A 113,748-nucleotide genomic window follows, 5' to 3' on the forward strand; every position below is an offset into this window, starting at 1 on the left:
CAAGGTCCTTGGGACCCGCAGGGTCGTCGGGATCGTGAACAGGCTGATACAGAAGGCGGCATCGCAGGGCGTTGCCTTGATCCAAAAGAAAGGCGTTGGGGAGGACGGGGAGACCTATGAATACACCGGATCCTGAACGGATGGCAAAGAGCCGGCTCGAGAGCATCAATATCATCAACGCGCTCCGGAGAGGGACGGTACCGGCCGGGGGGCTTGAACGGATCGCGGTCGGGCTTGACGTGGAAGAGGGCGTGATCGCAAAACAGCTGGAGTACGTGGAACAGGGCGGGGGCGACCTCAAGTTTATCCGGGGAGAATACGGGAGCGGTAAGACGTTCCTTGTTGCCCGGGCCCTCGAGATTGCGCGGACCAGGGGGTTTGTCACGTCCCACGTGGTCATCGCGCCCTCAACACCCCTCCACAAACTGAAGGGTATCTACCAGCAGGTCTGTGCCAACCTGCGGACAAGCGGGGAGGAGCACGCGATGAAGACGATCGTGGACAACTGGCTCTTTGGCATCGAGGAGCGGCTGTTGTCCGTTAGCGGCAACGGGACAGAGGATGCCGTGCTGGAGACCGCTACGGAGCGGGAGATCGAAACGGCTCTCTCCGGCATCTCCGAGATGAACTCCGCTCTCGCAGCTACCCTGCGGACCTATTACCGGGCGAACAATACAGGGGATTTCACGCTGGCACAGGCGGCCCTCGGGTGGATCTCCGCCGAGCCCAACATCGGAAGGGAACTCAAGCAGAAAGCAGGGATCCGGGGAGATATCGACGATACGATCGCCTTCACCTTCCTTCGCGGCCTCGTCTCGATCATCCACGCAGCCGGGTACCGTGGCCTTGCGATCGCGATCGACGAGATGGAAACCACTCAGGGGCTCCAGCGGAACCAGCGGGAGAAAGCATACCAGACGCTCGTCCGGATCATCGATGCGCTGGACCGGGGCGATATGCCCCGTTGCTACTTCCTGTTCACGGGGACACCGGCACTCTTTGAGGGGTCACGCGGGATCCGTTCCCTGCCCCCGCTCTACGACAGGATCAACGTCGTCCAGAGCGATGCGTTCAAGAATCCCCGCCAGCCGCAGATCATCCTCTCGAAATTCGATACCGCCAAACTCGAACTGGTTGCCCTCAAGGTCGTGGACGTGTATGCCCGGGCCTATACAGAGCCGGACCGGGAGCGGATCTCGCACCGGTTTATCCGGGCAATGATCAGGAAGATCACCACGCGGTTTGGCGGCCGGGTCGATATCATCCCGCGGATCTTCTTAAAAGAGTTCGTCGACATCCTTGACAAGTGCGAACTCTACGAGAACTACAACCCCCACGATACCTATGACTTCGATACAGAGCATATCAAGGGTGAGCTGAAAAAAGAGGAGGAAGCCGTAATGGTCGTCACGTTCTGACCGGGCGATTAACGGACTATGAAGTTATTATACGATTGGAAAGCACACGGTTCAGGTATGATACGTGCGCCCCTGCTGGTCCTTCTTGCCGCCGTGCTGGTCATGGCCGTGCCGGTATCGGGCGCTGTCATTCTCACCGTCAATACGTCAACGTCTGTCGCAAACATCGGCGACACGATCACCCTCCACGGAACCGTCAACGGGACACCGACAATCGCGGTGTTCCTCTTTGTAACCGGCCCGGACCTTGACCCCCGGGGCGTTGCGCTCGATAACCTGAACATTCCCGCAGGGAGGGGCATGTTCACCACGGCGCCGGTGAAACTATCGGATGGCACCTGGACTTATGTATGGGATACCTCCATCATCCTTGGCCCCATGAAGCCCGGAAAATATACCGTATACGTTCTTGACGATCCGGTCGACCGCCAGCGGTTCATCAAGGCGGATTACGCAACTGCGGATATCGAGTTCCTTCCTTCTGATAAACCGGTAGCAGAGACCCCGTTTGACCCGCTCCTGCCGGTCCTTGCACTAGGAGTTACAGGATGTATGTTGGGTGTTGTGGGATGGAAAAAAGAGTAATTGAAAAAAATCAGAGCGCTCTTCTGATCTTCACGGACTGTGCGTGAGCATACAATCCCTCGGCTTCAGCAATCGTCTCCACGATATCGCCAATCGCCTCGAGCCCGTCCTGGTCGATCATCTCCACCGATGCCGTCTTGCAGAAGTGCGCTACATCAAGTCCCGAGTACATCTTTGAGTATCCTGCGGTGGGGAGGCAGTGGTTGGTGCCGACCGCATAATCCCCGCAGGCAACTGCAGAGTACCTGCCGACAAAGATTGCACCGGCATTCCTGACTTTAGTAACTACGGTGAGGGGATCGGCAACCTGGATCGAGAGGTGCTCAGGAGCGACCATATCAGATGCGGCGATCGCCTCATCGATGTCATTGACCACGGTATACCCGGAGTTCTTCAGCGCCTCAACGATGATCTCTTTCCTGGGGGCATCTGCCACCATCTTCTCGATCTCTTTTCCCACCTTTGCCGGGAGAGCGGGATCGGTCGTGATCAGGATGCAGGCCGCATTCGGGTCGTGCTCGGCCTGGGCCAGCACATCAGCAGCAATAACCTTCGGGTGCGCCGTGCTGTCCGCGATGATCCCGATCTCGCTCGGGCCTGCCGGGAAGTCGATCTCCGCATGTTCGCGGAGCATCATCTTCGCAAGTGTCACGTAAACATTGCCCGGCCCGACAATCTTCTGGACCGGCTTTATCGACTGTGTCCCGAGTGCCATTGCCGCTATGGCCTGTGCACCGCCGGCCTGGTAGATCTCATCGACACCCGCGATGTCAAGGGAGACAAGCGTTAAGGGCTTGATGGGCGGAGGGGAGCAGGCGCAGATCTCCTTCACCCCGGAAACCTTTGCGGGGACCGCACACATCAGGGCAGATGACGGGTAGGCCGCCCTGCCGCCGGGTATGTAGAGCCCGACACGGTTCAGGGCCGTTGTCTTCATCCCGAGCACCACGCCCGGCTCCATCTCCTCGAACCAGAGATCGCGGGGCCGCTGGCGCTCGTGGAAGCGCTCGATCCGGGCGTGTGCTTCGATTAAGGCCTCTACGACCTGCGTATCGACTTCATCATACGCGGCCTCGCGTTCCTCTTCAGAGACGGCGATATTCTCAAGCGTGACGTACTTCTTTACAAGGTCCCTGAGCGCATCGTCTCCCTCGTTTTTCACCCGCCCGATAATCCCGGTGACGGTGCCGCGTGCATCCTCAAGGCTCGTCTTCCGGGCCGCAAGCCATGCATCGATCCCCACTGCCTTCCACATAGTGCGAATATCTTCGACAGGAAAGGTTGTTAAGGTTTCGTTATCCGAAGAATCGAGCAAAGCGAGATTCGAGGACGAGAAGAACGCTTCAGCGTTCTTCGAAGAATCCTGATGGATTCTTCTCGTTTCTCGGGTTTGATAACCCTCGAAACTTCGAAGTCCGACCTGTCATCAGACGAGGAGGACGAGAAGAACGCTTCAGCGTTCTTCGAAGAATCCTGATGGATTCTTCTTGTTTCTCGGGTTTGATAACCCTCGAAACTTCGAAGTCCGACCTGTCATCAGACGGGGAGGATGAGAAGAACGCATCAGCGTTCTTCGAAGGCCGGCTTCGCCTCCCTTCTCGTTGTCGAGATTCTGGCGAGCCTTTCAGGCCATAAGGCCTATTGCCAAACAGAACGCACATGAGAGTTAGGAACGTGGGATCATGGGAAGTCCATACCTCAACACCAATGAAACGATCATCCTATCAACGCACAATATCATCATCAACACGATACCGGCCGAGGCGATCCTGACCAATCAGCGCCTTATTCTCGTTGACAGCAGGCACACCCGGTTGCAGCCGCAGGACGTACCGTTTACCGCACTGGAGACCGTGACGATCGGCGACACATCCGCGATGGACCCAGTCCTCTCCCTCTCCGTTGTTATGAAAGACGAGACCCGGCATACATTTGGTATCGTCTTTCCCCAGGAACCAAAGACAAAACGCACGTTGGAACGTGACGAATGGGCGACAAAACTCAAGGAGGCCAGTGTCAATGCACAACAGGAGCATGGCGTGCAGCCGGCCGAACTCCTGCCACCCTGGGTTGCCGGGGAGATCCCGGAAGAGGCAGGTGACGAGGGAAAAGCGCAGGGACTGGAGGATGAAAAATATTACAACCCCCCGCTTTCGCCACGGAAACCGCGTGCGGCACCGTCGTCGAATAAACACACGATCATTGCAGCGGGTGTGGTGGTTGTTCTCATCATCGCCATCGCAATAGGTGTGTATTTCTTTGCCCCGTCATTGATCGGAATCGGCAGTCCTGCCGTGACACCGTCTGCGACACCCGTTGCAACACCGGTATTAACACCCGTGGTTACGGCAACCGCCACGCAGACTTCTGTACCAACCGAACAGCCAACCGCGATAATAACAGAGCAGCCGGTTGTCACTCCCACAGTGACTGTGATGGAAACGTCGGTATCGCAGAGCGGAATCCCCCAGACGGGTGTGTGGATCCGTATCGAATACGAGGGTAATTTCACTGCTTCATTCGGGACCTCAGGTCGCCTGAGGGAGATCACCGGATCGGGTGTCCTGGTCTACCAGATACCGGCCAAGGACGAGATCGTGGAGGCCACAGTCGAGAAACTCGACGATTTTGGGGGCATTCTCACGGTCACGATCTACAACGAGGGCCAGATTGCAGAGAGCGGCACAACGCAAAAACCCCATGGAATCGTAGAAATACATACAGATTTACGAACCCCGTAACAACAACCGTGAACGCAACACGGACTGCCGCGACACCGGCCTGACGGCCGGGTCTTCACTTTTTTTCGGTATTAATGATACCGGCATACAGTGCAGTCCTGGGGTATATCCGGGGGCCTGCCTTCCCATTCACGTTTTCCGGAACAGATGACCATCGCCCAGTCCGCGATTTCTTGACAGTCGGCCACCCGGTGTGTAACGACAATACAGGGGATCTGCATCTTCTTCACAATATCCCGCGTCAGCTTCTTGACTGCGTGTGTGCTCTCGACATCGAGAGACGAAAAAGGTTCATCCATCATAAGGAGCGCCGGGCCGATCGCGATCGCACGCGCAAGGGCTGTACGCTGCTTCTGGCCACCGGACAGGTTACCCGCTTTAACAGGTGCAAGATCTTCAAGATGCATCAGTTCCATCATCTGCTCAACACGCTCGGTAATTTCCAGGCGGGGCATGTTCCGGGCCCGCAGACCGTACGCGATATTATCCCGGACGGACAGGTGGGGGAACACTGCTGCGTTCTGGAAGACGTAGCCGATCCGGCGGTCTTCGATTGCAATATGGGTTCCCTGTGCCGGTTCACAGAGCGTGGCTCCGTTGAGCCGGATACAGCCTGAATCCGGGGGAAGGAGACCGGCAATGAGGTTGAGCGTGGTGGATTTGCCCGACCCGTTGTTGCCCATGAGCGCGAGGATCTCGCCGTCACGGACCTGAAACGAGAGAGCCATGGTGAAGTCACGCAGCGTTCTGGTGAATTCGACCTTAAGCATGCGGCACCTCTTTCCGGGTGACGAGCCTCACCGTGATCATGATGATGAAGGAGATGATGACGAGCAGAATGGATATGGTCAGCCCGAGGTTGAAATTGCTCTCCATCCCCACGTAAACCGCAAGGGGCATCGTCTGGGTCACTCCGGGAAGGTTGCCGGCGAACATGATGGTTGCACCGAACTCACCCAGGGCACGGCCGAATGTCATCACTGCACCGGAGACCAACCCGGTCGCGGTGAGGGGGAGGGTGATGGTCATGAACGTCCGCAGCGGGGAGGCCCCGAGAGTCCGTGCAGTATATTCGTAGCTCTGGTCGAATTGCTCGAACAGGGATTTTGCCTGCCGCATGTAAAAGGGCGACGCAACAAAGATCTGGGCCATGATGACGGCAAGCGTGGTAAATGCAATCGGGATACCCAGCATGTTGAAGTATCGCCCGACCAGTCCCATCCTGCCGTAAAGAACGAGCAGGGCAAAACCGGCAACTGCCGGGGGCAGGACGAGCGGGAGATCGATAAGAGTGTCAACAATCACCTTGCCCGGATACGATGAGCGCGCGTGCACGATGGCAAACGGGGTGCCGACAAGGATCACCACGGCAAGCGAGATCACGGATGTTGTGAGGCTCAACCAGAGCGCACTGATCACGAGCGGGTCCGAGAGCGAGGACCAGAATAATTCGGGGGTTGTACGGAAGAAGAGTGCAACAACCGGTAATGCGAGGTAGAGGGTTACGGCAAGGATCAGGAGACCTGCAAGACTGTACGAGAGGGAACGCCGGTACTTCTCCGGAAGAATGCCTGCTGGTCTCATAAGGAATGCCCGTATCAGGCCGGTTGTTCAATGGTACATGAATGATTGACGGATATAAAAATAAAAAGGATTAGAGGGGCCTGAAGCCGTAGTTCTTGAGGATCTGCTGGCCGTTTTCAGAGAGCATGAAGTTTTCGAAATCGGCCGCCGCACCTTTGCTCGTGGATTCTTTGAGGATTCCGATCGAGTAGGTCTGGAGATAATTGAGGCTCTTCGCGATGGAGACAGACTGATATTTGTCGCCCCCTGCAGTGTACGTGGATTCGTACACGAACCCTGCATCCACCTCACCGAGCTGGACCTTGCCTGCAACAGCGGGTTCGGCTGTTTCGTACGTAACCACGTTGTCATATACCGCTGTGTTCCATGCCGTGCCGTATTCCGATGACTTTGCCATTTTTTCCATGACACCTGCCGTTGCAGCGCCAACCGGGACGCTCTTGTCAGCCATCGCGATCTTCACGCCGGGTTTTGCCAGATCAGCGAGCGACTTGATATTGGCGGGATTGTCTGCGGGCAGGATCACGATCACGTAGTTGGACGTGAGCGGCTTGACCGTGCCGGTCACAAAATACCCGCCATCCGTAAGCTCGGTGGTGTACTTGTTGCTGGCCGAGATGAAGACATCAGCGTAGGCTCCTTGCTGGATCTGCGTCTTTATTGCCTGGGTCCCGGCGAGGTTGAAGACCACCTTGTGCCCGGGATACATCTCCTCAAAACCTTCTGCCAGTTTCGGGGATACACCGGAGAGCGAGGCCGCCGTGTATGCCACGACATTACCCTCGGAATATGTATACACCGGTTTGGGCGTACTGGTGGGGACTGCTCCGGCAGATGTTGCCGCGGGAGCCACGGTGGTTGCTACGACAACGGATGCCGGAGCCGCGGGGGCGACCGGTGCTGCCGTTGCGGCCGCAGTGGCAGTGGACTGGGGTGTGCTGGATGTGCAGCCGGCAAATAGTGCCGAGACAAGGAGCAGCCCGCAGACGATACTGACAAGGATTAACGTGTGTACTTTTGATCTCTGTTGCATGGTAATCATTCCTTTGCAGAGAGATGTGGGTAGGCAACACGTAAAACTATTTTCTTTTATTTTTCAAATAAGTAAATTATTATTATTAAATTATTTACATTCATTCGTGGAAATTCCGGGCTTTTTTAAGGAGCGAACCGGTAACGAATGCCCGGAATGAAAAAGATCCATCTGATGAACCTTAATGTCAGGATGATTATTCTGGCCCGGTTTAGTATACTATTTTAATTTAACATTTTTGATAAGTTAAATAAAAAAACTTATAAACCTGCAATCCCTATGACTATTGTGTCCCTTTGGAAACACGCACCAACCGGACGCATGCACACACAACAGGAACGCAACACAATACACATCTCTGGATCATGAGCCTGGATGTCGTGGTTACACACGACGCATCCGTGGTCTTACCACACACAGACCAATCGTTACGGAACCTCCATGACTCATCGTATCCGCTTTTCATGATCAGGACTGATCCCCGGTTGAGAAGGCAACCGGGGAATAACACCCTTTCTGGCCGGTTAATTGTTCCATAACATTCCTGACATTTTCATGCACGGGTGCATCCTGCTCCCGGACCCGGTCTCCCGCCATCATCAGGGGAATTCCGGATGAACGTTCCACGAAAGCGGGAACGCACCTAAAAAGCATATCTGCCCGGACAGCCAAAATGAGAAGATACTGAGGTATCATGAGCGCCCCGTACCTGAACCATGGTGAATCCATCATCCTGACAACGCACCGGGTGAGCGTCGGCTCTGTCATGTACGATGCCCTGCTGACCAATGAGCGCCTCATACTCATGGACAACCGGTATACCAGCTTCGAACCCCGGATGATCCTCTTTCCGGCAATTATTACCGTTAAAAGCGGAAAGGCCCCCACGGGAGAACCGGCAATCATCCTCACGCTCGAAAGTCCCAGCGACCTGAGCGGGTCCGAACAGGTCAACCTCATCTTCATCCAGCAGCAGGGAGAGAAGAGAAAGCACGAACGCGAGCTCTGGGTGAAAGAACTCATCGGGAAGGTCATCACCGCCCGCGAGCAGGCAGCGCAGAAAACGATCGTTCAGGTAAAGAAGAAGACCGGCATGCAGCCATCGGTCAGGCGCTGGGTTGCTCCTGAACCCATCCGCCCCCGCACATCCATTGAGACGCCCCCTCCCCCGCCACCGGAAGATGTCGTGATCTCCGAGGAGCCGGATTCGCTTGAGTTCTTCCTTGAAGAACGCTCCCGTAAAGGGCCGGAACCTAACGCAGAAGAGTGCCCCTCAGTGCCGGATGTTCCGGAAATCCCCCCGGCACCGGTTGACACGGACAGTATCTGGGAGGAGAAGCCGGAACCCCCCGAACCGGTCATCGTTGTGGACGCAGGACCCGAAGAACCCACGTATGCCCGGGAAATAATGGAGGATGAGTCGCCAATCCTGGATTATCTGCCGGATGCAGAATCCACACCGTCACAGGAGAACATGCCTGTTGAAGTGCTTGATGAGACAATCCATGAACCACCGGCAGGACCGGAACCGGAAACCAAAGCCCCATCATCGTTTGCCAGCACGGTACTGGCGGCAACAAAATCCCTGCAGCCTCCTGAAGATATTCCGGAAAATCTGGATACGGATACACCAGCACTGGCGGATACCCGTGAACCTGAAGAAGTCCGACCAGCTGGACCACAGGATGATGAGATATACTCTGCTGAAACCGGGAGTGACACCGATGAGGAGGATATACCGGAACCTGATGAGATACCTGAACCTCCCGTTTACAGCGAACATGCGATAATTCCACGACCCCCGCTCCCCGGGCAGGCACGGGAATTGCCCGGCACCTATACTCCTGACATTCCCGTGACCGGCATCACCATCGGGGCGCACGATGACAGGACTCCAGACAGTTCATCGGGCACACGTAAAACGGGTCACGGGCAGAGCCGCATGGTCCTCATCGCCGGGGTCCTTATCATTATCGCCCTGCTCGTGGTATTCGGGGGAATTTTCCTCATATCCCAATTCCCCCAGGACCCGGCTGGCGGTAGTCCGGTCACGGTCATTACCCCGACAGTTACACAGACACTGCCACCCGCTCCGCTGGCGGAACAACCGAATGGTGTGCGGGTGAATGTGATCTACCCCGGCACATTTACCGGAACCGTCGGGAACCCGGGCTTCCTTCAAAAGGTCTCCGGTACTGGCAACCACACGTTCCTGGTCCTGATGACCAATAATATCGTCCAGGCAATAATCCAGAAGCAGGATAATTCCGGGGATGCCCTGACGGTCGGGATCTACGACAACAGCACGCTGCTTTTACAGAAAACCGTCACGGCACCCATGGGGGAAGTCAACCTGCTCATCGATGTGAAGACCGCAAGTCCCCCGGGCATGGTGGCCGATATCACTCCTGTCAGTGACAAGCCCCTGCTTGGAAATGGTACCCTGATCTATTATTGACGGGGAATGGAATACGGTATTGTATTTAACCGGCCATCTCCATTTTTTAGACCGGTCAACCGAATCCACATTTATACATGTAAAGGGGAGTGTCGTGTCACAACCCCATCATTAATAACCCGAATCTTCTCAGTACTGATAGATGCAGCAAGAGTATGGCATTCACATGAAAGGCGGTGTCATCACCGAGCGGAATCCCGATTTTTCAACGGTCCGTATCCGTGCACCGGCAGGCGTTCTCACGATAGAACAGTTACGGGGCATCGCGGATATCGCAAAGAAGTACGGGACCGGTGTCGTCCACTGCACCACGCGACAGACGATCGAGATCCCCCATGTCAATCCCAAGACTCTCAAAAGAGTTGCACAGCGTCTCGAGAAGAACGGGACACCGATCGGGTCCGAGAAGGATGAGATCGTCAACATCACCTCCTGTCCCGGGACCGAGCGGTGCAAATTCGCCAATATCGATACCATCAGCCTTGCAAAAAAGATCGATGAAAAACTGTTCGGGAAGACAATGCCGGTCAAGATGCGTATCGGACTCTCGGGATGCCCGAATGCCTGCGTGAGCCCCATGCTCAACGAGATCGGTGTTATCGGGAGGATCCGCCCGATCCGTACTGAGGGTCTCTGTACCGGCTGCGGCATGTGCGTCTTCTACTGCAAGGAGAAGGCCATCAGGGTCAGGAACGGGATCTCGGAACTGGACGAAGAGAAGTGCGTCCAGTGCGGTATGTGCGTCAAGTCGTGCTCGTTCAACCTGCTCAAGGAAGCACACACCCACTACCTCATCACGGTTGGAGGGAGGCGGGGACGGCACCCGAAGATCGGCCGGGAACTTCTTACGGTAAAGACCGGGGAAGATGTCCTCATTGTGATCGACAAGATCATCGACTGGGTATATCGCCGGGCATGGAGCGGGAGGTTGCTATCAGAGCAACTGGATGAACTCAATTTCGAAAAGCTCCGGGAGGATATCCTGAAGCAGGTGCCGGAAGCGAGTGCGGCAGCGTGGCCTGTAAAGAAGTGATGGGGCGGTAACCTCTCATTAAGAATATTAAGGTCATTTTTATTGTATATTCGTGAAATTCTGTGCAAACGGGTTCACGAATTTTATCAGTCATGGTGCATTATCCAGGTGCACCGTGGGCATCCGGCAACACATGGATGGCCGTGGCTTTTATACCGGTTGATACAACCGTCCCGACACCGATGCTGAGGTCCTGGCAGGACATCCGCGTGATGAGGGCGGTCACCGGAAACCCGCAGTCAACCGTGAGCCTGATAAACGGCCCGTTTGGCATTATCTTCGTAACCTTCCCGACGAACTGGTTCCGCACGCTGGTCCGCTGTACACTGTCATCGGTCAGGGTGACGGTCACCTCTTCCGGCCGTATGTAAAGGGCAACGCGTTGTCCCGGCGGACACGGGGTGATGGCCTCGAACCTGACCTCCCCGACATCAATACAGGCATGGCCGTTCTCGTTGTTCCTGACAATCCCTTTCAGGATAGTGTCGATGCCAACGAACCGTGCGATCTCCCTTCCTTTCGGCTGGTAGAAGATATCGTTGATCGAACCAACCTGGGCAAGCCGGCCTCCCATTATCACGCCGATATGATCTGCGAGGCGCTGTCCCTGGAGCATGTCGTGGGTGGACATGATGATGGTGGTGCCGAATTTTTTATTGATCCGGATGATCAGATCCTCGATCATATTTGACGAGACCGGGTCGAGATTCGCGGTTGGTTCATCAAGGAGAAGAACTTCCGGGTGCGTCACCATGGCACGGGCAAGTGCAACGCGGTGCATCTCCCCCCCGGAGAGGGTGGGTGCACGACGGTCGGCAAAATGTGGCAGGCCCACCAGATCGAGGGCTGCGGGGACCCTCTCGCGGATCTCCTCCTGCGATACGCCCCGGAACTTCAGCCCGAATGCAACGTTCTCTGCTACCGTGGTGTTCAGCACGGCCGGCTTCTGGAAGACCATCCCAATGCGCCGCCGGATTGTGAGGCGCTCCAGTTCTGTGCCAGCAGTGTCCTGCCCGTCAAAAACGATCCTGCCCGCGGTCGGCCGTTCAAGAAGATCGATGAGCCGGATCAGGGTAGTTTTTCCGCTGCCACTGGGCCCGATGAACGTGAATATCTCACCGGCCCGTATCGTGAGATCGATCTCCCTGAGAGTCTCAACACCATTGAATTTTTTGGTGAGGTGTTCGATCCGGATCATCCGCGGGGACCCCCTGCGATATGCCGGGAATCATCGGAAAAACCGGATGTTATGAGGTTCAGGATCACGACAACGATCAGGGCAACGGCGAGCAGGATGATCCCCAGCGCGATGGAAATACCAAAATTTCCCATTCCTGTTTCAAGGGTTATTGCCGTTGTGAGAACCCGGGTCTGGTCGCGGATGTTACCCCCGATCATCATCGCCACACCCACTTCGGCGATTGCACGCCCGAACCCGAGGACCACGGCACTCAGGATCGCGTACCGGGCCTCTTTCACGATCTCGAGGACTTTCTGGGACGTGGTGGCCCCAAGAGCAACGAGCGTATCGCTGATGCCCCGGTCAATCCCGCTGAGTGCCGATATGATGAGCCCCATCATGATGGGAACTATCAGGACCGTCTGTCCGAGGATCATACCTGCAGGGGACCACAGGAGACCAAAAAATCCCAGCGGACCACTTCTGGAGATCAGGAGATAAATGACGAGACCGACCACCACGGTCGGAACGGAATAGAGAGTCTGGATCAGGATAATAAGTGCCCGTTTCCCCCGGAATTCATGAAAATGAATGAGGCTCCCAACAGGGATGGCGATGAGGGCGGCAATGATCGTTGCGGAGAGGGAGATGTACAGGGAAAGGGCTGCGATCTGCATGACGTCAGGATTGAGCGTGATGATCAGGTTAATCGCCTGAATGACCCCCTCTGCAATATCGTCCAACCCAGTTCACTCCCGTAACATATGGATCCGGTTCCGCTCCGGTCTCCTTCTGAAAAGGTTAATTCCTATGATCACCTTTACTTTCTTTTAATTATTATTACCGAAAACGGTTCGCGTACTCCTGATTGCAGGAAATCACCTGGATGGACCCGAACCCGGAAAAAACCTGACGACACCATGAATCCGGAACCCCCTCTCCCGCTCTCGTTCTCCCTGTCGGAGCTTGCGGGATCGCTTGGGGATTTCGGGACGATCATCCCGCTCATCCTTGCCGTTGCGCTTGTCTCGGACGTCGACCCCCGGTACATTCTCTTCTTCTTTGGGCTCTGGTTCATCCTCACCGGTCTCTATTACCGTCTGCCGATCCCCCTTGAACCGATGAAAGCGATCGCGGTGGTCGTGATCGCAGCAAGTGCTGCCGGGGGGATCTCGGCCGGTGAGATCGCAGCAGCAGGCCTCATTCTCGGTGTGATATTCCTCGTGCTCGGGTACGGGCGTTTTTTCTCCATCATCGAGCGGTGGGTACCCGGGAGTGTGGTGAGGGGTATCCAGCTGGGTCTTGCCCTCCTCCTCTTCCGGTCATCGGCAGGATTCATCACCACAGACCCGCTCTTCTTCGGAGTTGGCATTGCAATCATCATCGCGTTCATGGTGCTGGTAAAATACCGTTCGATCCCCGACCTCTCATCAATCTGCGTGATCGGTGCGGGATTCATCGGCGGGATCCTGATCTCGGGCATTCCCCCGGTCAGCCTGATCCCCGCCCCACAGCTGGTGATACCGGCATACTCCGATATTCTCCCCGCCACAACAACGCTCGTTCTCCCCCAACTGGTCCTCACGATCGCCAATGCGATCCTTGCAACGTCGCTCCTGACCAAAGACCTGTTCGGAAAAGATGTGCCCCCCAGGAAATTCTCGACAACCATCGGCCTTATGAACCTGACCTCGGTCCCGTTCGGGGGGTTCCCGATGTGCCATGGTGCCGGGGGACTTGCCGGGCAGTACCGGTACGGCGCCCGGACCGGCGGGGCAAATATCTATGCCGGCCTCATCTTTCTCATCCTCGCCCTCTTCTTCACGTCTCCGCAGGTCCTCTCCATTATCGCGGTCGGGGTACTTGGCGCCCTGCTCGTCTTTGTCGGGATCGAGATGGGCCGTCACAGCCTTAAGACGGACTCCCTGATCGTGACGGTGGTCATTGGCATCCTTGCCCTGATCAGTTCCATGACCCTTGCGTTTATTACCGGTATGGTCATCGCGTTTGTTGCCGGCTGGATAAAGAAGAGACCGGTGCCTGGAACCGATTGATACCTCTGGCTCTGTTGTGAGTTTGGAGAGGGTCCTGAACCTCGAGGATGATATTCTGTCGGAACTCGAAGAGTGCTGATGCACTCTTCTCGCGGTTCAGGTCAGATGACCATCACCGACTCGAAGAACTCTGGAGACTTCTGTCGAAGACCTGATGGTCTTCTCCTCCTCGTGGTTCTTACGAACCACTCGGATTCGGAAAAAGGGGGGGAAAAATTATGCGGTTGTTGCCGCTGCTGCCGGGGCAACAGTTGCCGCCGGTGCAATCTCGGTTGCCGGCGTACTGTAGTCGCCTACCCAACCTTCAGTTGCAGTCGGGACCTCGACACTCATGGGAGTGAAGAGGGCCTTGCCGTACTTGTCGACACCAAAGGAGGCGATATCGGCCTGGGTCGTCGGATCGAGGAGGAAGTTGATGAAATTGTTGGCCATCTGGATCTTGTCGGCCGGCTGCTTGTCGTTGTATACAGCCATCACGCTGTAGATGTTGAGCAGGCTTGCACCTTTGCTGACAAGGGGTACCAGGTTGAGATCCTTCTTGTAGGCAAGGTAGGTCCCTTCATCGGTCAGGACGTATGCACCCTTCTCGCTTGCCATCTGGAGCGTCTCTCCCATTCCTTTACCGGCTTCTACGTACCAGTCCCCGGACTTCTGGACCTGGGTGGTGTAGTTGTATCCGGCCTTGGACCAGACAGTCTTCTCAGCGGAGTGGGTCCCGGAGTTGTCGCCACGGGAAACGAAGGCAATACCTGCGGTCTTGTTGGTCCCTTTGAGGAGCAGCGTTGTCATGGCCAGTTCAGGGGTCATATCCCTGATACCCGCCGGATCCGCTGCCGGGCCGACAATCAGGAACGAGTTGGAGGCGAACGAGCGCCGGTTCAGGCCAGAACCATCTTTCATGAACGCCAGTTCCTGGCTCGGGGAGTGGACAAGCAGCACATCCGCATCGCCACGCTTCGCGAGCTCGATGGCCTTGCCGGTGCCCTGCGAGGTGATCTTCAGCTTGACATCGTACTTTTTCTCGAAAATTGGCTGGAGATAGTTAAGGAGCCCGGTATCATACAGGCTCGTGGTCGTCGCGATGACGAGTGTCTTCTCATCGGCTGCTGTTGCAGCAGGGGTTGCTGCCGCAGTAGAGTCAGCTGGGGTTGTTGACGGAGAGGTACTGGTACATCCGGCAAAGAGAGTTGTTACAAACAGGACTGCAACGATCATTGCAGTAAATCCAACATACACAGTCTTTTTCATAGTATGACCGGGATAATTTTACGGCGGGAGATAATTGAATGTTTCTTTTTGTAATAAGTTAATATATAGTAGTAACCAGCTGATAACCAGCTGATAATCAAATGGTTTTAAGATAATTAAATTGATTTACCGAATTTGTTAACATAAAGAGGTCATCAGGCATGAAACATACCGGTACCCGGGAATCAGTCCTTTCCGGTCAGGGCAACGAAGATCTCCGGCCCAAGAATTTCCTTCATCTCACCGGCGTAATTTTCCTGCATGAGGGCCAGCATCTTCCGTGTCCCTTTTGTCGTTGTCAGGATACCCACACGTTCGGCGCGGGTGATCAGTTCCTGCTCTTCCATCATCGCGAAGTAGGGGAGGATGTAGTAATGCGGGACATCAAGGAATTCAGCCAGTCTCCGGGTAGTGGGGAATTTTATCCGGACTGAATCCTCAGTAAATGTCAGTGATATTGCTCGTTCTTCTACCTGAATGCGGACCGCTGCATCAAAAAGGGAATCAATGGAAAGGGCGGCCATGAATCTTCTCTTCAGGATAGTTGATCCTCAAAGGTATTGAGGTTTGGCCAGATCACAAAAAGTAAAAAATTATTTCTTCTTCTTATGGTCATCGTCAACAGGCTTCATGTACACAACTTCCGCCTTGACGTCCTTTGCAATCTGTTCGATCTCGAACTTCCGAAAATGGGTTGCCGCGATCTGGATCTCGCCACCGGTCACTGCAACGATGCGGTACTTGGGCGACTCGACGCCCTCGCCTACTTTCTGGCGTTCACGAATGTAGATCTTCATGGTATTCCTCCTGCCAATAACGTCCGCAGTTCAAAGTCGTGCTGCGGAAGTATCAGCTCTGATATACCAACTGGTTTGCATGGACTTATACCTTTCCTTTGCGATACTGGAGTTGAGTGTTCATCATGAAAAAACGGTTTGAGTTATCAAGCGGACTGCAGGGTGAGACCCTTGTCCGGAAAGGGCTGAAGAGAAAACGGCCGGTGAGCGAACAGATCCGTATCGCCCCGGATATCAACGTGATCAAGATCGGGGGGCACGGCGCGATCGATTACGGGCGCGATGTGATGTACCCGCTCTGCGATGAGATCGGAACGCTTTCGAAGAAGCACAAACTCCTCGTGGTCACCGGTGGCGGCGGGCGCGTGCGCCATATCATGGACATCGGCATGGACCTGGGTATGCCGACCGGTGTCCTTGCCGAACTCTCGGCCAAGATCTCCGAACAGAACGCAATCATGGTCTCGATCCTGCTCTCGAAATACAATGGGTCGCGGATCCATACCGGCGATCTTCTCGAACTGCCGATGCTCCTGAAGCTCGGCATCCTGCCGGTCATCCATGGCACGCCTCCGTACGGGCTCTACGAACACCCGTCGCGGTCCGATGCGATCCCGCCTCACCGCACGGATACCGGTGCATTCCTGATCGCAGAAGTGCTCGGTGCAAAGAGCTGTATCATCGGGAAGAACGTGGACGGGCTTTATGCTGAAGACCCCCGGAAGAACCCGGATGCAGAGCTCATCAGGGATATCACCGCAAAGGAACTGATCAAAATGGATCTTGAGGATCTGGTGCTTGAACCTATGGTCATAAAACTCCTGGAAGACGCCGCCCATATCCGCGAAGTCCGGATCATCAACTGTCATAAGCGGGGCAATATCGAAAAGGCGATCAACGGCAACAATACCGGGACCATTATCCGCGCAGAATAACGAAGGAGATCCCTTCCGCAGGAGGCCGTGTGTGTGTCATACTATCGATGGCCCCCCGCGGGAGTTATGATGCACGCCAGACCCGCCGCATCGTGGCATGATGCAGGTACCGAAAGAACCGGGACATTGGTTCTGGCCATCGTGTCCATTCAGGACATAGTACATTTTCTTTGGCTTAATAAATCAATTTTGTTAACATCATTAGGTTAATATGAAAAGAAAGCCCGCATGCAGTCATCGGGATTATTACGTCGTGAAAGGGTAACACATTGGTAACAAGGCAGGGAGATTAACCAGTCCCGTTACAGGAGATAAGTTAACTGCTGTTAATTAACCAGCGGTATTTATCAGGATGACCAGATTTACAATACTTGAGTACTATGGGTTTCAGTTCAGACATTATGCACGATTTTGTGGCAAAGGAGATCAAAAACATCTACTCCAGTTATGATGGCTGGAAATGTACCTCACGGCCGACCGGAAACAGGTACGACTCGATCATGGTGCTGGAACGGCGCAACGGAGGACACCATGAATGCATAAAGGTCTTTGTTACATTCGAAAGATCGGTACCCTCACCCCTTCCGGAGGACCTTACTACGGCAGAACGCAATCGCGACGGCATGCCGACCCGTTTCACCTGTGCAGTCATGGTCCCGGCCAATGCAGACACCTCATCGGTGCCACCCGAGATCCTTGTCTGTACCATGCGATCGTTTGCCTTTGAGGGCAAGGAGCTTACCTGGGTGAAAAAACCGGTCCGGAAGACCGAATCAACACTGGCAAAAGTGCCGGCATAACATAGTCCTTTTTTTAAAACATTATCCCTGCGGCGATTCAGGATTGATTGCCGGGAGGGGGGACTCGGTCAGGATCGAATCCGTAGAAAGGTGCCGGATCATCCCGGTCGTTTCTGTTGAATACCCCCCGGACTTCATGAGAAGAGCGTGGTAAGCCGGTGACCGTATCAGGGTGATGAGCATCCCGATCCTGGGATCTGTCAACAGATCCCGTTGCACGGCAAGCTCGTAATCCGCATGGGCAACCGGAATGAACTGCAGTCCGCTGGCACTGGCAATGCTGGAAGTACAGATACCGGCATCGGCAAACCCGTTCCGTACGGCGACTGCAACTGCCGGGGAATCGTGGACTTCCTGGAGGTACCCGTTCAACTCCAGGGGGTCAATTCCTTCCGCGGCAAGCAGGGTGTCGAGGACCATCCGTGACGGGGTGCCTTTCCGCGTATTGATGAACCGGGCATTGGCGAGATCCGTTACATTCAGGCCATCGCGGGACGCGATACCCATTTCAATGGTAGCAATATGGATAAACGCCAGTTCGCGGTCATCCGGATTTTTTATTAAGGAAGTGTAGGTCTTCAGCGGGGAGCGGGCGGGTAGGACAAGAGGGGAGGCATGGCAGGTGTTGTTGCCCAGGGCAAGAAATCCTGCGGTATTTCCCGGGTTTGTGGCATGGATATACAATCCCTCATCATGGGCGAGCCCGGCGAGTTCCTCCAGGGCCGGGTCCAGCGTTCCGGTCAGGATGAGGGTACGCTCGATGCTCCCGGGATCGGTGGTAAGGAAGACCGTAAGCTCGGTCCCGGCTTCGTATCCCTCGACCGGTGCAGGGATGTGGGTGTAGCCGTTCGCCTTTACCGTTGCCATCTGGGCAAAACCCCCTTTCCCGTGAGGCGTCCCGTACAGGGTGTCACCGATACAGCCGACAAAGAGCGGCACGAACTCGTCGAACCCAGGGTCTGACGTAAGCGCCTGCGCCAGCCGGGCGGTCACCGGGTACCGTGGTGCCGGGGCAAACCCCCATGATTCAAGCAGCGGTGCGGCAAACTCCCGGAGCACGGACTGGGCAGCAAGAGGGTACCCCGGCAACCCGAGGACGGGTTTGCCCTCTACCCTTCCCAGCATCATCGGCTTGCCGGGCTTGACTGCCACGCCATGGAAGAGCAGTTCCCCGATCGAACGGATCACGCTCTCGGTAAAGTCGCGGGTCCCGGCTGATGAGCCGGCAGAGATGATGACAAGGTCGTTATCCCGCACCGCTGACCGCAGGGCATCGCGGATCAGGTCGGGGTCATCGTGCACGATCGGAAGGCGGGTACAGTGCGCTCCCATCTGGGAGAGGAAGACCTGGGCCATGACTGTGTTGCTCTCCACCACCTGCCCCGGACCGGGCCGGACACCCAGCGGCACGAGCTCGCTGCCGGTCGGAATAATGCCCACGTTGACTGCAAGGACCTCGATGGAGGTGATCCCATAGGTGACGAGTGCCCCGATATCGAACGGCCGGATCAGGTGGCCGCGGGGAAGTACCAGTTTGTTCTCCTTGATGTCCTCCCCGGCCGGGCGGACATGCTGCCATGGAACCGCAGCCCGCCGTACCTGGAAGTGGCTGCCGGATTCCCAGACATCCTCGATCATGATGACCGCGTCGAACTCCGGAGGGATGATGTTGCCGGTATTCACCCGGGCACAGTGGTCAAGGGTTACCGGGTTCTGGTCGCTGGCACCAAGGGTATCCCGGCTCCTGACCGCGATCCCGTCCATGGCAGAGAGATTCACTTCCGGTACAGAGTATTTGGCATAGACCGGTTCTGCCACGACCCTTCCCACAGACTGCATGACAGGGACCTTCTCGGTCCGCCGTGGCGCAGCAAAGGCGGTCGTGAGCAGGGTGAGTGCCTCTTCAAGAGAACGGAGCTCAAGGTAACGCTTTACCATCGCAGACAGCGCCCCGTTCTTCTCGTGCGATCGTGTCGTGCCATTCCCGTACCCTCATCAAAATAATTGTATTAACAATGTGCTTTTGTAATAGTAAAAAGAATGTCGCAATGTCCTGGTAAACAAGTTATCCGGGAGTGACTGAAAAAAGGGGACCTCTTTATCACAGCGATACGTTCTGCTGGGTATTTCCCACGGCAGCAAGGTAGACCGGCCACTGAGTCTCGGGGTCGAGATTTGCGAGTTTTGTAACCAGATCATCGTGGAACATGTCAATCGGTGCCACCTGGAGACCGAGCCCCGAGGCAGCCAGGATCAGGTTCTGGCAGGCATGCCCGGCCTCGATGAGAGCACTGCGATATCCCCGGTTCCCGATTGCCCAGACCGTTCGGTACGGAATGGCGACCCAGAGGAAGGTTACGGCAGCCCGGGTCGTGAGCTTGAAGTTCATGCTTGCGGTGCTCATCTCAAGAGTCAGCCCTGAGTCGAGATGTTCGGCCACGATGCTGTGGGATTTCGGGAGGTACCGGTACAGGCCGGCATCCAGCCCTTCCACATCGCTCGCGACAAAATAGGTCTCCAGCGGGTTCCGCGAACCGGTCGAGGGTATGTTGCGGATCTCGATCGACTCTGCCACGACCTTCTTGAACCCCTGGGTACACCAGAGCAGGTACGAGAGCTGCTTTAAGTCCATCGTGGACCGGGCAAAGAACCCGACAGGTTCCCAGCCTTCTATCGCTTTCCTGACCGGCATGTCCGGGAGCTTGATTTTTTTCGGGTTTATGAGTTCGATGACGGTCTGCCCTTCCTTAACCGGGAACTCGTGGGGGGGTTCCGGGACACGGAGGACAAGGTCGACCGTGGAATAATCCGGGCATCTGGTTCCATTGATGAAGTCTCTTCCAACTTTATTCATAGGGTCACACCCTGTAACGGAGATTCTTATGTTGTCTTCCTGGTTCTTCGAACCTGTCGGAACTCGAAGAAGTCCGTGAGAACTTCGAGAGCGAGAACGGAGGCGGAGCCGACCTTCGAATGTCGAAGAACGCTAATGCATTCGGTCGAAGACCTGATAGCCTTCTCCTGCTTCGGGGCTTATGCCGCTCAGCATTCTTCACTTCAGGCTCTGATAAGCTTTCGGAATTCGAAGAATCCTGATGGATTCGGTCGAAGACATATTGGTCTTCTCCTGCTTCGGGTCTGATGACCCTCTGCATTCTCGTCCTCCTGGTTCTTCGAACCTGTCGGAAGTCGAAGAACGCTGATGCGTTCTTCTCCTCCTCCAGGTCTGATGACCTGTCGGAGAAAAAAGAGATTTGTCCTCTATGGACCGATGTGTTGTGATGTGTTTGGGGGTTCATGCCGCCGCTTTCAGGTACAGGTTTGCGTACACGACCTGTCCCTTGCTCTTCGGGTGTCTCTCGCCGAGGTCGCCGATGTAGTGGTCGAAGGTCGCCTTGACGCCGTCGATCTCCTTCTCGACAGTGTCGACCTTCTTGTATCCGGGCATCATGAATTTGATCTTGCCGAGCACGTACATCTCGCCCCTGACCATCTGGCCGCCGACACGTCCCTCGACATCGCCCTTGATGACGACCGTGCCGCCCTCTGCATGGGTGGAGACGTGGATGAAGGCGTTCTTCTCGATGATGATGGTGCCGCCGAGCATGAAGGTACCGATATCGTTACCTGCACTGCCCTTGATCCGGATGGTGCCGCCCTTCATGCCTCTCCAGTCGCCACGGTAGGCACAGCCGACATGGTTCTTGGCATCGCCGTCGCAGAGGAGCTCTCCGCCTTCCATCTGGATCCCGCAGAATGAGTCCATGTTCCCCTTGATGTGGATCTTGCCGCCCTTCATCCAGCCGCCGACATACATGTCAGCATTGCCATTGACCGTGACCGTTCCTGCGGTCATCCTGGCACCGATGTACTTGACACGGGTGCAGTCACCGGCAATCACGATGTCGGTGTCTGCGGCAGTCTCGCCTGCGTTGCCGGAGACTTCAAAGAAGTCCCCGAGTTTCATATGGATCTTTCCTTCGTGTCCCGGGAGTTCTGCAATCTGTGCTGCAGTCTTTCCTGCGAATGCGTCGGGGGTGATGCTGTATCCCTCGAACATGAGTTCGGGGACCTTGGTGGGTTTTAACGTTACTGTTGCCATGATCGCACCTCAGGCCTCCACATTCACATCGATAACTGACTGGTGCGGGGCAAGGTATTCCCGGACCGGGTAATTCCTGATGTCAACTGTGTAGGTCCCCTGGGTGAATGCCTGGCTGACATCACGGGTGACCTGCGGGTTCTCGGGCATCGCGACTTTGACCCAGACCGTCTTCTTGTGGCCGTGGCTGACAACTTCGCCGTCCTTGACAATGACTTCCCCGCCCTTGATGAAGCAGGCTGCACGCTGGAGTGCCGTCTCGATCTTCTCTGCATCCTTGGGCAGGTCCTTGTAGTTGAGGTTGAAGACTGACACGTCCCCGTTCATGCCGGGTGCAAGGCCGCCGTACACGTTTCCAAGGCCGAGGCATTTTGCCGGGCCGGACCGGGTCATCTGGGCGATCTCGAAGAGGGTGAGCTCGCGATCCATAGTGTGGATGTTGGTCAGGCCGATCATCCTGTCACTGTTCTTCATGGTTGCGATGGTCTCTTCCCGGGCCTTCTTGCTCATGAGCCACTTGATGACGCGGGGGTACCGGGTGAACGGCCCTGCGTTCGGGTGGTCGGTGGTGATAAAGCACCGGTTCATGTCCTTTGCATAGAGTGCCAGTTCAAGACCGGTTGCCCACTGGACTGCGTTGGGTGTGACATTCTTGTCGTAGATGTAGGGGACAACGCCAGCGGCGGTCTCCATCTCGACGTCAACATTGGTCCACTTCAGGTGGTTGAGACCGTGGAGGTGGTGCTCGAACGGGCCGTCAGCGGTCATCGTGGTGGTCTCGTCCAGCGTTACGCAGCCGAGATCGATGGTGATGTTCTTCTGCTTGTTGACATAGTCCATGACCTCTTTGGCCTTGGAGCAGAAGTCCTTCCAGCCCTCGCCACCATAGGAGTGGAACTGGAGGTGGGTGGAGTGCATGACGGATTCACGGCCGAACTTGTTCCTGGCCTTGAATCCCTCGGCAATCTTAAGGGCTGCAATAGTGTCCGGATAATTGCCGGGGTTGCCGAGATTGTTCTGGTGGAGGTGAATCGAGTGCGGAAGACCGAGGAACTCATTTGCCTCGATCAGGCCCTTGATGATCTCCGCGGGAGTGATCTCGAAGTACGGGACCGGGTCGTTGAGGGAGAGACAGTTGAGACCCCATGCCCATGCAGCAGTGCCGCCGGGATTGACAAGCTTGACACCATAACCTTTCGTGGCCTTGAGGAGCCAGGCAATATAGGCTGCCGTGTTCTCAACTTCTCCCTTCCGGAGGTAGTCCATAACAAACCAGTTGTTGGCGAAGACCGGCAGCGCTCCTTCATCGATGATGGGGGTGTCGTGGATCTCCTCGTGTGTGTGCGGGGCGAGGAGCGGGGGCATTGCCGCTTCCATGACGAATGTATATCCCATCCGGGCATAGTCATACCCGGTCTTGAATACCGAGGGGATCGAGAAGCCGGACTCCATGCGGTAGCCGTTCTTCTGTGCCATCCCGCTCCTGCAGAATCCTGAAATGAACTTGTCTTCAGGACGCATCAGGCGGCCGGCATTGACTTTGGGGCCTGCAACGTGGGAGTGGACATCCACTGCACCGGCCATGACAACCTTGCCCTTTGCATCAATGACCTTTGCAGAGGAGCCGACCTTGTCGACAATCTTGCCATCCTTGATGGCAACATCGCCTACGTCACCGTCAATCTTACGGGTCGGGTCGATGATAAACCCGCCCTTTACAATCATTTCTCCTGATGCCATCTCAGATCACCGCCTCTGATTCGGGGTATCTCCGGTCTTCCTTTGCCGCAAGCCAGATGGGCTCGGTCTTGGTCAGTTCGCACATGCGCTCGTAGACTTTGTTGAAGAGTTCCTCGTCGCTTGGTACGCCGGGGAGGCCCTTGATGACGGCACGGAACTGGATCGGCACGTTGTCCATACGGTAGACAACACCCGGCTCGTCAACGCCGGCAATCCTGACCGGGATGTGGAGGTCCGAGATCTCGCTTGCCATGTTGAAGTTCGGGTCGACTGTAATGAAGGGGTGCTTCTTCAGGTGCTGGACCGGCTGGATTGGGAAGTGGGCGCCGGCATCGGCACCGACATTGACGAAACAGTCTACTTCGTCCCTCATCGCGAGGTCAACGGAACTGGTCTCGCCCGGGTTCATGTGGGCGTGAGTACCCTTTGAGAGGTCGATGCAGTACGGGAAGCCGAACTGCCATGCCCAGACCTGGCCGGGGCCGGCAATGTTATAGTGGCCCCGCATGGCCATGATTGATGCTTTCGTGTGCTCGTTGAGGTCGCGGGTCAGGCTGATCGCGGCGTCAATGTTGTGGTTGCGGCCATCGGTGTGCGTGCAGCCCATGCCAAAGAAGATCATGCAGAACTTTGCATTCTTCATGATCTCGACAGATTTGATAATTGTCTCCTTGGGGATGCCTGCTACTACATCAGGGATGTCGTGGCCACGGAGCACGGTCCGGAACGCATCGAAGAGTTCGTAGTCGTGTCCCTGGTCGAGCATGAGGTGGACATCGGCGAGTTTCGCGGTGTCGGTCTCACGCGGGTCGATCGACAGGACAGTCCGCTGCATGGCACCCTTCTGGGTGAAGTAGCCGCGGGGGAAGATCGAGTACCGGGAGGTGTGGCGGGGGTGGGCGTGCATCGGGTTGCAGCCCCAGAAGACCACGACATCGGCGCGGTTCTTCGCTTCACCGAGCGTGCAGCTCGGGTACCCGTTGTCGAAGATGGCAAGGAACGAGGGGCCGTGGCAGATGGTTGCGCAGTTGTCGAGCACGGCACCGGACTTCTCTGCAATACGGGCGACTGCGCTCATGCCTTCGCAGTTGGTTGAGCCAAAGCCATAGATGAGGGGCTTCTTGGCCGCGAGCATGGTCTTTGCCATGTAGTCGATCGCCTCATCGTAGGGGATCTCCTTCATGGTGCCGTCGGGCTGGCGCCTGCGCGGGAGCTTCGGGCGGGTCGGGTCGTTTGCATGGTGGAACAGGTTAGTCCCGATGATACACGCATTGTGGACTTCGAGGATCTTGGTCTCATCGTCAGAGACAAGCACTTCGATATCGTCGCAGGATGAGCCGCAGTACGGACATCCGACACCTTTGATAAGTTTAGGCATAATTACTGACCTCCTTTCCAGAGCCCTACAGCGCCCTGCACGAGCTCAAGGGCGGTTTTCAGACGCTCGCTCGGAGCGGGTTCGATAGTGACCGGGAAACCGCTGTACTGCGGGGTGCCGGTGGACTGGGTCCGGGGCGGGACGACCTGGTTTGCCCAGACACCCTGGCGGATGTGGGCAAGGCCCGGGGGACAGTACTGGGTCGGCTCGATGGCCTTGACAATAACAGTACCGCATTCACTGGTGACACGGATATTCGTGTTCTTCCAGATGCCAGCTTTCTTCATGTCCTCGGGGTTCATCTCGCAGATCGAGCAGGCGACGAAGTAGTCGGGATTGGTCTTACCCTTCTCCATCGCGGCACCTTCCTCGATCGAACGCTGGGTAATCATGTTCAGGTTGATCTTTGGCATTCGTCCATCTCCGGTTATTGTGCCAATGCGTTGGTCATTCCCTTACCAGCAAGGGTGATCACTTTGTACGGGCATGCTGCAACACACACGCCACACCCGGCACAAAGTTCATTCTTCGCGTCAACACTGATGGATTTCCCATCCTTGACCGCGTAGATTTTCTCCTTGGTTACCGGGTCGAGCGTATGAAGCTCGAGAGCGTTGACCGGGCAGGCAACCACACAGATTCCACACCCGGTGCAGCGGTTCATATTTACATGTACTGAAAACGCCATGCACATCACACACAAAATTGTGTTAACTTTCAGTTATTTTCGAGAATGTAATTAAACCTTGTTAAAGTGGATCGGTATTAATTATAATTAATTAACCAAATATAAAAAAATTCCAGAGTGATTAACAAACGACGGAAAAAATGATGGCGATAAAAACACCTGAGTTTAACCGGTTCGGTTAATTTCGCCGACACAAGGGAACGGGAAGAGAGATCATTCTGGACCGGACACTGAAGAACCGGATAGACGCGACATACATGAACGGCATCCTGTTGGGCAGATCATATCCGGAAAAACTGACAGATCCTTAAAAAGAAAGAAATTTTTAATCTGCCTTCGGAATAGAGCCGGACCAGATAGGGCATCCGTTCTTGTTCATGGCAAAGATCTTGTGGTCGTGGAGCGGGGCCCCGTTCTCATTCCTGCACCGGGAGATCAGGAGTTCTGTTGTCGGGATAAAAGCGCTGCAATTGCTGCATCCTTTGTTGTGCATCATGGTTAACCACCAGATATTTACTTTTGGCACCTATAAAAAATTTCCATTTTCATATAATTATAATCGCTATCAAACGTCCACTCATATTACCTGAATTTTTCATCACCGTGACAGATGGCATTATCCTGGACGTACCAGCCAGGTCTCAATCGGTTCCCAGCGGCCGTCCGGGTAATAGGCGATCCGGACACCATCATCGGCAAAGAATCTCCCACCGGGATGAGTGCTCCACCAGTCGAGGTTGAGCCAGTAGCGGGGACCGTCCGCATCCGTGGTGATGTGACAACCCACGTCCGTGACATGGTACCGTTGCCGGATATATGCGGCAGCCTCCTCGAACTGCTCACTGGTGTTCCCGATATACACTTCCGAATACGCATGGCCGGACGTGCCGTTCTTTGCCGTGACAATGCGGGCACTCCCGCCAACCGATTCGATCATCGCTGCAACAACGATCGCGAAGTCATCGCAGTCGCCCTTGAACCCGAGGGCGATGGTCCGGCTGGCCGGGGAGAAATACTCCTCGCCTCGCGGGTCATCCACGTACGTCCAGCGGCTGTACACGTTCTCCCAGAGATCGCAGATCTGGGCGAGGTTGAACGTACCCCCATGGGCTCTGGGGATGAGCGAGACCGCATAATCCCGGGTGACCGGATCACGGGAATCCATTGCGTCACGGATCGCGACAGACCTCCGTGCCTCCGGATCTTTGCCGGAATTGTTCAGGAAACCTTCCACGCCCCGCGAGGTGTTGACAATGTTCTGGTAAAGGAAAGGACCGGAGGAGTCCGGACTGGTTGAACCAATACCGGATTCAGTGGGAACGGCCGGGGCGGAAGAGACACAGGCGGCGTTGATAGTACACAGGAGAACAAGGAACAGGACAACCGGCAGATATGAGAACGGGATCGCGTTAGGAAAAACATGCACCTTATGACCGGCTGATCCTGAAAATTTCCTTTTCCTGTGTGACTGCATCCCGGATCATGTCGCCGCACCCTAGTATTACCTTTTGTATTTTTTCCTGCAGATGACCGGTACGGTCCAATCTGAAAGAAGATTAAGGAAAAGATTAGGCGCGTGGACGAATTCGGGGAAGTGTGTTACCGGAATGCCAGGTACAGGAAATATATCCCGATGAGCACAATCACGACACCAATGATCTTATCGAATACCTCGCCGCTCACTCTCGCCTTGTCCTTGATCTGTTTCCCAAGAGCACCGCCAAGCGAGCTGATCACAATGAGCGGCAGGGAGAGCCCGATCGCGTAGATCAGCATGGTGAAAAAACCCTGGACAACGGTCTGGTAGAGGGCGATATAGGTCAGGACGATAAGGAGCATGGGAGCTCCCCTCCCCACCGTTATTGCACCAAACGAGAGCCCGAGTAAAAACGCACCCGTAACCGTATAGGACATCGGTACTTTGAAAAAATTGAATATACTCTTTATCGGCGGTTTGTAGATCTGGAGGAGCTGTAACCCCATCAGGATCAGCAATACTCCTCCGATTGCCCACGCGATGGTGCTGTTGAGGAAGAGCAGGTATTTTCCGATAAATCCCGCGATCATCCCGAGCGGGAGGAGCACAAGCACCGTGCCGATGCAGAACGAGATGGTCAGTTTGAGGATAGTGGGGAGGGAGAGGTTCGTATTCCCGCTCGTCAGGTACCCGATCAGTCCAAGGCACAGGACACTGTTGCAGGGACAGATGCCGGCAATCAGCCCGAAGATGAAGATGCCAAGGATGGAAGGATCGAAGGTCGCCATCTCATTATCGTGGAGCTGAAACGATGAAATATATTGTGGAGTTTATTCTGTTTTTGTTTTCCCTCCTTTCGAAAAGCAGACCCAGTATCCCGTGTCATCCTCGGTAATATCATACATGTGAATTCCGGCAACAGCAAGCGCTGACCGGACAATAGGTGGGTTGCAGCTCGCATACCAGCCCCGGCGTTTTTCCTGCCATTCGGGATCCCGTTCCCGTATCTGTCTGACAATCTCATCACGTAAGCGTGCGTTACCAAATCCACCCCCGATATATGCCATACCGCCGGGCCGGAGCACCCGCATGCATTCGGAAAATCCCCGGGACAGGTTATCCCAGAAGAAGAACGATCCCCTGCTGACGACTAGATCCATGGATGCATCATCAAACGGGATCTTCTTCACATTGCCAGAGACCGGTGTTACCCGCTGCTCCAGCCGGTACTTTCCTACATTGGCTTCTGCAATCCTTACCATCGGCCGGGCATGGTCCATGGCATAAACATGCAGGTCCGAGAGGGTGGCAAGCGCGATGGCAAGGTGACCCGGCCCGCTGCCCACATCGAGGCATGTGCCGGTATCAATATCTGCCTTTTTCAGGATCTGGTGGGCGATGACCGGATATATCGGGAAGAAGATAGTCTGGGCGATCTCGTTGAAATCTTCGGCAGTTTCCAGAGTCTTGTGATCATTTTTCATGCAACCGATATTCATGTGGTGATCACCTCCTGGCTGTCTGTGATCCTGTTTTCCGGGAGTCCTATACGGACATCAGACTGCCAGATCATGGAAACAACGCAGAGACCAATGGAGAGAAAACTGAAGGCGATCATTTCGTACACCGATACATGGACCGCAGACTGGATTACCAGGAAGAAAAAGAGGACCGTGCCGTGGTAAACATGAAAACCGAGGATCCGCGTGTCCAGGACATCGCAGGGCCGTATCGAACCGTAAATCCTGATATCGTTGAATGGGTAGAACAGGCAGACACCCTTACGGCAGCACAGGTCTTCTGTAAGGTGGAGGAGCATGCCAAACAGCAGCCCGGTAAGCAATCCCCAGACCAGAAGAACAGGAATCTCATGATAAAAAAGCAGAACCGGCACATATACGATTGCTGCAAGCATCATGAAATACAGGAGGAGCCCGAAGATGGAATGGGTCACCCGTTTGTCATCAGGTTTCGCCGGTGTTTTAAAAAATCGCTGGTACACAAAGCAGATGACCGGCATACAGATCCACCTGCCCACCTGCACAATCCCCCACGCGGTCGTGCGGAGAGGGTTATTTTTAGGCCGTTTCATCTGGATATCCGGAATGATGGCGCCGATACCCGCTCCTACGGAAACCAGAAGTGCAAGAACGGGATTAACATCCACAATCGCGCTGCTGAGGATGATGCTGCATAACAGTACGAGCAGGAAATGATGACGTGTTATCATGGATGTGATGTGTGGAAATTGCCGGGCATTTCAGCATGCAACTGCGGGTTCCGGAACAGCAAACCGTTTGGCATTTTTCTTCTTGTTCAACCAGAGAAGATCTCCGTCAACAAATGCAAATGCGGTCATCAGCAGGACCCGGACATGGGGCGGGACGCTGGAGGTATCGGTTGCCTGGGGTGTGAGCAGGTACTTTTTCGCAAGGGATCCCCGGCCTTCCGGAAGAGAATCGAGGGTGCTGATCAACTCTTCTTTTGGTACCTGGTCTAACGATACGGCAATAAAAGCATCTTCAGTCCCTACCCATTTGCTCCGGGAGACGCGGTAAAAGAATCCCGCGGCCCGGCATCCGTTTATTTTTTCGATCTTCCATCCATCATACTTGGGTAACATATGGCGGAGATCTCTCTCCGCGAATAATTCCATGACGTCTTTTGTTGAGCCCATATGTATCACAATTTTGTTGTTCGTCCGGAAATATAAGTTTTGGTAATTTTGTTTTACTTTTAATCAAAATTAAACAAAAATGGTTAAATAAATCCATGGTCGATGGGTAATAACTAAACGAAGGTTGTTTTAGGAGAAATCTCATGGAGGAAAATTCAAGCCTGAAGAGAAAACGTATCATCGTATACGCGGGCGTATGCATTATCGTGATCATTGCATTATGCATTGCTGCATGGGGTTCCGGAATCGGTAATGCTGCATGGGGTATGACGAAAAACAAGGAGATCTCCGCAGATGAGGTCATTATTCCGGTCAGTTCCTCGTCATCAATTACCTATACCAGCAACATGCAGAAAGGCGGCGTGCCACCCGGGATTTACCAGGGACTGATTATAAAGGACCTCAACGGCACGTTCGATCCCGCTCTTGCCAAAAGCTGGGATATCTCCGCCGATGCAAAAACCTGGACATTTCACCTTGCGAGGGACGCAATCTGGAGCGATGGTGTCCCGTTCACTTGTGCTGATGTGAAGTTTACCAACGATTACATGAAATCCAACAACCTCACGCTGGCATACGTGCTCACCGATGTCCAGTCCATTGACTGCCCCGACCCCTCAACGGCCGTCGTCACGCTAAAGACCTCCTATTCTGGTTTCCTCGATCAGATCTCGCGCCAGCCGGGTATCACTATCTCCCCCAAGCATTTCTGGGAGAGCATCCCCGACCCGCAGCACTACGAGGATAAGCAGTTCATTGGTACCGGCCCGTTTGTCTTTGACCAGGATACCGCCGGGTATGTCCGCCTGCTGCGGAATGATGCCTATTATGGAAAAAAGGCACAGATCAGCGGCGTGGTCCTCAAGGTGATCACCAACCCGGACAGCCAGGTGCTGGCGCTGAAGAATAGCGAGATCGATGTTGTCTCCGATATCTCCCCCGCGGTGGCTAAGAGCCTGAAGGGCGAGAAGGACATCGCCATGTACACGATAAAAGATACCGGTGCGTATGAAGTCGCCTTCAACCTCGCGCAATACCCGGCGAATATCACTGGATTCAGGAAAGCGATGAGCCATGCCGTGGACCGCGATACGATCAGTTCCCTGTTCGGGACCGGCCGGCCTACGGAGACCACATTCCTGATCCCGAGCCTTGCCGGAAGGTATGTCAACCCGGAAGACGTGGGCATGTACACCTATAACCTGAGTACGGCACGGGAGATCCTGAAGAGTGCCGGGTTTACCTGGGACGGGAAGGGTTTGCTCCTCGGTCCGGATGGAAACGTGGTCACGCTCACCATCCCGCTCGGCACCAAGGGCCAGGCCAGTGGAGGAAACCAGAAGATCGTTTCCGTACTGAAAAATGACTGGGAAAAACTGGGAATCACCTTGAGCACGGTCTCGTACGACGACCAGAAGCAGTATAAAAAGGCAATCAACGCCAACGCGGTCTTCCTCGATTCGTTCCCGGTGACCCTGCATGACGACGCGGATGCATTAGTGAATTTTGCAGTTACTCCCACCCAGAAAACAAATTATTACAACTATAACAATCCCGAATATAACGCCCTTGTCTCCACGATCCGGAATACAGCGGACCAGCAGGAGATCCTGAAGATGGCGTACCAGATGCAGGATCTCCTTGCACGGGACATCCCTACCGTGCCGGTCTGCACATCCGATACGATTGTCGCGTATCGCTCGGACCGGTTCACCGGGTGGGACTTGGGTCCGGGATACTACAGTGTGACAGATCCGCGGGTACTGACTAACCTGACCCCGGTGAAATGACCGGGGTAATCTGTCCGGGAAGACCGGCATGATCGATGGGCACTACCTCCTGCGGAGGATCGGTTACAGCGGTGCAGCGTTCTTCGTCTGCATAACGATCACTTTTTTTATTTTGCACCTGATGCCCGGGGATTACATCACCAATTATCTCCTTTCCCTGTCACACACCATTCCTCAGGAAGCCGTGGACCAGTTCTACCAGCAGTACGGGCTTGACCGCCCCCTCGGGGAACAGTACATCATCTATATCTGTAATATCCTGCAGGGCCAGTGGGGATACTCGTACCAGTACGGCCTCCCGGTTTTTCCCATGATCATGCAGAAACTCTCCTGGTCGCTCGTCATCCTGCTCCCCGCAGTCCTCCTTGGGATTATTATCGGCATCGTGCTCGGCGCATGGTCCGGGTGGAGGTCCGGGGGGAAGAAGGACCTTGCGCTTTTCAATATCATGATCGTGTTCCGGGCGATCCCGGAATTCTGGTGGGCGATCATGGCGGTGTGGGTCTTTGCCTTTTACCTGCAGTGGTTCCCGCTCGGGGGATTTACCAGTATCAGCGTCCTCATCTCCGGCCTGAACCCGTGGGATGTCCTGTACCATGCCATCCTCCCGATCTGCCTGATGACATCCTTTGTAGCAACCGGAAACTACTACATGATGCGTAACTCGATGATCGCGGTCATCGGGGAGGACTACATCACAACGGCCCGGGCAAAGGGGCTGGACGAACGTGCTGTCCTCTGGCGTCATGCGCTGAAAAACGCACTCCTGCCCATGGTGACGATGACGACATTCCAGGTCGCCGGCATCATCATGGGCAATGTCTTCATCGAGACGGTCTTCTCCTGGCCAGGGATCGGTCTCCTGACCACCGACGCGCTCAGGATGCGGGACCTGCCCCTTCTCGAAGGGATCTTCCTCTTAGACGCCCTCATGACAATCGGCGCCATGCTGGCCGCCGACATCCTTGCCTCGTACCTGGACCCGCGGATCCGGATGGGTGACCAATGACCAGGAATGCATTCCTCTGGATAAGCGTCGCGATCCTCGCTCTTTATTTTACGGTTGCACTGCTGGCACCCTTCATCGCGCCCTATGGCGCCACGGAGATCGTCGGCGCTCCCCTCCAACCCCCGGACCGCGGACACCTGTTCGGGACAAATGACGTGGGCCAGGACATCTTTTCCCAGCTGGTGTACGGGTCCCGGGTTACCCTGATCTTCGGGTTCTGCTCCGCATTATTATCGGTATCAATCAGTACCTGTGCCGGTATTGTCCTCGGGTATTACGGGGGAAATATCGACGAGGTCGTCTGCAGGATTCTCGACATCCTGATGCCCATCCCCATCTTCCCCCTGCTCATCGTGCTGACCACGTTCTTCAACCCCGGGGTGGTGCAGGTCAGCATCCTGATGGGGGTCCTCGGGAGTATCCACGGGATCCGCCTCATCCGGGCACCGGCGCTCTCGCTTGCGGAGACACCGTTTATCGAAGGGGCCAGATCGATCGGGGCAACGGATCTCCGCATCATGTCCCGGCATATCCTCCCCAACCTGATGCCGGTCGTGACCGCGAAATTCGTCTCATCGTCACAACATTATCTCGTGATGGGGGTGGGACTGAGCTTCATCGGGCTCTGGGACACCATGACCGTGGACTGGGGCTCGATGATCCAGAACGCCTATTCGAGCGGTGCACTTTCGCTGGGCCTCTGGTGGTGGATCCTCCCGCCCGGCATCGCGGTTGTCGGCATCTCCCTTGCCCTTGCCCTTGCCGGCTACAGCCTCGAAGAGTCCTTCAATCCCCGGACAGAGGTGAACCGCATATGAGCCTGCTTGCTGTCAGCAATCTATCCGTGCAGTTCGAGGGACGGGCCGGCACGGTGCCGGTGCTTGACCACATCGACCTTGAGATCAACACGGGCGAACAGGTCGCCCTTATCGGGGAGTCCGGGTGTGGCAAAACCGTCTTCGGGATGTCGGTGATGCGGCTTCTCCCGTCAAATGCCCGGGTCACCGGGTCTGCCCGGTATGCCGGAAGGGATCTTATACTTGCTGACGAACGGGAGATGCAACAGGTCCGCGGGAAAAAGATTGCCATGATCTCCCAGAACTCCGCGTTCGCTCTCAACCCGGTCCTTACGATCGGCGACCAGATCGCAGAACCCCTCACTCTTCACACATCCTGCCGGGGAAATGATCTGCACCGGGAAGTGATCGCGTTGCTCACCAGCCTTGGGATCGAACGCCCGGAAGAGAATATGCAGAAGTACCCCCACCAGTTCTCCGGGGGCATGCGGGAGCGTATCCTGATCGCCATGGCACTTGCCTGTAACCCGGACCTCATCATTGCCGATGAACCGACCTCCGGGCTCGATGCACTGGTGAAGGCGCAGATCCTGGAGCTCCTGAGGACCGTCATGCAGGACCGGACACTTCTCCTGATCACACACGATCTCGGGACGGCATCCGCTCTTGCATCGCATACGGCAGTAATGTACGCAGGGGAGATCGTGGAGTACGGCCCGACCCAGGACCTCTTCACGTACCCCCTGCACCCGTACACGCAGGGACTTATAGCGGCATCCCCCTCGGCAGGATTTCATCCCATCCCCGGTGTGAGCCCGGCACCGGGTCAGGTGCCTTCCGGTTGCTGGTTCTGCCCGCGATGCTCCTGTGCAATGGATCGGTGCAGTACTGTCCATCCCTCATTAAAGAAGACCGGAACGAACCGGCAGGTCAGGTGTCTCCGGTATGATTGAGGTCGATGCTGTTTCTAAGTATTACACTTCAGGATTCTTCTCAAGGATTCGGACCTACGCTGTAGAGGATGTATCGCTCTCCATTAACCGCGGAGAGGCGCTCGGCCTTGTCGGGGAGAGCGGGAGCGGGAAGTCCACGCTTGGGAGGATGATGCTCCGGCTCGTGGAGCCCAGCGCCGGAAGGGTCGTGTTTGACGGGATCGACCTGCGTGCACTCAAAACACCGGCCATGCGGCAGCTCCGGCCCCGGATGCAGATCGTGTTCCAGGACCCCGATACTGCGCTGGACCCCCGGATGACCATCGGGGAGTCCGTTGCTGAACCGCTCATGGTCTGGCAACAGGGGAGCCGCCATGAGAGAGACGACCGGGTCCTGGAACTCTTCGCAATGGTCGGCCTCCAACCGGAGCTTGCGGACCGCCGGCCCTTCGAGCTCTCCGGCGGACAGAAACAGCGGGCCGCACTTGCCCGGGCCATTGTACTGGAGCCGGAGTTCATCGTCCTTGACGAGCCCACCGCAGCGCTCGACCTCTCGGTTCAGGCCCAGATCTTAAGCCTCGTCCAGGTGCTCCGGAAGCGGATGGACCTGACACTCCTCTTCATCTCCCACGACCTCCAGGTGGTGGAACAGATGAGCGGTTCCGTGGCCGTGCTGCATAAAGGAAGAATTGTGGAGTCCGGCAGGACTGCCGATATCCTGCATCGCCCGTCACACCCCTATACAATCCAGCTGGTGGAGGCTGCCCGGAAGAGTGAGGAATGGTTCGGTAAGCAGCGTGGCAATCACGGTTCCGGTGATGAGGTTTGAAGTTACCCGATTCCAGCGCTTTTTCACGAGGGAACAGTTCCACGTTGGATACAATCCATATATTAATAAAAAATAATTAACAAATGGTAATTGTTTAATACATTTAATTAAAATTCATTAGGTACGATGGCTGGACTGGTGGGCAGTTATGATAGTTTGATCTGTCCCCCCTCTCACAGATCGGTTGACGAACAAAGAGGCCGGCTCGGAAAAACGGCAATCATTTTTTAAAAATGATCCGCCATGACAGAAACCGTTGACCCTTTCTGGAAATATGACGAAGATGCCTGCCAGTGCAATGAGTTTACAAGAGCCACATATGCCCGGATCTACCCGGTCATTGCGGATCAGATCCTCGAACGGACGGGGATTACGAAGGGTGCCTGCCTTGATGTGGGATCCGGGCCGGCATTGCTTGCGATGGCCCTTGCCCTTCTGTCGGACCTTCGCGTGACAGCGCTCGACAGCTCACCAGGTATGTATGAACTGGCACGCAAGAATATCCGGGACCGGTGCATGGAAGATCTTGTTGTCCCTGTTATCGGGGATGTCCACGCGATCCCGGCAGCGGATGCCGCGTTCAGTCTCGTGGTCAGCCGGGGGTCGTTCCATTCCTGGGAAGACCTTCCTGCGGCGTTTTTGGAAATCTCCCGGGTCCTCCGGCCAAGTGGCATGGCCTATATCGGAGGAGGATATGGCAGTGCCCGGATCCGTGACGAAGTACTTGCAGACCGCAGGGAGCGCGAGTTCGTGGGCGATCCCGCGTATCCTCCAAGACCCCGGTTCCCTAAGTTCAGTGTCAGAGAAATTGAGGCATCGCTCGAAGTGGCCGGGATCAGCGATTACCGGATCATCAGCGATGATTCAGGATTCTGGATAATCATCCGGAAAAATGAAGAACAAAAAAACCGGCATGGTCCTGCATTGGGTAAAGAAACCGATCCGGAAAACCTGCCGCAATTTCACGATGGATTCTTTTTTTCACAATGATCGTGCACCAGCATACGGGATTTAAAAAAACCGGCAGAGCGGCCTGCGCAAAAAAGATCCTGCCCGTAAAAAATTCCGAAACCTGCGTTTAGTACCCTGCCAGAAACCGGCTGCGATCCCTACAACCACTCCTGCCGCTCTCCTCCGATCCCCCGGATCCGGTACTCACAGCCGCTCCCGGACCCATCCCGAACTTGTGGAAGGGGCAGATCCCCGGATTAAAAGGGTCCTATTAGCGCAGTTTTACCTCTCCGGTGTGAAATCCGGAAATCCGGGGCAATACAGAGCGATTTAAAATGATTTCCGCAGGTGTTTTTAGGGAATTCCGCAGTTTTTCGGGTTCCCGAAAAAATGGGCTTGCGGAGAAATCGCTCAAAATAACCTCTGTTTGCCAAAAGAAGGCTGTTTTCAGATTAGGGGGCTTGTCACCGATCCAATACTCTGACAGGATATGTTCTCCGACGTAAGCTAGGTTCCCCATGAGAAAAAACACCCGCTCTATCGCACATACTTTAATGATAACAGGAGTGATACGAAGTGTACGGTATCGGGTATGACAACGATAACAGCACGGGTCCTCGATGGTTTCCATCTCGAACTGGAGAAAGGAATCACGACAAAAACCGGTGATGAGATCGTTGTGAAAATCGTGTATCAAAGTCAGAAGGACTTTCATACACATTTGATGAAAATGCCCGAAGCATTTTCATGCCAAATCATTGAAAAAAAACCTGTTGCATCACTTCGCGGAGCATGGGGCGTTGATGTGGATAGTGCAGACTTTGTCGATACCCTGCGAAAATCCAGGGCAATCGAAGAGTTCTGATGAACTCTTCTCATCCTCGAACCTCGCTTTGCTCGATTCTTCGGAAATCAAATCATTATGAATTTTTTTCTGGGTACCAGCATCTGCATTGATGTGCTCCGGATGAACGGACCTTAATTAGTCCGTTGAACTGTTCGAAAGTTTTTCCGATGATAAAAATTCCGGGATTATTTCGGTCATCACGGTTGCGGAGCTTGGCGCCGGTGCTGCACTCTCTCCCCGTAAAGATGCCATGAAAAAAACCGGGGGCCAAACTGATCGGTAAAGGAGATAAACCCAAACGGACAAGATGATGGTAATGAAGCTCAAGGTGCAGGTTGTCAAAGAAGAAGACGGGCGTTTCTCCGTCTTCGTGCCAGGACTGCCGGGCTGCATGGCACAGGGGAATACGGAAGAAGAGGCGCTCCAGTCAATGAAGGACCTCATTCCTGAATACCTCGAATGCATGACAGAATCGGCAGCCAAGGCTCTCCCGCACGTCCGCGAGATCCTGGTTGTCGCATGAAGCAGCCGGTAGTCTCGGGACTGGAGATGATCAAGATTCTCCACCGGCGGGGGTGGACCGATATCCGCAAAACCAAGAAAGGCAGTCATCTCATCATGAAAAAAGAAGGGGTGTTCGACAATCTGGCGATCCCCCTTCATGATGAGCTCACCGTCGGCGTAATCCATCATTGTATCGTGGTTGCCGGGCTGACCGGGGTGGATTTCGAATAATGATCGCTTTAAGGAAAGCAACTCTTAGCGTACCACAGAAGCCTGGTTCCCCGTGAAAAAATACACCCGCGCCATCGCACAAACTTTAATGACAACAAGAGTGATACGGAGGGTACGGTATCGGGTATGACAACGATAAAAGCACGGGTCCTCGATGGTTTCCATCCCGGACTGGAGAAAGGAATCACGACAAAAACCGGTGATGAGATCTTTGTGAAAATCGTGTATCAAAGTCAGAAGGACTTTCATACACATTTGATGAAAATGCCCGAAGCATTTTCATGCCAAATCATTGAAAAAAAACCGGTTGCATCACTTCGCGGAGCATGAGGCGTTGATGTGGATAGTGCAGACTTTGTCGATACCCTGCGGAACTCCTGGAAGATTTAATGGAGACCAAAAAAAAGGATCGGCTTGTTTCAGATATGAAGCGCATTGAAGAAGAGGGAAAATTCGTTTCACTCTCGGAGATTAAAGAGTGACTTTCAACCTTCTTATCGAACAAGACCAGATTGATAAGATCAACGGATTTAATGAAAAGAGCCGGAGAATCTAAAGAAAAACCTGAATTAATCATGCACCTGCAACATTTTTGAACTCACCATGAGCAACAACGCATAGGTTTTTTTAATATACTTGCGTATACCTAAGTATATGCCAGAGGTAACAACCGTTAGGATGAGATCCGATACCAAGGCGCTCCTGGATGATCTGAAACTTACTCCCCGTGAGACCTACGATGAAGTTGTCCGCCGTCTGGCCGAAGCCGCATATGATGATGAGCCCATGACTCCGGAAGAGATTGAAGCCATGGAAGAGGGGATAGCAGATCTCAAGGCAGGCCGGGTCCGGTCGCTCCGCGATATAATGAAGGACCTGGGCGATGACAAAGTGATCGAGTCCAGGAATTTGTGATTCCGTGTATCAGATCAAGTTGTCACGAAAGGCAGAGAAAGACCTGGTAAAAATCCCTCAAGAGCACCGGACACACATTGAGCTAGCATTAGAAAAGTTTGCTGAACACCCGTACCAGCGGCATGATGTTGTGAAGGTCAGGGACAGCCCGAAGAACGCGCCGAGATACCGGCTTCGCATTGGGGAGTACCGGGCAACATTTTTCATTTATCACAATAGACTCATCATCGAGATTATCACCATCGGGAAGAAGGACTATACCGGGTAATCAGGGAAAACCCGGGATCCCGACCCCTCCTCCCCGCAGCCCGTTTTACATGCCGATCCCCAAACTAAAAGGGTCCTATTAGCGCAGTTTTGCCTCTCCGGCGTGAAATCCGGGAATCTAGGGCAGGATAGCGCGATTTAAAATGATTTCCGCAGGTGTTTTAAGGGAATTCCGCAGTTTTTCGGTAGTGAACCCCGCAGGGGTGAACTACGAGAAGAACCCGTCAGGGTTCTTCGAAGGTCGGCTGATGCCTCCCTTCTCATTGTCGAGGTTCTGATGAACCTCTCCAACTTCGAAGTCCGAGCGGTCATCAGGCCGTGAGGAAGAGAAGAACCCATCAGGGTTCTTCGAAGGTCACCTGATGCCTCCCTTCTCATTGTCGAGGTCCTGATGTACCTCTCCAACTCATCAGAGTTCTTCGATTGAGCCCCGTTACCCGGGAGCCCTCCGGGAGACCACCTGATCCCCCTCATGATCTCAGTGCGAGCCAATCCGTGACGATATACAATTTTCCAAATCGATTTAATTCAATTTAACTGATTTTGATCAATGTAAAAAAAATTAAAGATAACTTTGAAAAATTAACAAATGATCATTGTTAAATATTTTTAATTAATAAAGATGATGGACATGGCAGGACAAGTATACAGCCATGCGGCTGTCGCTCGTGCTCCGTCATGATATTGTTCTCATGGAGATTTGAGCAAGAGGAAGGAGACCTATGCATTTTCAGAAGAGATTATCAAGAAAAAATGGCGACGATGGCATCTCGCCGGTGGTTGGTGTGATGCTGATGCTGGTCGTTACGATCATTATCGCAGCGGTAGTATCCGCATTTGCGGGGGGAGCTACGAGCGGGAGCCAGAAAGCGCCGACGGCGAACGTGGAGTTCCACCTGAAAAACGGGGGGAACAGCTTCAATTCATATTTCACGATGAAAGTACTCGGGGTGAGTGACCCCATCCCGACGAAAAACCTGAGGGTAATAACTTCGTGGACGACAACCTACAAGGATCCCGCTGACACGACGAACTACGGGAAGAGCTTCAATGGCGGGAACACGACCTATGCAGGAATGGGAGGTGTCTATATTACAGGTGAACAGACTGGTACCACCGGCACCATTACCGTACCGACCGGGTATGGCAACGGTGTCACGGAATGGGCAAACGACACCTCTCACCCGCCGGGTGCAATGTGGGGTAATTTCTCCTTATCTTCCGGAACCTCGACGTATGACAAACCTTCCGGATATGGGACTGAAGCATCGGGAATCTACTTTTACGGCAGTTCGCACCTTCTCGATCCCATGCAGGCCCTCCTTGGTAACAAATGGAATAACCTGAGGGTGGGAGATACCGTGGCGGTACGTATCATGGATGCGAAGTCCGGAAAAACGATCGTGGACCAGAATGTCATCGTGGAGGGGTAATGATGCAGAACCATGAACAGGCCGTCTCACCGGTCATCGGCGTGATGCTGATGCTGGTGGTGGTGATTATTATTGCGGCACTGGTCTCCGCATTCAGCGGGAGCACCGTGAGCGGAACCTCGAAAGCCCCCCAGGCAACTGTCCAGGGTACGTACAGCCAGACAAATGGCATGACCATCTCCCACACCGGGGGGGATGCGATCCCGATGGACACGACAACGATCCTGGTACAACCTTCGAGATCGTTCGGGGCGGATGCCTCCCGTTATTCCTGGGTGGTTAACAAGAGTTATGTCTTTACCAATGCGACCCAGACCTGGGCGACCGCCCGGGCATTCCTGCCGGGCGACACCGTCACTATCAGCAAGGACAACCTGAGTTATGTCCAGCAGCGGCCTGCGCCTGATGACATGCCGGGCGATGCGGATGACCCATCATATGGGTTTAAGAATCCAGGCAACATCGGTCTCACATTCTCACTCGTGTTCCAGGATACCAGCGGGAAGACGATCGGGCAGAGCACCGTGGTTATTACCAAGTGAGGTGGAAAGGATGACACATGTGTGCCGTTCATTCAGAAATGAGCGCGCGGTTTCACCGGTAGTCGGTGTGATGCTGATGCTCGTTGTCGTCATCATTATCGCGGCAGTGGTTTCCGGGTTTGCCGGGGGGATGATCGGAACGGGCAACCAGAAGGCCCCGACCCTTATGATGGACGTGAAAATCGTCAACATGGGAAGTTGGGCCGGGAGCGGGTTCTTTGCAAGCGTTACAGCAGTAAGCGAACCGATCCCGACAAAAGACCTCAAGATTGTGACTTCGTGGACGACAACGGACAAGGCTTGGACCACTAATCGACCGATCATAACCGGTGGGAATACTACCTTACCGGGGGTTATGAATATTGATGTACTCGGGAACCCGGATCCAAGTATCAGTTCCGGTTTCTATGTTGCACCGTTCGGGGGCGGGCCGGGGATAAACGGGAGTGCAACGGTTGGATCCTTAGATACGAACACACAGTTTTCAGGACGCTGGCAGCAGTTCGGGAATTATACGCTGATGCCGGGAACCACCCTGTCGGCACAGCCGTGCGGGGCGGCAAGCTTAGATAGTATCGGCGGCTCGTGGGCAGATGGTAAGCCGAGCGCTAACTACGGGTATGGTGTTGAACGAAAGTTTATCTACAGAACAGCGAGTGGCACCCCCTATCTCGATCCGATATCGGCGGTTCTTGGGCCCAAGTGGGAAAGCCTGGTAATGGGGGATACCGTGAATGTCAAGGTGATCCACATCCCGACAGGGAAAGTGATCTTCCAGCAGGATATACCAGTAACGGAGGCATAAGTCAATGAAACCATCCAATCATAATGCAGTCTCGCCGGTGATCGGCGTGATGCTGATGCTCGTAGTCGTGATCATCATTGCAGCGGTCGTATCGGCCTTTGCCGGCGGGACAATGGCGAGCAATTCCAAGACCCCGCAGGCAACGATCAAAGGGGTATTCAGCCAGTCGGGCGGGATGCAGATCATCCATACCGGTGGCGATGTCCTTCCCACGGCCCCCCTCCTCTTCACCATAACCAGCGACGCCAGCTTCGGGCAGGGTCTCTCGTCGGTAACCACGGAGGTGATCCAGAAGGGAATTATCACGGATGACAAAGGGAACCAGCTGCTGAACGTTGACGGGACATCGAACGTGACCTCGTTTGCGCCGGGACAGACGCTGTATATCAACGTGTATAACCTGGACCCTGCCATATTACAGCCACAGATTTCCCCTTCTTCCAATCCTTACCCCTCTATGTTCAACGGACAGGTTTGGAAATATGCAGGAGGAACGTACAGGTTGGATTTCTGGGGACTGTGCTACGTCAACCCCGACAATGTCGGCAAGACATTTACGCTCACTATCAGTGACAAGTCCTCGGGAGCCGTGATGGCCAAGACTTCGGTTGTGATCCAGCCGTAAAAAATCTCCATAAAGATTTGGGCAGGTGGAAAAGGACATGCATTACCTGAAGAATCGAACAAGAAAAAAAGGTGACGAAGCCGTTTCACCGGTAGTCGGTGTGATGCTGATGCTCGTCGTCGTCATCATCATCGCGGCGGTGGTTTCCGGGTTTGCCGGGGGGATGATCGGGACCAACAACCAGAAGGCCCCGACCCTCAATATGGACGTGAAAATCATCAACATGGGAAGCTGGGCCGGGAGCGGGTTCTTTGCAACCGTTACTGCGGTAAGCAAACCGATCCCGACAGATGAACTCAAGATTGTGACGTCGTGGACGGCAACGAACAGGACCTCGGGCGAGAGCATAACCGGCGGGAGCACTGTTGTACCGTTAATTACAAATGTTAACGTCATGGGGAACCCGCAGACGGGTTACAGCGGTAATACCTATGTTGCACCCCAAGGGATAGGACCGGGGGTCAACGGGAGTGCAACGATCGGGTATAAGGATACGAACGCAATGAATTTTAAACCATACTATCAGCAGTTCGGGAGGTATATGCTGGTACCGGGAACCGCCCTGAGCGGTATACCCTGTGGGCAGCGTGATTTTAATCAGGTGCCGGGCGGCAGATGGAGCTATAGCGGTAGTGGTAATACGCCGGCAAACCCGAGCTCTGCCAACGGGTATGGTGTCAGTACTCTGTTCAGTTACAAGATACACGATAGCAGACCCTTCTACAACGATTCCACCGAAGCGGTTCTTGGGCCCTATTGGGAGAAACTGCGGGCCGGGGATAAGGTGAATGTGAAGTTCATCCACATCCCGACGGGGAAGGTCATCTTCCAGAAAGATATCGCAGTAACGGAGGGATAAGTTACTGAAACCATCCGATCATACAGCAGTCTCACCGGTGATCGGCGCGATGCCGATGCCGTAATGGGAAATCCCTGCAAAATGCCCGGGTCAGAAGGACCGGCGGGAAACGGCTTGTTCATGCCGCCCCCCTCATGTCCCGGGATCGCGCCGGAGATCCGTGCAACTTTCAAAGGACAGCCTCACATGGGGGATGGCCGTACCAGCCCTCCCCTAAAAACATCATTTCCTAAATAACCCCGCACCGGTGCAATATCCTGCCGGGCGGGAGTTTTTCCCGGCAGGTGCCGGTGCCTGCCGTGTGCCGGGACGGGCGAGGCATCCGGGTTTACCGGGGGCTCTCCTGAGAAAAGCCCGGGCAGATCACACTCATACCCGGCACGCGGTGAGAGACGAGACAAGAGCAATCTTCCCGGGCAATGCCTGCTTTTTGCATTTATAACAGGAAGGGAACGGTAATGGTATAGCCGGGGGAGCAGACGGCCGGCGGCCCGGTAACCGGATTCCCCACCCGCCCCGCAGGTGCTCCCTTCGCAGGAACGCACATGACTCCTGCCGGGATATCGCCCCGCGCCCCGGTCTTTTTTTCAGACTACCCGTAACCGTAATTCAGGGGACTGAACCGGAACAGAACAAGAGGATGCAGCGGAGGGGGGGCCAGCCACTCTATCCCCTCAATGCTGAACGGTCCCCACGCGAGCGACTGCACGATGATGGAGTCTGAGATGTCCCAAGCCCGTTCATCATTCATGGTTTTCACCATATACCAAGGATAGAAAAAGACCCCGATGAACTGGATAACGACCGATACTGCCACCAGTCCACCGACGATGAGCGTGACGGCCTGCCGCTTCCACGATCCGGCAGGATCGCTGCCGGCTCCCGTATCCCCGGGAAAAAAGCAATCGAGGAAAAACCCGGTGTACAGGCAGAGCACCGGGACGCAACCGGTGAGGAAACGCGGCCCGAAACAGTACGCTGCCGAGGACGACCATAGCCCGAAGAAGCTGTACAGGAGGATCTGGAGGAGCACGGCAGGCCCGAAGAGGAGGAGGAAGAGGCGCAGGGGTCGTGTGCGGTCCCGGTACACCCGGAGATACCCAAACAGCGAGAGGACTAGGACCGGGCAGAAAACGAGGAGCCCGATATTGGGGGCAATAAGGAGCCCGAGGTAATGGCTGATAAAATCTGTATTCAGGATGAAGAACTGGAGGTTCGCACTATAACCCCCAAACAGATTTCCGAACACGGAATAATTGTACCAGAAGAACGGAAATCCGCCAAGAACGGCACCGGCAGCATATCCCGGAAGCTGCTGGCGGTGCTGCCATACCATCCAGACAATGACCGGGATAAGGAGGATCGCATCCGGCGGGCGGTTGAAGACAAAGAGCCCTGATACGATGCCAAGGAGCACGCTGTATCCCCACCAACCCGTCTCTTCGTTCCGCATAACAAGCCAGATGAGCAGGACCAGGAGCAGTTCCACCGTACCCTGTTGCCAGAGGGCCTGGCTGCTGATCGACCAGGTACTCGTGGCAAAAGCGAAGATCAGGGCGGTCGCCAGTGCAACTTTTCGGTTGAACAACCTCTTCCCGACCGCGAATACGAGGACACCGGCCGTTGCTGCGATCGCTGCTGCGGATACTTTTGCGAGCACGTACACGTCCGTGGTCTCCAAGGGAGTGGAAAGCGCCAGGCTCATTTGGTGGGATGCGGCATAGATCGGCGTGACAAGAACACCTGTGACAACCGGGAAGAGCGAGACGCGGTGGCCCTGTACCATAGTAAAAGCATAGGTATAGTCCGGGTTGGACAGGATCGGCGGGACGTAATCGAAATACAGGTTCTGGTGCAGGATCAGGGACTCCGGCATGAAGGATGCAGGTGCCACGTCCCCGCTGGGAAAATTGATATTCGAAACCGTGGTATAGGCCAGGAACAGCGCGATGAAGAGGAGGATATAATCATAACGGTGGAAAATCTCGCGCATGTCATGGCCTGAAGGCACTTTTATCCCGGTCATCCGAATCATAAAAACGTATGCGCCTCCGGCACATGTGTCTGGCGGTCTGATACGATCTCCTGATATGGGGCCCGGGTTTTTGGCAGGCATGCAGCATCCCGGGAATTTCCCGGTGAACTGCGCTGAAATCATCGGCTGCGGCCAGGCTGGTGTCGGTGCCATGGTGATCCAGCTCTCACCCTTTCCCCGCCTGCGGGTGCGGGGCGCGCGGGGGAAATGGCGGTTCCCGGGTTCAATCGCCGGATTTCACGGTTCTATGATCTACATTGCCGGTTATTTGTTTTTTCTTCGCTCTCTTCGGGCAATCGGGAGAATGTTTCCAGATCGCTGTGTGCCTGGTCTTGTATGGCCATCTGAATAAATCAAATTTGATTAACAAAACATTTAAGTTAAACTATAATAATTGATCACATATCGGGTTGGCCGTCATGGCCGGCCTGAGGAGGTAAACATGAAAAAGAACGAAAAGAAAAGCAAAGGGTCTGCATCCGGCATAAGGATACTGATCGTACTCGCAATCATCTGTCTCTGTTTCAGTGCGATGGCTCCCGCCGTTGCAGCAGCATGCAACGATCCACCAACCGATAAATGGCTCTGTAACGTAACCGTGTTAGCGAATAAGACTGGTTTTGGCACAGTCGATGGACTCGCGTACAATAATGATAGCTTCTTCGCCGTTTTAAATCATTCACATTTTAGTACTACTCCAATGTTGTACCCCTATTGCTGGACCACCGGCTACTACCCATACACTGACCGGAAGTATCTGGAAACCCTGAACGTCGGCAACGGTGTCTATCCGGCGGTAATGAACCCAACTGACGATTACGAGTGGAAGTTTGTCAATGACAGTCTTGACAAAGAGTCATTCCTGTTCAAGAGAGGTCTTGCCGCATATGCCAATCACTACAACAGCACTTGCTATCTCTGGTACGGCAACGTCACGAAAGCCACCAGTCCTTGGAATGGCAAAGATAACTGGCTTTTCCCGACCTATGAGAATGCGACGTATGTTTTAAGATTGGATGTAAATTGGACTGGTCCGGCATAACTGGTGGTTTTCAAATTCAGTACTTTTACCATCCACAAAAATTTCCATTTTTTTATAACAGGATCGTGTACCGGTGTACGCCATGAAAAAAACCCGGTTGATCATCCTGCAAAAAAACCTGCCCCTATCATAGATTTACCGGATTCCAAGTCATGTAAATCCGTATTCCCGGCATATTTGTCATCTGGCAATGAGGTAATAAAAATGAACACAGAGCAAAAATCACTAATAAATAATGAACATACATCCCTGAGGAAGGCGCCGGATACAATCCTCAAAAATGGGCTCCTGAAAATAAAAGAGAACTGGGTACTTATCGCAATTTTCCTCCTTTGTTTTTGCATATACAATACCTATACCCACATGCGGATGAGCGGTGATACCATATCTGCAGGATACCTGCCCTTCAGCATTATCTATTACCAGGATCTATTCCTCGAACATTTTTACAACAACCCGCAGTTGGTATCCAACGCCTATGCATTCATCACGGTCAACGGGCACCTGATGTCCATCTTCCCCATCGTGACCCCGGTCCTCATAACCCCATTCGTTTACGTGTGCACGCTGGGAATGACGCCGGGTCATGCCTTCCTCCATATCGCCCAGATCGTGCGGACGACATCCGCAGGTATTGCAGCACTCGCAGTCTGCACATTTTACCTCGTCGTGATCCGGTTCGTCCCAAGAAAAATTGCAATCCTCTCCACGCTGGTCTTCGCATTCGCCACCAGCACCTGGTCGATCGGCAGCCAGGCCCTCTGGCAGCACGGCATGGTCGAACTGCTCCTCCTCCTGATATTGTATGCAATAATCAGGAATGAAGAAAACCCCTCTCCCATCTGGTTCATTATAGCCGGCATCCTCTCAGGCCTCCTCGTATTCTGCAGGCCACCGGATGCACTGCTGATCATTCCCGTCCTTGGCTATGTCTTCTGGAAAAACCGTACGCAGAGCATATATTATCTTGTACCGGCAATCCTCAGCGGCCTGCCCTTCCTCGCGTATAACTGGTATTTCTTTGGCACCATATCCGGTGGGTACATCCAGAACCTTGGCAGATTCGGTCTCTCTCCCGAGGTACTGGCAAATTTTGCCGGGCTCTTTCTCTCGCCGAACAAGGGCCTGTTCGTCTTCTCACCGGTTCTCATCCTCGCAGTCTTCGGATATTTCCGCTCTGGTTCCATCGGGAACAGGAACCTGTCCCTCCTCTTACGGTGGTTCGGCCCGGTCCTGATTCTGGAAACGGCAATGTACGCCTTTTTCTATGACTGGGGCGGGGGATATGCGTACGGCCCCCGTTTCCTGACCTCGCTGGTTCCTGTTTTGTGTATCTACGTAGCGCTTTTCCTCTCGTACACGGCAGCACTATTCCGCGCCGGGATGTATGATTACCTGAAGGCAGGAGCAATCGCATTCCTTGTTGTCGTATCGGTAGCAATCCAGTTTATCGGGGTATTTTATTTCCCGTACCTCGACGATTCTCATTATCCCCAGCCATGGGACAGTTCAAACCCGCTCATCGCCAGCAGCCTGCAGGACGGTGTTGAACAACTCGACACCTTTGCCGTCCAGTCAATTCCCCCCTTTCCGCCACTGTATTACTATACCCGGTATGATGAGTGGAAATACCTCAATGTAAAAGCGGCCTTGTCCGCGGGTGACTATTCAACGGCAGCTTTGTATTATATACAATATCTCCAGGAAAACCCGGACTCGTATATCCTGTGGAACAACCTCGGCTGCTGTCAGATAAAACTCGGGGAATATGACGAGGCAATACAATCCTTTGACCGGTCCCTTGCGATCAACCCACAGTTTAAGGATGCACAATTGAACAGGGCTGCCGCAGTACAGATCCTGGCACGAGGTAACCGCTCTGTAGAAATCGGTATAACCGTTCTGACGCTCCCGGGGAAGGCTGGGTCCGCAGGATAGAGCAGGCTGGAGACGCGATTCTTTCAGGATCACTTCGACACTGCGGGTATGCCGGGGAAGAATTCTATCGAATTCTTCGGAAATCGAAGGATCCTTGCGGATCCTTCAAAGACCTATGGTCTTCTCATGTCTCAAGATTTTCGACATTCTCCGTCAATCCTCGCTGTGTGACGAAGGAACACGAGAGGAGAGCCTTATGGCTCTCTTCGCTGATGCGACACCTGACTCCCTGCCTTTTCACCGGGCACGTATTCCCTGCCCAAAATACAGAAGTATAAAAAATGCCCCCCATATGTTCCAGCCCAACGTGTGATATCATAAATTAGCACGATTTTGTAACATTCACATCTCCCGGCAATATACTTCCCTTGGCGCTTCCGCATCGCCGTCTCCCTGCCCGGGACGTTCATCATGCTCGGAAAAGAAACGTTCCTTTACCACGACAAGGGCAAAGACAAAAAACAGGCTGACCGCTTGGACGTACTGGTCGAGGACATAGGGCAGTGCTCCGTCCGGCAGGAGCCCCAGGGCGTACCAGACCGCAAGGGGCATGAGGGAAATGCCCGCAAGAGCTGCAATCCTCCACGGGTACGTGTACCCTTTCAGGATAAAGTACAACGGCACGGCAAGGAGGATAAAATCGTACGGCTTGGTACGGGGGAGTATCATGAAAATCGCGAGCGTTGCAAGGGAATAGACAAAGAGGTCGGTTTTTGTATCGTCACGGATCAGGAAGTATACCGGAACAAGTACGAGGGCAATGTAGACAACCGAGACTATGGCAAGGGTAACGGAACCCCCGATCTGCGCACGGCTCAGGAGATCGGAAAACATCAGGTACGGCGTGGGTGTGTTCCACCCCCCGATCTCAAAGAGAGGGCTTTCCCCCCCGGTCAGGAAGCGGAGGTACGACCCCATGAGAGCCGGGTAAAGAAGGAACGAGACGAAAAAGATCCCGGCAACGGTGCCGGCTGATGCAAGGATAGCGCACACCCTGTCCCTGAGCGGGCGGCGGACTACAAGATAGAGAGCGATAAATGGGAGAGGGACAAGAGAGAACGAGACCATGATACCCATAACCGCTGCGGACAGGTACAGCCGGTTATGCACTAGCAAAAAGAGCGCGACCACGAACAGGAACATGAGGACAATTGCCTTGTTGCCGGTCAGAAAATTCCAGGAGAGGCTGATGAACGCAGTGAAAACGAGCGTGAAGAGCAGGAGATACTCCGGGCGATCGTCCATTTTCAGGACAAGATAACTGCCGGCGACAAGAAGCGCGACAAGGAACGCATAGTAGACATGGATATCAAAAAACAGGAACATCCGGAAAACCCAGAAGAGGATGAGGGTATGCGGGGGATAGACAAACGGGAGGATGTCATTCGTATAATTCTGGATCGTTGCCGGGACATAGGGATTCTCGTTGTTGTCAAACACCCATGTTGCTGCCTGGTATACCCGGTAGTCCCAGCCATTCCTGGTATCGGACAGGATAAAGGCGAGCTGAACCACCGTGAGGGCAATGAGGAGGCCGCAGAGTGCATACCAGGTATAGCGTACCGGATTGCTGGATCGGGATGGGCCACCGGTACCGTCTCCCATGGGCATGTTCCTCTGTGTGATGGCGCGTTCCTCCTTTCTGATCGCTGGGACAGGCGATCTGATAAAGGTGCTGAAAAATTGCCAGCGCCCGGTGACGATAAATTTTTTTATGAGAGGACATCAGCGTACGTAATGAAAAAATCCGGCAGAGCGGCCTTACAAAAAAATCTGCCCGTATAAAAATTCCGGGACTCGATGTTTCGTTTCCTGCCATGAAGATGACAGATGTCCCGGCAGTTCATCCCTCGGCTCTTCCATCGGACACCCCCGATCCGGTACCTACGGCCGGTCCCGGCCATGTCCTGAATCCCGTGGCAGGGGCCGATCCTCAAACTAAAAGGGTCCTATTAGTGCAGTTTTGCCTCTCCGGTGTAAAAATCGAAAATCCGGGGCAATACAGAGCGATTTAAAATGATTTCCGCAGGTGTTTTGGGGGAATTCCGAGTGGCCATCAGGCCGCGAGGATGAGAAGAACCCGTCAGGGTTCTACGAAATGATGAGGGGCGTCAGACCCGAGCCACAAGAAGAATCCGTCAGGGTTCTTCGAAGGAGGAGTTCCATGGGGTCGTTTTGCTTATAGGAATACATGAGAGGAGTCTCCCCGGGACACAAAAACCGGCATCCAAAAAATACCGTGGTTTCCATTTTCCCGGGCACCTGCCGGATCCGGGAACCGATGGATAACGAACACAATCCTGGAACCCCCGAATGGTACGCAGCGATGGATCGGCTGGGCCGGAAGTACACCGGTTGGGACCCCCTTGAGCAGATGTGCACGAACATCCCGACGCTCCGACGGTTAAAAAGAATGTCCATTGAGGAGCAGGATGCCATCTGCCGGCTTCGGGATGCTTACAAGTATGTGAACAACGGCAAGGTGCCGTTCCCAAAAAAACAAACCGGGGCCTGAACTGATCGGTAAAGGAGATAAACCCAAACGGACAAGATGATGGTAATGAAGCTCAAGGTGCAGGTTGTCAAGGAAGAAGACGGGCGTTTCTCCGTCTTCGTGCCAGGACTGCCGGGCTGCATGGCACAGGGGAATACGGAAGAAGAGGCGCTCCAGTCAATGAAGGACCTCATTCCTGAATACCTCGAATGCATGACAGAATCGGCAGCCAAGGCCCTCCCGCACGTCCGCGAGATCCTGGTTGTCGCATAAAGCAGCCGGTAGTCCCGGGGCTGGAGAAAGGAATCACGACAAAAACCGGTGATGAGATCTTTGTGAAAATCGTGTATCAAAGTCAGAAGGACATTCATACACATTTGATGAAAATGCCCGAAGCATTTTCATGCCAAATCATTGAAAAAAAACCGGTTGAATCGCTTCGGGGAGCCTGGGGCTATGATGTGGATAGCGCAGACTTTGTCGATACCCTGCGGAAATCCAGGAAAACAACCGGATCCTTCTGAATTTTTTTCTTTTTTTCCCCATCCTACCCCGGATAAGCCAGAGGACTCCCCGCAACCATCGCGCTCTTAAACAATACTTTCCGGCAAGATCCGAAATAGCAGGATCAGCCCGTTCCTAAAACAGGATTGATGTCCATGCAAAGGGATTTGCATGAAGTACTATAACCTTGGCAATTCTGCGGATTTAAAATTAAAAGTACGAGAAGCAGGGGAATCAAAGAAAGTCTTTTTAGGATATATATCCTATATGTCCTGTATATGGAGGCAATAAAAGTAAGGCCCTACATGTCTTCCGAAAACTGGAGGGAGATCAATGGATTGAGACTGGCGGGGGAGACGTTCGATGATGCAGTAACCCGCCTCCTTGAGGAGCGCAAGAAGCAGCAGTTACATGCAGATATGCTGGCAGACCGGCGAGAGGATGATTATATCCCGCTCGAATCCCTCGCCGCAGTTCAGGCGAACGCAAAGGAGCGGGAACGTGCAGGTCAGGATTAAACCGAAGGCACAGGAATTTGTAGACGCCCTCCCGGAAAAGTCCCGGCGGATTGTCTACGAACACCTCGTGCAGTTAAAAGACCCAAAGACTGCCCGGGATATTGAGTGCATTCAGGGAACCGAATGGAGAATGCACATCGCCCATACCTACACAGCGTTTTTCCTGATAGAAGGGAACACCGTGTTAATCAACCGGGTCATGACAATTGAAGATGCCCATAAACGATACGGCCGGCTGTAATCAATCGTTTTTATTGCCGACATTTCCCCTCCTCCTTTTGTGTCTGTGCCATTCCCTTTTCGATCTCCGTTAGCATGCCGGCGTGTGTATCCTGACACCCCGGGAAAAACCGGCATTCCAAAAGGATTCTTATTTGCCATGTTTACAATAGTATCATGTCAGTAGTGAAGCGGATCCCGGTAACGGAACCGGTCTGGAAAGAACTATCCGAGATGCGTTCAGCCGGCCAGACCTACGCGGAACTCCTGGAAGATTTAATGGAGACCAAAAAAAAGGAGCGGCTTGTTTCAGATATGAAGCGCATTGAAGAAGAGGGAAAATTCGTTTCACTCTCGGAGATTAAAGAGTGACTTTCAACCATCTTATCGAACAGGATCAGGTCGATAAGATCAACGGATTTAATGAAAAGAGCCGGAGAATCATTAAAGAAAACCTGAATTAATCATGCACCTGCAACATTTTTGAACTCACCATGAGCAACAACGCATAGGTTTTTTAATATACTTGCGTATACCTAAGTATATGCCAGAGGTAACAACCGTCAGGATGAGATCCGATACCAAGGCGCTCCTGGATGATCTGAAACTTACTCCCCGTGAGACCTACGATGAAGTTGTCCGCCGTCTGGCCGAAGCCGCATATGATGATGAGCCCATGACTCCGGAAGAGATTGAAGCCATGGAAGAGGGGATAGCAGATCTCAAGGCAGGCCGGGTCCGGTCGCTCCGCGATATAATGAAGGATCTGGGCGATGACAAAGTGATCGAGTCCAGGAATTTGTGATTCCGTGTATCAGGTCAAGTTGTCACGAAAGGCAGAGAAAGACCTGGTAAAGATCCCTCAAGAGCACCGGACACACATTGAGCTAGCATTAGAAAAGTTTGCTGAACACCCGGACCAGCGGCATGATGTTGTGAAGGTCAGGGACAGCCCGAAGAACACGCCGAGATACCGGCTTCGCATTGGGGAGTACCGGGCAACATTTTTCATTTATCACAATAGACTCATCATCGAGATTATCACCATCGGGAAGAAGAAAAATTTTGACTATACCGGGTAATCAGGGAAAACCCGGGATCCTGACCCCTCCCCGCAGCCCATTTTACATGCCGATGCTCAAATTAAAAGGGTTCTATTAGCGCAGTTTTGCCACTCCGGTGTGAAATCCGGGAAACCGGGGCAGGATTGAGGGATTTGAAATGATTTCCGCAGGTGTTTTCATGGAATTCCGCAGTTTTTCGGGTTCCCGAAAAAACGGCCTTCCAAGGAGATCGCCCTTAAAGTGCCCCAATTGCCAAACGGGGGCCATTTTATCAGATATGATTCCCGGGAAAATCCAGTACTTCTTACGGAATGTTCTCCGACGTCCGAAAGGTCGTAAGACCTTGAGGAAGAGAAGAACGCATCAGCGTTCTTCGAAGACCCTGCGGGTCTTCTCGTTGTCGAGGTCCTGATACACATCTCCAACTCATCAGAGTTCTTCGATTGTGCCCCATTACCCGGGATACCCCTAGGGGAACTGTCTGATCCTCGCTTCCCACATTGATTCTACTAACTGCCAATGAAATCATTTGTTGCTTTTTACTAATTGCCAATTAGTATGGTCTCTACCAGGATCCTGGAACATCTCGTTATCCTGCAGAAAAACGGGATGATCCCGTTCCAGATATCACGGAGTAGTGGTATCCCCCGGCGCTGGCGGGGAGACTGCTCCCGGTCGGGTTTCCGGTGTCACCGCCCCCGGCCGCGGGACCGGTGATTTCTGCAGCAGCGGCATCCCGTCCCGCCCGAGCTCGACAAGACCGGTGTCGCAGACCCGGAAGAACCGCCATGCGTATTCGGGAGAACAGATCCAGAGCTCGCGGGAAATTTCCCGGGATGACGGAAACATCTTCAGGCCGGCGATCTCCGCATGGGCCTCCCGCTCCAGCCATTGCAGGGTACACCTGATGTACCGCATACGCTTGATTTTTACCGGGGCATGACACGCAGGAATCGTGATGGAAAAATCGGCAAGCATCCCCGGCCCACGCTCATAGTACTGGACAATCCCGCGGGGCTTCGCGATTGCATCTGCTTTCTCAAGCGCCCGGACCGGGTGGCGGCCCCGGGTCATGGCCGGCCTCCGCAGGGACCGGGATACCAAAAATAAATTCTGATTAGCGCCGGATCGTTCCGGTCTACCCGGGCCGGAAAAATCCCGGCGGCCGGCCCGGGTCTTATGATCGTATGGAGTGATGAGTGTGCGATGTCAGGTTCTCCTTGTGTGTTGTTCCGGCCTGGGCCCTGCACTGTGGAGGAGCGTGGGGTCATCGGACGATTCTGCAAATGTTATATTCTAACATATATACGCTTTGTAGTATCCAAGAATGAGAACGCAATAATCGTATATCAATGGAAACCCGCCGGGTTCATACGGTAGTGGAAGCGTCACACCCCTCATAAAGGAGTCCTGTACCGTCCAAATCCGGTTTTAAATTCCCGACCGGTCCGGCATCAGTGGACTGCCCATGTGGGGGAATAAGCCGATAATAGTGACGGGCATAAAAAGGCTGACTCATTCTCGCGTGATTTTACCGTTCAGCCCCTGTCGTGACGCTTCTTACCGGTCTCAGGGATTTATTCCTGCTGTCTCCCCGTGCGTTCATTCTGGTTATTTCCGGGTCTTTGCATCTCTCTTCATTTCGTCGCGGATGGCACGGATATCCGGTTCAAGTCCGGGCAGCTTGTTCTGGATGATATCCCAGATGATCTCATAATCGATGGCAAAATACCCATGAATTATTTTATCCCGTATTCCTGCCATGAACTTCCAGGGAATTTCCGGATGGGCCGTCCTGACAGGATCCGTAACATTTTTTGTAGCTTCCCCGATGATCTCAAGAGATCGGGTAACCGCCCGGCAGAGCGTTTTATCCCCGATAAAGTGCTCATACGAGGTCAGAGAAGATCGGACACCCTCCAGATATTCGATCTCATCAAGAATATGCTGGAGATATACCCAGTCATCCTTCAACCCAGATCACCTCGCTCTCGATCCGTGGCCGGATGTAGATATCAATTCCTCTTACCGTGAGGAGGTCTACTTTTCTCCCGAAAATATCTTCAAGAAAATACGAGAGTTGCATGAAGTTATCGAACGTTGCCTTTCCTTCACGGAATTCAACAAGGACGTCAATATCACTGGTCCGCTTCTGTTCGCCACGTGCAAAAGACCCAAAAATCCCGATCCGTTTCACTCCGTAGTTCTCACGGATCGCAGGCACTGCGCCCCGGAGTTTACTGAATATGGGACTCTTTTTGTGCGTCTGTGGCAGGATCTGCATAACCTGTAGCCCAGCTCCGTACCAGTTGTTTGAGGATTGTGGTAAAAAAGGATATGGTTGAAAAGTGTGGGCTTTTCCGGTTTTTACATTGGGTACGTGGATTCGACAGGAAACCAGAACTGGTAAACTCTCGTGACTTTTGGGGAATTAACGCGGGGATCCCCAACCGAGATATTTGTCCGGATAATTTTTGTTAAACATTTCAAAATTGTTAATTACAAACAGTTAGTAACCGGTCACCGTATACAGCTCGGGATCATGCCCCCTCCATCCATCTCCATGACAGGGAACCATTCAGGAATTTTTTATGATTGACATCAGCAAGATCGACTGGAACCAGGCTTGGAAAGAGGTAGAACTGGAGAAGAAAGAGAAGAACGAGTTCGCCAGTTGTACGGAACGGTGGAAGGACCGCGAGCGGTGCAGGAAATTCAACCAGAAGGTACAGGAGGATAACTGGAAGCGGGCCTGGGAGCGGATCCAGGTTATGAAGTGCACCCCCTCGTCACGGGTGCTCGATATCGGTGCCGGCCCCGGGACACTTGCCATTCCCCTCTCCGGGATTGTCCGTCATGTTACCGCGGTCGAGCCCTCCCCCGGGATGCTCGAATGCCTGCACGAGAACATGAAGGAGCGGGAGATCATTAATATCTCGACGCTCCAGAAAAACTGGGAGGATGTCGACCCCGCAACGGACCTCGATGCGCCGTACGACGTGGTTGTGGCGTCCTACTCGCTGGGAGTCCAGGACCTCCGGGCGGCTCTTGAAAAGATGGATGAGGTCTCTGCAAAATACGCCTACATCTTCTGGTTCGCCCACCTGAAGTCACCCCGGTTCCAGCACTATCATGCAATCTGGGAAGATCTCTTCGGGATATCCCCGTCCCCACGGCACACCCCCAATATTATTTTCAACCTGCTCAACCAGATGGGGATCTATGCCAATGTCGAGATATCCCGCACGGAAAACATCACCCGGTTTTCCAGTATCGGGGACGCAGTCGCCGACCAGCGGGATGCCCTGAATCTCACCGATGAACGGCAGGTCTCGGTCCTCACGGAATACCTGGAAAAATTCCTGCTCAAAGAAAACAGGCAATACCTCCTGAAAAGCAAGTCCTACCAGGCAAAGATATGGTGGGAGAAAGAGAGCTGAACTTCCGGTCCCCGTCATTCGCGCAGTCAGCTCTTATTGAAATAATATACGCCCATCATAAGTCCCGAAGCCGGATAGCGGGGATTTCCCGGGAAACTCACCGGGTCCATGGGGACAAATGGCAGGGTTGCAGATGCCCAGATCCCCGGCTTTTCCGGGATGATCTCCACATCCGATAACCAGACCATCATCCAGAGGCATGAACAAAGACCAAAGAGGCAGACGGGCATCACCGAAAAACCCTGCCAGGTCCAAAGGTAATGGAAACCGAGGATGATACCTGCCACCGAGCCATAATAGTAATGGAACTGTGCGATCCTCCGGTCGTTTGTATCACAGGGCCGGATCGAACCGGAGATTTTCGTGGTGGAAAACGGGAAGAGCGGCGTAATCCCCTTCCTGGTACAGAGGTCTTCGACCAGGTGCAGGACCAGGCCGAGCATCGCGCCCACGAGGAACGCGGCAGAGATCTCCAGGGCCGCACGGTTCATGAGGAGAGATACGGGGACGAGCAGGAACACTGCAAAGGTTGCCCAGAGGAATACTACTCCAAAGACAGAATGAGTCAGCCGCTTGTCTCCGGAATCGAATGTAAGCCCTGTCATGCGCTGGTATATCGGGCACATCAGGGGTGCGCATACGGTACTGCCAAACCGGGAAATGAACCACGCAAACATCCTGGCCTGAAAATGCTGCGGCTTTTTCATCTGGATGTCCGGCAGGATGGCACCCGTACAGGCACCGGTACAGATAACGAGAATAATAGCCGGAGACGCCGGCACCAGCGCACTGCATAGGATAAGGGTACAGAGAATCGTCAGTGCAATATGGTGCCGGGTGATCATGATGCCTGCTCCGGTTCACGTACCGGGGCTTCTGGCAAGGTCCCCGGTCTCCTTGACATCTGTGTGAGTGCTTGAGTCCACGGCATTTCCCATTGTCAGGTGGACAATCACTATGTTGGGCTCTTCCGGATTATAATGATTATCATTGTACTTTTTAAAATTGTTAACATAAATTAATTAATAAATTTATACTGGACGGGGATATTCTCTCAACAAAACGGTTGCTGGTAAAAACCAAAAAAAGATCCCCAACCTTGCCTGCGGGCACGGGAGACATGCCAATCGTCTCGCATCACCCGGGCATGCGGGCAGTATGATTCTGTAATTTTTTTTAGTATCTTCTACAAAAATAGGTTGAGTTAATCGATCGCTACCATCACTTCGGAGGCCTTCACAACCGCGTAGACCTTCGATCCTTCCTTCAGTTTCAGCGTTTCTGCTGAATGGGTAGTGATGGAGGAGACCATCTCATGGCCTCCGCCAATTGTAATCACGACTTCGGTGCTTACCGGGCCCTTCTTGATGGACTTTACGGTGCCCGGGACTTGGTTTCGTGCACTGATCTTCATGGTTTTCACCACGCAATACAGTTCGTGCATGGTAATATATCCTTCGGCCGTAACCAATCCGGAAAACTCCGTATTAAAAACAGATCGTTGATTAATGTTAAAGTTAGTGTAATATCATGAACATGGGTCCAGCCACTACTCTGAATATTTCTCCGCCCCTGCCTGCAACGGCGGGTAATAGCAGTGCCATACCGTTTCGTGAACGATGGCGCCTGCTGAAGCTCGCCCATTGCGCTATACCGAACTATGGCAATTCCAGCCAGTTCTGGGGCAGCAGGAAGAAGATCCACACGGTGTACACAAAAGGGGATTGCAACCACGATGAAAAAACAAATGCCCGGCTCGCCGCGATGAACATCCCGGACGGTTCCCGCGTCCTCGATATCGGAGCCGGGCCGGGCACGTATGCCATCCCGCTTGCAAAGAAGCATTGCAACGTAACCGTTGTCGAACCCTCGCCCGTCATGCGGGAGATGCTGGAGGCCCGGATAAAAAAAGAGAAGATCAAAAATATTACCATCATCCCGAAACGGTGGGAAGACATGGAACCCGGGGAACCCGGCACCCCCTTCGATGCCGTCATCGCCTCGTTCTCCCTCACCATGATGGATATGGGGGAGGCCCTCGCAAAGATGCATGCCTGTTGCACCGGGACGGTCCACCTTTTCTGGTTCCTGACATCGCCGTCATGGGTACAAGTCAACAAGGATCTCTGGCCGCACCTCCACGGGGGGATTTTTCCCGGCGAGCCCACCGCGGACTGGCTCTGGCAGATCCTGTACGAGATGGGGATCTGTGCGAGCATCCAGCCGGAACCGCGTGTCTCCGTTTCCCAGTATAAGGACGTGGACGAAGCGGTCGGGGAGTTCCGGCAGCGCCTGAACTGCACGACACCTGCCCATGAAGAGATTCTCAGGAATTATTTCCACACGGTCCTGCGACATGAAGGGGACCACCTGACGCTTGGAAACGGGACACGCAGTGCCCATATCTGGTGGAACACCGCGGACCAGCAGGACAGGACGTGACGGGTCCGCACGAACAGGATTTTTAGAGAAATATGGTGAAACCATGAGCGATTACGAAGTGTTATTCAACAAGGCAAAGGCATTCCACGGGCATGTCTGCCCCGGCATTGTTCTCGGGACGCGGCTGACCATTGCAGGGATGCGGGAACTGGGCATGGACCCCCACGAACCCCAGCGCAACCTTATCGTCTACATGGAGATCGACCGGTGCGGGGCGGATGCCGTCCAGGCCATCACGGGATGTTCGCTTGGCCACCGTTCCTTAAAGCACAAGGACTTTGGGAAATTTGCCGCAACCTTTATCGATCTCGCAACGAAAAACGCCGTCAGGGTAGCAGTCCACGAGAAGAAACGGGCCGAGCACGACAAGCTCGACTCAAAGGACGTGATCAGGATCCTCGGGGAATGCCCGGAAGCGGAGATCCTGAAGATCGAGAGGGTATCAATCGATATTCCCGATGACGATATCCCGGGATTCCCCCACGGGAAAGCGGTCTGCAGTGTCTGCAGGGAGCTGGTGATGGACAACCGGCACATCGTTGTGGACGGTAAGGTTATGTGCAAGAACTGTGGCACAAAATCGTATTATACGGTGCTTTAGATCGTGAAAGATTTCTGCAGGTCTGCAATGGATTCCGAAATCACTCTCCGCTCTGATTCGCGGTACTGGCGTGATATCTGGCGGCAGATGAAACTCGCCCGGATGGCGACGCCGGGATTCGAGAGTGCGGGTGCGTACTGGAGCAACAAAAAGAACGTGACCGATCATGTAAAGAGCCGTACCCGCCAGTCCTGGCAGGGAAAGGTTGACGTACAGTTCAGGGCCATGAACATCCCTGCCGGTGCCCGTGTCCTCGATATCGGGGGAGGGACCGGGACCCATGCGATCCCCCTTGCGGCAATGGGCTGCGATGTCACCGTGGTCGAACCCTCTGCTGCGATGCGGGAAGAGCTGCAGAAAAACCTGACCGTTTCGGGAGCCGGGCCGCTTGCAGTGATACCTTCCCGGTGGGAGGATGTCTCCCGGGAAGAGCTCGGTGGCCCGTTCGACATCGTGATGGCATCCTACTCCCTCTCCATGATGGATATCGGTGAGGCCATCGAAAAGATGGAGGCCTGCTGCCGGGGGACGGTCCACCTCTTCTGGTTCCTCACCTCCCCGTCATGGGCCCGGGTCAGCCGGGACCTCTGGCCCCGGCTGTACGGCAGGAACTATCCGGGCGAGCCACTCGCGGACTGCCTCTGGCAGATCCTGTACGAGATGGGGATTTATGCCAACCTGATGACAGAACGCAAGAAAGAAACCATTTACCAAAGTATTGAAGACGCAGTGGGGGAATATTCCCGGCGCCTGAATTGCACAACAAAAGAGCCAGAAGAGATCCTGGGGGAATATTTCAGACAACAACTCCATCCCTGCGGCAAGGGATATGAACTGGGCGGGGTGTCCTGCAGCGCCCATATCTGGTGGGATCCGGCAGGCCGTCGCTGATACCGGGTGCGGTACTGCGCCGACATTGTGTTCACACACCTTTTGTTAATTTACATACCCGGTAGCACCGGTCTTCCCGGTTCCGGATACCCGATCAGGTAAGTCAATAATTTTTCCTGAACAAATACAAAAGATCAACAATTATAATTAAAACAAAATTTTTATAATCCCCTCCCGATCTCCATGTATGCCTGCTGCAAAGATCCTGCAGGGATCCGGGTTGGCGTTTCCCGGACAGTATAAGATTGATACCGTACGGGTCCGGCAGATCGTGATCTTCACCCTGATCCTTGGCAGCCTGTTCCTTCTCGATATCGGGACAACGCAGATCATTCTCCGGATGGGAGGCGTGGAACTCAATCCCCTGATGACCGGGATCGTGACAAACCCGGCACTGCACCTTGCAATCAAGTCTGTGGTCCTGCTGGCAGCGGCACTCGTGGCAGCACTGGCAGAACGCCATGTACAGGGATCCAGCGCTTACCTTTACAGCATCCTGATCCCGGTGTACATCATCGTCTCGGTCAACAATCTCTTCGTCATCCTGCCGATGATCCCGGTATAGAGTGCCCAACGATTCGGGATACCGGGGAGCGGGGATGTTTCTAACCGGGCGGTACGTGGGATCTGCTGACAGGACCGGGGGTATTCGTTATCCGGAATTTTCCCGGCGGTACCGTCATCCCGAAACGGACACCGGAACCCGGTACCCCGGTCTCCGTGATGGTAATGCCAGTGATCGATAGGATCTCCCGCGTAATGAACAGCCCGAGGCCGGTATTTTTCCCAAACCCGCGTTCGAATATTTTTTTCTTGTCCTGTTCCGGGATGCCAATCCCGTCATCTTCATAAACCAGGGAGAGGCCATTACCGGAATCGCTGCAATGGATGCTGATGCGGGTCACATGCTCCCCATGGCGGAGCGAATTGTCAATGAGATTGAAAAAGATCTTCTCAAGCAGCCGGTCCGCAAGGATCTCCAGGCCTTTCACATTGACAACAAAGGTGACCCCGGGGGAAGAGACCTGGTCTATGGACCGGGTAACGAGATGGTGAATATCCTGCCATTCCGGGGCGCGAATACCGATATCCTGAAAATCCTTGGTAAAGGAGATATGCTGGTGGATCAACTGGATGGCCCGGCCCTGGCGGTTCAGGAAATCCTGCAGGGTTCCATTGCGGATCTGGGATGTGGCAAGGGAGGCATAACCCTGTAATATCTGGACCTGGTTGAGGATATCATGCCGCGTGACGGAGTACATCAGCTGGAGTTTCTTGTTGGCAAGATTAAGGGCAGACGAATATTGCCTGAGCTCTGCGTTCTGGGATTTAATATACCCTTCAAGGGATTTTTGTTCGGATACATCTCGTAAAAGTACCTGTATGGCGGTAGTATCCTGATAGCGGACCGGGGAAAATGCAGTATCGGCAACGATCGTACTGCCACTGGGACTCGGGATATGGTATTCGCGCCGTGGAGACGGGGTACTGCCCGAGAGTGCCAGGCGGGACTGGGCCTCGATATCCCGGCCCTGTTCGGGATCGAAGAAAGAGAAGAGGGTCTGCCGCCGGATCTCTTCCGGGGAATTCTTCCGGAATAACCTGAGTGCAGCAGCATTCACATACAGGATTTTCCCGGTATTGTGAATGACCAGTGCATCCGGCAGGGACTCAACCAGGTTCCGGTAATTCCTCTCGCTGTCCTGGAGAAGCACGTGCTCCTGCTGCTGTTCTTCAAATGTCTGCCGGAGCTCTTCCTCGACTGCCGCCAGTTGTTCGTTCCGCTGCAATAGTTCCGCGTTTTTCACTTCAAGCAGGTCCCGGTCTTTCTGTCTTTCATCCAGGAGCTGTTTCTGGGCGGTGATATCCCGGATCGATTCGATGACACCGGCGGCATTCCCGTCAGCATCATACAGCAGCGCTGCTTTCTCCCACAGGCAGAGGACTCTGCCATCAGGGAACGTGGCCTGGCATTCGCCGATCAGGATGTTTCGTTCTTCTTTCCTCACCCGCTAATAGCGTGCCAGGCCGGCGTTATCCGGTGTCCTGAGAAAGTCCGCAATAAGCGGCCGTTTATTCCCGAAAAACGGAATGGTGTATTCATAATCTCCCTTTCCCATCACTTCTGAAGCCATGACGCCGGTCATCTCTTCTGTGGCCCGGTTCCACATGATCAGCCGGCCCTCCATGTCCATGGCGATGGTTGGATCGGGCAGGAAATTGAGAAGGTGCTCTACCCTGCGCTCTGATTCCCTGACCGATCGTTCCGCCCGGAATTGCCTGACCGCCTGGCGGATTTTATGGGCGAGTTCGGTATACTGGGCTCTGGCATCATACCCTTTCTGGAGGTAAAATGTGGCTCCGTGGTTCAGTGCCTCGATGGCCACCTCCTCCCTCCCGCGCCCGGTAAACAGGATGAACGGGATGTTGTTTTCAGCAGAGCGCAGGTGCTTTAAAAAACCGATGCCGTCCATCTCCGGCATCTCGTAATCGGAGACGACTGCATCGTATGAACCGCACGAAAGGCTCAGGAGAGCGTTCCGTGCGGAGGCTGCGGTCTCCACAATAATTTCCCCGGATTGCTGCTCCAGGAATATCTTCCCCATCTCAAGAAGGGCAGGTTCATCATCGACAAGCAGGATTTTTATGGCCGCAGGCATGATGAGTCAGTTCCTCGTAGTATCCTCGTCAGCATTCGTGTTGCATTCCAGAAAACATCTCGCTCAATACGCCCCGATGGTGATATCGGTTGTTTCAATGATCAGCGTCATGTTGGGGTAACCGGACTCGGTTTTAAACATCAACCGGGTCTCATGCTCCGAAAGAGGCGTTATCATAACATTCTCGCATTGCCTCAGTTTTTCAACACTGGTCACATTCACCGATTGCCATAATGTTGCATTCCATACAGTTGAGTTCCTGAACCGGTCCGGGGGGGTATCGATGCTCAGGTGCATGCTGGTGGCCAGTGGGACCTCTGTAGTGTTGACCGTACTTTTCTGAACCAGCATCCCGTTCCCGTTCCCGCTGATCCTGGAATGCCCGCACTCCGGTGTGATATTTACCACGCGGATCGTTATTGAAGAACAGTTATTATTGACCAGAATTTCCGGAGTTGATACTGAACGGACAGGTTCCACCTCCACAAGGGACTCCGCGAGGTTGTACGTAACATCGCTCCAGCGGTAGAACTCCAGCGGGGTGGACAGGTTGCGTTCGGTATTCAGGACATAGGTATTCCCGTACATCCATCCATAGCCCTGGTCCTGCCAGAAGTTGTTCACCGGCTTATAGGAAAATTTCACGAGACTGTAATTCTGTACGATCCCAGGGCCGGTGGTCACGAAGCCGTCTGGAGTCTTGTTGGTCCAGTTGAGCCGGAAGTACCCGGTGGAGGAGGTATCGAGAGAAGAGGCATTCCAGATCTTCAGTTCCCCGCCGGATTTTACCGGGTCAAAGGCAAACTCCCCTCCCCCCAGCGGGATGGGTTCAGAAAGTTTCATGTTCTTTTTCATGGACACGGCAGTATCGATGTCCGAGGAAAATTTCAGGAAACCGGTCTCTACGTCTTTAATGTGGGAGATTTCGGACTGTGCTTTCATGGAGGGGACGTAATACGCGTTCCATGCGGCAAAAAACGTCACCGCGACAGCAAGGATCAGCATCACCGCAATGACCGGGGCAACGGCATCGTCTCTCATGGGCCGATCCTCCCTGTATAGATCACGGTATGGGGGGTGACGAGCTTGACGCTCTCATTTCCCCACAGATCCAGATCCTGTGATACAGTAACGGTGATGTTACTCCCCAGATCGAATACATCTTTGTCAGGGACCAAGGTAAAATTTGCATTATTCCAGGGAATCCTGCGGGAAGAATCCGCGGTTCCGATCACGACGGTCAGGTCCACTTTCTTCACCCAGTCCCCGCCTTTATGCCAGAGCGTGATATTCCGCGTGTCATTGCTCATCTTGATCGTAATGCTCGGATCGCGGTCGGTAGGGAGATAATTGTACAGTGCTGCAGAAAAGACCGCAAGCAGCACGATAACAAGGGCGACCATGAGCATCTCCCCGACAACTTCAGATACCCCGGAATCCCCCCGATAGTTATGCAGCATTGGCTCCCCTCATTTTTATGTTCCGGTTATGTACCTGCCGGGTAACGGGTAGTCGGAGCATCGTTGCAGTTATTGGTTATATGGGGGAATTTTTCCATTTCAGCACCGGGTAATAAAAAATCCTTTATTTCTAGTACTAATGTTAAATCTTAAACTTTAATTAATTGTAATTGTAAATACAATTTATTAAACATTGTTCTGGGCATCTCCATAAATCCCATAACCACTATAAAAAAATCAATTTGTGTTGAGCGTATCTGGCCGTCCCTGAAAAGTTACGAGTGTACTATGAAAATCAAAACCGATGATGGGGTCTCCCCGGTAGTGGCCGTCATGCTCATGCTTGCGGTAACCGTTATTATCGCAGCGATTGTGAGCGCAGCCGCGGGGGGATTGTCCGGTACCAAAAAACAGGCCCCATCAGCGATTCTTGAGGTACATTTCTATGAAAACAGATCCTATGGCACGGATTTTTACATCAACGCCATGACCATCGAGCATGTCAGCGGGAGTCCCCTGCAGACTAAGGATCTTAGTATCTCTACCTATTTCAGGAACAGTACCGGTGAACTGATCAAGGGGTCACTCATGGGGGAAAAATCCATTGAATTCAGTAGCGGAGACTACAGCGGTAAATCCTGCGGAGTCCTGTTTATCAACGACCAGGACCGGTTCCCGGATTCCCCGCTGGTGAATTCAGCAGATGGCGGGTACAAAAGCTGGTTCGGGAATGCATCGGCGGTACTGATGGCCGGGGATTACTTAGTCACTCCTGCCCCATATTATGCAACCTCAACGGAGAAGGAAAACAGCGCACTGGATTCTATTCTCAATTTCAAAACTTATGATCATACCGGACAGATCGATAACGGATACAAGACCGGTTCCGTGATCACGGTGAAGATTGTTCATATTCCCACCGGGCAGGTTATCTTTGACAAAGACGTGGTGATCATATGAAACCCGCGGGATGGACTCATGCCGATGCCGTGTCCCCGGTAGTGGGCGTCATGCTGATGCTCGCGGTTACGGTCATGGTCGCAGCAATTGTCAGTACCTATGCCGGCGGATTCTCCGGAGGGACAGACAAGACCCCCCAGAGTTCTCTGCGGGCAACCCCCAATCTTTTGCAGGACCGGATTTATTTTGAACACAATGGCGGCGACCCGTTCATGCTCAGCTCCGTCAGGGTGGTGCTCAGGGCCAATGAAAATACCACATCCTTTTCCATCAATGATGCGGGGAGCACGCTGGTAAGAAATTTTACGGAAGTGGGTAATAAGGGCAGCAAAAATGACACTACCATCCAGGCCGGGGATAACTTTTTCATCGAAGGTTATGATCTCGACAGCCACAGCGGGATAAAATTCGGCAGTATGTACCTGAGAAATAATACCCGGATCACGTGGCTGATCGTGGACAAGGAAACCAGTAAATCCATCTCAACGGGTACGTTCTATCTTTAAAAAATTGTGATACGGGGCACCATGATCCAGGATATTCTTGTTATCGTATCATGCATGTTCACGCTCATAGGGCTGAACGGGATATTCACGAACCTGAAAAACCGGATCTCTCCCCCAAAAGACCCGCTCCCCCCGGATGCAACCCTGCCTCTTCCTGAAGATCCGCACAAAAAAGAGTTCCCGGGTTTTAATGCCCGGGCGGTTAAGGCAGCCAGTGAACAATTTCTCGTAATTCTTGCCGAGCCGTCGTGGCAGGGTGTGGCCGCCTTTGCAACAGCCATTGCCACCGCTTTGGTTGCCGGCCTCATCGCCCTTTTCATCGACCTTCCGGATCCGGTCCTTGCCGCGCTCGGCCTCGTCTCCCTTGCCGCAACCGGGCTGTCGGCAGAGACCCTGCGCAGGAGATCCATTGCGGGCTCGTGGCTCCCCCCGGATATTTTAGGGAAGAAGGAAGTGACGGCCGTCCCGGTCCCGGACAAGAGACCGGAACCCCCGGTCCCCGAGGTTGAACTGTCACCGGCAGAACTCCCGGGCACGGCCTCCCTTGCCACGCTCGAACGGTACTGGGTGTTCGAACCCTACGCCTACATCAGGATCGAGCGGGTCAGCAACGAGGGCTTCACGTACATTGTCGTTGAACCGCCCATCTCACTGAAAGAAAAAACCATCCTGATGGAGACCTATGCCCACCTGCGGGATATCATCATCTACGACGATGTTGAGAAAAAGAAAGACGAACGGATCGATCCCGTTGCCGTGGCAAAGATCATCCGTGAATTCGATCCGGACATTACCGAAGACCGGGTTGCCATCCTCACGTATTACATCAAACGGGACCTGACCGGCTATGGCCCGCTCGATGTCCTCATGCGGGACCCGGCTCTCGAAGACCTCAGTTGCAACGGCCACGACCTGCCGGTCTTTATTTTTCACCGGGCCTACGGCAGCCTGCCAACCAGCATCCATTTCAGCGAGGCCGAGCTCAACCAGTTCGTCTTAAAACTCGCCCAGAAAGCCAACAAGCAGATCTCGCTCTCGAACCCGATGGTCGACGCCACCCTCCCCAACGGCGCCCGCGTCCAGATCACGTACAGCGAAGTGGTCTCGACCAAGGGCAGCTCGTTCACGATCCGGAAGTTCCGGGCCGAGCCCATGACCCCGCTCGATCTCATCCGGTACGGTACGTATAACGCCGAGATCCTTGCCTTCCTCTGGCTTGCAATCGAACACCGCAAGAGCCTGCTCGTTGTCGGAGGCACGGCAAGCGGCAAGACCTCGATGATGAACGCAGTCTCCCTCTTCATCCCGCAGAATGCCAAGATCGTTTCCTTAGAGGATACCCGTGAGATCCAGCTGCCGCACAAGAACTGGCTCCCCACCCAGACCCGGGAGATCGCGGCAGAAGGCCTCAAAGGCGATATCGATCTCTTCTCGCTTTTGAAAGCCTGCATGCGGCAGCGGCCGGAGTATATTATTGTCGGGGAAGTCCGGGGTAAGGAAGCCCAGACACTCTTCCAGGCCATGAACTCGGGCCACTCCACCCTCTCGACCATCCATGCCGGCAGCGTATACGAAGCGATCAACCGGCTGACCCACGACCCGATCAACGTTCCCCCGGTCATGTTCCAGGCCCTCGACCTTGTCGTGGTCCAGTCCATCTACACGCTCGGGAAGACCCGAATCCGCCGCTGCCTCTCCATCCACGAGATCGAGGTCGACAAACACGGGGAGATCAACCCCATTCTCCTGTACGACTGGGATATCCAGAAGGATACGTTCCCGAAAAGATATGAAAAGTCCAAGGTCCTCACCGAGATCTCATTCCATTGCGGCTGGGACGAGCTGGAGCTGGAACACCAGCTGAAGAAACGCGAGGAGTTTTTCTCCTGGGCCCTCGAAGTGGAGCCGCCCTCGCTCCGGGACCTGGCAAATGCCATCCACGACATGGGAGACTGAGAACCGTGATGCTGCCGCCGGCCCTGCGGAAAGCCGAGAAGATGGTGACCGATCTCGAGCTCACTGTCCACGGCAGCAGCCTGAGAAAAGATCTCCGGTCGGCCCACATGGCCATGACGGCCGAAGACTATCTCCACACGATCCATCTCAATGTGCTTGGCACGTTTTTCATGTTCTGGGCGATCTATGGATTTTTCCTGATCAGCGGGTTCTCGTGGCAGGTATTCGGGATGAGCACAACGGACACGCTGATCTGGGCCCTCCTCTTCATCCTGATCGTGCCCGGGATGTACGCGGTGCTGATCTATTACCCGCAGGTCGTTGCCCGTGGCCGGAAGAGCCGGATCGACCTCGACTTGCCCTATGCCATCTCCTACATGCAGGCGCTCTCCACCACCATGCCCCCCTTCGACATCATCCGCAAGGTGTACGAGGAGCAGGACATGTTCGGCGAGATCTCAAAGGAGTTCGGCATGCTCGTCCGGAATGTCGAACTCTTTGGCGACGACCTGGATGCCGCCATGAAAGATCTCCAGCGTACCACCCCCTCGATCAACTTCCGCGATTTCTTAAATGACCTTGCGATCGTGTTCGACAGCGGGGGAAATATCTCCTCCTATCTTGCGGCCAAGACCGAATATTACCGGGACCAGGCCAAGCAGGAAGTCGAACTTGTCTTAAAGACCATCGAGATCATGGCGGAGGTGTACGTGACCGCGTTCGTTGCCGGCCCCATCGCGCTCATCATCATGATCGTGGCGCAGGGTATGACCAACAGCCAGGAGATGGCATGGATCCTGCCCCTGATGTATATCTGTATCCCGGCCGGGGCGATTACCCTGATCTGGATCCTCTCCCTGATGCTGCCTCCCGAGAACCTTGAGATCTCCCGGAAGGAGACCGTTGAGGAAAGTTTTGGGTCCAGCGTGCTGGGGACAGAAGAGGAGGGGCGGCCTGAAGACGACCCGAAAAACCGGGAATTTTTTAAACGGATCGCGGACAGCAAACGGAAAAATTATTTCATGAACCAGGTGCGGCACCCGTTCCGGACCTACATCCGGAGTTACTATTACGGGATGGGACTGGGGGTCGTCTTTGCGGCGATCGTTGCCGTCTCCTGGCTTACCGGGGGATTCGATACCTTGGTCCCGCACGACCGGATGGAGACCGTCCTCTGCCTCATGATCATCGTGTTTATGGCGCCGATCGCCGTCTCGTTTGAGGGGCGGCGCTGGTACGTGCGGAACATCGAAGAGCACCTGCCCGATTTCCTCCGGGAACTTTCGGATATGAAAGATATCGGGATCACCCTGCAGGAGGCCATCCACCGGATCGCCGGGGCAAAACTCGGCGTGCTGAGTTCGGAACTCATGGTTGCATCCCGGGATATCCAGTCAGGCGCCTATGTGAACTCCGCACTGGTCAAGATGGAAGAGCGGATCGGTCTTGTATCCGTGAAACGGGCAATCTCCCTTCTCGTCCGGGCGAGCGAGATCACGTCAAACTTAAAACAGATCTTCATCATCGCCATCACGGATTTTGAATATTATCTCAAACTGAAACGGGAACGGTCGAATACGACGATCGTCTACGTAATGATCATCTACCTCTCGTTTGGTATCTACCTGTACACCGCCTACCAGCTGAACGTGCCGTTCCTTACGGCATTCAAGGATATGAATGTCAACATCGATACGGCCGGTAACCTGACTGAAATGTTCCGCATCGGGATCATCCTTGCCACGTTCTCCGGTATCATGGCCGGCCAGTTCAGTTCGAACAGTATTCTCGCCGGCTTCAAGCACAGCATCGTTCTTCTCATTGCAACGGTTGCGCTGTTTATCATCGTGATGTGACGGCCGGTATCCTGGCAGGCGATGAACCGGAACCTGACGGTAAAAATAATTTCCTGAAACGATCGCGCTTGTAAAACCGGTCTTAAAATCCAGAAAAATATTTTGGTGATTGCTTAATTAAAGCCACTAATCAAAATTTTGTTTTAAGTTTCTATTGAAGGAAATCATCTCTATGGGGGAACACTTTAGACGTTCTTGGGGGCTTCGGTTCCACCTCCGCCCCCGCCACTGTGGCATCCCCCATGACGCGATAACCCTCAGACGGTTGTTCCTGCGCTGATTTTTCCCTCTTTTTAAAAATCCTCAATTAATTGTTGGTTTTCATACCTGATCTCAGAGGTTTGGTGGCACCAAATGATGAATCACCAATATTTTTTGTGTAATTTTTCCGTTTTTTACAAATTCAGCCAAACGTTTCATCGGAATAAACACTTGTGTATGAAGTGGCTGAGTCCGTACTGGTTTCCGTATCGAGCCGGGAGGGCATGGCACCGGTCAGGATCTTTACCTCTGCATCCAGGAATGCACCCTCTATGGTAATGTGGAAGGTCCCCTCTTTATAGACCGGAATATATCGTGGGATCGTTGGTCCTGTATAGGTCGTTACTGATCCGTCAGCATGGGTGATGTCTTCGGTTATTTTTTGCTTTCCGGTATCGGAACTATATTCATATCCATATCCATCCTCTGCCACAATTTCGTGTGTCTGGTTGTCCCTTACGGTTATTCTCAGGTAGGGCCTTTGGACCGGTTTCGTGAGATCTCCTCTGCAGGCATCATTCAGGCAATCGTTTTGAGGAGAGACTACATAGACGATATACAACGGCCCCTCGGCAACATTAACCAGAAGGCCTTCTGCTCCCCCGGTCAAATGGTATTTTTTCTCAAATTCGATACTGCGGTCGAGACGGTTGTAGGGGAGGGTGCTGTTGATTTGGTTTGCATGGAGCACGGGGTAGGGATCCGGTGTCAGGATGGGCGCTACTTCTTTTACGGCTTCGGATTTCACCGGTGTCATTTCCACAACCGGGATCTGTGACACCGGCGATGTACGGGCAGGCAGGGCAGGGGCATTTTCAGCCATGGAAGTATCCGGGAGGGCGATCCCCGGGGTTTGCTCAGGTTCGGCCGTCTGCGTAAACTTATTGATACATCCTCCTGACACGATCGCTGCAATGAGCAGTATCACGATGGCCGCCTCCATGATTGCTGTACCCCTGCGGGAGCGGCCCGTGAACCCGGTGGGGATAGGTAATGTATTGTGGCTGGGATCTCGCGGCATGGTATATTCCTCTCATTAAATGGGGATGATCGTTGCCTTTGCGGTCTGGAATTGTGCATCCATGGTGCCCGGGGAGAACCCGGACCCGGTGGTTTCAAGGTAATAGTACCGCCTGCCATTAAGGGGATAATAATACCCGTTACAGGTTTCGCAGGTTACTGCCACAGCCGCGTGTTCCGGTAAAATGACGACTGCAACATCATACCCCATTTCCTTAAGCAATGCCGCCGCAAGGATGGCGGTGTCCTCACAGTCGCCATTCCCTTCGGCAAGTGTCTCCAGAGGATATTTCCAATAGTCACTTTCCTGTTTTGTTACCGGATCAATATCCTCCTGGTACACAATATTCTGGACAAATGCAACCACGTTCCGGTAATCGTTGCGGGCACGGTAGCTTTTGAAATCACTGGCGTCCTTGAGCTGTACCACCAGGTTATGCAGAAACTGCCGGTCCCTCTCATTGATTGCATAACCGGCTAACATACCTGAACTGACGTTCTTCGGGTGTGGCTGGTTCTTGAAATAAGTATAGAGATCCTGAGGGATATCGAGGGTAATTGTTGCTTCATGATTATTTGCGATCCACGTGTACTTCTTCTCAATAACCGGGGTTGTGTTTACTCGTAACCAGCCCGGCGGGCTCATCATGCTGCTCTCGTTCCGGTACTGCCATACATTATCGGTGACGGACCCCCCGGTACTATCGGTGAGATCAACCAAGATCTCGTGTGTGGAACCCGGACTGAACGTGAATGACCGGTTCACCAGTGCACTATTCTGCGACCGGAACATCCGCAGGATATAATCTCCTGAAGGAATCGTTTCAAGGGTTACGGGAGTAGATCCTTTGAACGTATCATTCAGGTAAACTCCCTGCCCCTGCGGTGATGAATCAATATACAGGGTACATGTCGTGGGGATCATGGCAAGGTCGGCTTTGGCCAGCGTGGATTCCCCCCCCCTGATAGTAACGATACTGGTAAAATTCCAGTAGCCGGCCCTGGTAATATCGACCGTGTGGTTTCCGGACGTGATCCGTTGAAGATTTGTGGGTGTCGTCCCGGCCTCGTTGCCATCAACACGCACGTCTGCTCCTTCCGGGAAGGAAGTCACGCTCAGGAAACCGGTCCCGGGCAACGGGACGAGGTATTCCGTATATTCCGTTGTTATATCCGTGGCTGCGGAAATAACGTCACGATAATCTTCATATCCTGTTTTCCTTATCAGGACTTCGTGGCGTCCGGGCATCAGGTCGTCAACAATAAGCGGTGTTACCCCACGGATTTTGCCATCAACTAACAGATCCCCGCCTGGGGGCTCTGACCGAATCGTTACCTTGCCCCGGTCGGGTAACCGGTTGAGGTTGGCAATAATATCCCGGTGCATTCCTTCTTCGATACTGAAGTTGGATGAGTAATATTCATACCCATTCTTGTCCACGCGGACCGTATGGGACCCACAGAGGACAGGGACATCCGTCACGGGAGTAATGCCGGAATAGTTGCCATCAATCATTACCTCACTCCCCTGGGGAATAGAGGCAACGGAGAGCGAACAGGACACATTCGTGGCAGATACCGTTGTTATCAGGAGTGCTGTGAGGGTTATGAGAAGACCGGCCACAGGGATAAATCGGTTTTGCATACGAGTGTGATTATGTATGGTAAAAATACTATTTATACAGAGCACAAATGTGTTTAACATTCATACATTGTATAATGAAAAATGTTAATTTATAATGGGGGTCCGGAATGGGCGTGGTGGATTTCATGACGCCTGACCAGATACACTGGCAGATGGGAATAATAACCTGGAACTCCCAGATACAAATACCAGCATGTCCTCTTCCTTCCCACCCCCCATTCCCCCATATCCCGGCTGGACGCGCCGGGAATACCGGCTCTCCCGCCCGGTAACAGAAGCGGATATCGCAGCTTTTTTGGGGAACGAGGAACTCTACGTGCGGGAGACGGCAATGGGTCAGGTGAACATCATCCACAAATACGGTCTTGTCGAACTCCATTGCATTACCGGTAAACCGGTGATCGAGGTCTGGTTCAACCCGGAGAGCGGAGCCTGTCCCTCGGAATACCTGGATGCCCTTCTTGCAACCCGGTTTTGATCAGGAGGGGCCGGAAAAAATGCTCTGGAGAACCTCGTGGTTTTGATGAATCTGAGACCTTCATCAGAATCCGAATAGTTCATCTGAACTATGATGATGAGAAGAACTCATCAGAGTTCTTTGAGGGTCGGGGATGAGAAGAGCCGCAGGCTCTTCGAACCACTCGAAGGATGCAGGCGGGGGGGTTTCGCAGATGTTCCGGCCCGGCGTTGCGCGCTTCATATCCCGGGACCGGAAAAATGCATAAGTCTGCCGGTTTCCTGAACGTATCACCGGTCTTTTCCCGGTATGACTTCCACCGGATTCGCAGCTACCAGCAAGCATATATCCTGGTTTTTATTACAGTTTGTATATACAATGCCCGGTAATTTCTGTTCACGAATAGCAAGGAGGATCCGGCAGATCGGCTATCCACGAACGCCTGCCGCCCGTTACGCCAGGTTCTTCTATATTTCCATGCTCACCGTGTGCGGAATGATGGGAACTGTGCTCCGGGATTTTGTCCGGAGTATGGCGGGAGATGGCAAATTTACCCCTCTCTCCACGGCATTGTATACTCCATCCGGCGCGATGAAGATACTGATCACCGGCCCTGGGGAATACCGTTCGGGCGCCCCGGCCGGTATACATTTGCCCGGGATATCCGGAATACAACGGTGAACGCCGGACGGGTTTTCTGATCCCTGCACGGGACGGGCGAACAACCTGCCCTGCATGAGTACCAGGGATACGATACGCCACTGCTTCCAGCAGGGGCTCCGCCGGTCCGGCATACGGGTATTCCCCCGGCGATAGCAGAGGCTCTCGTTCCTGAGAACAACCGCCAAAGACCAGAACAGAAGTGAAATACATGACAGCACACGATGATGAAAAAATTACGGGGTCCCCCGGGACCCCGGTGCGGAGAATCGAAGAGGTTTCCGGAAAACCCCTGCGAAGAGAAGTGAGGCAGACAGCCGGACTTCGAAGCGAAGAGGTTTCCGGAAAACCCCTGCGAAGAGAAGTGAGGCTGGCAGCCGGACTTCGAAGCGAAGAGGTTTCCGGAAAACCCCTGCGAAGAGAAGTGAGGCTGGCAGCCGAACTTCGAAGCGAAGGCATTGCCGGACCTTCCCGCGAGGTATCGAAGCGTGATGATAAGCTGTCCGGTGCGGGAGGTGCCGGACGGGAGGATGAAGAACTGGAATGGGCACGGAGGCATGTCGGGGACGACCGGCCGGAACGGCGGCCGGTACGGACGGTCTTCCGGAAGACGGAACTGGCGCTCGTTGAAATTGTCGGGATCGCCCCCGGGGCTGGAAAATATGTGCGGAGAAGTCGCAGGGAGTCTGTCGCATGAAACGGGGACCGGCGCCGAACCGGGGGCTCAGGATCGCGATTCCCGTTGCACTCGCACTCGGGCGGGTGATGTTCTTCATGGCATCGCCCTATTACCCCGGCGATTTTATAATTGCAGGAGACGGGTATCTCGGGATCGTCCGGCTCCGTCTGTCTGAAAAAATCCGTTCTACCCTGCCTGAGATCCAGAAGGAGTATTCCCGTTCGGTTGCCGAGCTGGCCTCGCTCCCCCGCGGGGGACCGGTATGCTGCGAACTCTGGCTCTATTCTCGGTACGGCAGGCTGCGGTTCTTCCGTGTTACGGAGGCCGGGCTCGAAGAGCTCGATCGCAGCAGGATTGTGTCCATGGGGAAGAAGCCGGACGTCACCGGCCGCGAAGACCCGGGTCCCGGAGATCCCCGGCCTTCCTGCCCGGCCGGCGGGGTCGATCCCGGTACACCGGTCGCTGCACAGGCAGGTGCCGGGGATGCAGATCCCTCCGGGCGGATTCGCCGCTGGCTCGCAAAACGCAATGCAGCGATACAGGCTGGCGGCGGTACGAATGTTCTCGATCCGGTTATCCTGGAATTACTGTCGGGAGCGGAAAAGCCGGGCCCGGGCACGAAACGATCTGCCAGAAAAAAACCGGCGGGATCCCCGGAGACTCCCTCTCCCGCAGGGGGAACCTCCTCTCCGACGGTGAACGAGGGGGATACCTGAGATAAGCCCGACAGAGGCCATTTTGGCCTCCGATTCCCCCTGTTACGGGATCAGACAACGGTGTTTCGCCGGAAAACCACGGGGTAGTTCCGGGAGACGCCCGTTCCGGTCTCCGATTGGCGGGAATGTGCCGTATCCATGCCCCAAAATCACGGGTGGCAGCAGGGCTACAGCGGGGGATCGGCAAAAACACGGGTTGGAGGTCAGAAAAGCCCCGGTGATGTTCCGGGGAAGATCTCCTCTTGCGGAGGGGGGCGGCCGTTGTCCGGGCCGGGATTCCCGCGGATCGGATATGACAGATGAATCGTTTACTGGGAAAAAAAATTCAGACAATCAGGAACAGGAAAAATTTCAGGAGATTTTGTTATGACAGAAAAAAATGATGAAAGAAAGATGGAAGGAGAAGAGAGCATGCTCGTTGGTGCCGGGATCCATGAGACGCTTCCGGAAACACCTGCCGGGCGGGGTACCGCAATGAAGCTGTCCGGGATACTCTGTCCCGAAGCACGGGAAGAACTGACCCGGCACGGTATTACCGAGCTCGTATCCGTTACCGTGAAAGCGGTACCGGACCCTGATCGGCCGGAGGACCGGCTCGCCATGAAAATAATTACGGAGGTAAACGATAATTTCCAGCCCGGGATTCCCGCAATCGATCTTAAGCTCGACAAGGCCGACAGGATCTGTTCCTCAGCGGGCGACGACCTCTCGCTCTCCCTGCGTGATGAGCTGCTCGTCACGCTCGAAACCCGGCGCAGGGAACTTGCCGAGCTAAGGAACGGGATGGTCGACGGCAAGCCGGTTGCGGTTCTGTCGAACCCGGAGATCGCGGCGCTGATCAGGCCATCGCTTGAGAATCCGGATATCGATGCCCTCGTATGGAGTATCGGGTGGTGTGTTACTTCTGACTCCGAAGACCCTCGGGTCTTCTCGTGTTTCGGGTCTGAAAACCCTCAACATGATGAAGGAAGGTTGCTCGTCTACAGCGATGATCCGCTCATCTCCGAAGAGGTGGATGAGGATTCCTGGGTCCGGATACGTGACCGGATGCGGCGGGTGGATTATGTGATTGAGGGGCTGGTGGCGGGGTTGATGGGGGAGGGGTGAGGAACAAACTCTTTTTCCCGGATGAGTCGGATTATCTTCAAATGCTGACGTTATGAAATGGGGGAGGACCGAGATTATCCTTGCCTTCATCGGGGATGCGGTCCTGTTCCTGCCGCTCTTCGTATTCCTAAGGGTTCGTCAGGACCCGCAGGAGGAGGAGAACGAGTACGCGTTCTTCGTCTTCCTGCCAAAACTGATTCAGCGGGAGATGCTGGCGGATGCGAATGCCGCTTCGAAGAATTGATGGAAATTCTTCTCACCCTCAAGGTCTGGCGACCTTTCGGAGATCGAGGCGTTTGGGAAGAACGAACAGGTGAAGAAAGTGTTCTGGGTGATCTTTTCCGCGATCGCCGGTATTGTGCTTGCACGGGTTGTGGACCCGGCGACAGCTCAGCAGATTATTGGAATTATTACGGGGGTGGGGGGCTCGAGGGATCCGGCCCCCTCATCCTTCATATGCCGGATATATCCTGCATCCCCGGGCCCGGAATCTGGTTTCGTGCACTGATCTTCATGGTTTTCATCACGTGTAATTCGAGCAGGGGTATACGATGCCGGTTCATGATGTATGCTCCTCCCGGGACCCCACGGTTCCAAAATGAACGGCGGGCTCCCGGGATTTGCCGATGATTAATGGAAACACGATATTATGCATCAACCTGAAATGTTCTTGAACCCACCGTTATTAATCGCTTTTTGAAATCATTTCATTGAATTTAAATAGGCATTGGTGGGAACTTTCATTATCCGACGTGTGAATGCATGGAACTTCGGTTCATGGTATATATCGAGGAAAAGGAGGAGTATGGACTGCCCTGCAACACCGGCAGCGACATGATCTTCAAGAAGATGTTCAAGCCAAAGATAAAAGGCCATTAATTTTTTACTGCAATCACACGATCATCCAAAGTGGAAGGGAACCATCATGTCAGCAATCAAGGGATCCGGGAATGATGTTCTTTCTGCAACCCTCAAACGGTTGTACGCCCTGTACCGTGAGAACCGGAAACGCCAGGGAACACTTCTCCGCATCGCGATAAAACCCCGGTGGAATGCCGTGATCGGTTCCCGTGACGAATGCGGAATTGCTACAAACAGCGTTGATATCAATACCCTTTACGGGAGGGGAGGAGAACCCACGATCCGGACCCTGCGCATGCTCATCGGAAAACCTCTCTTCACTCTCGCTGAACAGGGAATCCTGTCGCAGGACCCCCTTGAACGATCGATTGGCATTGCCTGCATGAGCGCATTGTCCCAGAAATTTCTCGGGTGCAATGGTATTCGCCGGCGCGGGTATCTCTCCCAATGCTGGAAGACCGGCGATGAGTTTATCCAGGATTTCCCGGCGATTTCACAGGTAATAACCCCGGACCAGACCGTAGTTGTCGTAGGGTACGGAAGCCAGATTGCACCGATTCATACCTGTTGCCGCAAGATCCATGTTATTCATATCAATCCCCCGGAGACTCTTGAGAGCGTTCTGATTGATGATGAATGTACAGGCCTCCCGTCAGTAGTCGAGTACCATTCACCAGATGACAGCAAGAGGATACTTGGCGCTGCCGATGTAGTGCTGCTGAGTACGTCAACACTGGTGGATAACAGCTTTGATAGGCATATCAAGGCAGCAAAGAACGCCCGTGTTATCGGGATGTATGGGATTGGATCCTCGCTTATCCCGGATGCCTTTTTTGAATATGGTGTGGATATGTTCTCATCGTTCCGTATTATCAATCCCTTGTCTTTTAACAACGCCATGGAAAACGATTACGACATGGAACATTGCATGAAAATAACGCAGAAGCAGTACCTTATGATGCGGCCGAATGCCGATTTCGGGGGCTCCCCCCTGGAGGTAATCCTCCGGCATGCTGCTGTTCCGGGCGGGCACTGATCTTTCTCATTACGGCAGGTTTTTCCCGGCTGTCTGCTCTTTGGGGTACGGTCTCCCGATATTCCGGTTATAATAATCAATTCCCTTGGAGGTTATGACAAACGTATTCCCGATCTTCTCCGTGGTCTTCCCGGCATTTGCAATGAGGCCGGCGTCCAGCAGGACCAGCAGGTGCTTAACAAGGTCACGGACATCCATATCGGAGAATGCATGATGGATTGCGCCGATGGTGACTGGTGTGGTTATATCTCCCTTGCCGAGGTTGAAGATGGCGGTCAGAACCATTTCCTGGTCCCCGTTCAGTGTCATCAACAACACTTATTTCCGGAGTATATGTACCTTGATACCTGAGATCTCCCGGGCAATTCCCTGGCGGATTTTACCCCCGGTCCGATACCCCTCCCTGCCCGGGAGACAGAGTGGCTGGAGTACTTCACGGAAGGTGTGGAGATCTCGCTTTCCCGGGTGAAAGAGCGGGTCCTGCGGCTCTCGTCCGATGAGCACCGGAAGGTGGCAGGAGGGCAGGTGGCTCTTACCGGGCAGCAGATGAAGATTATTGAGTACATCCATGCCCATGGTTCGGTGAAGAGTGGCGATCTGATGCGATTGTATGGCATTTCCCGGCAGGCCGCAGGTAAGGAGCTTATGCAGATGGTTGAGAACAACGTGATCCGTGTCGACGGGAAAGGACGTGCGACGCGGTACGTGATGGCATAAGCGGGTTGTCGATTCGGTTGTCGATTTCCGGGCCGTGAGGATGTGCCGGAAATATTAGTCTTTCCGGCATGTTTTTGGGATGTGCCGATAGGGTCGACAGGTTTTTTTTTAATTTTGTTTCGTATATCCTGCCGGATTGCATTTCCCCGGCCCCGGTTAAGCTGATCCTCCGGCTTTTCCTTAAGAATATTTTCTTTCCGCATCTATTCCGGTTCCCCTGTATGCACCCGCCCGGATCAATTCTGGTTTTACCTGTTTTTACGAAAGGCCGGGTCTTATCCACAGCAAGGTGTCCTTCCGGTTATCCCGGCCGGAACGGATTTTTTACCGTCAGCCAGGGTATTTTTGAGAAATGGGCATCCTCGGACCAGATCGTATCGATTCCCTGCTCCTGCATGGTGGCGACAAGGAGTGCATCCCAGAAATGTATGGTGCCGGCCCGGGAAATCCCGATGGCCCGGGTAACCGTCCCGGCATCGTAACGGACAACCGTCCAGCCGTCGAACGCGATGATGTCCTCGATGAACCGGGTAATAATCTCATCCGGCAGCGGGTGTTCCATCTTCTCCCGTGTAACAACGGCAAATTCGGCAAGATTCTGGACCGAGACTGCAAGAGCCTCCTCGTTTTTGAAGACCCGTGCAAGAAGCCTGCGTGCGGCCTCCCGTTTCTCCGGGACGCCCGTATCGAATGCATAGCAGAGGATATTCGTATCCACGAGTGCGGGTTTACCGGTCATAGAGATCCTTTCGTTCTGAATAGCGACGTTTCCCGAAATTGTACCCGGTGTCCAGGAGGGCCAAGGCGTCCCGTGCGATCTCTTCCTGCGTCTCGTGATGCATCCAGAATTCAAGGGCCTGCGTGGTTGCTTCCCCAAGAGATCCTTTCCTTGTGCCTAGTTTCTTTTTGACGATCTCCCGGAATTTTTCTTCCGTGGAGTTTTCGATGGTGAGAGTGATGGTGCCCATAGTATTACGTAGATTTTTTATTTATTTAAATAATTGTTTTATCTACGTATACCCGGTTTGTGTCCCGTGATCCGGGAACACGGTTTTATTCTTGGTTTTTCTGCTAGTCGCGTTTTTTTGGATGGGCCAATGAGGTCGACAGTTTTTTGTACACGATACCCCGGTAGGACTGCCCCCCATCTTACCCCGGCGTCTGTTAAGCTGATCCTCATTCGTCCCCATAAAAATATTTCCCAGCACCACTTTCCCCAGGTACCCCTGCGCCAACCGCCACACCCGTCCCGACCCCGACAGAGAAACTGAAGGTTCGGATCACCCCGTGGCCGACACAGTCAGCACCGGGATCTCCTGCGAATGGCGATGGCAACGGGGTCGCCACCGCAGAATCCGTCATGGCCTCAGGCAGCAGCTCCGTGTTCTGGAAGAACCCCTTCATCCTCGCTGCCGAGACTATCGCCGCGATCGCAATCCTCACGACAAGTATTGCCGCATATGTCAGACGCAGGAGACGTGGGCGCGACCCGCTCAGGTAGGATTATACGTGACACACCCTCTTTTTTCCGGGCGGGCACTCGTTGCACTCGTATGCGGGGCCGTCGGCATCGCTGCGGATTGGGTTTTATTGTCGTCTACATCAGACCAGGCCCCGGTTACAACAAAGATTATCCATTTAAGGTTCGAACAAGTACAATAACCCAAGGGGGAAGACCATGCACCTGAAAGTTGTGATTACCAAAGGCGAAGATGGATGGTTTGTTGTAACGGTCCCTACCCTTCCCGGTTGTATCTCGCAGGGCCGGACAATCAGGGAAGCAAAACAAAATATCCGGGAAGCGATCTCCCTGTACCTTGAACCTGATGAGGATATCCTCCCGGGAAAAGGTGCACGGGTTATCGAGGTTGCTGTGTGAAGAACCTCCCGGTATTATCCGGCAGCGATGCAATCCGGGTATTGACCCGGGCGGGATTCTCATTTGTACGCCAGAAGGGTAGTCATGTCCGTATGAAAAAGCAACTGTCGGACACTACCCTCAATGTTACTATTCCTCTCCATGATGAACTCGACCGTACAACACTTCGTTCCATCATCAAAGCGGCGGAACTTTCTGAAGAGGAGTTCCTGAAACTTCTGGAATGATTCATTCCTTTTGCTCCTGTCCCCGGCTGGTGTCCCCCGGTATCCTTCCGGCTCTACGCCATGAATCCAATCTATTGGGCTGATATTACCGTTCCGGAAATCTTTCGAGATCCGGATCCGAAACAACTTCCCCGGTTGCGTGAACTTCCTGAAGAGTATTTCCTGGCAAATTATTCCCACTATATCCGCAGGCCTGAGTAGGCTTACCCGGGAGGATGATACCGATAACCATTTCCTGAAATCCGGTATGCGAAAAGAATGTATTATACTAAAGGCAAATAGTGGATAAGTGTCATGTCGTTATCTGAGTCGATCGATGAAAAAATCCGCATCCTGCCTCCGGATTTACGTGAGGAAGCAATTCATTATATTGATGCACTTGTGAAACGTTCGAAACAGATGCCTTCCAGAACATTTCGGTTCGTTTCCGAGGGCACACTCCCGGAATTCAGTTCCCGGTTTTCATCGGTGGATCTCCAGCACGAGGCTCTTCTCTGGCGGAGCACCTGATGTACCTTCTCGATACCAATATTTTCCTTCTAATATATCCTGAAACGTGACCGCCTTGAAGAAGTCCGCGGGTTTTTCCATCGTGCCGATCTCTCACGTCTGTATGTAAGCGATTTTTCTCTCCATACCCTGGGAGTGATCTTTCTTAAGGCGCACAAACCACAGGATTTTTTGCAATTTGTCAATAGGAGGTTCCTCGCATCCGGGATCCGCATTCTCCCTCTTTTACCCGAAGATTACCAGTTGCTTACTGATGTCTCAACCCGGTATCGTCTCGATTTCGATGATGCCTACCAGTATGCGGTAGCAGAGAAGCATGCACTCTCTGTCGTCAGTTTCGACCGGGATTTTGATCGTACTGATAAGGGACGGAAACTACCGGGCGATCTGTTCCGGGAATAGGATTGTATTTTCATAACAATACCGGGTTGCACTCATTCTCGCCCCGGCGCCGGTTTAATTGATACATGAACTGCCCTATAAAAATCTTCCCTGCACCACATCCCCCGGCGCTCCTGCGCGCACCACTCGTCCGGCCGGCAATCCGGGTCATTATATTGCATAATTTTTGAAACAAATGTATATTTTCGTTTTTTGTTCAGTCGATAAATATATCATCTCATATGAGATCAAGAGATATTTAGTTAACAATTTGAAAAATTAATTACAAATTGTTAACGCTCGCAGGGCGGTGTCCTGCGTGGAGGTATAGTCTATGACAAAACAAGCACACATGAACAGATTGTGGTGGATGGCCTCGGCGGTCGTCCTCCTCTTTGTCGCTGCGGCGGTTGTGCCGGTGGCGGCGGTTGAGTGGCCTTCGAATAACAAAACGTTCATTCCAGTTAATGACATTCGGTTTGACAATTTCAGTGATGGAACGTATTATTTCAACCTGTCAATTATGACTACAGATGCATCGGCGAAAGCAATTCACATTACAGACAGCCCAACCAACTTCCCAGGTGGAGTCTATACCAAGACGACGGTTGGTCCCGATACATTCTATGTCTCGGACACCGGAGGTCGGGGAGGGCAGGACGATATTATCCTGATGGTTGCAATTAACAGTACCAACCAGACGGATATCAATAACTTCGGAATCAATATCACTACAAATGGATATCAGTGGATACCGCAATCAGGAGGAATACCTGATGAGGTAGATCCTGAAGCTGATTACGTAAATCCGCTAAATGCAAAACCATATAATTCTGGACATTACTTGACTGGCAGTGATATTCAACAGGACTGGAAATTTGCACCCCAAACGGATTATCCCATCTACAACGGCCAGATTATGTCAAGTGAGCAGAAATTCAAGATGATACTGATAGATACCAAGGTGGGGACAATTAATGGGACTTGGTATAATGAGACATATACTCCACAAGCTCTAGAAAACAATGGGTTCACAAAAATCACTTATGAAATAACCAGTAATCCATCGAGTGATGCATTAATCGCTTTCAATGTCTATGCGTGGAACGAGCAAGCAGCACAGGCACCCAATGCGGTCAACTGGATCAACAAAGTGTTAAGTACCTCGGGTACGGCTCCAAGTGGCTGGAAAGTTGATCTATAAACCCATTAGCAAATGCCGGTTTTCGGCAACTTATCTCTCTTTTTTAGACATAGCAAAATACTCAAATAGATTGACGATTGGAACGCTGGCATTCCTGAGTAAGTTACTCTTTGTACAGAACCTCCGGATTCCGGTCCGTTGACAATATCATCAAGGGATGCACCGAATTTCGGGAAGCCGTAACATAAGGTTTTTGCAATTAACGATCAACCTTTTTAAATTAATATTGTACGAAAATCAAATAAAAACATTATACATAGCTGATAGTCAAATACTCCTGCAATGTACTTTAGGAACAGTCCGCCGGCCCGGGAACTAGTTCTGTTTGTTCCGGGCCCGGCCATCATCACTAGCATCTTGGTTGAAGCAGAAGATGTTCCTCACCTAGGGAACGTTGTTGAACAACCGGCGATCCGAGGGGGTGCATGATCATGCCATCGCTCCGGATGGGCGCCCTGCTCCTGCTCCTCTGCCTCGTACTCATGGTCGTCCCGGCTATGGCAACTACACCCACTGCGAGCTTCACCGCAACGCCCCGACAGGGCCTTGCGCCCCTGGCCGTCCAGTTCACTGACACATCGACCGGCTCGCCAACGTTATGGTCATGGGATTTTAATAACGATGGGACTGTCGATAGTACTGCCCAGAATCCTTCGAACACGTTCACTTCGACCGGTACCTATACTATTTCCCTGACCGTAACCAACGGCGACGGGAGCACCAGCGTTACAAAGAACGGTTATATCGCAGTCATGACGCAGGCGCCCCTGTCTGATTTCCGTTTTATCAATATCTATGTCGCAAATGACGAGGGTGTGAAACGCGATGTTTCGGACGGGGTTCCCGCAGAACAATACCTGTATATCCCCAATACGTATTTTGTCTCCTTTGATACCCTCGGTGGGGGATTAAATGCACCGCATATTACTAATGATGTGAGTACCGGAAAATCCAAGTATGGTACAGTTTTTACGACAAGAAACCAGTCCGGCACGTTCTGGTACACTTTTACAGGTGGACAACCTACCATGCACGAAGGGATCCTCATGCTTGCCGTGAACGGAACGATTCCCGACGATTTCAGTGTTCACATCCGGAGCAGCGGTGATGACTGGGCACTGGGGGAACCAGGTACGGAAAACCTCGATGCACCCTCAGAATACACGTATGTGGAAGGTGCAGTGGACCAGTCTTTCACAAAGAGCGACTTCTTCTACGGCCCACAAAGCTGGAAACCCTCCAGCAGTCCCGGTTACCCGATCTACTCTGGCGAAGATCAGACCGATCCGGCCAATCAGTTCCATCTCATGTTCATCGATCTCCGGAGCGGTATTACCGGCCATCCGATTAAAATCGAGTACAGTTTCAATAACCTGACAAGTCTTGCGGCATTCAATGTTTACGGCTGGTACGTGGCATGTAGCCACGGTACCGGCATCATCATGACAAATGATGTTACGGGCTCCTCCGGCCACCCCAACGGTTACATGGTTCTTGGCATTCCCGATAAACCCGTAGCGGATTTCATGTACAGTACTGCGAATGCCGATATCACCTCCCCGGTCCAGTTCACAGACACTTCAACAAACATCCCGCAGGAGTGGTCTTGGAACTTTGGGGACGGCTCAACCAGTACGGAACAGAGCCCGTCCCATACTTACGCATCCGTGGGAACATATGACGTGACCCTTACCATAAAAAACATAAAAGGTACGGATACCGTGGTAAAGCCAAGTGCAATTACCAAGGCGCATCTTGCTATCCCGGAACCGGCATTTGTGGCAAATGTCACATCAGGTGTATCCCCGTGCCTGATTCAGTTCACCGACAAGTCGACCGGGACCGTCATTTCGCGGCTCTGGGACTTCGGTGACGGCACCACTTCGACCAGCCTGAACCCGGTTCACTGGTACGCGCCCGGGACATATCTGGTCAACCTCACCGTTGCGAATACCGATGGCAGTAAAAGTTTCCTGAATCTCACCCCTATCACCGTATCTCCAAATGGGAGGTACAATCAGGTTGATAACTCGGGATTCGAGACCGGTGATTTGACCGGATGGGATCCCTATGTTCCTCTTACCGGTGGTTTGGCAAAGGTTGTAACGATAAACCCTCATCAAGGAACGTATGATGTTAATCTAATAAATCGAAGGACAAATATCACGCAGTATGTTGATCTGACAAATGTATCAGAAATTACATGGTGGGCACTTTCGAATTCGGAAGGAGGGGAAAAAACAAATTATATCTATCTTGATAATCTGAAAAGTAGCCTCTACAGATTCTCAGGCACATCGTGGAAACAATTTTCCTATACTATACCTCAGGGATATTCTGGAATTCATGCTTTTAAAATATCTCAATATACTTCTGAAACGTACGCCCATGGTACATTATATGACAACATCACCGCCATCCCCCATCCCACAACATCTTTCTCGGCAACACCGGTGAACGGGCGTGTCCCCCTGACCGTCCAGTTCACGGATTCATCAACGGTCTTCCCCTCTTCGTGGTCGTGGGATTTCGGGGATGGTGACAGCACCAACGCAACCAAACAGAACCCGATCCACACATTCACCAAAGCCGGCAACTACACGGTAAAGCTGACCGCCGGGAATGACGGTGGAACCGACACATCAACGCAGAACGGGCTGGTCTCCGTAACGGATTTCAGCGGGGCGATCCCTGCATATACCGGCGTCAATGTCCACGTAGCAAACGATAACGGCGCGAAGTGGAACAGCAACCTCAACGGCACGTATTACGTCACCCCCAACTCAGGCGGCCTCTCTGCCATCCACATCTCGAACTATGCTTCCAACAACGAAGGACAATTCACGACCACCAAGGATCAATCCGGGACATTATACATCACGGACACGAGTGGCGGGAAGTTCCAGGATGAAGCCGTCCTCCTGCTTGCCGTGAACGGAACGATCCCGGACGAGTTCTCCGTCCGGATCCGGAGCAGCGGATATACATGGACGCCCAACGCCACCGCCAACAATGGGCCGTCAAAGGGGCAGTACACCTATCAGGTTAATGCCCTTGATGAGACATTCACGCGGGACGATTTCATCTACGGGCCGCAGAGCTGGAAACCCACCGGGTTGTCCACACGGTACCCGCTATTCTATGGCGAGAATATGGATGATCCGAAAAACCAGTATCTGCTCATGTTCATCGATACCCGGGCCGGTGTCCTTGGGCCCGAGTACGCGGGAACGGAAGATCTCATCGGTGACGGTGCTGTTAAAGTACAATACGATTTCAGCTACCTCCCCAGCCACGCAGCGTTCAACGTCTATGCCTGGAAGAATGCTTCGTCGAACGGTCGGGGCATGGGCTGGACGAACATGGTCGAAGACCCTGATGACGGCAGCGGGTGGGTAGTTGTCTCGTCCATCCCGGTAGCCCCCGTTGCGAATTTCAAGGCGAACCAGACCGAAGGAATCGCGCCGTTCAACGTGAAGTTCAAGGACCGTTCCACGAACACGCCGACCGCGTGGCTCTGGAAGTTCGGGGACGGCAATACCTCGCACCTCCAGAACCCGGCGTTCATGTACAACATTTCCGGTACCTATTCCGTATCCCTCACTGCATCGAACCTTGGCGGCAGCAACACGTCAACAAAATCCGGCTATATCACGGTCAGTGAGCCGGTCACGACCACGAACACGTTCGCTCTCACCGGCGTCACAACCGGCACGAGCGGCTCCGCCCAGACCATTGCCCTCAACGTTACCAACTCAACGAATATAGGGACCGGGAACGTCTTCACCGTGACCAACGTCAGCAGTAGCTGGGACCACTTCAACATCACGCTCGACGCAAGTACGGTAAACGATAACGATGACGGGAACGTGACCGGCACGGTTAAGAGCGTCGAGGCCGTGGCCGCGAACATCACCGTCCCGCTCGAATCGCTCGGCAGGCCGAACGTCACGCTCTCCCTCACCCTGTCGAAGCTCCCGGACACCACCTCATCGATCACCAGCACGGTTACCTCCGATCCGGATACCTCGGCACAGAGTTCGTTCACCGCCGCCGCAACGGATGCCAAAAAACAGATCGTCGCCACCGCATATACCGTCACCTTCGCGAAAACAGGTATTGAAAACGCCGCCGTAAGCAGCAGCGGCATCATCCAGAGCGCCACTATCACGATGGCCATCGACCATACCTGGGTCGCGAACAACGGCGGCACGGGAAGCATTGTCATCATGCACCGGTCGGATGCCGGCAAAACCACCGTCCTTGATACCTCGTATAATGGTATCGATCCTTTCGGCAACGACATCTTCACCGCATACTCCCCCACCGGTCTCTCGATGTTTGTCCTCACGGCAGTCACGGACATTCCCCCAACGGGCACGCCCAGTTCCTCCTCCAGGAGCAGTGGGAATACTGCGAGCGCTGATGCTGCGGCCCGCGAGAATGCCGCATTCCTCGCAGCGATGATCGCAACACCGACCGTCACACCCACGCCAACCGCCACCCCTGAGCCAACTGCCACACCCGTCCCGACCCCGACTCCCAAACTGAAGGTCCGGATCACCCCGTGGCCAACACAGTCGGCACCAGGTGCTCAGCAGAATGGCGATGGCAATGGCAACGACAACGGGGTCGCCGCTGCGGAATCCGCCACGGCTCCGGGCAGCGGCTCTGCGTTCTGGAAGAATCCCTGGATCTTCGCAGCAGAGACCATCGCCGCTATTGCCATCCTCACGACAAGTATTGCCGCATATGTCAGACGCAGGGGACGCCGGCGCGACCCGCTCAGGTGGGATTACAAGTGACACGCCCTCTTTTTTCCGGGCGGGCACTCGCTGCACTCGTCCTGGTCGCCATCGCCTGCGGGGCATTGTGCTCCATGGCAGGGGCAGCCATCCCGTCAGATCCCGGTGACCTTCCCGTCGCTCCCGCGGCAGGCTTCATTGCGGACCGGCTCATCGGGACCGCGCCCTTTACCGTGCAGTTCACCGACACGTCGACCGGTATCCCCACGGAATGGTCATGGGACTTCGGCGATGGCGGCACCTCCACCCGGCAGAACCCCGCCTATGCCTACCAGAAGGCCGGGACCTACACCGTGACCCTTGTCACCGGGAACCGTTACGGCAGTACACGCTTCGCGCTCGCAACACCCCTGACCGTCCGGGAAAACATCGTCGTCCTTGACCCGGACTTCACCGTCAACACAAGCGAAGGCAGGGTCCCCCTCGTAGTCCGGTTTGAGGATCTCTCGGGCGGGACGCCGGCATCGTGGTCCTGGGACTTCGACAACGATGGTATCGTTGACAGCATAGAGAAAAACCCGGTCTGCGTGTACAACCTGCCCGGTAACTACACCGTCAACCTCACCATTGCCAATGCATCCCGGAGTAAAACGATCATCAGGACAGATCTCATCCTGGCAAAAAGCCGCGCCCCCATTGCCATGTACGCGGCAAACACAACAACCGGTCCCGTGCCGCTGGCCGTCCGGTTCACCGACCTGTCTGAAAACCTGAACATTACTGGCTGGGCATGGGACTTTGATAACGACACCGTCATCGACAGCAGGGAGAGAAACGCTACCTGCGTGTACAAGCAGCCCGGCAACTACACCGTCCGCCTCGCGGTCACGAACGAGTACGAGACAAACTCAACCGCAGGATCCGGTTTTGTCCTGGCCACCACCGGCATGCTCGCAGATTTCTCCGCGAACGTCTCCGAAGGAACCCTCCCGCTGGCCGTGCAGTTCTCTGATATTTCCGTGGGAATTAATATCACCGGCTGGGCGTGGGACTTCGACAACGACACCGTCATCGACAGCAGGGACAAAAATCCCGTTTGCATTTATACTAAACCCGGGGACTATTCCGTTGTCCTCACCGTTTTTAATGAATACGGCACGGACACGGTGCTGGGACCCGGGTACGTCACCGTCACAACCGGCATGAAACCGGACTTTTCCGCCAATGTCACGAACGGGACATCCCCCCTGGCCGTACAGTTCTCGGACAGGTCCACCGGAACGGATATCACCGGCTGGGCGTGGGACTTTGACAATGACAGCGTCATCGACAGTACGGAACGGGACCCCCTATGCGTCTACAACAGGCCCGGCAACTACACCGTCAACCTCAGCGTTACGAATGTTCGCGGGACGAACAGCACCGCCCGGCAGGGTTTCATCCTTGTCAATACACTGGTACCGGTCGTCGCTTTTACCGCAAACGCCACCGCTGGGATACCCCCGCTGGCAGTACAGTTCTCTGACAATTCCACCGGGACAGGGATCACCGGCTGGGCCTGGGACTTCGACAACGATGGTATCATCGACAGCACGGAGAAAAACCCTTCCTGCGTCTACAACCGGATCGGCAACTTCACGGTCAACCTCACGGTCACGAACGAATACGGGAGAAACACCACATCGGAAACGGATTTCATCACCCTTACCAACGGCGAGCCGCAGGCACGGTTTGCCGTAAACAAAACAACCGGCTACACACCGCTTGCAGTTCAGTTCAGGGATATATCGGCCGGCATCAATATCACCGGCTGGGCGTGGGACTTCGACAACGATGGTATCGTTGACAGCACGGAGAAAAATCCCTGGTGCGTCTACAACCTGCCCGGGAATTACACCATCAACTTTACGGTCATGAATGCCTATGGCTCGGGCACGGTGATACGGAAGGGTTTTGTAAAGGTGGCCGGATGATGAAAAAGATCTTCTCCGGTTTTTATGCAGGGTATCCTGAACCGGAAGCCATCCTTGATGGTCGGGGATCACGTTAATTGTTTAATCTTGACAATTTTGAAAGTAAATATAAAATGATAAATAACCAGAGGTGAAAAATCAATCAATGGATCCAAAGCTGCATGATCGTCTGCCGATCATTATCGTATTCATCATCGGGATTATTCTGGTGGTCGATCTTGTCAACGTATTTTTTATCGGGGGACCATCGCTCTTCTCCCTCATTTTTAAATCAGGAAACGCTGCATCCGGAACACCCCAGGACGGGATACTCGCCAAGAATTCATCCATAAATGAGGTTCCTGAAGGGACTTCATCCAGTCCTGCCATCTTTGTGCCGACAACAGCTACCCCGGTCCCGGTAGTGAGTTACATCGAGGTTGTCACGCCGATAGAGAGTGCTGATGACCATCCGACATACCGGACATTTGCCGCTCCCACCATGACGCAGCAGGATGACACGTACGCATTCATCTACTCGGGCAATCTCTCCTACTACCACGGGGAAGCTCCGACCGCCGTGGCATTCGATGTGAAAGAACCCCCGCTCATGATCAAATACCAGGTAATCCCGATGATCACGGATGACCACGTACTGGTAAAAAACCAGACTGCGTCTGCAAAGAAAGCAGGGACGATTGATGAAGTGGTGAATACAACGTACGCATCACCCCTGGCGGTCTTTACCGTCACGGTATACGATCGCAACTCAGGAGGGAAGATCTCACAGGACGGGTTCGGCACAGAGTACGGGACCTGCACGGAAAAAACAATTGTCGTGCGGGATGCCGGGAAGTACATCATCCAGTTTGACGGCGAATATGTTGAGGCCCACGTGGATATGCAGCTCAAGCGCGAAGGAAACCTGGTTTAAAACATTTTTTTAAATCTTCAGCATTTCGAGGGTTATCAAACCCGAGAAACGAGAAGAATCCATCAGGATTCTTCGAAGAACGCTGATGCGTTCTTCTCGTCCTCCCCGTCTGATGACGGGTCGGAATTCGAAGTTTCGAGGGGTGTCAAACCCGAGAAACGAGAAGAATCCATCAGGATTCTTCGAAGAACGCTGATGCGTTCTTCTCGTCCTCCCCGTCTGATGACGGGTCGGAATTCGAAGTTTCGAGGGGTGTCAAACCCGAGAAACGAGAAGAATCCATCAGGATTCTTCGAAGAACGCTGATGCGTTCTTCTCGTCCTCCCCGCCTGATGACGGGTCGGAATTCGAAGTTTCGAGGGGTGTCAAACCCGAGAAACGAGAAGAATCCATCAGGATTCTTCGAAGAACGCTGATGCGTTCTTCTCGTCCTCCTGGTTCTCCGAACCAGTCGGAGGCGCAAGCGGGAACGAAATTTGGTATAATTTTTTTGCACCATGACAGAACATTCTCGTAAATGGTGCGGAGGATTATCCGGAACAGACCTCCCCATCTTCCCGGAGATATAGCGCAATATCCACTTTAACATACCGGCCATGGATCCGTTCCGGGTTCTCGGAACGCAAGCGGTTGATCAGCTCAATCGGGTCTTCAGGTAATTTGATCGCTCTCTTTGCCGCTTCTGCATAGAAAAGAAAGATCGCGTCAAACAGGTCGGAACCTGCCTTCATCGTGCAGATTGGCGTTGTACTGAGGGTCCAGAGAGAATCCAGGGAGGCCCTGGCACGCCGGATATTTTCCAGTGCCCTCTTCTCTAGTATGAAGATGTCCGGTTTTGAAGTGCCAAGGATATCTGCAATCTGCTGGAGGGTCAGGCCCTTTTTACGATACCGTAAAACTTCCTTTTGCCGCTCGGTCAGGAGGCTATTCTTCAAGGTAAAAATCACCACCCGGAGTTACGGTACCATATCCCGGAATCCGCGTACCGGAGATACTTCCGGCAGGAGGCCATGAGGCTGGATTCAGAGGACCGCTGATACCGGTTAATCCGGGAGAATGCCGCCAGGACATCAGTATCCCCCGGGTATCAATGGTATCAACACCAGGATCAGCACGAGAGCAAGAAGTACAATCCCCATCACCACATCCCTCCGGCCGAACTTTTGTTGCCTGTAGCAGGACGGGGCTATTGACTGGTTGAACCCCCGGGCCTGCATTGCATCGGCGGTATGACCTGAGCGTTTCAGGAGGGAGACCGTGACCGGGATGAAGAGCGCCGCAAGTTTGCCCGGGTTTTTAATCAGGCTCCCCCGGTCCAGTTCAAGACCCCGGGACCGCTGTGCATCCATGATCTGCCGGGTGTCCCCGGTAAGGGCTGTTGTCGACTTGAGGGCATATCCCAGTGAGAACGTGAGAATGGGGGGCAGTCCCATCTGCCGAAGGCTTCTCACAAAATCATCGGGCGAAGTGGTCATGATGAAGATGATCGAGATCCCAAAAAGTGCAAGCAGCCGAAGCCCCATTGCAACCGCAAAGAGTAGTCCCCCGGTCGTGACTTCGGGATGGAGGAAACCGATCTGTGCGGAGAACCAGACCGGGCCGGACGATACCTTTGAGAAGAGACTGTCCAGTACGATCACGAGAACAAAGATGGGGGAGACCAGAGTGAGGGCCCGGAGGAACCGCGTTGTGATCCGGGACATGCAGGCAAGTGCCAGCTCGAAGAGAACGATCATGACCAGCATCGGGAGCGAACTGAACAGGAGCGCCGATGCGCTTACGGTAAGGAGCGTCAGGAGTTTTGTGCGGGGGTCGAGACGGTGCAGGAACGAGGTTCCCGGATGGTACCGGAAGAGCATCAGTCTCCGGGCCTTTTTCGTGGTGCCTGTCCCTGCCGTGGGCTGCCTGTCAGGATTCATCCGACCGGGCACCTCCAAAAGGATCTCCGTCCCTGGGGGGAAGGCAGCAGGAACCCCGTGCCTCTCGCACATCAGATTCAATACGCCCGGCAGAGATGCGGATGAACCGGTCGCCGCACGCACGCCCGAACTCCCCGTCATGGGTGGCAACAATAACCGTCTTTCCTGCGGAACACAGCCTGCGGAAAAGTTCCGCAAACGAATGTTTCAGGCCAGGGTCGAGACCGAATGTAGGTTCATCCAGGATAACCACCGGCGTTTCCATCGCAAGTATGCCGGCGACCGCCACCCGCTGTTTTTCCCCTCCCGAGAGGCCGAGGGGCGGAGTTGAGGGATCGATATGACTGAGAGAACATACACAACGGGTCTTTTTTAGTACCTGCTCAATTTCCTCGTCCATTCTCCCGAGATTACGGGGGCCGAATGCCAGCTCACCGGAAATGGTGCTCTCAAATATCTGGTAATCCGCATGTTGGCCGAGAAGCCCGACGGTCCGTGCGGTCTCTGCAACGGTCTTTCTTGCAAGCGGTTCGGACCCGAGAAGAACACTGCCATGGTCCGGAGTGAGGAGGCCGTTGCAGTGCTGGAGGAGCGTGGTCTTTCCGGATCCGTTTGCCCCTGCGATGATCGTCACCTCCCCCGGGTAGAGATCGAGCGTGATCGAGATAAGGGCCGGTGTGCGTGCCCCGGGATACCGGTACGTCACCTCCCGCAATGAGAGTGTTGGGTGCAACCCCCGGCCGGTGCCGGAAGAACCGGCATTTCCCCCGCGACACGGGGCAACAGAAGAGCCCATGATACCGGATTGCTGGTCTGTACTGTCTGGAGAATTACGGTGGTCCGGGATGTCCGGGATAGGACCACACCGACCCTGCGGTGTATCCGATACGATCTCTCCGTCACGCATCATAACCATGCGATCTGCAAGGGGCAGCAGGGATGCTGTGCGGTGTTCAAGAACAATAATGGTTGTCCCGGCCCGGGTTTTCATGTTGAGAAGGAATCCGGTAAGTGCCTGTACAGCCGATGCATCAATACCGGAAAATGGTTCGTCCATAACAATAACCGATGGCCGGACCGCAAGGACAGACGCGATCGCCACGCGCTGCCGTTCCCCCCACGACAGCTCGCTCGTCGGGCGGCCCAGGAGAGGGGTGATATGCATGAGGCCGGCAATTTCATCGATGCGCGAACCGATCTCTGCCTCCGGAAAATTCAGGGCCTCAAGCCCGAACGCAATCTCGCTCTCAACATCCCCGGTCACCAGCTGGTACCCGGGATCCTGGAAGACTATCCCGACATGCCGGGCAAATGCCGGGACATCGACATCCCGGGTATTCATTCCCTGCACGATCACCTCTCCCTCCATCGTCCCGCGGGTTGCGTGGGGGATGAGCCCGTTCAGGCACCGGCCAAGGGTGGATTTGCCGGACCCGCTTGGACCTGTGATGACCACAAATTCCCCCGGCCGGATCGTGAGACTGACATGCCGGAGCGCTGTTATGTTCCTACCGGAAAGGGTTGCGGGGTACCGGAACGAGAGATCGCGGACCAGGACCGCCGGATCATGTTTTATCACGTGTGATCACCCCGGCTTTCAGGAGACGGGCAAGCACCAGGGCTGCAACCAGTCCCCCCACACCCCCGAAGATAAAATGGGTAATGGATGCCGTGCCAATCCCGATAACGATAAACGCTGCCGGGATCCCGAGGAATGTCTGGAGGGAAAAATTCACCACCATCTTTGCAAGATTGCCCGCAGCCCCGGCAATGAACCCTGCTGCCGGATGATCGAGCCGGTAGAAGAAGAGGAATCCCAGAATATCGATGATGCCCCCCAGCGCGAGGTAGATGAAGAGGTTGAAGATGTGGAGGGTATTGAGCCCGAAGAGTGTGGCGAGGATGCCCGAAATGAGCCCGATAAACGTGCCTGCACCCGGTTTTTTCACGATCCCGACACCGATGATGACCGGTACCACCCAGTAGATGCCCGTATGCCCGGGGATCTTCAACGGCAGGGTGAACGTGGTGTTCAGGACAACGATGAGCGCAGCGCAGAGCGAGAGGAGGGCGATCTCCTGCAGGGAAAAATACGGTTTCTTGATCGCCATTTCAGCTCGTCCTCACGAATTCTGTCCGGACCCGGAGGGAAAACCCATCCGGTTGCGGACGATCCACGGCAAGGAGAAGGATCAGGTTGTTGCCCGGATCATTACCTGTTGCAGTTACAAAGAACGTCCCGTTCAACTCCGGAGTCTCCACGACTTCACCCCGGGGTTTTGCAAGACTTGAGGTAATATGAAGGGCGCCCTGGCCGCTACCTGGCTGGGTAAAAGTGAAGGTCCGGGTTGTGGCGGTCATGCCGGCATAGTCTGCCTGCTGGTTGTTCGAGACGGCGACCCGGTACTGGTGTGTAGGGGAGAGTGAGAGTGACGTTGCCGCCGGCATGGACGAGCCAGCGGGGGCATCACCAACAACAACAAACCCGCAATGGTTGTATCCTGTCTGGCGGTTCGTGCGTGTCGGGACGGTGCCGGTGGTCAGGCCGTAGGTATGAAACGCGGCACGGCCGGAGAGGTCGGAAACATTATAGGTGATCCGGACGGACCCGAGCTTTTTCACATTGGGATCGCCGCTGACAGGTGTTGCGTTCAGGTCGATGAACATCAGGTACCAGGTCTCGTTGTCGATGACACCTTGCCCGGGTTCTATTCCCAGGGGATCGTAACCGGGTCGCCAGATCTGCGGGCCGTACTGGAACCCGGCTTTTGAAAAGACCTGATCGATAAGGGTTCCCGGTGTTATCTCTAGGGATCCCGGGGGGAAGAGGACCTCTCCGGATTGGTCCAGCACAACCATTCCTCCGAGGAAACAGCCGAGCAGTACGCACGCAAGTCCTACCCGGGCACGAAAATCCATCGTTAATCCCGCTTGTCTTCCATTAACCGGTCAGTCTCTTCCTTTACAAAAATCACGGACTTCCCGCAGACCGGACAGGGCCGGGGTGGTTTTTCAGGACGGAAGTATACGGTACCGGTGGTATACTCTGTACCGTCAAGGGAACAGACAACGTCAATGCCTTCTTCGAACAATCGTTCCACGGTGCAGGAACTCAGGATATTCCGGATATTCCCTTTCTGGAGAAAACGCCCGTCATTTTTTGAGAGGGCAAGCCCGAGACCGGCCATGCAGCCGATCACGCCATCTTCGGTGCCCCCGAGACCTTTGAGCCGGATGTGGAGGTTCTTTGCAAGCGTGCGGGCCCGGTCCTGTGTGAGGATGGAACATTTTGCATCCTGGCCGTAGACGATGAGCGGGGACGCGATCTGGTCGCTTGAGGCAACGGCCAGGCCGGGATCGCTGCCCTCCAGGAAATCCCCGAGCATGACCTCTTCAGCCATTTCAAATAAATGATCCATTGCCTCTTCTCCTTCAGCCTGTACATGGATGACAGCGTTGCTGTTGTGCGAGGTGTAGGGAATATCGGGATGCACGTACAGCTGGTGCCGGGTGACCCCGAAGACCGGGTACTCCTTAACAACGGTGTCTGCAATCATTCGCGCCAGTTTCCCGGTCCCCCGGGGACCCGTGAGGGTGTCGGTATCGTCAATGCTGATATAGATCGTCTGGATCAACTCGTTGTACATTGGTGAAAGAAAGCAGATTATAGTTTTGTTTAACTTTTTTCTATGTTCATTTTTTCAGATTGACTAACACTCATCTCCCGGAACCGGTGTTCGCAGTACCGCTAAAATCGCTGTCAAGCAGCCTGCGGGTACACCTGATAATATCCTGGAATTCACCGGGTTCCGGGATCTCTCTTGCAAATCCTACCGTCAGGCACCGGTTAAGAACCCACCGGAGATCGTCCTGCTGTATTGCGGGGGAGTTGATAAGATGCTCCAGTTCCCCGGTTGTCAGTTCATCGCCGTCACTGATCTCGTGAGAGAGAACGATCCGCAGGGCCCGGCCGGTCTTACGGTATGCTTCCGGCCAGATACCGTGGGTGGCATCCCGCTCGGCTTCATCAAGGAGACGGGCTGCGATCTCCCGGGGACGGATCGGGGGGTCCGGCTCGCACACGGTATCGTTTGGAGCAACACGATCTGTCGGGTGGATACGGGCAAGATACCAGATTGCGGCTGATATGAGAAGTACAAAGGAAATGCCAACAACCGGAACCAGCGTTGCGAAGGGATCCGCCGGGTCATCCCCCACAACGGAGATAACGGTCCCGTTCTGAAGTACCGCATTCATATGAAGAAGCCTGTTTCCGTAACCTGAATAGGTGAGATCCACCGTCTCTTCAGAGGTCGTGACGTTGATCCGGCTCTGGTTGAGGGTAAACCCGGTTTCTGCAATCCTGCTCCCGTATTCCCGGTACGTGGTGTTGTCTGTCAGCGCAACCGGCAGGGGAACAGGAACAGTGGAGGATTCTTCTGCAAACATGACACGGGTTTCACGGAGGGTTCCTTTGATCACCGCGGTCATCGTCCCTGACGAATAGGTCAGCAAAAAACTGCCGGACCGGTTCGAAACCGGGATCACCTTGGGGTTTTGGCGAGTGAACCCGACCCGGGTCAGGGAATCATCCAGAGACTCCACGAGGGGATCTGCATTGATATATCCCAGCAGTTCAGTCTCTGCATCCACGGTCTGGTTGCTTTCCCGGGCGATCTGGTTTTGCAGGGCAGTGGTATCCTGTGTCATCTGGCTGTTCTGGAGTGCCGCAGCCGCGCTTGTAGTCACCGGGTTTTCTGAGGTGGTGGACCCTGCAGGAGACACCGCCCCCGCAACATCCACGGTATCCGTCCCGGCTACGGGTTCCTGGTTTGCAGGAACGTCCTCCATGCGGGTGATAAAATGGATGACAATCCCCCCAAGCGTCGACATCCTCATCCCGCCTTCCTGGTACCTGAATGTGACCGTAAGCAGGTACTCTGCCGGCGTATCCGATTTCCCGACAGGGAGTGAAACGGTACGCTGTTCAGTGAATGCCGAAAAAGTCCGGGTCTGCATGCTCGCACCACGGGAACCGGCGGTCCCGGCATGTACCGGGGTCATTGCCAGTTCAAGGGTTCCGGTGACGTCATGATTATACGTACTTCCAAGGGAGAGGGGAATTGTGGCCTCCTCGCCCGCAAGGACGTAATACTCGCTCTGCGGTATCGAAAGGGCGACTTCCGCTGCGGAGACAGAGGATATGCCAAAAAGAGCGATGAGGACGAGTATCACAAACAATTTCATTGGTTTTTCCTCACGTCCCAACCCTCGGCAATTCCCCGGCACGCGGCTCGCAAAGGATGTGGGACCTACACCCCTGAGCCAGTCCGGCCGAAACCGCACATTCACGGTTCGTACGGGGTGATCCTGCACGTTCATCCCGGTCTTGTGCGGGAATGTCTATCCTGGCATTACAAAATTCCGGGGTTCCCGATGCGGAGAAGCCGGTATCTCCGTGTGACCTTCCGTAGCGATCTCCTGTTCCTAAAGGATGGTATCCCTGTTAATCTGCCTGACAGATCAATCGATCTCACGGATTGGGAAAACGGCATCATAATGAATATATTTACTTACTCTGAAAATAAAAAGAGTTACCTTGTTGAAATAATTAATAATAATTAATTTACCACTCTCTGGTACAGAATCGAGGCACACTCAAATGAACAACCATGAACCGGGATCTCATTACAGGAAGGTATGGGTACCGGTTGTTCTCGTTTTTTTCCTGTTCGTATGCTGTATCTCTCCGGCAGGGGCTGATGACAGCGCCACCGCACTCGGCATCATCCCGGGAAAAAGCAATATCGCCAGCCTTGCCTTTGCAAACGCGGGGACCGGGGCATACTATTTTAAGTTCGATCAAACATCTGGGGGAGGTCTCAATGCGCTCCACATCGCATCAAGTTCCTCATCAGTAACAAATTACGGCGATGTCACAACGACCACGGGCCAGTCCGGGACATTCTATATTACCGATACGGGAGGGAGGGGCTACCAGGATGAGGCAATCCTTCTCGTTGCGGTGAAAGGGAATATTCCCAGCGATTTTTCCATTCACATAACCTCCAGCGGATATTCCTGGACCCCGACCGGGGCAAAGGATACCCCTCCCTCCCTCTCGCAGGTAACGTACAGATCCGGCGCCGTTGACCAGACGTTCACCAGATCCGATTTCGTGTACGGGTCGCAGACATGGAAACCTGCCGGGAATAATGCGCCATCTGATTACCCGCTCTATTACGGGCAGGATACCTCTGACACCACCAATACGTTCAAGCTGATGTTCGTGGATCTCAGGGCCGGGCCGCTTGGTGCCAACGGCGACATTGATACTTCCGCCCTTACGGATAAGGGCGCCATTAAGGTCGATTATACGATCGAGAACCTGGATACGGTTGCCGCATTCAACACCTATGCCTGGAACGAGAATACCACCCAGGGGAAGGGTATCTCGTGGGCAAACCGGCTGGTCGGGACCGGGAGCAGCGGGTATACCGTGCTGGGATCCGGGTACAAGGACCGGGCATCGGAATTCCCCACGGTGGAGGGCAGCGCCCCGGTATATCATGCCCCGGACACGGATTTCAAGGCGGATGTAACTTCAGGGGCTGCCCCCCTCACCGTGCAGTTTACCGATACGACGGTCCAGTCCGTCAAGACCTGGGCATGGGATTTTGGGGATGGCAGCACATCAACGGAGAAGAGCCCGCAGCATGTGTACGTCAAGGAAGGTACCTATACGGTTGCCCTCAGCACGGCAAATACGCAGGGCCTGAGTACAACAAAGACCCAGACAGGCATGATTACGGTCACAGACTCAACCGGGGGGAATGCCGCGGGCACTTCATCCGGCGGTTCATCCGGCGGTTCATCCGGCGGTAGTTCTGACGATAGTGGATCTACGGGATATACTGATACCCATACGGGGATCACCTACCGGGTAAATTTCACGGCCAATGCAACATCCGGGGTTGCACCATTTCCCATCCAGTTCAACGACTTTTCCGAAATTCCCAACAGCACTTCATGGGCATGGGATTTTACCGGTGACGGACAACCTGAAAGCACATTAAAAAACCCCTCGTACATCTTTCGCACGGCCGGGAATTATTCTGTGAACCTGACGCAGACCACTTCTGACGGAAAGGTGTACTTCCTTTTGCGATCGCAGTATATCCGTGTCCTCGACATGCCGTCCCTTGATAGCGATGAAGGCTGGATCTCATCGGATCTTCCTAAAAATGAAACAAATTCTTCGCAAGCGGATCCGGAGCAGACTGTTGCGCCCACTCCGAAGAGTACAGCAACGGATACCGGCGGGTCGTCCCCACTCGGGACGAAAGTTGCGGAGGTGCTTTTTGATTCCATGGTCGTTGTCGGGGTTATCGGGGGAGGATTGTTCCTCTGGAGGAAGATGTGATGCCGGAACGTGGGGGACAGATTCCGAAAAAACGTGGACTGCTATGGAACATTTTGCAATCACGACAATAACCATCCTTCCCGGGAGGGCGAAGGACGGGCGATCTGAATCGTTTAAGGAGATTGCCCTCAGGGCAGGTGACATGATCTCGATCGTGGGACCCACCGGTTCCGGGAAGACCGCGTTCATCAACGACATCGAGGTCTTTGCCAGTGGCGATACCGTGACCGGGCGGACCGTGCTTGTCAACGGGGAAGTCCCCCCGGACGAGATGGTGCGGGACCCGGCCAAAAAACCGATTGCGCTGATCACCCAGAATACCAAGTGCCTTGCCGACCTCACGGTCCTGGAATTTTTAGAGATGCACGTCAAAGCCCGCAGGATTGCGGATAATTCCCGTATGGCAGAGACGATCCGGCTCGCAAACGAGTTCACCGGGGAGAAGATTGCCGGCACGATGCGCATGACCTCGCTCTCCGGGGGCCAGACGCGTTCGCTCCTGATCGCCGATGCAATCACCGTGAGCAGCGCCCCTATCATCCTGCTCGACGAAGTGGAGAGCGGGGGCATCTTTAAGGAGAACGTGATCTCAAGCCTGAAAAAGAACAACAAAGCCGTGATCTTTGTCACCCACGATCCGGTCCTTGCGCTGCTCTCGGACCGCCGTATCGTTATGCGGAACGGTGCCGTGGAGAAGATCCTTGAGCCGAACGGGTGCGAGACAAAAATCCTTGGACAGATCTCCGGCATGGACCGCGTTCTCTCTGATATGCGGGAACGGATCCGGGCCGGCGAACTGCTCACCGATAATGGGGGGCCGGTACCATGAGGGAGATCGCTCCTTCTCGTGTTCGCTCCATAACGGAGTTCGCAAACTCGAAGGAGATCGCTCCTTCTCGTGCTCACCCCCTGCGGGGGTTCGCATAATGAAACTGCTCATCTTTGCCGGTCCGCCGAGCGCCGGGAAGACGGCGGTGGTCCGCCAGATCCTCCGGCAGCTGGCCGGGGAATCGTTCATCGCCTTCCTCAAGATCGACGTGGTACGGGCATTCGAGGACGAGGAATTAAAAAAAGAGTTTGAGATTCCCACGCGGAAGGTTTACTCCGGGGATGTCTGCCCCGACCACACCGGGATCCTCGTGCTCCGGGACGCGATTGCGTGGGCCGAGGACCTTGGTGCGGGCATCCTGATCGTGGAGAGCGCCGGTCTCTGTCTCCGCTGCACGCCGTACACCACCCAGTCCCTCGGGATTGTCGTGCTCTCCGCGGTTGGCGGGACAAACAGCCCCTTAAAGATGACGCCGATGATCGCACTTGCCGATATCGCGGTTGTTACGAAAGTCGACCTGATCTCGCAGGCAGAAAAGGAGGTGTTCCGGGAACGGGTGCGGGAAGTTGCCCCCCGGGTCGATATCATCGAGACCAACGCCGTGCATGGGACCGGCCTCCGGTATCTGTTGAAGGCGATCCGGAACATGCCGGAGATCCTTTGCGCGGACGATATCGTGCTCAAGGGCATGCCGCCCCTCGCGGTCTGCACGATCTGTGCCGGGAAGAAAGAGATCGGGTGGCAGCACCACTTCGGGATCTTAAAGACCCTTGACGGTGCTGACGACCTGTACCGGGGAGAGTGACTCCGCATGGTATGGGAACCGCCCGGCCGGAACTGCGGGTCCTGTGGGGTCGCGAACTGTGGGGATTTTCTCACCCTCGCCCGGCAGGGAAAAAAGGATCTCCCGGACTGCCCGTACTATCCCCGGCAGGCCGGTGCGGACCCGGTGCAGGCCATGCCCTCCCGTACGGGCCGGGACATCCTCGGGTTCGATTACGATTTTGTCGTGAGGCCCTTCCCGAAAGAGCCGTCGGCCCGGCGCTACATCCAGCCGTTCCGGGCAGACCTTATTGAGCGGTGGGAGATCCGGCCGGGAGATATTCTCCGGGGCAGGCCGGTCGAACCGAGTTGCCCGGTCCAGCATGTGCTCCGGGTGATATCGGTGGACCCGGTGACCGCGATCCTTGCCTGCCACACGGTTGGGCCGGTGGCTGCACGGAAGAGCGGGGTGGTCCACGATATCCGGGCCTACCACGAAATCGCCTTTGAAGGTATGGCCGAGACGGTCCGGCACGAACCGGTAGTCGGGTTCCGGATGCGTTTCCTTCCGGCAAACTGCATGCGGCAACTGGTTCACTCGGGCGTTGTCCAGATGGTGCTGAACAAGTCGTTCGGCACGCACGTCAAAATAGAGGACATTCAGATGCACGGGAAACGGGAGAAACTCAAGGATATCACCATACGGCCCGGTGACTCCGTGTCCATCGAAGACCCGTCCGGCGCAAGAAAGATCGTGCTCATCGATGGCATCCGGGTCCACGGCTCGGACGGGACGGTGCTGGAACGCTCGCGTGACGAGCCGGGGTCCGGGCACGTCCCGGGATCCGGGAGGGGTCACCGCCATGATCAGGGCGGGCACCGGCACGATGACTGTGACTGAAGCCAGGTGAATATGCCCCGGAATGCAGGGAAGGCACCTGTACGCCGGGCCATCAGGAGGGTTGGGAGAATTTGCCGGCAATCAAAGTTAATAAAAAATAATTGTTTCTTACAAAAAGTAAATCAAATTAATTAAATTTTTATATTCATGAAACCGATCAGATTGATGATAACGCATTCCCCCACAGGGGAGCATGGAATAATCCATGTCATTGACGATAGTAAACCCTGTCGCCGACTCAACCGATGTGCGTTGTCGAAATGCCAGAAACAGGAACATCGATCAAAGCAGCAGAACAAAGAGAAGTTCAACATCTCATCACACACAAAAGGATTTTTTCACCCGGTACCGGCTGATGGTTACAGGAGGTACCGGGACTGGTATGTTCCGGTTTTGCACAAAATTTTTCTCTGACAACGATTTTTAAATGGATTGACAGGACAATGGACTTGCGCAGGCCCATAAAAAAAGGATCCGGCCGAGGGAGGAAATCTCATCCACCGAAAGCCCGGACAGATAATGAATCATATACCGAAAGCGGGCAGCAAATCCGGTATTGCACAGAATGCAATACGATGTACCAGGCTGACCTGCATCCCGTTTCCGGGGGACTGTGCCCGGCGTGTTATTACATTGTGTATGCTGATGACGATGACTGATATCGTCATGGATAACCGGACCGTCGTTGTTGATGGGGACGTGATGTGTAAGAGCTGCGCGAACGGTTCATATTATCAGGTACTACCTTCCTAAACCTTCTTTATCCATGGCAATATCTTTTCAGGACCCGGTACCACCCTTTCCCGGATGGGAGCGCCGGATATACCGGCTCTCACGCCCGGTAACCGAAGAGGACATCCAGGCATTTCTGGGGGATCAGGAGCTGTACACTCGCGAGACGGCTTCCGGCACGCGGGCCATCATCCATAAGTACGGTCTCGTGGAGATCAACCTGATAGTCGGTGCCCGCGAGGCGGAGATATGGTTCGCTCCGGACAACGGAGCATATCCATCAGAATATCTCGACGCACTCTTCCAGACCCGGTTTTAATTCCGCTGGTGGCGGTCAGAGAAAAGAGATTTTAATCGACTGCTACCATCACTTCGGAGGCCTTGACAACTGCGTAGACCTTCGATCCCTCGTGCAGTTTCAGGGATTCTGCAGAATGGGTGGTAATGGAGGAGACCATCTCCTGGCCTCCGGCAATTGCGATAACGACTTCGGTGCTGACCGGGCCCTTCTTGATGGACTTGACGGTGCCCGCGATCTGGTTTCGTGCACTAATCTTCATGATTTTCACCTGATGGCTCTTTTAGCCATATTACGGTATAATAGTATCTGATGGCATCATTATTTTTATTTAACAAATTAAAAAGTAAATCAAAACTTTTTTATCAACTCTGAACCGATCCATAATCCTCGGAAAAGGTAATTATGACACGAATCCTGAACCAGTTCACAACCGTTTACATCGGCATCGCACTCGTCATCCTGTTCATCGCGGCTGCGTGTGCCGGCTGCACATCTGCACAACCGGGCAGCACATCCGCAGGCACCGCTACGATAACAACTCCCGCCTCATCACAGGGGAGTATCCTCGTCTTCTCCGGCGCCGGACTCAAATCCCCCATGGAGGAGATCGGGAAGGCATTCACCCAGAAGTACGGGATTGATGTCCAGTACAATTATGGCGGCGCAGGCACGCTGGTCTCGCAGATGAACCTGACGCACAAGGGCGATGTCTTCATCTCCGGTTCGACCGTGGAGTTCAAGAACGCAAAGGCCCAGGGCCTCGTGGATTCCTACGAGCTCGTTGCCTACCACGTGCCGGTCATCGTTGTCCAGAAAGGCAACCCGAAAAACATCAAGACCCTTGCAGACTTTGCACAGCCCGGCCTGAAGGTGGCACTGGGGGACACATCTGCCACGGCCATCGGTAAAGCCGGGGCAAAGATGTTCCAGAGGCTCAACATCACCGAAGCAGTCGAGAAGAATGTCGTCACCCGGACACCGACTATCAATGAACTTATCGTTATTATGAATGCAGGACAGGCAGATGCAGCAATCCTGACCCTTGACAATGTCAAACCGGATACGATGGATATGATCACGATCCCGATCAGCGACAACGAAGTCCTGATCACCCCAATCGGCGTGACAACCTTTACAGAGAACTCCGATGCCGCGGCAAAGTTTGTTGCCTTTGTTGCATCTGACGAGGGCAAGGCGTTCTTTGCAAAGCACGGGTTCCCGGTCTACCCGGACCCGGTCTATGCCGAGGTCAAACCGTAAAAACGGACGGAAACCATGACGGATTTCAAGCCGATCGGTACTGCACATTCGCCATTCAGTACGCCCGGTGCCCCCCCGTTCCAGAGCGCCTTCTCGCAAGTGGAGGGGACCATCGAGATCTTCCCGGAATACCGGGAAGGTCTGATGAGTATCGAGGGGTTCTCCCATCTCATCATCCTCTCCTGTTTCGACCGGGCCACGCAGCGGGCACTCACCGAACAGGCGTTGATTGACGATGTGGCCCCACACGGCATCTTTGCCTGCCGGCATTTCAACCGCCCCAACCCGATTGGGATTTCATATGTGGAATTGATGAAGGTCACGGACGGGGTCCTGCAGGTCAGGGGGCTGGACCTCCTTGAAGGCACACCCGTCCTGGATATTAAACCCTATATCCCGGCATTCGACAGTTTCCCGGACGCCGTTACCGGATGGGTGACTCCCCGCCACATCGAACAGATCCGCGAGACCAGCACCCGTGCCGGGCAGGGGATGAGTAAAGACCAGCAGCACGTGTAGCGGCGGGAGGTGGCCCATTGAAAAAAATCTCGCTCGCGCTGACCGCCATTGTTTTTTGTGTGATCAGCGGGACACTCCTCGGCCTCATCATCTATTCTCCACTGCCCATCCTTGCCCGGAGTCTCGTAAGTCCCGAGATCCAGTTCGCGATCCTGCTCAGCCTCGTAACAAGCGTGGCATCAACCCTAGTCTGCATCGCGGTTGCTATTCCGGTTGCATACGCTCTTGCCCGGTATACGTTTCCCGGTAAACAGATCGCAACACTCATCCTGACCCTCCCCCTCACACTCCCGCCGCTGGTTGCCGGTATCGCCCTCCTCCTCTTTTTTGGCACAACCCCATGGGGGAAGGCGCTTGACAACGCCGGATTTGGCGTGATCTTCACCCCGCTTGGGATCATTGTTGCGGAAGTGTTCGTCAACCTTCCCTACATGATCCGTATCATGCGGTCCACGTTCGATGCCATCAACCCGCGGTTCGAGCACGTGGCAAAAACACTCGGGTGTACCGAGACCGGCGCATTCTTCAGGGTCACCCTCCCCATGGCCCGCCACGGCCTCCTTGCCGGCACGGTCATCACGTGGTCAAAGGCAATGGGGGAGTTCGGGGCAGTCCTGATGCTTGCCGGTGCAACAACGATGAGGACCGAGACGCTGCCCATCGCCCTCTACCTCAACATCTCGACCGGTGACGTGGACCTTGCCGTGGCAGCTGCAACAATCCTGATCCTGATATCGCTTGTTGCCTTGTGTACTGTCGAATACTTTGACCGGGACGTGCATGTCTTTTAGCGGGTGACCTGTCAGTGCTGAGTATCGTTTCCCTCTCCATCACGCTGGGCGGGTTCTCCGTACGGGACGTGTCGCTTGAGGTCAAACCCGATGAATATTTCATCATCCTCGGCCCGACCGGCGCGGGGAAAACGATCCTTCTCGAAACGATTGCCGGCATCCACGCCCCGGATTCGGGAAAGATCTTCCTTGATGACCGGGAGATCACGGCACTCGAACCCCGCGAGCGGAATACCGGGATGGTGTACCAGGACTACATGCTCTTTCCTCATCTCACCGTTGAGGAAAATATTGCGTTCGGGTTACGCCAGAAAAACATCCCCCGGGACGAACAGCGTGCAATCGTGGAGGAGATGTGCATGCTCCTTGAGATCGGCCATCTTGCCGGACGCTACCCGGGCACCCTGAGCGGCGGGGAGCAGCAGCGTGTTGCCCTCGCCCGGGCGCTTGTGCTCCGGCCGGCAATCCTGCTGCTCGATGAACCGATGAGCGCCCTTGACAGCAGGACCCGTGAACGGATGCGGAGCGAACTGTCCCGGATCCGGAAACTCACCGGGACTACCATTGTCCAGATCACCCATCATTTCGATGATGTCTTTGCCCTTGCCGACAGGATTGCGATCATGCGGGAGGGGAGGATTGTGCAGGTTGGCGAAACCTCTGAGGTATTCCTCCATCCCGCTGATACTTTTGTTGCAGAGTTCCTTGGCATCGGAAACATTATCCGGGGGAATTCAGTGATGGCCGGCAAAATTGCGAAGATCACTCCTGCTCGTGGCCCGGCATTCTTTGCTGCGTCCGATATCGTCGGGGATGTTGTTGCCACCCTGCACGCCGAGGATGTTATCCTGTCAAAGGCACCGTTCGAATCCAGTGCCCGCAACGGTCTTCCCGGAACCGTTTCCGAGATTATCCCCTCAGGAAGTACGGTACGGGTGATCCTTGATGCAGGATTCCCGCTCACGGCCCTGCTCACCCGCGAGAGCTGCCGCGACCTGGACCTTGAACCCGGCAGTTCGGTGTATGCAACGTTCAAGGCGACTGCTGTGCACGTGATCCCGGTCACCGCATCAGAATGAAAACAAAAAAATTACGTGATTTTTATCTCATTGATCCGGTCAAGCGACTTTGCGAGATCGCTCATCACGATCTTTGAGTCCGACATCGTATACAGCGTGTCCTCGATATAGAGCGCACGTCGCACCGGGGCCATGTCCCCGGAATACCCGTCGTAGTGCGTCACCTTGCCCTTCACGATAAAACCTGTCTTCGGGTTGATGCTGTACACGTATGCTCCACCCCATGCAGGGGGTTGGGAACACCCCTGTCCGAGAGCATTGCAGGAATATTCTGCCGTCAGGTGGAGAGGCAGTACGAGAAGGTTCTTCTCCTTGTCAAAGAGGAATGCCTTCGGATCGCTCAGGACCGGTGAGTCGCTGCTGGCCGCTCCAAGTGATTCGCTGTCAATAAGTACCGGGTTGTCCACGTCCGCGACATTGAAGAGTGCGATCTTGACCGGCCCGGACCGCGAGTCCTTTCCGACGCCAATGATATGGGTCGCGTCATAGGGGTGCAGGTAGTTCGAGAACCCGGGGATCTTCAGTTCACCGAGAATGACCGGCCGGTTCGGGTTAGAGAGCCCGATCACGTAGAAGGGATCTGTCTCGCGGAACGTGACGAGATAGAGCCGGTCGCCCATGAACCGGGCCGCATAGATCCGCTCCCCGGGGGCGATTTTTGACAACATCCCGAGCGTGTTGAGTTTCTCATCAAGCACCGTGATCTTACTGGACGATGACGTGCTCCATCGCCCCGTCATGGTTTCGATGGTGGTTGCCACGCGGAGGTTGCCATCATACTCGTCAAGCGAGTACTGGTTGAGGAGCATGCCGTCAACGATCCCTCCTGCCTTGTACGTGATCTTCCCGTTGTCGATCGCAAAGGAATAGATCGTTGTTGAGGCGATCACACCATATCTACTCGTGTCAGGGATCGCGATATAGAGATTTTTCGGGGACACGTACACGGTGCCAGTTGTCCCGACAATGAATGTTTTTGCAGAGACCGGCTCCAGTGCGGCAATATCCAGCGAACCGATGGTGGAGAAGGTGAAGTCCTGGTCGGTGGTGTTGAACGCGTACACCGGCGGTGTGGTGATGCCACCATGGTCGTCATGGATCGTAGGGAGTTCGAGGTCATCAGGCTGGTAGGGAATTGGCAGGCTGCTGATGAAATAGAGCTGCGTCCCGATCATCCGCGAACTGGTGTACGAACCATCGATGTCCAGTTCCCGGACCAGCACCGGCGCTGCGGGATCTTTTACCGAGAAGACATAGACAAGCGTCCTCTGCACGGAACCGGGGTACCTGCTGCATGAACCGGGGGCACACGCCACAATGGGACGTGTCCAGTAGTCCGTGGCGATCAGGACAACGTTATCGCCGTTGATGTACAGGTCTCTGGGTTGGCCGGAGAACCGGAGCGTGGAGAGGATCTCTGCGTCCTTTGCCGGGTATGCCTTGAGGATGTGCATGCAGTTGCCCGAAACAACGTAGATGTTCTCCCCGTCGGTCTTGATGATGTCCGCTTCATCGACCTGCTTCACCTGGACGTTGGTTTTTGAAAAATCCCGGGTAACCGAAGCGGCCACGGTCTGGGCAGCGGTCGGGACTGCTGTCAGGACTGGTGCGTTCGTATGGACGGGCGCTGGTGGGGAGGATGACGTCTTGATCGTCCCGGTCATGCCGGAGAACTCTCCGGACTGGCTCTTCTGGGTCGGTTTGAACGAAGACGAATAGACCTGGACCAGCAGTTCCTCATCAGCAGGAAGATTGGTTACTCCCGTGATGCTGAACGTGTCACCGATTATCCGGTCCCCGATCGGGCTGATGGTGATGTAATACCCCCCGGTACCTGTAGCCTGTGGTGACAGGGTAGCCGGTGTTGCGATCGGCATGGGCATTGTTGTTGGCATAAATCCCACGGACGGAGCTGCAAGGATGTTGAAGAGTGCTGTTCCCGTTGCCTCCTCCTTTATGGCTTCGACAATCACGATGTATTCATCCGGCTTGAACGTTGAGGTGTCCACCTCAAAACTGAACGTGCGTGCCCCGGCCGGGACCAGCACGGGTGTGGAGGTGTCCGTTGATCCTGCCACGGGAGTACCCGTGTGCGACCGGATGTACGCGATCACATCCTCCCGGGTTGCGAGCTGATCGATGCTCGTCACGATCCCGGAGACGACCGGGATCTTTTCGGTTATTGCGGGTGTGGGTGCAGGGACACCCAGGGCCGGGCTGGCAGACGGGGCCTGGACCATGGGGAGGATGATAATTGTAGCAAGTATGCCAAGGATACAGCCGAGGGCTATCAGGATGCTGTCACTTTTGGTTAGCAGAAGAGATCACCTTCCTCTTAGTTTTTTATAAAATTATTTATTGGTTTTGATTTTATTTTTAAAAAACGATAATTTTTCCAAGTGATTTGTATCGCAGGGAAAATAATTGTCGAGAAAAAAGGGTGAGATCCGTTCCGTTATAATCTGAGAGGAGACGGGTCGTTTCCGCATCCCCCGACAATTACATATCCTATTTTTTACACTGTAGAATACATTTCGAGATGCTGACGCTCCCGGGCTTACGTTGCACTCGTTGGGGGGGTCGGGCGGTGTACTTCCCGTGCGAACAAACCGATGTGATTCAGGAAAGTACCATCGGAAATTTTCCCCGGATCTGTTGATCACGGGCGATAAAATATCAAAGTACACCGCCCGACCCCCCCAGGCCCCCTCCCATTTCCGAGCTGGATTCGTGCAGTTTTACGGGATGAATGATGGGATTGTCCTGGCTCCGTGGGGGTGAGGGGTCGCATGGTGTACAAATAGGGTGAGCGGGGGATGTCATTTCAAAAAAAAAGGTTTTCTATAGAGTATATTTTTTATTTATTTTAGGAATCCGATGAGTTCACACAACTGCACAACGATTACGTGGCCGGTTGGTGATCGGTCAGAGGGACCCCCATATTTCAGTCGATCAGCAAAAGTGCCATGAGCTCCGGGTGTCCCTTGACCGGGAACCGGACCGGCATCCCTGCTCTCTCCGCGGTCTTCACCATGTTGACGCCGACCGCGTGCTCGGGAATCCGGGCCTGGGTCGGGTGGACACAGATCCCTGCCTTCACGTTGCAGGTCTCGCAGAGCCGGCACGAGCCGTTGATGAACGCAAGAGCGAACGGGTTGCCGGCATTGAACGCGGTTCGTTCGAGCTCGAGCATCATCGGGGCAAACGTACCGGTACCGATGAAATGATCTTTCCAGAACTGTGTGGCCTGCTCTTTCTTGTCGGCCGGGGCTTCCGGGTCGAGCCAGTACTTGTAGACCGAGCAGATCACATCGGGATCGGCCACTGCAGGTGAGATGAACTTTACCAGGAGGGCGTACCGGTATTCCGAGAGGATCTTCCGGAACTCATCCGGGGTCGGGACGTGCGGCGGGCAGGTCAGTTTCTTTCCGTAACCAATGCACCCGGCCCGGCACTTCAGCGGGACCCGGTTCTCGATCACCACATCTCTTGCCTGGATCACCTTTGCATCGGTTGCCCCGAGATCTTTTGCAGCCGTGACAAGGAATGCATACTCCTCCGTCTTATCGTGCAGCTCCATGGGAATAATGTTCGGTCGCGGTGTGTAAAAGGGTGGTGGCGTATCGTGAATGCATCATTTTTTTCAGCAGGGGCTTTTTTTAAAAACAGGAAATTCCGGGAATGAAATCGCGTCCCCTGCCCTAAAACACCAGCACCCGCTGGTGGTCCGCCTGGACGTTGCCCGGAGGATAGAACAGGATCTTGCCAAGGCCCGGGAACCCGATGTCGAGGACGGCGTTCAAGTCCTTGTTCTTTGAAAGGCCCCGCTTCAGGAGCGACGGCACCAGGACAAAGAAGTGGAGGTTCTCGCTGCCGGCCACCGCATTGATCACGTCCTGGATATTGAACGGCACGGACTCCTTTGGGGTCCTGTGACTGCCGGCAACCGAATAGACCCCGTCCTCGATGAAGATCACCCGGGTCAGGATTCTCTGGTGGGCGCAGGCAACGGCGAGCGAGACTGCACCAAAGGCGTGTTCGGTACTGTATGGGCTTCTGGTTACGAGGATCGTGACCGGGGGTGCCGTGCTGCTCTTCTCAGCACGGTCGAAGGAGACCGCCGGCCCTTTCTTCGGGAACTGGACGGACCCGGCATTGTCTGCAAGGATGATGTGGGAATGCTCGAACCGGTCGATCATCGCGTTCAGGTCCCGGATCCGGAACGGCTTGATCGTGCAGGTGGAGACGATCACACCCTGGCCATCGTCCCAGGTGCTGTAGCCCCGTGCCGTGGCATTCCGGTTACAGGCAAGGAAATAACTCGGGAGCCCCAGTTTGCCGGCCCGGTCGTGGAGCTCCTCGAGCCCGCGCCCGATGTTCTCTGCTTCCGTTGGGCTCTGCGTTGCATGGCCGGTGTGGACACCATCGAGATACGCGTAGAATTCCGGTGACAAGCGGGCTTCGAGCCCTGCCGAGAGGCACTGGACCGCGTTCCATGCTGAGCGGTGCATGTACGGGGAACGGGTCTGGAGCCAGCCGAACGAATCGGGAAGGGGGGGACGGTTCTGCCGGACCAGGGATATCACATCCTTCCAGAAGGAGGGCTGGTTGCCGGCATCCAGGCCATTCTGGTCAACCACCTGGTCGGGATATTTCATCCTGAGGCGTTCGACAGAGATCCCGCGGAGGTCCAGTTCCTGCCGGTTGCAGACGATCCGGACCGAGGTCAGGGAGAGTATCACTTCCCAGACCTGCTGGGCCTCCGGCTCCTCAAGGCTGTAGAGGGCATCGCCCGTGAGAAGGAACGAGAAGACCGGGCTCCCGGCCTGTGGCCGGTGCATCAGGGTTTCGGGATAGAGCTGGACGAAGAAGAACTTGAGGGATTCCTCGATCCACGAGAGCCTCTCGATCGATAAGGGGCTGGAAAGGAGGAAAAAATGCGTTGTCATGATGGGACGACCATGGGGAATTCAGATTATTTTCTTGCCAGCCTGATCTCCCAGTGGCCGTCAGAGGATTTCACGGTCTCCATCGAGAGACCTTCCTCCCGTGCGATCCGGGGAATGGAGGTCGTAACGGCGGGGAAATTATCGCAGGTAATGAATAATTCTCCGGATTGCCTTAAAGCCTTTGCTTTTCTCTCCACTACCGTGAGACAGTACGGGCCGGTCTTCCCGCAGATATCGATTTTTTCCTGTGTCATGCCCCGCATCACCCGTATTATGCCTTCATTCTTCTTTCATCAGTCCCGGGTTATATTTCCATTCACCGGTCCCGTAGAGGTCTGCCATGCCACCAGGCATTTACCTGATCACAAGAAGTAAACCCAATAAAGAAGTACACCCAACATGAACAACCATGAGTGACGCGAAGATCAAAAAGGCATTGCAGGAAGCGGGAATTACTGAAAAAATTACCTGTCCCCAGGCATTCAGCATAGCAGAGAAGGCAAAGGTCTCCCGGAGTGTGGTCGGCGAATACTGCACAAAGAACAAGATCAAGATCCGGGAGTGCCAGCTGGGCTGCTTCAAATGAGCAGGTTCCTCTCTGTCATCGCGGTAGCGGATGCGGTAGCGGCAGCGGAGAAGATCGCCCCGGCACAAAAAACCGAGACCGTGCCTGTCGAGCAGTCCGCCGGCCGCGTGCTGGCGGGGGATATCGCGGCTGATGTCGATATCCCCGGGTTCGACCGGTCGGTGGTGGACGGGTATGCAGTCCGATCAGCGGATACGACGGGGGCGGGCAATTCTGCCCCCTCCCTCCTCCAGTGTATCGGACGCGTGGCAATGGGAACGCACGATACGAACCTTCGCATCGGCACTGCCGAATGCACGTACATCCCGACCGGGGGTGTGCTCCCGGAGGGAGCGGATGCAGCAGTGATGGTGGAATACACCGAAGAGGCCGGAGACACGATCCTGGTAAAAAAGACCGTTGCCCATGGAGAGAACATCCTGCTGCGGGATGATGATTTCAAAACAGGCGAGGTCGTGTTCCACGCAGGCCGACGACTCTCCCCGCAGGACGCCGGGGTGCTCGCTGCCTGCGGGTGTGCAACCGTCATGGTGGCAAAGAAGCCTGTGATCGGGATCATCTCGACCGGCAACGAGCTGGTGCCGGCAACGATCGTCCCCGGCCCGGGCCAGGTCCGGGACGCAAACGCCCCGATGCTCGCATCGTGGCTCAGGGAATACGGGTGCGAACCGAGACTCTGCGGGATCGTAAAAGATGAACGCGAGGCCTTCGAGACCATGATTGCAAAGGCACTCCCGGCATGCGATGTCATCCTCCTTTCAGGAGGCAGTTCCAAGGACGACCGGGATATGACCGCGGGAGTTATTGCCGGGAAAGGTACGGTGCTGGTCCACGGGGTCGCCATCGCACCGGGCAA

At 54.3% G+C, this 113,748-nt stretch carries 122 protein-coding genes (2 of these 122 running past the window's edge); 71 read left to right on the top strand and 51 right to left on the bottom strand.

The features are described from left to right. The 3 genes in view from M0R30_RS02870 to M0R30_RS02880 are tightly spaced (at most 57 nt apart) and all read left to right on the top strand, a layout consistent with a single transcriptional unit that may run on beyond the window. Positions 1–136 carry the 3' portion of a hypothetical protein gene (locus M0R30_RS02870; RefSeq protein WP_292543078.1) on the top strand. Its footprint begins 1,682 nt before the window's first position, so the window shows 136 of its 1,818 coding nt (coding positions 1,683–1,818); its start codon lies beyond the left edge, outside the window; it ends in the stop codon at positions 134–136. Then, positions 117–1,418: a BREX system ATP-binding protein BrxD gene (gene brxD, locus M0R30_RS02875; RefSeq protein WP_292543080.1), complete on the top strand. Its 1,302-nt coding sequence runs from the start codon at positions 117–119 to the stop codon at positions 1,416–1,418. The genes M0R30_RS02870 and brxD overlap by 20 nt, the downstream gene beginning before the upstream one ends. Positions 1,419–1,475: 57 nt before the next feature. Beyond that, positions 1,476–2,003: a hypothetical protein gene (locus M0R30_RS02880; protein ID WP_292543082.1), complete on the top strand. Its 528-nt coding sequence runs from the start codon at positions 1,476–1,478 to the stop codon at positions 2,001–2,003. Positions 2,004–2,013: 10 nt separating this feature from the next. Here M0R30_RS02880 and hisD read toward each other — a convergent pair whose 3' ends face one another. Next, positions 2,014–3,258: a histidinol dehydrogenase gene (gene hisD, locus M0R30_RS02885; protein ID WP_292543084.1), complete on the bottom strand. Its 1,245-nt coding sequence runs from the start codon at positions 3,256–3,258 to the stop codon at positions 2,014–2,016. 427 nt (positions 3,259–3,685) lie between these two features. Here hisD and M0R30_RS02890 point away from each other — a divergent pair, with 427 nt between their 5' ends. Then, complete coding sequence (locus M0R30_RS02890) at positions 3,686–4,744, top strand: hypothetical protein (protein WP_292543087.1); 1,059 nt, start codon at positions 3,686–3,688, stop codon at positions 4,742–4,744. A gap of 71 nt (positions 4,745–4,815) precedes the next feature. Here M0R30_RS02890 and M0R30_RS02895 read toward each other — a convergent pair whose 3' ends face one another. The 4 genes from M0R30_RS02895 to M0R30_RS02910 all read right to left on the bottom strand — a co-directional run bounded on the left by M0R30_RS02895 (position 4,816) and on the right by M0R30_RS02910 (position 7,988). After that, positions 4,816–5,514 (bottom strand): ATP-binding cassette domain-containing protein, encoded by a 699-nt coding sequence (locus M0R30_RS02895; protein WP_292543089.1) that lies wholly within the window; start codon positions 5,512–5,514, stop codon positions 4,816–4,818. Continuing rightward, a complete protein-coding gene (locus M0R30_RS02900) occupies positions 5,507–6,328 on the bottom strand; it encodes an ABC transporter permease (RefSeq protein WP_292543092.1) in 822 nt (273 codons plus the stop codon). Before M0R30_RS02900 ends, M0R30_RS02895 begins: the two co-directional genes overlap by 8 nt. A gap of 70 nt (positions 6,329–6,398) precedes the next feature. Beyond that, positions 6,399–7,361 (bottom strand): molybdate ABC transporter substrate-binding protein, encoded by a 963-nt coding sequence (gene modA, locus M0R30_RS02905; protein ID WP_292543094.1) that lies wholly within the window; start codon positions 7,359–7,361, stop codon positions 6,399–6,401. 468 nt (positions 7,362–7,829) lie between these two features. Next, a complete protein-coding gene (locus tag M0R30_RS02910) occupies positions 7,830–7,988 on the bottom strand; it encodes a hypothetical protein (protein ID WP_292543096.1) in 159 nt (52 codons plus the stop codon). 67 nt (positions 7,989–8,055) lie between these two features. On the opposite strand from M0R30_RS02910, the gene M0R30_RS02915 reads away from it, so the two are divergent. Beyond that, on the top strand, positions 8,056–9,819 hold the full coding sequence (locus tag M0R30_RS02915) for a hypothetical protein (protein ID WP_292543100.1): 1,764 nt from the start codon (positions 8,056–8,058) through the stop codon (positions 9,817–9,819). A 142-nt stretch (positions 9,820–9,961) separates the two neighbouring features. Then, a complete protein-coding gene (locus M0R30_RS02920) occupies positions 9,962–10,852 on the top strand; it encodes a 4Fe-4S binding protein (protein ID WP_292543103.1) in 891 nt (296 codons plus the stop codon). A 100-nt stretch (positions 10,853–10,952) separates the two neighbouring features. On the opposite strand, the gene M0R30_RS02925 is transcribed toward M0R30_RS02920, so the two are convergent. Together M0R30_RS02925 and M0R30_RS02930 are read right to left on the bottom strand one after the other, a co-directional pair. Continuing rightward, positions 10,953–12,050 (bottom strand): ABC transporter ATP-binding protein, encoded by a 1,098-nt coding sequence (locus tag M0R30_RS02925; RefSeq protein WP_292543105.1) that lies wholly within the window; start codon positions 12,048–12,050, stop codon positions 10,953–10,955. Next, complete coding sequence (locus M0R30_RS02930; RefSeq protein ID WP_292543108.1) at positions 12,047–12,775, bottom strand: ABC transporter permease; 729 nt, start codon at positions 12,773–12,775, stop codon at positions 12,047–12,049. Before M0R30_RS02930 ends, M0R30_RS02925 begins: the two co-directional genes overlap by 4 nt. A 177-nt stretch (positions 12,776–12,952) precedes the next feature. Here M0R30_RS02930 and M0R30_RS02935 point away from each other — a divergent pair, with 177 nt between their 5' ends. Further along, complete coding sequence (locus M0R30_RS02935) at positions 12,953–14,086, top strand: putative sulfate/molybdate transporter (protein ID WP_292543110.1); 1,134 nt, start codon at positions 12,953–12,955, stop codon at positions 14,084–14,086. A 216-nt stretch (positions 14,087–14,302) separates the two neighbouring features. On the opposite strand, the gene M0R30_RS02940 is transcribed toward M0R30_RS02935, so the two are convergent. From M0R30_RS02940 to M0R30_RS02950, 3 genes are all read right to left on the bottom strand, one after another. Continuing rightward, a complete protein-coding gene (locus M0R30_RS02940) occupies positions 14,303–15,334 on the bottom strand; it encodes a substrate-binding domain-containing protein (RefSeq protein WP_292543112.1) in 1,032 nt (343 codons plus the stop codon). Positions 15,335–15,519: 185 nt separating this feature from the next. Beyond that, a complete protein-coding gene (locus tag M0R30_RS02945) occupies positions 15,520–15,858 on the bottom strand; it encodes a hypothetical protein (protein WP_292543114.1) in 339 nt (112 codons plus the stop codon). Between the two features lie 69 nt (positions 15,859–15,927). After that, on the bottom strand, positions 15,928–16,131 hold the full coding sequence (locus M0R30_RS02950) for a hypothetical protein (RefSeq protein WP_292543117.1): 204 nt from the start codon (positions 16,129–16,131) through the stop codon (positions 15,928–15,930). Between the two features lie 125 nt (positions 16,132–16,256). On the opposite strand from M0R30_RS02950, the gene M0R30_RS02955 reads away from it, so the two are divergent. Both M0R30_RS02955 and M0R30_RS02960 read left to right on the top strand, forming a co-directional pair. Then, the gene (locus M0R30_RS02955; protein ID WP_292543119.1) at positions 16,257–17,066 is read left to right on the top strand and encodes a uridylate kinase; all 810 of its coding nucleotides are present in this window, start codon (positions 16,257–16,259) and stop codon (positions 17,064–17,066) included. A 401-nt stretch (positions 17,067–17,467) separates the two neighbouring features. Beyond that, positions 17,468–17,866 carry a hypothetical protein gene (locus tag M0R30_RS02960; RefSeq protein WP_292543122.1) on the top strand — a complete coding sequence of 133 codons (399 nt, stop codon included), beginning with the start codon at positions 17,468–17,470 and terminating at the stop codon, positions 17,864–17,866. Between the two features lie 21 nt (positions 17,867–17,887). Here the strand turns inward: M0R30_RS02960 and M0R30_RS02965 are convergent, their stop codons facing one another. From M0R30_RS02965 to M0R30_RS03025, 13 genes are all read right to left on the bottom strand, one after another. Beyond that, the gene (locus M0R30_RS02965; RefSeq protein ID WP_292543125.1) at positions 17,888–19,804 is read right to left on the bottom strand and encodes a molybdopterin biosynthesis protein; all 1,917 of its coding nucleotides are present in this window, start codon (positions 19,802–19,804) and stop codon (positions 17,888–17,890) included. A 163-nt stretch (positions 19,805–19,967) separates the two neighbouring features. Continuing rightward, positions 19,968–20,720, bottom strand: coding sequence for a SagB/ThcOx family dehydrogenase (locus tag M0R30_RS02970; RefSeq protein WP_292543128.1), 753 nt, complete (start codon positions 20,718–20,720; stop codon positions 19,968–19,970). A 441-nt stretch (positions 20,721–21,161) separates the two neighbouring features. Further along, positions 21,162–21,968 carry a formylmethanofuran dehydrogenase subunit C gene (locus M0R30_RS02975; protein ID WP_292543130.1) on the bottom strand — a complete coding sequence of 269 codons (807 nt, stop codon included), beginning with the start codon at positions 21,966–21,968 and terminating at the stop codon, positions 21,162–21,164. A gap of 9 nt (positions 21,969–21,977) precedes the next feature. Further along, positions 21,978–23,708: a formylmethanofuran dehydrogenase subunit A gene (locus M0R30_RS02980; protein ID WP_292543133.1), complete on the bottom strand. Its 1,731-nt coding sequence runs from the start codon at positions 23,706–23,708 to the stop codon at positions 21,978–21,980. Position 23,709: 1 nt separating this feature from the next. Next, positions 23,710–25,086 (bottom strand): formylmethanofuran dehydrogenase subunit B, encoded by a 1,377-nt coding sequence (locus M0R30_RS02985; protein ID WP_292543136.1) that lies wholly within the window; start codon positions 25,084–25,086, stop codon positions 23,710–23,712. A 2-nt stretch (positions 25,087–25,088) separates the two neighbouring features. Then, positions 25,089–25,499 (bottom strand): molybdopterin dinucleotide binding domain-containing protein, encoded by a 411-nt coding sequence (locus M0R30_RS02990; RefSeq protein ID WP_292543139.1) that lies wholly within the window; start codon positions 25,497–25,499, stop codon positions 25,089–25,091. Between the two features lie 14 nt (positions 25,500–25,513). After that, a complete protein-coding gene (locus M0R30_RS02995; RefSeq protein ID WP_292543141.1) occupies positions 25,514–25,774 on the bottom strand; it encodes a 4Fe-4S binding protein in 261 nt (86 codons plus the stop codon). 325 nt (positions 25,775–26,099) lie between these two features. After that, the gene (locus M0R30_RS03000; RefSeq protein ID WP_292543144.1) at positions 26,100–26,270 is read right to left on the bottom strand and encodes a hypothetical protein; all 171 of its coding nucleotides are present in this window, start codon (positions 26,268–26,270) and stop codon (positions 26,100–26,102) included. Between the two features lie 120 nt (positions 26,271–26,390). Further along, on the bottom strand, positions 26,391–27,200 hold the full coding sequence (locus M0R30_RS03005) for a transglutaminase domain-containing protein (protein WP_292543147.1): 810 nt from the start codon (positions 27,198–27,200) through the stop codon (positions 26,391–26,393). A gap of 173 nt (positions 27,201–27,373) precedes the next feature. After that, positions 27,374–28,039: a cytochrome c biogenesis protein CcdA gene (locus M0R30_RS03010; RefSeq protein WP_292543150.1), complete on the bottom strand. Its 666-nt coding sequence runs from the start codon at positions 28,037–28,039 to the stop codon at positions 27,374–27,376. A 42-nt stretch (positions 28,040–28,081) separates the two neighbouring features. After that, entirely contained in the window at positions 28,082–28,735 is a 654-nt protein-coding gene (locus tag M0R30_RS03015; protein WP_292543153.1) for a class I SAM-dependent methyltransferase, read from the bottom strand. Positions 28,736–28,746: 11 nt separating this feature from the next. After that, positions 28,747–29,481, bottom strand: a complete 735-nt coding sequence (locus M0R30_RS03020) for a metal-dependent hydrolase (protein ID WP_292543156.1) — start codon at positions 29,479–29,481, stop codon at positions 28,747–28,749. 30 nt (positions 29,482–29,511) lie between these two features. After that, a complete protein-coding gene (locus tag M0R30_RS03025) occupies positions 29,512–29,928 on the bottom strand; it encodes a hypothetical protein (RefSeq protein WP_292543159.1) in 417 nt (138 codons plus the stop codon). Between the two features lie 143 nt (positions 29,929–30,071). On the opposite strand from M0R30_RS03025, the gene M0R30_RS03030 reads away from it, so the two are divergent. The 17 genes from M0R30_RS03030 to M0R30_RS03110 all read left to right on the top strand — a co-directional run bounded on the left by M0R30_RS03030 (position 30,072) and on the right by M0R30_RS03110 (position 43,264). Continuing rightward, positions 30,072–31,718, top strand: a complete 1,647-nt coding sequence (locus M0R30_RS03030; protein ID WP_292543161.1) for an ABC transporter substrate-binding protein — start codon at positions 30,072–30,074, stop codon at positions 31,716–31,718. Between the two features lie 28 nt (positions 31,719–31,746). Continuing rightward, positions 31,747–32,727, top strand: a complete 981-nt coding sequence (locus tag M0R30_RS03035; protein WP_292543164.1) for an ABC transporter permease — start codon at positions 31,747–31,749, stop codon at positions 32,725–32,727. Beyond that, positions 32,724–33,545 carry an ABC transporter permease gene (locus M0R30_RS03040; RefSeq protein WP_292543166.1) on the top strand — a complete coding sequence of 274 codons (822 nt, stop codon included), beginning with the start codon at positions 32,724–32,726 and terminating at the stop codon, positions 33,543–33,545. Before M0R30_RS03035 ends, M0R30_RS03040 begins: the two co-directional genes overlap by 4 nt. After that, on the top strand, positions 33,542–34,477 hold the full coding sequence (locus M0R30_RS03045) for an ABC transporter ATP-binding protein (RefSeq protein ID WP_292543168.1): 936 nt from the start codon (positions 33,542–33,544) through the stop codon (positions 34,475–34,477). The genes M0R30_RS03040 and M0R30_RS03045 overlap by 4 nt, the downstream gene beginning before the upstream one ends. Next, positions 34,470–35,285, top strand: a complete 816-nt coding sequence (locus tag M0R30_RS03050) for an ATP-binding cassette domain-containing protein (RefSeq protein ID WP_292543170.1) — start codon at positions 34,470–34,472, stop codon at positions 35,283–35,285. Before M0R30_RS03045 ends, M0R30_RS03050 begins: the two co-directional genes overlap by 8 nt. Before the next feature lie 243 nt (positions 35,286–35,528). Beyond that, positions 35,529–36,275, top strand: coding sequence for a class I SAM-dependent methyltransferase (locus tag M0R30_RS03055; RefSeq protein WP_292543173.1), 747 nt, complete (start codon positions 35,529–35,531; stop codon positions 36,273–36,275). A 553-nt stretch (positions 36,276–36,828) separates the two neighbouring features. Further along, the gene (locus M0R30_RS03060; protein WP_292543176.1) at positions 36,829–37,101 is read left to right on the top strand and encodes a hypothetical protein; all 273 of its coding nucleotides are present in this window, start codon (positions 36,829–36,831) and stop codon (positions 37,099–37,101) included. Between the two features lie 298 nt (positions 37,102–37,399). Then, positions 37,400–37,606 (top strand): type II toxin-antitoxin system HicB family antitoxin, encoded by a 207-nt coding sequence (locus M0R30_RS03065; protein ID WP_292543179.1) that lies wholly within the window; start codon positions 37,400–37,402, stop codon positions 37,604–37,606. Then, positions 37,603–37,818: a type II toxin-antitoxin system HicA family toxin gene (locus M0R30_RS03070; RefSeq protein WP_292543181.1), complete on the top strand. Its 216-nt coding sequence runs from the start codon at positions 37,603–37,605 to the stop codon at positions 37,816–37,818. The genes M0R30_RS03065 and M0R30_RS03070 overlap by 4 nt, the downstream gene beginning before the upstream one ends. A gap of 126 nt (positions 37,819–37,944) precedes the next feature. After that, positions 37,945–38,148: a hypothetical protein gene (locus M0R30_RS03075; RefSeq protein ID WP_292543184.1), complete on the top strand. Its 204-nt coding sequence runs from the start codon at positions 37,945–37,947 to the stop codon at positions 38,146–38,148. A gap of 348 nt (positions 38,149–38,496) precedes the next feature. After that, the gene (locus M0R30_RS03080) at positions 38,497–38,733 is read left to right on the top strand and encodes a hypothetical protein (protein WP_292543186.1); all 237 of its coding nucleotides are present in this window, start codon (positions 38,497–38,499) and stop codon (positions 38,731–38,733) included. Positions 38,734–38,737: 4 nt separating this feature from the next. Continuing rightward, entirely contained in the window at positions 38,738–39,001 is a 264-nt protein-coding gene (locus tag M0R30_RS03085; protein WP_292543189.1) for a type II toxin-antitoxin system RelE/ParE family toxin, read from the top strand. Between the two features lie 721 nt (positions 39,002–39,722). After that, a complete protein-coding gene (locus tag M0R30_RS03090) occupies positions 39,723–40,433 on the top strand; it encodes a type IV pilin N-terminal domain-containing protein (protein ID WP_292543191.1) in 711 nt (236 codons plus the stop codon). Next, the gene (locus M0R30_RS03095; protein ID WP_292543193.1) at positions 40,433–40,975 is read left to right on the top strand and encodes a type IV pilin N-terminal domain-containing protein; all 543 of its coding nucleotides are present in this window, start codon (positions 40,433–40,435) and stop codon (positions 40,973–40,975) included. Before M0R30_RS03090 ends, M0R30_RS03095 begins: the two co-directional genes overlap by 1 nt. Positions 40,976–40,985: 10 nt before the next feature. Then, on the top strand, positions 40,986–41,780 hold the full coding sequence (locus tag M0R30_RS03100; RefSeq protein WP_292543197.1) for a type IV pilin: 795 nt from the start codon (positions 40,986–40,988) through the stop codon (positions 41,778–41,780). 4 nt (positions 41,781–41,784) lie between these two features. Beyond that, positions 41,785–42,405, top strand: a complete 621-nt coding sequence (locus tag M0R30_RS03105) for a type IV pilin N-terminal domain-containing protein (RefSeq protein ID WP_292543199.1) — start codon at positions 41,785–41,787, stop codon at positions 42,403–42,405. Positions 42,406–42,442: 37 nt separating this feature from the next. After that, on the top strand, positions 42,443–43,264 hold the full coding sequence (locus M0R30_RS03110) for a type IV pilin (RefSeq protein WP_292543201.1): 822 nt from the start codon (positions 42,443–42,445) through the stop codon (positions 43,262–43,264). A gap of 592 nt (positions 43,265–43,856) precedes the next feature. On the opposite strand, the gene M0R30_RS03115 is transcribed toward M0R30_RS03110, so the two are convergent. Then, positions 43,857–45,290 carry a glycosyltransferase family 39 protein gene (locus M0R30_RS03115; protein ID WP_292543204.1) on the bottom strand — a complete coding sequence of 478 codons (1,434 nt, stop codon included), beginning with the start codon at positions 45,288–45,290 and terminating at the stop codon, positions 43,857–43,859. 451 nt (positions 45,291–45,741) lie between these two features. Here M0R30_RS03115 and M0R30_RS03120 point away from each other — a divergent pair, with 451 nt between their 5' ends. Next, positions 45,742–46,341: a hypothetical protein gene (locus tag M0R30_RS03120; protein WP_292543206.1), complete on the top strand. Its 600-nt coding sequence runs from the start codon at positions 45,742–45,744 to the stop codon at positions 46,339–46,341. A gap of 369 nt (positions 46,342–46,710) precedes the next feature. Then, positions 46,711–48,279, top strand: coding sequence for a tetratricopeptide repeat protein (locus tag M0R30_RS03125; protein ID WP_292543209.1), 1,569 nt, complete (start codon positions 46,711–46,713; stop codon positions 48,277–48,279). 342 nt (positions 48,280–48,621) lie between these two features. Here the strand turns inward: M0R30_RS03125 and M0R30_RS03130 are convergent, their stop codons facing one another. Continuing rightward, complete coding sequence (locus tag M0R30_RS03130) at positions 48,622–49,884, bottom strand: glycosyltransferase family 87 protein (protein WP_292543212.1); 1,263 nt, start codon at positions 49,882–49,884, stop codon at positions 48,622–48,624. A gap of 676 nt (positions 49,885–50,560) precedes the next feature. On the opposite strand from M0R30_RS03130, the gene M0R30_RS03135 reads away from it, so the two are divergent. The 7 genes from M0R30_RS03135 to M0R30_RS03165 all read left to right on the top strand — a co-directional run bounded on the left by M0R30_RS03135 (position 50,561) and on the right by M0R30_RS03165 (position 53,096). Then, positions 50,561–50,794: a hypothetical protein gene (locus tag M0R30_RS03135; protein ID WP_292543214.1), complete on the top strand. Its 234-nt coding sequence runs from the start codon at positions 50,561–50,563 to the stop codon at positions 50,792–50,794. Positions 50,795–50,839: 45 nt separating this feature from the next. Continuing rightward, on the top strand, positions 50,840–51,046 hold the full coding sequence (locus tag M0R30_RS03140; protein WP_292543179.1) for a type II toxin-antitoxin system HicB family antitoxin: 207 nt from the start codon (positions 50,840–50,842) through the stop codon (positions 51,044–51,046). Positions 51,047–51,555: 509 nt separating this feature from the next. Then, positions 51,556–51,795 carry a hypothetical protein gene (locus tag M0R30_RS03145; RefSeq protein ID WP_292543216.1) on the top strand — a complete coding sequence of 80 codons (240 nt, stop codon included), beginning with the start codon at positions 51,556–51,558 and terminating at the stop codon, positions 51,793–51,795. Continuing rightward, positions 51,779–52,036: a hypothetical protein gene (locus M0R30_RS03150; RefSeq protein ID WP_292543218.1), complete on the top strand. Its 258-nt coding sequence runs from the start codon at positions 51,779–51,781 to the stop codon at positions 52,034–52,036. Before M0R30_RS03145 ends, M0R30_RS03150 begins: the two co-directional genes overlap by 17 nt. Positions 52,037–52,191: 155 nt before the next feature. Next, positions 52,192–52,386 carry a hypothetical protein gene (locus tag M0R30_RS03155; RefSeq protein WP_292543221.1) on the top strand — a complete coding sequence of 65 codons (195 nt, stop codon included), beginning with the start codon at positions 52,192–52,194 and terminating at the stop codon, positions 52,384–52,386. A gap of 172 nt (positions 52,387–52,558) precedes the next feature. Further along, positions 52,559–52,819 (top strand): hypothetical protein, encoded by a 261-nt coding sequence (locus M0R30_RS03160; protein ID WP_292543224.1) that lies wholly within the window; start codon positions 52,559–52,561, stop codon positions 52,817–52,819. 4 nt (positions 52,820–52,823) lie between these two features. Further along, the gene (locus M0R30_RS03165) at positions 52,824–53,096 is read left to right on the top strand and encodes a type II toxin-antitoxin system RelE/ParE family toxin (protein ID WP_292543226.1); all 273 of its coding nucleotides are present in this window, start codon (positions 52,824–52,826) and stop codon (positions 53,094–53,096) included. Between the two features lie 609 nt (positions 53,097–53,705). On the opposite strand, the gene M0R30_RS03170 is transcribed toward M0R30_RS03165, so the two are convergent. The 3 genes from M0R30_RS03170 to M0R30_RS03180 form a co-directional block, all read right to left on the bottom strand. Then, entirely contained in the window at positions 53,706–54,152 is a 447-nt protein-coding gene (locus M0R30_RS03170; protein ID WP_292543228.1) for a hypothetical protein, read from the bottom strand. Positions 54,153–54,689: 537 nt separating this feature from the next. Beyond that, the gene (locus M0R30_RS03175) at positions 54,690–55,052 is read right to left on the bottom strand and encodes a DUF86 domain-containing protein (RefSeq protein WP_292543230.1); all 363 of its coding nucleotides are present in this window, start codon (positions 55,050–55,052) and stop codon (positions 54,690–54,692) included. Continuing rightward, the gene (locus M0R30_RS03180) at positions 55,042–55,362 is read right to left on the bottom strand and encodes a nucleotidyltransferase family protein (protein WP_292543233.1); all 321 of its coding nucleotides are present in this window, start codon (positions 55,360–55,362) and stop codon (positions 55,042–55,044) included. Before M0R30_RS03180 ends, M0R30_RS03175 begins: the two co-directional genes overlap by 11 nt. Before the next feature lie 307 nt (positions 55,363–55,669). Between M0R30_RS03180 and M0R30_RS03185 the strand changes: the two genes are divergently transcribed. Next, positions 55,670–56,518, top strand: coding sequence for a class I SAM-dependent methyltransferase (locus tag M0R30_RS03185; RefSeq protein ID WP_292543236.1), 849 nt, complete (start codon positions 55,670–55,672; stop codon positions 56,516–56,518). Positions 56,519–56,544: 26 nt separating this feature from the next. Here M0R30_RS03185 and M0R30_RS03190 read toward each other — a convergent pair whose 3' ends face one another. Both M0R30_RS03190 and M0R30_RS03195 read right to left on the bottom strand, forming a co-directional pair. Next, positions 56,545–57,363, bottom strand: a complete 819-nt coding sequence (locus M0R30_RS03190; protein WP_292543238.1) for a metal-dependent hydrolase — start codon at positions 57,361–57,363, stop codon at positions 56,545–56,547. A 359-nt stretch (positions 57,364–57,722) separates the two neighbouring features. After that, entirely contained in the window at positions 57,723–57,932 is a 210-nt protein-coding gene (locus M0R30_RS03195; RefSeq protein WP_292543511.1) for a TOBE domain-containing protein, read from the bottom strand. 116 nt (positions 57,933–58,048) lie between these two features. Here M0R30_RS03195 and M0R30_RS03200 point away from each other — a divergent pair, with 116 nt between their 5' ends. The 4 genes from M0R30_RS03200 to M0R30_RS03215 all read left to right on the top strand — a co-directional run bounded on the left by M0R30_RS03200 (position 58,049) and on the right by M0R30_RS03215 (position 61,017). Then, entirely contained in the window at positions 58,049–58,960 is a 912-nt protein-coding gene (locus tag M0R30_RS03200; RefSeq protein ID WP_292543240.1) for a class I SAM-dependent methyltransferase, read from the top strand. 43 nt (positions 58,961–59,003) lie between these two features. After that, positions 59,004–59,561: an FmdE family protein gene (locus M0R30_RS03205; RefSeq protein ID WP_292543241.1), complete on the top strand. Its 558-nt coding sequence runs from the start codon at positions 59,004–59,006 to the stop codon at positions 59,559–59,561. Between the two features lie 27 nt (positions 59,562–59,588). Beyond that, on the top strand, positions 59,589–60,452 hold the full coding sequence (locus M0R30_RS03210; protein ID WP_292543242.1) for a class I SAM-dependent methyltransferase: 864 nt from the start codon (positions 59,589–59,591) through the stop codon (positions 60,450–60,452). 187 nt (positions 60,453–60,639) lie between these two features. After that, complete coding sequence (locus tag M0R30_RS03215) at positions 60,640–61,017, top strand: DUF5658 family protein (RefSeq protein ID WP_292543244.1); 378 nt, start codon at positions 60,640–60,642, stop codon at positions 61,015–61,017. 40 nt (positions 61,018–61,057) lie between these two features. Here M0R30_RS03215 and M0R30_RS03220 read toward each other — a convergent pair whose 3' ends face one another. The 4 genes from M0R30_RS03220 to M0R30_RS03235 all read right to left on the bottom strand — a co-directional run bounded on the left by M0R30_RS03220 (position 61,058) and on the right by M0R30_RS03235 (position 64,572). Then, a complete protein-coding gene (locus M0R30_RS03220; protein WP_292543246.1) occupies positions 61,058–62,461 on the bottom strand; it encodes an ATP-binding protein in 1,404 nt (467 codons plus the stop codon). A 3-nt stretch (positions 62,462–62,464) separates the two neighbouring features. Further along, a complete protein-coding gene (locus M0R30_RS03225) occupies positions 62,465–63,112 on the bottom strand; it encodes a response regulator (RefSeq protein WP_292543249.1) in 648 nt (215 codons plus the stop codon). Positions 63,113–63,175: 63 nt separating this feature from the next. Beyond that, entirely contained in the window at positions 63,176–64,153 is a 978-nt protein-coding gene (locus M0R30_RS03230) for a hypothetical protein (RefSeq protein WP_292543252.1), read from the bottom strand. Next, positions 64,150–64,572 carry a type IV pilin N-terminal domain-containing protein gene (locus M0R30_RS03235; RefSeq protein ID WP_292543255.1) on the bottom strand — a complete coding sequence of 141 codons (423 nt, stop codon included), beginning with the start codon at positions 64,570–64,572 and terminating at the stop codon, positions 64,150–64,152. The genes M0R30_RS03230 and M0R30_RS03235 overlap by 4 nt, the downstream gene beginning before the upstream one ends. Before the next feature lie 288 nt (positions 64,573–64,860). Between M0R30_RS03235 and M0R30_RS03240 the strand changes: the two genes are divergently transcribed. The 4 genes from M0R30_RS03240 to M0R30_RS03255 are packed head-to-tail and all read left to right on the top strand — an operon-like array spanning position 64,861 to position 69,850. Then, complete coding sequence (locus tag M0R30_RS03240; RefSeq protein WP_292543257.1) at positions 64,861–65,532, top strand: type IV pilin N-terminal domain-containing protein; 672 nt, start codon at positions 64,861–64,863, stop codon at positions 65,530–65,532. Further along, on the top strand, positions 65,529–66,038 hold the full coding sequence (locus M0R30_RS03245; RefSeq protein WP_292543259.1) for a type IV pilin N-terminal domain-containing protein: 510 nt from the start codon (positions 65,529–65,531) through the stop codon (positions 66,036–66,038). The genes M0R30_RS03240 and M0R30_RS03245 overlap by 4 nt, the downstream gene beginning before the upstream one ends. A gap of 21 nt (positions 66,039–66,059) precedes the next feature. Further along, complete coding sequence (locus tag M0R30_RS03250; RefSeq protein ID WP_292543261.1) at positions 66,060–67,994, top strand: type II/IV secretion system ATPase subunit; 1,935 nt, start codon at positions 66,060–66,062, stop codon at positions 67,992–67,994. A gap of 8 nt (positions 67,995–68,002) precedes the next feature. Continuing rightward, positions 68,003–69,850, top strand: a complete 1,848-nt coding sequence (locus M0R30_RS03255) for a type II secretion system F family protein (protein ID WP_292543514.1) — start codon at positions 68,003–68,005, stop codon at positions 69,848–69,850. Between the two features lie 403 nt (positions 69,851–70,253). Here the strand turns inward: M0R30_RS03255 and M0R30_RS03260 are convergent, their stop codons facing one another. Together M0R30_RS03260 and M0R30_RS03265 are read right to left on the bottom strand one after the other, a co-directional pair. After that, positions 70,254–71,132 carry a hypothetical protein gene (locus M0R30_RS03260; protein ID WP_292543264.1) on the bottom strand — a complete coding sequence of 293 codons (879 nt, stop codon included), beginning with the start codon at positions 71,130–71,132 and terminating at the stop codon, positions 70,254–70,256. 15 nt (positions 71,133–71,147) lie between these two features. Beyond that, positions 71,148–72,776, bottom strand: a complete 1,629-nt coding sequence (locus tag M0R30_RS03265) for a PEGA domain-containing protein (RefSeq protein ID WP_292543266.1) — start codon at positions 72,774–72,776, stop codon at positions 71,148–71,150. A gap of 193 nt (positions 72,777–72,969) precedes the next feature. On the opposite strand from M0R30_RS03265, the gene M0R30_RS03270 reads away from it, so the two are divergent. The 6 genes from M0R30_RS03270 to M0R30_RS03295 all read left to right on the top strand — a co-directional run bounded on the left by M0R30_RS03270 (position 72,970) and on the right by M0R30_RS03295 (position 78,292). Then, complete coding sequence (locus M0R30_RS03270; protein WP_292543269.1) at positions 72,970–73,254, top strand: hypothetical protein; 285 nt, start codon at positions 72,970–72,972, stop codon at positions 73,252–73,254. Between the two features lie 850 nt (positions 73,255–74,104). Beyond that, complete coding sequence (locus tag M0R30_RS03275) at positions 74,105–74,590, top strand: hypothetical protein (protein WP_292543272.1); 486 nt, start codon at positions 74,105–74,107, stop codon at positions 74,588–74,590. Then, positions 74,587–75,288, top strand: a complete 702-nt coding sequence (locus tag M0R30_RS03280; protein WP_292543274.1) for a hypothetical protein — start codon at positions 74,587–74,589, stop codon at positions 75,286–75,288. Before M0R30_RS03275 ends, M0R30_RS03280 begins: the two co-directional genes overlap by 4 nt. A gap of 366 nt (positions 75,289–75,654) precedes the next feature. Then, a complete protein-coding gene (locus M0R30_RS03285; RefSeq protein ID WP_292543276.1) occupies positions 75,655–76,395 on the top strand; it encodes a hypothetical protein in 741 nt (246 codons plus the stop codon). Positions 76,396–76,447: 52 nt separating this feature from the next. Then, on the top strand, positions 76,448–76,639 hold the full coding sequence (locus tag M0R30_RS03290; protein ID WP_292543278.1) for a hypothetical protein: 192 nt from the start codon (positions 76,448–76,450) through the stop codon (positions 76,637–76,639). A 681-nt stretch (positions 76,640–77,320) separates the two neighbouring features. Continuing rightward, entirely contained in the window at positions 77,321–78,292 is a 972-nt protein-coding gene (locus M0R30_RS03295; protein ID WP_292543280.1) for a DUF364 domain-containing protein, read from the top strand. 9 nt (positions 78,293–78,301) lie between these two features. On the opposite strand, the gene M0R30_RS03300 is transcribed toward M0R30_RS03295, so the two are convergent. Next, positions 78,302–78,577, bottom strand: coding sequence for a hypothetical protein (locus M0R30_RS03300; RefSeq protein ID WP_292543282.1), 276 nt, complete (start codon positions 78,575–78,577; stop codon positions 78,302–78,304). A gap of 159 nt (positions 78,578–78,736) precedes the next feature. Between M0R30_RS03300 and M0R30_RS03305 the strand changes: the two genes are divergently transcribed. Next, positions 78,737–79,009: a hypothetical protein gene (locus M0R30_RS03305; protein WP_292543285.1), complete on the top strand. Its 273-nt coding sequence runs from the start codon at positions 78,737–78,739 to the stop codon at positions 79,007–79,009. A 301-nt stretch (positions 79,010–79,310) separates the two neighbouring features. Here the strand turns inward: M0R30_RS03305 and M0R30_RS03310 are convergent, their stop codons facing one another. Together M0R30_RS03310 and M0R30_RS03315 are read right to left on the bottom strand one after the other, a co-directional pair. Next, positions 79,311–79,748, bottom strand: a complete 438-nt coding sequence (locus M0R30_RS03310; protein ID WP_292543287.1) for a PIN domain-containing protein — start codon at positions 79,746–79,748, stop codon at positions 79,311–79,313. Then, the gene (locus tag M0R30_RS03315) at positions 79,738–79,977 is read right to left on the bottom strand and encodes a hypothetical protein (protein ID WP_292543290.1); all 240 of its coding nucleotides are present in this window, start codon (positions 79,975–79,977) and stop codon (positions 79,738–79,740) included. Before M0R30_RS03315 ends, M0R30_RS03310 begins: the two co-directional genes overlap by 11 nt. 392 nt (positions 79,978–80,369) lie before the next feature. On the opposite strand from M0R30_RS03315, the gene M0R30_RS03320 reads away from it, so the two are divergent. From M0R30_RS03320 to M0R30_RS03355, 9 genes are all read left to right on the top strand, one after another. Continuing rightward, entirely contained in the window at positions 80,370–80,510 is a 141-nt protein-coding gene (locus M0R30_RS03320) for a hypothetical protein (protein ID WP_292543293.1), read from the top strand. Positions 80,511–80,687: 177 nt separating this feature from the next. Further along, complete coding sequence (locus tag M0R30_RS03325) at positions 80,688–80,888, top strand: type II toxin-antitoxin system HicB family antitoxin (RefSeq protein ID WP_292543295.1); 201 nt, start codon at positions 80,688–80,690, stop codon at positions 80,886–80,888. Further along, positions 80,885–81,115 (top strand): type II toxin-antitoxin system HicA family toxin, encoded by a 231-nt coding sequence (locus tag M0R30_RS03330; RefSeq protein WP_292543296.1) that lies wholly within the window; start codon positions 80,885–80,887, stop codon positions 81,113–81,115. Before M0R30_RS03325 ends, M0R30_RS03330 begins: the two co-directional genes overlap by 4 nt. Positions 81,116–81,409: 294 nt before the next feature. Beyond that, positions 81,410–81,625 (top strand): DUF2281 domain-containing protein, encoded by a 216-nt coding sequence (locus M0R30_RS14735; RefSeq protein WP_366513091.1) that lies wholly within the window; start codon positions 81,410–81,412, stop codon positions 81,623–81,625. A gap of 39 nt (positions 81,626–81,664) precedes the next feature. After that, positions 81,665–82,027: a PIN domain-containing protein gene (locus tag M0R30_RS03335; protein ID WP_292543517.1), complete on the top strand. Its 363-nt coding sequence runs from the start codon at positions 81,665–81,667 to the stop codon at positions 82,025–82,027. Between the two features lie 313 nt (positions 82,028–82,340). Further along, entirely contained in the window at positions 82,341–83,210 is an 870-nt protein-coding gene (locus tag M0R30_RS03340) for a hypothetical protein (protein WP_292543300.1), read from the top strand. A gap of 431 nt (positions 83,211–83,641) precedes the next feature. Beyond that, positions 83,642–88,015, top strand: coding sequence for a PKD domain-containing protein (locus M0R30_RS03345; RefSeq protein ID WP_292543303.1), 4,374 nt, complete (start codon positions 83,642–83,644; stop codon positions 88,013–88,015). Then, positions 88,012–89,928, top strand: a complete 1,917-nt coding sequence (locus tag M0R30_RS03350; protein ID WP_292543305.1) for a PKD domain-containing protein — start codon at positions 88,012–88,014, stop codon at positions 89,926–89,928. The genes M0R30_RS03345 and M0R30_RS03350 overlap by 4 nt, the downstream gene beginning before the upstream one ends. A 145-nt stretch (positions 89,929–90,073) precedes the next feature. Beyond that, positions 90,074–90,841 carry a hypothetical protein gene (locus M0R30_RS03355; RefSeq protein ID WP_292543308.1) on the top strand — a complete coding sequence of 256 codons (768 nt, stop codon included), beginning with the start codon at positions 90,074–90,076 and terminating at the stop codon, positions 90,839–90,841. A gap of 530 nt (positions 90,842–91,371) precedes the next feature. Here the strand turns inward: M0R30_RS03355 and M0R30_RS03360 are convergent. From M0R30_RS03360 to M0R30_RS03390, 7 genes are all read right to left on the bottom strand, one after another. After that, positions 91,372–91,776 (bottom strand): Tfx family DNA-binding protein, encoded by a 405-nt coding sequence (locus M0R30_RS03360; RefSeq protein WP_292543310.1) that lies wholly within the window; start codon positions 91,774–91,776, stop codon positions 91,372–91,374. 135 nt (positions 91,777–91,911) lie between these two features. Beyond that, positions 91,912–92,760 carry an energy-coupling factor transporter transmembrane component T gene (locus tag M0R30_RS03365; RefSeq protein WP_292543312.1) on the bottom strand — a complete coding sequence of 283 codons (849 nt, stop codon included), beginning with the start codon at positions 92,758–92,760 and terminating at the stop codon, positions 91,912–91,914. After that, positions 92,750–94,339 (bottom strand): ABC transporter ATP-binding protein, encoded by a 1,590-nt coding sequence (locus tag M0R30_RS03370; RefSeq protein WP_292543314.1) that lies wholly within the window; start codon positions 94,337–94,339, stop codon positions 92,750–92,752. The genes M0R30_RS03365 and M0R30_RS03370 overlap by 11 nt, the downstream gene beginning before the upstream one ends. Continuing rightward, positions 94,326–94,871: an ECF transporter S component gene (locus tag M0R30_RS03375; RefSeq protein WP_292543318.1), complete on the bottom strand. Its 546-nt coding sequence runs from the start codon at positions 94,869–94,871 to the stop codon at positions 94,326–94,328. The genes M0R30_RS03370 and M0R30_RS03375 overlap by 14 nt, the downstream gene beginning before the upstream one ends. Before the next feature lies 1 nt (position 94,872). Next, on the bottom strand, positions 94,873–95,679 hold the full coding sequence (locus M0R30_RS03380; RefSeq protein ID WP_292543321.1) for a hypothetical protein: 807 nt from the start codon (positions 95,677–95,679) through the stop codon (positions 94,873–94,875). 2 nt (positions 95,680–95,681) lie between these two features. Beyond that, positions 95,682–96,407, bottom strand: a complete 726-nt coding sequence (locus tag M0R30_RS03385; protein ID WP_292543324.1) for an ABC transporter substrate-binding protein — start codon at positions 96,405–96,407, stop codon at positions 95,682–95,684. Positions 96,408–96,477: 70 nt separating this feature from the next. Further along, positions 96,478–98,007, bottom strand: a complete 1,530-nt coding sequence (locus M0R30_RS03390) for a hypothetical protein (protein ID WP_292543326.1) — start codon at positions 98,005–98,007, stop codon at positions 96,478–96,480. 415 nt (positions 98,008–98,422) lie between these two features. Between M0R30_RS03390 and M0R30_RS03395 the strand changes: the two genes are divergently transcribed. The 5 genes from M0R30_RS03395 to M0R30_RS03415 all read left to right on the top strand — a co-directional run bounded on the left by M0R30_RS03395 (position 98,423) and on the right by M0R30_RS03415 (position 103,726). Beyond that, positions 98,423–100,183: a PKD domain-containing protein gene (locus tag M0R30_RS03395; RefSeq protein WP_292543328.1), complete on the top strand. Its 1,761-nt coding sequence runs from the start codon at positions 98,423–98,425 to the stop codon at positions 100,181–100,183. Positions 100,184–100,226: 43 nt separating this feature from the next. Further along, a complete protein-coding gene (locus M0R30_RS03400) occupies positions 100,227–101,012 on the top strand; it encodes an ATP-binding cassette domain-containing protein (protein WP_292543330.1) in 786 nt (261 codons plus the stop codon). A gap of 97 nt (positions 101,013–101,109) precedes the next feature. Further along, on the top strand, positions 101,110–101,817 hold the full coding sequence (locus M0R30_RS03405) for a GTP-binding protein (protein WP_292543332.1): 708 nt from the start codon (positions 101,110–101,112) through the stop codon (positions 101,815–101,817). A gap of 6 nt (positions 101,818–101,823) precedes the next feature. After that, on the top strand, positions 101,824–102,675 hold the full coding sequence (locus M0R30_RS03410) for a (Fe-S)-binding protein (protein WP_292543335.1): 852 nt from the start codon (positions 101,824–101,826) through the stop codon (positions 102,673–102,675). A gap of 766 nt (positions 102,676–103,441) precedes the next feature. Further along, the gene (locus M0R30_RS03415) at positions 103,442–103,726 is read left to right on the top strand and encodes a hypothetical protein (RefSeq protein ID WP_292543337.1); all 285 of its coding nucleotides are present in this window, start codon (positions 103,442–103,444) and stop codon (positions 103,724–103,726) included. Positions 103,727–103,757: 31 nt separating this feature from the next. Here the strand turns inward: M0R30_RS03415 and M0R30_RS03420 are convergent, their stop codons facing one another. Beyond that, a complete protein-coding gene (locus tag M0R30_RS03420) occupies positions 103,758–103,967 on the bottom strand; it encodes a TOBE domain-containing protein (protein WP_292543340.1) in 210 nt (69 codons plus the stop codon). A gap of 143 nt (positions 103,968–104,110) precedes the next feature. Between M0R30_RS03420 and modA (M0R30_RS03425) the strand changes: the two genes are divergently transcribed. From modA (M0R30_RS03425) to M0R30_RS03440, 4 genes are read left to right on the top strand one after another with little or no spacing between them, the layout of a single operon-like run. Beyond that, positions 104,111–104,968 carry a molybdate ABC transporter substrate-binding protein gene (gene modA / locus M0R30_RS03425; RefSeq protein ID WP_292543342.1) on the top strand — a complete coding sequence of 286 codons (858 nt, stop codon included), beginning with the start codon at positions 104,111–104,113 and terminating at the stop codon, positions 104,966–104,968. A gap of 15 nt (positions 104,969–104,983) precedes the next feature. Continuing rightward, positions 104,984–105,487 carry a tRNA (N6-threonylcarbamoyladenosine(37)-N6)-methyltransferase TrmO gene (tsaA, locus tag M0R30_RS03430; RefSeq protein ID WP_292543345.1) on the top strand — a complete coding sequence of 168 codons (504 nt, stop codon included), beginning with the start codon at positions 104,984–104,986 and terminating at the stop codon, positions 105,485–105,487. 17 nt (positions 105,488–105,504) lie between these two features. Beyond that, positions 105,505–106,278, top strand: coding sequence for an ABC transporter permease (locus M0R30_RS03435; protein WP_292543347.1), 774 nt, complete (start codon positions 105,505–105,507; stop codon positions 106,276–106,278). Between the two features lie 14 nt (positions 106,279–106,292). Further along, positions 106,293–107,357 (top strand): ABC transporter ATP-binding protein, encoded by a 1,065-nt coding sequence (locus M0R30_RS03440; protein WP_292543349.1) that lies wholly within the window; start codon positions 106,293–106,295, stop codon positions 107,355–107,357. 11 nt (positions 107,358–107,368) lie between these two features. Here M0R30_RS03440 and M0R30_RS03445 read toward each other — a convergent pair whose 3' ends face one another. From M0R30_RS03445 to M0R30_RS03460, 4 genes are all read right to left on the bottom strand, one after another. Beyond that, positions 107,369–109,597, bottom strand: coding sequence for a beta-propeller domain-containing protein (locus M0R30_RS03445; RefSeq protein WP_292543352.1), 2,229 nt, complete (start codon positions 109,595–109,597; stop codon positions 107,369–107,371). A 704-nt stretch (positions 109,598–110,301) separates the two neighbouring features. Then, positions 110,302–110,937, bottom strand: coding sequence for a DUF2284 domain-containing protein (locus M0R30_RS03450; protein ID WP_292543354.1), 636 nt, complete (start codon positions 110,935–110,937; stop codon positions 110,302–110,304). A gap of 121 nt (positions 110,938–111,058) precedes the next feature. After that, positions 111,059–112,306 carry a DsrE family protein gene (locus tag M0R30_RS03455; protein ID WP_292543357.1) on the bottom strand — a complete coding sequence of 416 codons (1,248 nt, stop codon included), beginning with the start codon at positions 112,304–112,306 and terminating at the stop codon, positions 111,059–111,061. Between the two features lie 26 nt (positions 112,307–112,332). Next, a complete protein-coding gene (locus M0R30_RS03460; protein ID WP_292543360.1) occupies positions 112,333–112,560 on the bottom strand; it encodes a sulfurtransferase TusA family protein in 228 nt (75 codons plus the stop codon). 155 nt (positions 112,561–112,715) lie between these two features. Here M0R30_RS03460 and M0R30_RS03465 point away from each other — a divergent pair, with 155 nt between their 5' ends. Next, entirely contained in the window at positions 112,716–112,892 is a 177-nt protein-coding gene (locus M0R30_RS03465) for a hypothetical protein (protein WP_292543364.1), read from the top strand. Beyond that, positions 112,889–113,748 carry the 5' portion of a gephyrin-like molybdotransferase Glp gene (glp, locus tag M0R30_RS03470; RefSeq protein ID WP_292543367.1) on the top strand. The gene runs 349 nt beyond the window's last position, so 860 of the gene's 1,209 nt are visible here — the first part of the coding sequence; the start codon lies at positions 112,889–112,891; the stop codon falls past the right edge of the window. Before M0R30_RS03465 ends, glp begins: the two co-directional genes overlap by 4 nt.

Origin of the sequence: Methanoregula sp. (assembly GCF_023227875.1) — an archaeon.
In the GTDB taxonomy this organism is placed as follows: Archaea; Halobacteriota; Methanomicrobia; order Methanomicrobiales; family Methanospirillaceae; genus Methanoregula.

Bases quoted from the DNA above. Each gene is read 5' to 3' on its own strand.
- M0R30_RS03035 (WP_292543164.1), top strand. From the start codon at position 31,747: ATGATCGATGGGCACTACCTCCTGCGGAGGATCGGTTACAGCGGTGCA.
- brxD (WP_292543080.1), top strand. From the start codon at position 117: ATGAATACACCGGATCCTGAACGGATGGCAAAGAGCCGGCTCGAGAGC.
- M0R30_RS03050 (WP_292543170.1), top strand. From the start codon at position 34,470: ATGATTGAGGTCGATGCTGTTTCTAAGTATTACACTTCAGGATTCTTC.
- M0R30_RS03075 (WP_292543184.1), top strand. From the start codon at position 37,945: ATGACAACGATAAAAGCACGGGTCCTCGATGGTTTCCATCCCGGACTG.
- M0R30_RS03300 (WP_292543282.1), bottom strand. From the start codon at position 78,577: ATGGTTCTGACCGCCATCTTCAACCTCGGCAAGGGAGATATAACCACA.
- M0R30_RS03265 (WP_292543266.1), bottom strand. From the start codon at position 72,776: ATGCAAAACCGATTTATCCCTGTGGCCGGTCTTCTCATAACCCTCACA.
- M0R30_RS03450 (WP_292543354.1), bottom strand. From the start codon at position 110,937: ATGGAGCTGCACGATAAGACGGAGGAGTATGCATTCCTTGTCACGGCT.
- tsaA (WP_292543345.1), top strand. From the start codon at position 104,984: ATGACGGATTTCAAGCCGATCGGTACTGCACATTCGCCATTCAGTACG.
- M0R30_RS03270 (WP_292543269.1), top strand. From the start codon at position 72,970: ATGTCCTCTTCCTTCCCACCCCCCATTCCCCCATATCCCGGCTGGACG.
- M0R30_RS03215 (WP_292543244.1), top strand. From the start codon at position 60,640: ATGCCTGCTGCAAAGATCCTGCAGGGATCCGGGTTGGCGTTTCCCGGA.
- M0R30_RS03460 (WP_292543360.1), bottom strand. From the start codon at position 112,560: ATGACACAGGAAAAAATCGATATCTGCGGGAAGACCGGCCCGTACTGT.
- M0R30_RS02995 (WP_292543141.1), bottom strand. From the start codon at position 25,774: ATGGCGTTTTCAGTACATGTAAATATGAACCGCTGCACCGGGTGTGGA.
- M0R30_RS03110 (WP_292543201.1), top strand. From the start codon at position 42,443: ATGCATTACCTGAAGAATCGAACAAGAAAAAAAGGTGACGAAGCCGTT.
- M0R30_RS03375 (WP_292543318.1), bottom strand. From the start codon at position 94,871: ATGGCGATCAAGAAACCGTATTTTTCCCTGCAGGAGATCGCCCTCCTC.
- M0R30_RS03060 (WP_292543176.1), top strand. From the start codon at position 36,829: ATGACAACGATAACAGCACGGGTCCTCGATGGTTTCCATCTCGAACTG.
- M0R30_RS02980 (WP_292543133.1), bottom strand. From the start codon at position 23,708: ATGGCATCAGGAGAAATGATTGTAAAGGGCGGGTTTATCATCGACCCG.
- M0R30_RS03400 (WP_292543330.1), top strand. From the start codon at position 100,227: ATGGAACATTTTGCAATCACGACAATAACCATCCTTCCCGGGAGGGCG.
- M0R30_RS03210 (WP_292543242.1), top strand. From the start codon at position 59,589: ATGGATTCCGAAATCACTCTCCGCTCTGATTCGCGGTACTGGCGTGAT.
- M0R30_RS02880 (WP_292543082.1), top strand. From the start codon at position 1,476: ATGATACGTGCGCCCCTGCTGGTCCTTCTTGCCGCCGTGCTGGTCATG.
- M0R30_RS02970 (WP_292543128.1), bottom strand. From the start codon at position 20,720: ATGAATAAAGTTGGAAGAGACTTCATCAATGGAACCAGATGCCCGGAT.
- M0R30_RS03295 (WP_292543280.1), top strand. From the start codon at position 77,321: ATGTCAGCAATCAAGGGATCCGGGAATGATGTTCTTTCTGCAACCCTC.
- M0R30_RS03235 (WP_292543255.1), bottom strand. From the start codon at position 64,572: ATGCTGCATAACTATCGGGGGGATTCCGGGGTATCTGAAGTTGTCGGG.
- M0R30_RS14735 (WP_366513091.1), top strand. From the start codon at position 81,410: ATGTCGTTATCTGAGTCGATCGATGAAAAAATCCGCATCCTGCCTCCG.
- M0R30_RS03020 (WP_292543156.1), bottom strand. From the start codon at position 29,481: ATGATAACACGTCATCATTTCCTGCTCGTACTGTTATGCAGCATCATC.
- M0R30_RS03255 (WP_292543514.1), top strand. From the start codon at position 68,003: ATGCTGCCGCCGGCCCTGCGGAAAGCCGAGAAGATGGTGACCGATCTC.
- M0R30_RS03410 (WP_292543335.1), top strand. From the start codon at position 101,824: ATGGTATGGGAACCGCCCGGCCGGAACTGCGGGTCCTGTGGGGTCGCG.
- M0R30_RS03010 (WP_292543150.1), bottom strand. From the start codon at position 28,039: ATGGCGACCTTCGATCCTTCCATCCTTGGCATCTTCATCTTCGGGCTG.
- M0R30_RS03285 (WP_292543276.1), top strand. From the start codon at position 75,655: ATGACAGAAAAAAATGATGAAAGAAAGATGGAAGGAGAAGAGAGCATG.
- M0R30_RS02935 (WP_292543110.1), top strand. From the start codon at position 12,953: ATGAATCCGGAACCCCCTCTCCCGCTCTCGTTCTCCCTGTCGGAGCTT.
- M0R30_RS03420 (WP_292543340.1), bottom strand. From the start codon at position 103,967: ATGAAGATTAGTGCACGAAACCAGATCGCGGGCACCGTCAAGTCCATC.
- M0R30_RS03190 (WP_292543238.1), bottom strand. From the start codon at position 57,363: ATGATCACCCGGCACCATATTGCACTGACGATTCTCTGTACCCTTATC.
- M0R30_RS02960 (WP_292543122.1), top strand. From the start codon at position 17,468: ATGCACGATTTTGTGGCAAAGGAGATCAAAAACATCTACTCCAGTTAT.
- M0R30_RS03225 (WP_292543249.1), bottom strand. From the start codon at position 63,112: ATGCCTGCGGCCATAAAAATCCTGCTTGTCGATGATGAACCTGCCCTT.
- M0R30_RS03135 (WP_292543214.1), top strand. From the start codon at position 50,561: ATGGATAACGAACACAATCCTGGAACCCCCGAATGGTACGCAGCGATG.
- M0R30_RS03015 (WP_292543153.1), bottom strand. From the start codon at position 28,735: ATGAAAAATGATCACAAGACTCTGGAAACTGCCGAAGATTTCAACGAG.
- M0R30_RS03380 (WP_292543321.1), bottom strand. From the start codon at position 95,679: ATGGATTTTCGTGCCCGGGTAGGACTTGCGTGCGTACTGCTCGGCTGT.
- M0R30_RS03340 (WP_292543300.1), top strand. From the start codon at position 82,341: ATGACAAAACAAGCACACATGAACAGATTGTGGTGGATGGCCTCGGCG.
- M0R30_RS03260 (WP_292543264.1), bottom strand. From the start codon at position 71,132: ATGCCGCGAGATCCCAGCCACAATACATTACCTATCCCCACCGGGTTC.
- M0R30_RS02985 (WP_292543136.1), bottom strand. From the start codon at position 25,086: ATGCCTAAACTTATCAAAGGTGTCGGATGTCCGTACTGCGGCTCATCC.
- M0R30_RS03200 (WP_292543240.1), top strand. From the start codon at position 58,049: ATGAACATGGGTCCAGCCACTACTCTGAATATTTCTCCGCCCCTGCCT.
- M0R30_RS03000 (WP_292543144.1), bottom strand. From the start codon at position 26,270: ATGATGCACAACAAAGGATGCAGCAATTGCAGCGCTTTTATCCCGACA.
- M0R30_RS03120 (WP_292543206.1), top strand. From the start codon at position 45,742: ATGAAAAAGAACGAAAAGAAAAGCAAAGGGTCTGCATCCGGCATAAGG.
- M0R30_RS03195 (WP_292543511.1), bottom strand. From the start codon at position 57,932: ATGAAGATCAGTGCACGAAACCAAGTCCCGGGCACCGTAAAGTCCATC.
- M0R30_RS03250 (WP_292543261.1), top strand. From the start codon at position 66,060: ATGATCCAGGATATTCTTGTTATCGTATCATGCATGTTCACGCTCATA.
- M0R30_RS03160 (WP_292543224.1), top strand. From the start codon at position 52,559: ATGCCAGAGGTAACAACCGTCAGGATGAGATCCGATACCAAGGCGCTC.
- M0R30_RS03455 (WP_292543357.1), bottom strand. From the start codon at position 112,306: ATGACAACGCATTTTTTCCTCCTTTCCAGCCCCTTATCGATCGAGAGG.
- M0R30_RS02920 (WP_292543103.1), top strand. From the start codon at position 9,962: ATGCAGCAAGAGTATGGCATTCACATGAAAGGCGGTGTCATCACCGAG.
- M0R30_RS03055 (WP_292543173.1), top strand. From the start codon at position 35,529: ATGACAGAAACCGTTGACCCTTTCTGGAAATATGACGAAGATGCCTGC.
- M0R30_RS03395 (WP_292543328.1), top strand. From the start codon at position 98,423: ATGAACAACCATGAACCGGGATCTCATTACAGGAAGGTATGGGTACCG.
- hisD (WP_292543084.1), bottom strand. From the start codon at position 3,258: ATGTGGAAGGCAGTGGGGATCGATGCATGGCTTGCGGCCCGGAAGACG.
- M0R30_RS02940 (WP_292543112.1), bottom strand. From the start codon at position 15,334: ATGAAAAAGACTGTGTATGTTGGATTTACTGCAATGATCGTTGCAGTC.
- M0R30_RS03090 (WP_292543191.1), top strand. From the start codon at position 39,723: ATGCATTTTCAGAAGAGATTATCAAGAAAAAATGGCGACGATGGCATC.
- M0R30_RS03280 (WP_292543274.1), top strand. From the start codon at position 74,587: ATGAAACGGGGACCGGCGCCGAACCGGGGGCTCAGGATCGCGATTCCC.
- M0R30_RS03310 (WP_292543287.1), bottom strand. From the start codon at position 79,748: ATGACCGGTAAACCCGCACTCGTGGATACGAATATCCTCTGCTATGCA.
- M0R30_RS02925 (WP_292543105.1), bottom strand. From the start codon at position 12,050: ATGATCCGGATCGAACACCTCACCAAAAAATTCAATGGTGTTGAGACT.
- M0R30_RS02955 (WP_292543119.1), top strand. From the start codon at position 16,257: ATGAAAAAACGGTTTGAGTTATCAAGCGGACTGCAGGGTGAGACCCTT.
- M0R30_RS03445 (WP_292543352.1), bottom strand. From the start codon at position 109,597: ATGGTCCAGGCCCCGTCTGCCAGCCCGGCCCTGGGTGTCCCTGCACCC.
- M0R30_RS03105 (WP_292543199.1), top strand. From the start codon at position 41,785: ATGAAACCATCCAATCATAATGCAGTCTCGCCGGTGATCGGCGTGATG.
- M0R30_RS03355 (WP_292543308.1), top strand. From the start codon at position 90,074: ATGGATCCAAAGCTGCATGATCGTCTGCCGATCATTATCGTATTCATC.
- M0R30_RS03030 (WP_292543161.1), top strand. From the start codon at position 30,072: ATGGAGGAAAATTCAAGCCTGAAGAGAAAACGTATCATCGTATACGCG.
- M0R30_RS03245 (WP_292543259.1), top strand. From the start codon at position 65,529: ATGAAACCCGCGGGATGGACTCATGCCGATGCCGTGTCCCCGGTAGTG.
- M0R30_RS03065 (WP_292543179.1), top strand. From the start codon at position 37,400: ATGAAGCTCAAGGTGCAGGTTGTCAAAGAAGAAGACGGGCGTTTCTCC.
- M0R30_RS03230 (WP_292543252.1), bottom strand. From the start codon at position 64,153: ATGAGAGACGATGCCGTTGCCCCGGTCATTGCGGTGATGCTGATCCTT.
- M0R30_RS03405 (WP_292543332.1), top strand. From the start codon at position 101,110: ATGAAACTGCTCATCTTTGCCGGTCCGCCGAGCGCCGGGAAGACGGCG.
- M0R30_RS03100 (WP_292543197.1), top strand. From the start codon at position 40,986: ATGACACATGTGTGCCGTTCATTCAGAAATGAGCGCGCGGTTTCACCG.
- M0R30_RS02915 (WP_292543100.1), top strand. From the start codon at position 8,056: ATGAGCGCCCCGTACCTGAACCATGGTGAATCCATCATCCTGACAACG.
- M0R30_RS03140 (WP_292543179.1), top strand. From the start codon at position 50,840: ATGAAGCTCAAGGTGCAGGTTGTCAAGGAAGAAGACGGGCGTTTCTCC.
- M0R30_RS03045 (WP_292543168.1), top strand. From the start codon at position 33,542: ATGAGCCTGCTTGCTGTCAGCAATCTATCCGTGCAGTTCGAGGGACGG.
- M0R30_RS03315 (WP_292543290.1), bottom strand. From the start codon at position 79,977: ATGGGCACCATCACTCTCACCATCGAAAACTCCACGGAAGAAAAATTC.
- M0R30_RS03415 (WP_292543337.1), top strand. From the start codon at position 103,442: ATGGCAATATCTTTTCAGGACCCGGTACCACCCTTTCCCGGATGGGAG.
- M0R30_RS03185 (WP_292543236.1), top strand. From the start codon at position 55,670: ATGATTGACATCAGCAAGATCGACTGGAACCAGGCTTGGAAAGAGGTA.
- M0R30_RS03040 (WP_292543166.1), top strand. From the start codon at position 32,724: ATGACCAGGAATGCATTCCTCTGGATAAGCGTCGCGATCCTCGCTCTT.
- M0R30_RS03095 (WP_292543193.1), top strand. From the start codon at position 40,433: ATGATGCAGAACCATGAACAGGCCGTCTCACCGGTCATCGGCGTGATG.
- modA (WP_292543094.1), bottom strand. From the start codon at position 7,361: ATGCAACAGAGATCAAAAGTACACACGTTAATCCTTGTCAGTATCGTC.
- M0R30_RS03025 (WP_292543159.1), bottom strand. From the start codon at position 29,928: ATGGGCTCAACAAAAGACGTCATGGAATTATTCGCGGAGAGAGATCTC.
- M0R30_RS03070 (WP_292543181.1), top strand. From the start codon at position 37,603: ATGAAGCAGCCGGTAGTCTCGGGACTGGAGATGATCAAGATTCTCCAC.
- M0R30_RS03275 (WP_292543272.1), top strand. From the start codon at position 74,105: ATGACAGCACACGATGATGAAAAAATTACGGGGTCCCCCGGGACCCCG.
- M0R30_RS03465 (WP_292543364.1), top strand. From the start codon at position 112,716: ATGAGTGACGCGAAGATCAAAAAGGCATTGCAGGAAGCGGGAATTACT.
- M0R30_RS03325 (WP_292543295.1), top strand. From the start codon at position 80,688: ATGCACCTGAAAGTTGTGATTACCAAAGGCGAAGATGGATGGTTTGTT.
- M0R30_RS02950 (WP_292543117.1), bottom strand. From the start codon at position 16,131: ATGAAGATCTACATTCGTGAACGCCAGAAAGTAGGCGAGGGCGTCGAG.
- M0R30_RS03390 (WP_292543326.1), bottom strand. From the start codon at position 98,007: ATGAAATTGTTTGTGATACTCGTCCTCATCGCTCTTTTTGGCATATCC.
- M0R30_RS03320 (WP_292543293.1), top strand. From the start codon at position 80,370: ATGGCCTCAGGCAGCAGCTCCGTGTTCTGGAAGAACCCCTTCATCCTC.
- M0R30_RS03125 (WP_292543209.1), top strand. From the start codon at position 46,711: ATGAGCGGTGATACCATATCTGCAGGATACCTGCCCTTCAGCATTATC.
- M0R30_RS03345 (WP_292543303.1), top strand. From the start codon at position 83,642: ATGCCATCGCTCCGGATGGGCGCCCTGCTCCTGCTCCTCTGCCTCGTA.
- M0R30_RS03155 (WP_292543221.1), top strand. From the start codon at position 52,192: ATGTCAGTAGTGAAGCGGATCCCGGTAACGGAACCGGTCTGGAAAGAA.
- M0R30_RS03365 (WP_292543312.1), bottom strand. From the start codon at position 92,760: ATGAATCCTGACAGGCAGCCCACGGCAGGGACAGGCACCACGAAAAAG.
- M0R30_RS03130 (WP_292543212.1), bottom strand. From the start codon at position 49,884: ATGGGAGACGGTACCGGTGGCCCATCCCGATCCAGCAATCCGGTACGC.
- M0R30_RS03205 (WP_292543241.1), top strand. From the start codon at position 59,004: ATGAGCGATTACGAAGTGTTATTCAACAAGGCAAAGGCATTCCACGGG.
- modA (WP_292543342.1), top strand. From the start codon at position 104,111: ATGACACGAATCCTGAACCAGTTCACAACCGTTTACATCGGCATCGCA.
- M0R30_RS03115 (WP_292543204.1), bottom strand. From the start codon at position 45,290: ATGACCGGGATAAAAGTGCCTTCAGGCCATGACATGCGCGAGATTTTC.
- M0R30_RS02965 (WP_292543125.1), bottom strand. From the start codon at position 19,804: ATGGTAAAGCGTTACCTTGAGCTCCGTTCTCTTGAAGAGGCACTCACC.
- M0R30_RS02945 (WP_292543114.1), bottom strand. From the start codon at position 15,858: ATGGCCGCCCTTTCCATTGATTCCCTTTTTGATGCAGCGGTCCGCATT.
- M0R30_RS03170 (WP_292543228.1), bottom strand. From the start codon at position 54,152: ATGACCCGGGGCCGCCACCCGGTCCGGGCGCTTGAGAAAGCAGATGCA.
- M0R30_RS03080 (WP_292543186.1), top strand. From the start codon at position 38,497: ATGAGATCCGATACCAAGGCGCTCCTGGATGATCTGAAACTTACTCCC.
- M0R30_RS02990 (WP_292543139.1), bottom strand. From the start codon at position 25,499: ATGCCAAAGATCAACCTGAACATGATTACCCAGCGTTCGATCGAGGAA.
- M0R30_RS02900 (WP_292543092.1), bottom strand. From the start codon at position 6,328: ATGAGACCAGCAGGCATTCTTCCGGAGAAGTACCGGCGTTCCCTCTCG.
- M0R30_RS03180 (WP_292543233.1), bottom strand. From the start codon at position 55,362: ATGCAGATCCTGCCACAGACGCACAAAAAGAGTCCCATATTCAGTAAA.
- M0R30_RS03145 (WP_292543216.1), top strand. From the start codon at position 51,556: ATGGAGGCAATAAAAGTAAGGCCCTACATGTCTTCCGAAAACTGGAGG.
- M0R30_RS02890 (WP_292543087.1), top strand. From the start codon at position 3,686: ATGGGAAGTCCATACCTCAACACCAATGAAACGATCATCCTATCAACG.
- M0R30_RS03240 (WP_292543257.1), top strand. From the start codon at position 64,861: ATGAAAATCAAAACCGATGATGGGGTCTCCCCGGTAGTGGCCGTCATG.
- M0R30_RS03290 (WP_292543278.1), top strand. From the start codon at position 76,448: ATGAAATGGGGGAGGACCGAGATTATCCTTGCCTTCATCGGGGATGCG.
- M0R30_RS02895 (WP_292543089.1), bottom strand. From the start codon at position 5,514: ATGCTTAAGGTCGAATTCACCAGAACGCTGCGTGACTTCACCATGGCT.
- M0R30_RS03385 (WP_292543324.1), bottom strand. From the start codon at position 96,407: ATGTACAACGAGTTGATCCAGACGATCTATATCAGCATTGACGATACC.
- M0R30_RS02975 (WP_292543130.1), bottom strand. From the start codon at position 21,968: ATGGCAACAGTAACGTTAAAACCCACCAAGGTCCCCGAACTCATGTTC.